General features: G+C 70.7%; 100 protein-coding genes, 2 tRNA genes and 2 pseudogenes (2 of these 104 cut by a window edge). 13 read left to right on the top strand and 91 right to left on the bottom strand.

The features are described from left to right. The 5 genes from DEJ14_RS08080 to DEJ14_RS08060 form a co-directional block, all read right to left on the bottom strand. Window positions 1–651: the 5' portion of a DUF1684 domain-containing protein gene (locus tag DEJ14_RS08080; protein ID WP_111085701.1), read on the bottom strand. Its footprint begins 171 nt before the window's first position; the window shows 651 of its 822 coding nt (coding positions 1–651); its start codon is at window positions 649–651; the stop codon falls past the left edge of the window. Further along, window positions 648–1,688: an AI-2E family transporter gene (locus DEJ14_RS08075; RefSeq protein WP_111085718.1), complete on the bottom strand. Its 1,041-nt coding sequence runs from the start codon at window positions 1,686–1,688 to the stop codon at window positions 648–650. Before DEJ14_RS08075 ends, DEJ14_RS08080 begins: the two co-directional genes overlap by 4 nt. Before the next feature lie 94 nt (window positions 1,689–1,782). Then, window positions 1,783–1,857 (bottom strand) — tRNA-Ile (locus tag DEJ14_RS08070). A gap of 10 nt (window positions 1,858–1,867) precedes the next feature. Further along, window positions 1,868–3,079 carry a glycosyltransferase gene (locus DEJ14_RS08065; protein WP_111085702.1) on the bottom strand — a complete coding sequence of 404 codons (1,212 nt, stop codon included), beginning with the start codon at window positions 3,077–3,079 and terminating at the stop codon, window positions 1,868–1,870. A 152-nt stretch (window positions 3,080–3,231) separates the two neighbouring features. Continuing rightward, complete coding sequence (locus tag DEJ14_RS08060; protein ID WP_181437562.1) at window positions 3,232–4,143, bottom strand: DMT family transporter; 912 nt, start codon at window positions 4,141–4,143, stop codon at window positions 3,232–3,234. Between the two features lie 39 nt (window positions 4,144–4,182). On the opposite strand from DEJ14_RS08060, the gene def reads away from it, so the two are divergent. Continuing rightward, window positions 4,183–4,758, top strand: coding sequence for a peptide deformylase (gene def / locus DEJ14_RS08055; RefSeq protein ID WP_111085703.1), 576 nt, complete (start codon window positions 4,183–4,185; stop codon window positions 4,756–4,758). Window positions 4,759–4,845: 87 nt separating this feature from the next. Here def and DEJ14_RS08050 read toward each other — a convergent pair whose 3' ends face one another. The 14 genes and pseudogenes from DEJ14_RS08050 to dusB form a co-directional block, all read right to left on the bottom strand. Then, entirely contained in the window at window positions 4,846–5,334 is a 489-nt protein-coding gene (locus DEJ14_RS08050; protein ID WP_146249773.1) for a hypothetical protein, read from the bottom strand. A 50-nt stretch (window positions 5,335–5,384) separates the two neighbouring features. Beyond that, the gene (locus tag DEJ14_RS08045; protein WP_181437563.1) at window positions 5,385–6,095 is read right to left on the bottom strand and encodes a pentapeptide repeat-containing protein; all 711 of its coding nucleotides are present in this window, start codon (window positions 6,093–6,095) and stop codon (window positions 5,385–5,387) included. Further along, on the bottom strand, window positions 6,092–7,624 hold the full coding sequence (locus tag DEJ14_RS08040) for a hypothetical protein (protein ID WP_181437564.1): 1,533 nt from the start codon (window positions 7,622–7,624) through the stop codon (window positions 6,092–6,094). The genes DEJ14_RS08045 and DEJ14_RS08040 overlap by 4 nt, the downstream gene beginning before the upstream one ends. A 138-nt stretch (window positions 7,625–7,762) precedes the next feature. Continuing rightward, window positions 7,763–7,835: transfer RNA gene (locus DEJ14_RS08035), tRNA-Asn, on the bottom strand. 125 nt (window positions 7,836–7,960) lie between these two features. Then, window positions 7,961–8,962, bottom strand: a complete 1,002-nt coding sequence (locus tag DEJ14_RS08030; RefSeq protein ID WP_258373287.1) for a D-isomer specific 2-hydroxyacid dehydrogenase family protein — start codon at window positions 8,960–8,962, stop codon at window positions 7,961–7,963. Next, the gene (locus DEJ14_RS08025; protein ID WP_111085705.1) at window positions 8,959–9,888 is read right to left on the bottom strand and encodes an ATP-binding cassette domain-containing protein; all 930 of its coding nucleotides are present in this window, start codon (window positions 9,886–9,888) and stop codon (window positions 8,959–8,961) included. Before DEJ14_RS08025 ends, DEJ14_RS08030 begins: the two co-directional genes overlap by 4 nt. A gap of 148 nt (window positions 9,889–10,036) precedes the next feature. Continuing rightward, a complete protein-coding gene (locus tag DEJ14_RS08020) occupies window positions 10,037–11,713 on the bottom strand; it encodes an ABC transporter ATP-binding protein (protein ID WP_111085706.1) in 1,677 nt (558 codons plus the stop codon). Continuing rightward, window positions 11,710–12,714 (bottom strand): ABC transporter permease, encoded by a 1,005-nt coding sequence (locus tag DEJ14_RS08015; protein ID WP_111085707.1) that lies wholly within the window; start codon window positions 12,712–12,714, stop codon window positions 11,710–11,712. Before DEJ14_RS08015 ends, DEJ14_RS08020 begins: the two co-directional genes overlap by 4 nt. A 2-nt stretch (window positions 12,715–12,716) precedes the next feature. Further along, the gene (locus DEJ14_RS19515) at window positions 12,717–13,403 is read right to left on the bottom strand and encodes an ABC transporter permease (RefSeq protein ID WP_502868829.1); all 687 of its coding nucleotides are present in this window, start codon (window positions 13,401–13,403) and stop codon (window positions 12,717–12,719) included. A 114-nt stretch (window positions 13,404–13,517) separates the two neighbouring features. Then, window positions 13,518–13,793, bottom strand: a pseudogene (locus DEJ14_RS19510) (ABC transporter permease); the annotation flags it as partial. A 117-nt stretch (window positions 13,794–13,910) separates the two neighbouring features. After that, a complete protein-coding gene (locus tag DEJ14_RS08005; RefSeq protein WP_111085708.1) occupies window positions 13,911–15,542 on the bottom strand; it encodes an ABC transporter substrate-binding protein in 1,632 nt (543 codons plus the stop codon). 825 nt (window positions 15,543–16,367) lie between these two features. Continuing rightward, a complete protein-coding gene (gene dnaG / locus DEJ14_RS08000) occupies window positions 16,368–18,281 on the bottom strand; it encodes a DNA primase (protein ID WP_111085723.1) in 1,914 nt (637 codons plus the stop codon). Between the two features lie 122 nt (window positions 18,282–18,403). Then, a complete protein-coding gene (locus DEJ14_RS07995; RefSeq protein WP_111085724.1) occupies window positions 18,404–19,738 on the bottom strand; it encodes a deoxyguanosinetriphosphate triphosphohydrolase in 1,335 nt (444 codons plus the stop codon). Further along, window positions 19,735–20,889: a tRNA dihydrouridine synthase DusB gene (gene dusB / locus DEJ14_RS07990; protein WP_111085725.1), complete on the bottom strand. Its 1,155-nt coding sequence runs from the start codon at window positions 20,887–20,889 to the stop codon at window positions 19,735–19,737. The genes DEJ14_RS07995 and dusB overlap by 4 nt, the downstream gene beginning before the upstream one ends. Before the next feature lie 47 nt (window positions 20,890–20,936). Between dusB and DEJ14_RS07985 the strand changes: the two genes are divergently transcribed. Further along, window positions 20,937–21,422, top strand: a complete 486-nt coding sequence (locus DEJ14_RS07985) for an aminoacyl-tRNA deacylase (protein WP_111085726.1) — start codon at window positions 20,937–20,939, stop codon at window positions 21,420–21,422. A 119-nt stretch (window positions 21,423–21,541) separates the two neighbouring features. On the opposite strand, the gene DEJ14_RS07980 is transcribed toward DEJ14_RS07985, so the two are convergent. From DEJ14_RS07980 to DEJ14_RS07965, 4 genes are all read right to left on the bottom strand, one after another. Then, on the bottom strand, window positions 21,542–21,751 hold the full coding sequence (locus DEJ14_RS07980) for a hypothetical protein (protein ID WP_111085727.1): 210 nt from the start codon (window positions 21,749–21,751) through the stop codon (window positions 21,542–21,544). Next, on the bottom strand, window positions 21,748–22,482 hold the full coding sequence (locus DEJ14_RS07975) for a DsbA family oxidoreductase (protein ID WP_111085728.1): 735 nt from the start codon (window positions 22,480–22,482) through the stop codon (window positions 21,748–21,750). Before DEJ14_RS07975 ends, DEJ14_RS07980 begins: the two co-directional genes overlap by 4 nt. A gap of 125 nt (window positions 22,483–22,607) precedes the next feature. Then, a complete protein-coding gene (locus DEJ14_RS07970) occupies window positions 22,608–23,993 on the bottom strand; it encodes a glycine--tRNA ligase (RefSeq protein ID WP_111085729.1) in 1,386 nt (461 codons plus the stop codon). A gap of 107 nt (window positions 23,994–24,100) precedes the next feature. Continuing rightward, the gene (locus tag DEJ14_RS07965) at window positions 24,101–25,156 is read right to left on the bottom strand and encodes an aminotransferase class V-fold PLP-dependent enzyme (RefSeq protein ID WP_111085730.1); all 1,056 of its coding nucleotides are present in this window, start codon (window positions 25,154–25,156) and stop codon (window positions 24,101–24,103) included. 70 nt (window positions 25,157–25,226) lie between these two features. Here DEJ14_RS07965 and DEJ14_RS07960 point away from each other — a divergent pair, with 70 nt between their 5' ends. Further along, entirely contained in the window at window positions 25,227–26,273 is a 1,047-nt protein-coding gene (locus DEJ14_RS07960; protein ID WP_258373289.1) for a LysR family transcriptional regulator, read from the top strand. An 8-nt stretch (window positions 26,274–26,281) separates the two neighbouring features. Here DEJ14_RS07960 and DEJ14_RS07955 read toward each other — a convergent pair whose 3' ends face one another. The 15 genes from DEJ14_RS07955 to hrcA form a co-directional block, all read right to left on the bottom strand. Next, window positions 26,282–27,079: an isoprenyl transferase gene (locus DEJ14_RS07955; protein ID WP_111085732.1), complete on the bottom strand. Its 798-nt coding sequence runs from the start codon at window positions 27,077–27,079 to the stop codon at window positions 26,282–26,284. After that, the gene (gene recO / locus DEJ14_RS07950; protein ID WP_111085733.1) at window positions 27,076–27,924 is read right to left on the bottom strand and encodes a DNA repair protein RecO; all 849 of its coding nucleotides are present in this window, start codon (window positions 27,922–27,924) and stop codon (window positions 27,076–27,078) included. The genes DEJ14_RS07955 and recO overlap by 4 nt, the downstream gene beginning before the upstream one ends. Window positions 27,925–28,189: 265 nt before the next feature. Then, window positions 28,190–29,965, bottom strand: coding sequence for a 2-isopropylmalate synthase (leuA, locus tag DEJ14_RS07945; RefSeq protein WP_111085734.1), 1,776 nt, complete (start codon window positions 29,963–29,965; stop codon window positions 28,190–28,192). Between the two features lie 384 nt (window positions 29,966–30,349). Then, on the bottom strand, window positions 30,350–31,750 hold the full coding sequence (locus DEJ14_RS07940; RefSeq protein ID WP_111085735.1) for an ABC transporter permease: 1,401 nt from the start codon (window positions 31,748–31,750) through the stop codon (window positions 30,350–30,352). Beyond that, complete coding sequence (locus DEJ14_RS07935) at window positions 31,747–32,499, bottom strand: ABC transporter ATP-binding protein (protein WP_111085736.1); 753 nt, start codon at window positions 32,497–32,499, stop codon at window positions 31,747–31,749. Before DEJ14_RS07935 ends, DEJ14_RS07940 begins: the two co-directional genes overlap by 4 nt. Before the next feature lie 111 nt (window positions 32,500–32,610). Beyond that, window positions 32,611–33,300, bottom strand: a complete 690-nt coding sequence (locus tag DEJ14_RS07930) for a response regulator (protein WP_111085737.1) — start codon at window positions 33,298–33,300, stop codon at window positions 32,611–32,613. Beyond that, entirely contained in the window at window positions 33,297–34,571 is a 1,275-nt protein-coding gene (locus DEJ14_RS07925) for a sensor histidine kinase (RefSeq protein WP_258373290.1), read from the bottom strand. The genes DEJ14_RS07930 and DEJ14_RS07925 overlap by 4 nt, the downstream gene beginning before the upstream one ends. Window positions 34,572–34,638: 67 nt before the next feature. Next, on the bottom strand, window positions 34,639–35,577 hold the full coding sequence (gene era / locus DEJ14_RS07920; RefSeq protein WP_111085738.1) for a GTPase Era: 939 nt from the start codon (window positions 35,575–35,577) through the stop codon (window positions 34,639–34,641). Continuing rightward, window positions 35,574–36,893: a hemolysin family protein gene (locus DEJ14_RS07915; RefSeq protein ID WP_111085739.1), complete on the bottom strand. Its 1,320-nt coding sequence runs from the start codon at window positions 36,891–36,893 to the stop codon at window positions 35,574–35,576. The genes era and DEJ14_RS07915 overlap by 4 nt, the downstream gene beginning before the upstream one ends. Window positions 36,894–36,896: 3 nt before the next feature. Continuing rightward, complete coding sequence (gene ybeY, locus DEJ14_RS07910; protein ID WP_111085740.1) at window positions 36,897–37,358, bottom strand: rRNA maturation RNase YbeY; 462 nt, start codon at window positions 37,356–37,358, stop codon at window positions 36,897–36,899. Beyond that, a complete protein-coding gene (locus DEJ14_RS07905) occupies window positions 37,355–38,497 on the bottom strand; it encodes a PhoH family protein (protein ID WP_111085741.1) in 1,143 nt (380 codons plus the stop codon). The genes ybeY and DEJ14_RS07905 overlap by 4 nt, the downstream gene beginning before the upstream one ends. Beyond that, complete coding sequence (locus DEJ14_RS07900) at window positions 38,487–38,840, bottom strand: histidine triad nucleotide-binding protein (RefSeq protein WP_111085742.1); 354 nt, start codon at window positions 38,838–38,840, stop codon at window positions 38,487–38,489. Before DEJ14_RS07900 ends, DEJ14_RS07905 begins: the two co-directional genes overlap by 11 nt. A 40-nt stretch (window positions 38,841–38,880) precedes the next feature. Beyond that, window positions 38,881–39,618, bottom strand: a complete 738-nt coding sequence (locus tag DEJ14_RS07895; RefSeq protein WP_111085743.1) for a 16S rRNA (uracil(1498)-N(3))-methyltransferase — start codon at window positions 39,616–39,618, stop codon at window positions 38,881–38,883. Further along, the gene (gene dnaJ / locus DEJ14_RS07890; RefSeq protein ID WP_111085744.1) at window positions 39,618–40,730 is read right to left on the bottom strand and encodes a molecular chaperone DnaJ; all 1,113 of its coding nucleotides are present in this window, start codon (window positions 40,728–40,730) and stop codon (window positions 39,618–39,620) included. Before dnaJ ends, DEJ14_RS07895 begins: the two co-directional genes overlap by 1 nt. Before the next feature lie 49 nt (window positions 40,731–40,779). Further along, entirely contained in the window at window positions 40,780–41,802 is a 1,023-nt protein-coding gene (hrcA, locus tag DEJ14_RS07885; RefSeq protein ID WP_111085745.1) for a heat-inducible transcriptional repressor HrcA, read from the bottom strand. Window positions 41,803–41,890: 88 nt separating this feature from the next. Between hrcA and DEJ14_RS07880 the strand changes: the two genes are divergently transcribed. Beyond that, entirely contained in the window at window positions 41,891–42,298 is a 408-nt protein-coding gene (locus DEJ14_RS07880) for a DUF4870 domain-containing protein (protein ID WP_258373291.1), read from the top strand. 9 nt (window positions 42,299–42,307) lie between these two features. On the opposite strand, the gene hemW is transcribed toward DEJ14_RS07880, so the two are convergent. After that, window positions 42,308–43,567, bottom strand: coding sequence for a radical SAM family heme chaperone HemW (gene hemW, locus DEJ14_RS07875; RefSeq protein ID WP_111085746.1), 1,260 nt, complete (start codon window positions 43,565–43,567; stop codon window positions 42,308–42,310). A 28-nt stretch (window positions 43,568–43,595) separates the two neighbouring features. Between hemW and DEJ14_RS07870 the strand changes: the two genes are divergently transcribed. Next, complete coding sequence (locus DEJ14_RS07870; protein WP_181437566.1) at window positions 43,596–44,288, top strand: HAD family hydrolase; 693 nt, start codon at window positions 43,596–43,598, stop codon at window positions 44,286–44,288. 42 nt (window positions 44,289–44,330) lie between these two features. Here DEJ14_RS07870 and DEJ14_RS07865 read toward each other — a convergent pair whose 3' ends face one another. Next, entirely contained in the window at window positions 44,331–44,978 is a 648-nt protein-coding gene (locus tag DEJ14_RS07865; RefSeq protein ID WP_111085748.1) for a DUF1990 domain-containing protein, read from the bottom strand. A 140-nt stretch (window positions 44,979–45,118) separates the two neighbouring features. On the opposite strand from DEJ14_RS07865, the gene DEJ14_RS07860 reads away from it, so the two are divergent. Continuing rightward, window positions 45,119–45,610, top strand: a complete 492-nt coding sequence (locus DEJ14_RS07860; protein ID WP_111085749.1) for a hypothetical protein — start codon at window positions 45,119–45,121, stop codon at window positions 45,608–45,610. A 28-nt stretch (window positions 45,611–45,638) separates the two neighbouring features. Here the strand turns inward: DEJ14_RS07860 and lepA are convergent, their stop codons facing one another. Then, on the bottom strand, window positions 45,639–47,486 hold the full coding sequence (gene lepA, locus DEJ14_RS07855) for a translation elongation factor 4 (RefSeq protein WP_111085750.1): 1,848 nt from the start codon (window positions 47,484–47,486) through the stop codon (window positions 45,639–45,641). A gap of 267 nt (window positions 47,487–47,753) precedes the next feature. Next, window positions 47,754–48,920 carry a pyridoxal phosphate-dependent aminotransferase gene (locus DEJ14_RS07850; protein WP_111085751.1) on the bottom strand — a complete coding sequence of 389 codons (1,167 nt, stop codon included), beginning with the start codon at window positions 48,918–48,920 and terminating at the stop codon, window positions 47,754–47,756. Window positions 48,921–49,120: 200 nt separating this feature from the next. On the opposite strand from DEJ14_RS07850, the gene rpsT reads away from it, so the two are divergent. Beyond that, on the top strand, window positions 49,121–49,381 hold the full coding sequence (rpsT, locus tag DEJ14_RS07845) for a 30S ribosomal protein S20 (protein ID WP_111085752.1): 261 nt from the start codon (window positions 49,121–49,123) through the stop codon (window positions 49,379–49,381). Window positions 49,382–49,507: 126 nt separating this feature from the next. Here the strand turns inward: rpsT and holA are convergent, their stop codons facing one another. From holA to DEJ14_RS07780, 13 genes and pseudogenes are all read right to left on the bottom strand, one after another. Beyond that, window positions 49,508–50,527: a DNA polymerase III subunit delta gene (gene holA, locus DEJ14_RS07840; RefSeq protein ID WP_111085753.1), complete on the bottom strand. Its 1,020-nt coding sequence runs from the start codon at window positions 50,525–50,527 to the stop codon at window positions 49,508–49,510. A gap of 619 nt (window positions 50,528–51,146) precedes the next feature. Beyond that, a pseudogene (locus DEJ14_RS19505) lies at window positions 51,147–52,223 on the bottom strand (ComEC/Rec2 family competence protein); the annotation flags it as partial. Window positions 52,224–52,970: 747 nt separating this feature from the next. Further along, a complete protein-coding gene (locus tag DEJ14_RS07830) occupies window positions 52,971–53,765 on the bottom strand; it encodes a helix-hairpin-helix domain-containing protein (protein ID WP_111085755.1) in 795 nt (264 codons plus the stop codon). A gap of 106 nt (window positions 53,766–53,871) precedes the next feature. Then, window positions 53,872–56,466 carry a leucine--tRNA ligase gene (gene leuS / locus DEJ14_RS07825; RefSeq protein WP_258373293.1) on the bottom strand — a complete coding sequence of 865 codons (2,595 nt, stop codon included), beginning with the start codon at window positions 56,464–56,466 and terminating at the stop codon, window positions 53,872–53,874. Continuing rightward, a complete protein-coding gene (cydC, locus tag DEJ14_RS07820; protein WP_111085757.1) occupies window positions 56,463–58,151 on the bottom strand; it encodes a thiol reductant ABC exporter subunit CydC in 1,689 nt (562 codons plus the stop codon). Before cydC ends, leuS begins: the two co-directional genes overlap by 4 nt. Further along, the gene (gene cydD, locus DEJ14_RS07815) at window positions 58,148–59,806 is read right to left on the bottom strand and encodes a thiol reductant ABC exporter subunit CydD (RefSeq protein WP_111085758.1); all 1,659 of its coding nucleotides are present in this window, start codon (window positions 59,804–59,806) and stop codon (window positions 58,148–58,150) included. The genes cydC and cydD overlap by 4 nt, the downstream gene beginning before the upstream one ends. Window positions 59,807–59,816: 10 nt before the next feature. Further along, entirely contained in the window at window positions 59,817–60,821 is a 1,005-nt protein-coding gene (gene cydB / locus DEJ14_RS07810) for a cytochrome d ubiquinol oxidase subunit II (RefSeq protein WP_111085759.1), read from the bottom strand. A gap of 1 nt (window position 60,822) precedes the next feature. Continuing rightward, on the bottom strand, window positions 60,823–62,235 hold the full coding sequence (locus DEJ14_RS07805) for a cytochrome ubiquinol oxidase subunit I (RefSeq protein WP_111085760.1): 1,413 nt from the start codon (window positions 62,233–62,235) through the stop codon (window positions 60,823–60,825). Window positions 62,236–62,509: 274 nt separating this feature from the next. Then, window positions 62,510–63,430, bottom strand: a complete 921-nt coding sequence (locus tag DEJ14_RS07800; RefSeq protein WP_111085761.1) for an ABC transporter substrate-binding protein — start codon at window positions 63,428–63,430, stop codon at window positions 62,510–62,512. Beyond that, complete coding sequence (locus tag DEJ14_RS07795; RefSeq protein ID WP_111085762.1) at window positions 63,427–64,155, bottom strand: ABC transporter permease; 729 nt, start codon at window positions 64,153–64,155, stop codon at window positions 63,427–63,429. The genes DEJ14_RS07800 and DEJ14_RS07795 overlap by 4 nt, the downstream gene beginning before the upstream one ends. After that, the gene (locus DEJ14_RS07790) at window positions 64,152–64,868 is read right to left on the bottom strand and encodes an ABC transporter permease (RefSeq protein ID WP_111085763.1); all 717 of its coding nucleotides are present in this window, start codon (window positions 64,866–64,868) and stop codon (window positions 64,152–64,154) included. The genes DEJ14_RS07795 and DEJ14_RS07790 overlap by 4 nt, the downstream gene beginning before the upstream one ends. Next, window positions 64,865–65,788 carry an ABC transporter ATP-binding protein gene (locus tag DEJ14_RS07785; protein WP_111085764.1) on the bottom strand — a complete coding sequence of 308 codons (924 nt, stop codon included), beginning with the start codon at window positions 65,786–65,788 and terminating at the stop codon, window positions 64,865–64,867. The genes DEJ14_RS07790 and DEJ14_RS07785 overlap by 4 nt, the downstream gene beginning before the upstream one ends. 216 nt (window positions 65,789–66,004) lie before the next feature. Further along, window positions 66,005–66,652: a TetR/AcrR family transcriptional regulator gene (locus tag DEJ14_RS07780; protein ID WP_258373294.1), complete on the bottom strand. Its 648-nt coding sequence runs from the start codon at window positions 66,650–66,652 to the stop codon at window positions 66,005–66,007. A gap of 139 nt (window positions 66,653–66,791) precedes the next feature. On the opposite strand from DEJ14_RS07780, the gene DEJ14_RS07775 reads away from it, so the two are divergent. Then, the gene (locus tag DEJ14_RS07775; protein WP_111085765.1) at window positions 66,792–67,856 is read left to right on the top strand and encodes an App1 family protein phosphatidate phosphatase; all 1,065 of its coding nucleotides are present in this window, start codon (window positions 66,792–66,794) and stop codon (window positions 67,854–67,856) included. A gap of 97 nt (window positions 67,857–67,953) precedes the next feature. Then, window positions 67,954–69,885, top strand: coding sequence for a glycoside hydrolase family 15 protein (locus DEJ14_RS07770; protein ID WP_111085766.1), 1,932 nt, complete (start codon window positions 67,954–67,956; stop codon window positions 69,883–69,885). Window positions 69,886–69,987: 102 nt separating this feature from the next. On the opposite strand, the gene DEJ14_RS07765 is transcribed toward DEJ14_RS07770, so the two are convergent. The 6 genes from DEJ14_RS07765 to DEJ14_RS07740 form a co-directional block, all read right to left on the bottom strand. Beyond that, window positions 69,988–71,361, bottom strand: a complete 1,374-nt coding sequence (locus tag DEJ14_RS07765) for a glucose-6-phosphate dehydrogenase (protein ID WP_111085767.1) — start codon at window positions 71,359–71,361, stop codon at window positions 69,988–69,990. 256 nt (window positions 71,362–71,617) lie between these two features. Further along, a complete protein-coding gene (locus DEJ14_RS07760) occupies window positions 71,618–72,034 on the bottom strand; it encodes a cytochrome c oxidase subunit 4 (protein WP_111085768.1) in 417 nt (138 codons plus the stop codon). A gap of 4 nt (window positions 72,035–72,038) precedes the next feature. Further along, window positions 72,039–73,775, bottom strand: coding sequence for an aa3-type cytochrome oxidase subunit I (gene ctaD / locus DEJ14_RS07755; RefSeq protein ID WP_173168381.1), 1,737 nt, complete (start codon window positions 73,773–73,775; stop codon window positions 72,039–72,041). A gap of 11 nt (window positions 73,776–73,786) precedes the next feature. After that, on the bottom strand, window positions 73,787–74,689 hold the full coding sequence (gene ctaC / locus DEJ14_RS07750) for an aa3-type cytochrome oxidase subunit II (RefSeq protein WP_111085770.1): 903 nt from the start codon (window positions 74,687–74,689) through the stop codon (window positions 73,787–73,789). A 268-nt stretch (window positions 74,690–74,957) separates the two neighbouring features. Then, window positions 74,958–75,329, bottom strand: a complete 372-nt coding sequence (locus tag DEJ14_RS07745) for a HesB/IscA family protein (RefSeq protein WP_111085771.1) — start codon at window positions 75,327–75,329, stop codon at window positions 74,958–74,960. A gap of 58 nt (window positions 75,330–75,387) precedes the next feature. Beyond that, a complete protein-coding gene (locus DEJ14_RS07740; protein ID WP_111085772.1) occupies window positions 75,388–76,815 on the bottom strand; it encodes a dipeptidase in 1,428 nt (475 codons plus the stop codon). Window positions 76,816–76,868: 53 nt separating this feature from the next. Between DEJ14_RS07740 and DEJ14_RS07735 the strand changes: the two genes are divergently transcribed. Further along, on the top strand, window positions 76,869–77,444 hold the full coding sequence (locus DEJ14_RS07735) for a DUF3043 domain-containing protein (RefSeq protein ID WP_235035956.1): 576 nt from the start codon (window positions 76,869–76,871) through the stop codon (window positions 77,442–77,444). 411 nt (window positions 77,445–77,855) lie between these two features. Here the strand turns inward: DEJ14_RS07735 and DEJ14_RS07730 are convergent, their stop codons facing one another. The 26 genes from DEJ14_RS07730 to DEJ14_RS07605 all read right to left on the bottom strand — a co-directional run bounded on the left by DEJ14_RS07730 (window position 77,856) and on the right by DEJ14_RS07605 (window position 107,414). Continuing rightward, window positions 77,856–78,932, bottom strand: coding sequence for a quinone-dependent dihydroorotate dehydrogenase (locus tag DEJ14_RS07730; RefSeq protein ID WP_111085773.1), 1,077 nt, complete (start codon window positions 78,930–78,932; stop codon window positions 77,856–77,858). Further along, window positions 78,929–79,450 carry a transcriptional regulator NrdR gene (gene nrdR / locus DEJ14_RS07725; protein WP_111085774.1) on the bottom strand — a complete coding sequence of 174 codons (522 nt, stop codon included), beginning with the start codon at window positions 79,448–79,450 and terminating at the stop codon, window positions 78,929–78,931. The genes DEJ14_RS07730 and nrdR overlap by 4 nt, the downstream gene beginning before the upstream one ends. 13 nt (window positions 79,451–79,463) lie before the next feature. Beyond that, window positions 79,464–80,771: a histidinol dehydrogenase gene (gene hisD, locus DEJ14_RS07720; RefSeq protein WP_111085775.1), complete on the bottom strand. Its 1,308-nt coding sequence runs from the start codon at window positions 80,769–80,771 to the stop codon at window positions 79,464–79,466. 12 nt (window positions 80,772–80,783) lie between these two features. Further along, window positions 80,784–81,740 carry a hypothetical protein gene (locus DEJ14_RS07715; RefSeq protein WP_111085776.1) on the bottom strand — a complete coding sequence of 319 codons (957 nt, stop codon included), beginning with the start codon at window positions 81,738–81,740 and terminating at the stop codon, window positions 80,784–80,786. Further along, on the bottom strand, window positions 81,737–82,087 hold the full coding sequence (locus DEJ14_RS07710; protein ID WP_111085812.1) for a DUF2200 domain-containing protein: 351 nt from the start codon (window positions 82,085–82,087) through the stop codon (window positions 81,737–81,739). The genes DEJ14_RS07715 and DEJ14_RS07710 overlap by 4 nt, the downstream gene beginning before the upstream one ends. Before the next feature lie 13 nt (window positions 82,088–82,100). After that, a complete protein-coding gene (gene dnaE / locus DEJ14_RS07705; RefSeq protein WP_502868828.1) occupies window positions 82,101–85,583 on the bottom strand; it encodes a DNA polymerase III subunit alpha in 3,483 nt (1,160 codons plus the stop codon). 463 nt (window positions 85,584–86,046) lie between these two features. Then, a complete protein-coding gene (locus DEJ14_RS07700; RefSeq protein ID WP_111085778.1) occupies window positions 86,047–86,976 on the bottom strand; it encodes an RluA family pseudouridine synthase in 930 nt (309 codons plus the stop codon). After that, on the bottom strand, window positions 86,973–87,683 hold the full coding sequence (gene lspA / locus DEJ14_RS07695) for a signal peptidase II (protein WP_258373295.1): 711 nt from the start codon (window positions 87,681–87,683) through the stop codon (window positions 86,973–86,975). The genes DEJ14_RS07700 and lspA overlap by 4 nt, the downstream gene beginning before the upstream one ends. 2 nt (window positions 87,684–87,685) lie before the next feature. Continuing rightward, complete coding sequence (locus DEJ14_RS07690) at window positions 87,686–88,366, bottom strand: DivIVA domain-containing protein (RefSeq protein ID WP_181437567.1); 681 nt, start codon at window positions 88,364–88,366, stop codon at window positions 87,686–87,688. A 231-nt stretch (window positions 88,367–88,597) separates the two neighbouring features. After that, the gene (locus DEJ14_RS07685; protein WP_111085780.1) at window positions 88,598–88,894 is read right to left on the bottom strand and encodes a YggT family protein; all 297 of its coding nucleotides are present in this window, start codon (window positions 88,892–88,894) and stop codon (window positions 88,598–88,600) included. Window positions 88,895–88,965: 71 nt separating this feature from the next. Then, window positions 88,966–89,544, bottom strand: a complete 579-nt coding sequence (locus tag DEJ14_RS07680) for a cell division protein SepF (protein WP_111085781.1) — start codon at window positions 89,542–89,544, stop codon at window positions 88,966–88,968. A 43-nt stretch (window positions 89,545–89,587) separates the two neighbouring features. Beyond that, window positions 89,588–90,334, bottom strand: coding sequence for a YggS family pyridoxal phosphate-dependent enzyme (locus DEJ14_RS07675; protein WP_111085782.1), 747 nt, complete (start codon window positions 90,332–90,334; stop codon window positions 89,588–89,590). Window positions 90,335–90,342: 8 nt separating this feature from the next. Next, complete coding sequence (ftsZ, locus tag DEJ14_RS07670) at window positions 90,343–91,503, bottom strand: cell division protein FtsZ (protein WP_111085783.1); 1,161 nt, start codon at window positions 91,501–91,503, stop codon at window positions 90,343–90,345. 145 nt (window positions 91,504–91,648) lie between these two features. Beyond that, window positions 91,649–92,938 carry a cell division protein FtsQ/DivIB gene (locus DEJ14_RS07665; RefSeq protein WP_111085784.1) on the bottom strand — a complete coding sequence of 430 codons (1,290 nt, stop codon included), beginning with the start codon at window positions 92,936–92,938 and terminating at the stop codon, window positions 91,649–91,651. After that, window positions 92,935–94,338: a UDP-N-acetylmuramate--L-alanine ligase gene (gene murC, locus DEJ14_RS07660; protein WP_111085785.1), complete on the bottom strand. Its 1,404-nt coding sequence runs from the start codon at window positions 94,336–94,338 to the stop codon at window positions 92,935–92,937. The genes DEJ14_RS07665 and murC overlap by 4 nt, the downstream gene beginning before the upstream one ends. Beyond that, complete coding sequence (gene murG, locus DEJ14_RS07655) at window positions 94,335–95,462, bottom strand: undecaprenyldiphospho-muramoylpentapeptide beta-N-acetylglucosaminyltransferase (RefSeq protein ID WP_111085786.1); 1,128 nt, start codon at window positions 95,460–95,462, stop codon at window positions 94,335–94,337. The genes murC and murG overlap by 4 nt, the downstream gene beginning before the upstream one ends. Continuing rightward, a complete protein-coding gene (ftsW, locus tag DEJ14_RS07650; protein ID WP_111085787.1) occupies window positions 95,459–96,718 on the bottom strand; it encodes a putative lipid II flippase FtsW in 1,260 nt (419 codons plus the stop codon). Before ftsW ends, murG begins: the two co-directional genes overlap by 4 nt. Next, window positions 96,687–98,213 carry a UDP-N-acetylmuramoyl-L-alanine--D-glutamate ligase gene (gene murD, locus DEJ14_RS07645; RefSeq protein WP_111085788.1) on the bottom strand — a complete coding sequence of 509 codons (1,527 nt, stop codon included), beginning with the start codon at window positions 98,211–98,213 and terminating at the stop codon, window positions 96,687–96,689. Before murD ends, ftsW begins: the two co-directional genes overlap by 32 nt. Then, a complete protein-coding gene (mraY, locus tag DEJ14_RS07640) occupies window positions 98,203–99,306 on the bottom strand; it encodes a phospho-N-acetylmuramoyl-pentapeptide-transferase (RefSeq protein ID WP_111085789.1) in 1,104 nt (367 codons plus the stop codon). Before mraY ends, murD begins: the two co-directional genes overlap by 11 nt. Next, window positions 99,303–100,868, bottom strand: coding sequence for a UDP-N-acetylmuramoyl-tripeptide--D-alanyl-D-alanine ligase (locus tag DEJ14_RS07635; RefSeq protein ID WP_111085790.1), 1,566 nt, complete (start codon window positions 100,866–100,868; stop codon window positions 99,303–99,305). Before DEJ14_RS07635 ends, mraY begins: the two co-directional genes overlap by 4 nt. Then, a complete protein-coding gene (locus DEJ14_RS07630) occupies window positions 100,865–102,535 on the bottom strand; it encodes a Mur ligase family protein (RefSeq protein WP_111085791.1) in 1,671 nt (556 codons plus the stop codon). The genes DEJ14_RS07635 and DEJ14_RS07630 overlap by 4 nt, the downstream gene beginning before the upstream one ends. Before the next feature lie 14 nt (window positions 102,536–102,549). Then, window positions 102,550–104,319, bottom strand: a complete 1,770-nt coding sequence (locus tag DEJ14_RS07625) for a peptidoglycan D,D-transpeptidase FtsI family protein (RefSeq protein WP_111085792.1) — start codon at window positions 104,317–104,319, stop codon at window positions 102,550–102,552. Window positions 104,320–104,368: 49 nt separating this feature from the next. Beyond that, a complete protein-coding gene (gene ftsL, locus DEJ14_RS07620; protein ID WP_111085793.1) occupies window positions 104,369–105,061 on the bottom strand; it encodes a cell division protein FtsL in 693 nt (230 codons plus the stop codon). Between the two features lies 1 nt (window position 105,062). Beyond that, on the bottom strand, window positions 105,063–106,028 hold the full coding sequence (gene rsmH / locus DEJ14_RS07615) for a 16S rRNA (cytosine(1402)-N(4))-methyltransferase RsmH (RefSeq protein WP_111085814.1): 966 nt from the start codon (window positions 106,026–106,028) through the stop codon (window positions 105,063–105,065). Between the two features lie 106 nt (window positions 106,029–106,134). Then, window positions 106,135–106,566: a division/cell wall cluster transcriptional repressor MraZ gene (mraZ, locus tag DEJ14_RS07610; RefSeq protein ID WP_071254530.1), complete on the bottom strand. Its 432-nt coding sequence runs from the start codon at window positions 106,564–106,566 to the stop codon at window positions 106,135–106,137. 452 nt (window positions 106,567–107,018) lie between these two features. Continuing rightward, on the bottom strand, window positions 107,019–107,414 hold the full coding sequence (locus tag DEJ14_RS07605; protein WP_111085794.1) for an SCO2097 family morphological protein: 396 nt from the start codon (window positions 107,412–107,414) through the stop codon (window positions 107,019–107,021). A gap of 110 nt (window positions 107,415–107,524) precedes the next feature. On the opposite strand from DEJ14_RS07605, the gene DEJ14_RS07600 reads away from it, so the two are divergent. Beyond that, a complete protein-coding gene (locus DEJ14_RS07600) occupies window positions 107,525–108,643 on the top strand; it encodes a polyprenyl synthetase family protein (RefSeq protein WP_111085795.1) in 1,119 nt (372 codons plus the stop codon). A 70-nt stretch (window positions 108,644–108,713) separates the two neighbouring features. On the opposite strand, the gene DEJ14_RS07595 is transcribed toward DEJ14_RS07600, so the two are convergent. After that, a complete protein-coding gene (locus DEJ14_RS07595; protein ID WP_111085815.1) occupies window positions 108,714–109,070 on the bottom strand; it encodes an Rv2175c family DNA-binding protein in 357 nt (118 codons plus the stop codon). A 171-nt stretch (window positions 109,071–109,241) separates the two neighbouring features. Between DEJ14_RS07595 and DEJ14_RS07590 the strand changes: the two genes are divergently transcribed. Next, window positions 109,242–110,540 carry a LysM peptidoglycan-binding domain-containing protein gene (locus DEJ14_RS07590; RefSeq protein WP_111085796.1) on the top strand — a complete coding sequence of 433 codons (1,299 nt, stop codon included), beginning with the start codon at window positions 109,242–109,244 and terminating at the stop codon, window positions 110,538–110,540. Window positions 110,541–110,622: 82 nt separating this feature from the next. Then, entirely contained in the window at window positions 110,623–112,689 is a 2,067-nt protein-coding gene (gene pknB / locus DEJ14_RS07585) for a Stk1 family PASTA domain-containing Ser/Thr kinase (RefSeq protein WP_111085816.1), read from the top strand. Between the two features lie 170 nt (window positions 112,690–112,859). On the opposite strand, the gene DEJ14_RS07580 is transcribed toward pknB, so the two are convergent. The 3 genes from DEJ14_RS07580 to DEJ14_RS07570 all read right to left on the bottom strand — a co-directional run. Further along, the gene (locus DEJ14_RS07580) at window positions 112,860–114,245 is read right to left on the bottom strand and encodes a class II 3-deoxy-7-phosphoheptulonate synthase (protein WP_111085797.1); all 1,386 of its coding nucleotides are present in this window, start codon (window positions 114,243–114,245) and stop codon (window positions 112,860–112,862) included. Between the two features lie 93 nt (window positions 114,246–114,338). Further along, the gene (locus tag DEJ14_RS07575; protein ID WP_111085798.1) at window positions 114,339–115,064 is read right to left on the bottom strand and encodes a lysophospholipid acyltransferase family protein; all 726 of its coding nucleotides are present in this window, start codon (window positions 115,062–115,064) and stop codon (window positions 114,339–114,341) included. Window positions 115,065–115,125: 61 nt separating this feature from the next. Next, window positions 115,126–115,343, bottom strand: partial view of an ROK family glucokinase gene (locus DEJ14_RS07570; RefSeq protein WP_111085799.1) — the final stretch only. 736 nt of this gene lie beyond the right edge of the window; only the last 218 of its 954 coding nucleotides appear in the window; the start codon falls outside the window, past its right edge; its stop codon occupies window positions 115,126–115,128.

Below are 115,343 nucleotides of genomic sequence, written 5' to 3'. Positions count from 1 at the left end.
GTCGTCGAGGTACAGGAAGCGGCCCATCGAGTACGTGCTGCCGGCGTCGTCCTCGGCGAGGGCGCTCGTGGCGTCCTGCACGATGAGCTGCAGTCGCGGAGCACCCCGGAACGCCGCAGACCGGACCGCGACGAACCGCATGGTCGTGCTGCCGACGGCCGTCTCGATGTGCCCGGCGACCGGCAGGGCGTCGCCGGCGGCGTCGAGGACGCTGCCACGGGCCTCCTGGTCGTCGCCCGCACCGGCGTCCAGCGGGACGTACGTGCCGGAAGCCACCCAGTCGTCGGACCGGTCGAACCGGGCGATGCGCGCGAAGCGGTGGATCGGCTCCGCCGCTGGATCCCAGACGCGCAACGTCGAGCCGGACACCGTACCCGCGAAGCCGTCGGGGAACGCGACGGCGGACGGCACCACGGCGGTGTCACCGGCGACCAGCACCGTGCCGTCGACCGGGACGCCGTCCACGACGACACCGTCAGTGGCGGCGGCCGTCACCGCGAGGCCTCCGACCGTCGGTGCCCAGGTGCCGGGGACCGGCCACACCGACTGCGGGTGGTCGACGTGCTGGGCGTTCACGAGGGCCAGCGGGCCACGGGGACCGCGTGCCCAGCGATCACGTTCCGCGACGTGGTCGGCGAAGCCGTCCGTCACGCCTGCTCCTGCCGCGGGTAGATGACCTTCTGCACGATGATGATGATCGACGCGGCGACGGGCAGGGCGACCAGGGCACCGAGCACGCCGCCGATCGTGCCACCGGCCACCGCGGCGATGACCACGAGGGCTCCGGGCACCTGCACGGCACGCGACATGATGCGCGGCGAGATGAGGTACGCCTCGACCTGCATGTAGACGAGGTAGTAGATCGCCGCGGCGAGGGCGGTCGCGGGCGACGCGAACAGGCAGAGCAGCGAGATGACGACCGCGGCGCCGAGGGTGCCGACGAGCGGGATGAGCGAGCCGAGGAACGCGAACGACGCCAGCAGCACCGGCAGCGGCGCACCGATGATGAGCAGGAACACCAGGCTCAGGATGCCGTTGATGAGCGCCTGCGACACCTGGCCGACGACGTACCGACCGACCGCCTGGATGATCTGCTCACTGACGTCGATGAAGTTCTCGCGGCGGGACGCCGGCACGAACCGGGACGCCGCGCGCTTCATGCCCCGCATCGACGCGAGGAAGTAGAGCATCAGGATGAGGACGATGAGCACGCCGGTGAGCCCCGACAGGATGCCGCTGCCGACCGCCAGGATGCCGCCGCCGACGCTGAGCAGGTTGCCCGGGTTCTCGACGAAGGACTGCACCGACTCGAGCGCGTGGTCGATGTCGAACGACCCGGCGAACTGCTTCGACAGGTCCTGCACCCACTGCTGCTTCGAGATGTCGTCGACGACCTCGGGGAAGTTCTGGATGAGGTTCGTCGCCTGCTCGACCAGGATCGGGACGACCGCGAAGACGACGCCGGCGAACACTGCCAGGACCCCCACGACGACGACGGTGATCGCCGCCCACCGCGGGATGAGTCGCTCGAGGAACGACACGAGCGGGTCGATGCCGAGCGCCAGGAACAGCGCGACCCCGATGTAGACCAAGACGGTGCTGAGTTCGCCGATGATGGTGCCGGCGAGCAGCGCGACGAGCACACCGATGGCACCCATGAACCCGATGCGGAAGGCGTTGACGCGCACGCCGGTGCCACCCCGGGTCACCTCGAACGTCACGTTCGGCGTCGGGCTGTGGTCCTCTTGCTGCGGTGTGTCGCGCTTTCTCGGCAGGTGCACGTAGGGCGGGCGGGACTTGAACCCGCGAATCGTTCGGTTATGAGCCGACTGCCTTGACCAGCTTGGCTACCGCCCCTCGACGACCCTCAGGCCACCGGTTCCCCACGATACAGCGCCTCGAACGTCGTGAGCGTGCGGTTGATGTCGTGTGCCTCGATCATGGCCGAACTGCGCTCCCGCATGGCCGTGTACTCCGCTTCCGATGCCGTGAGCACCGCCTCGAGCTTGGCGGCGAGGTCGTGTTCGTCGCCGGGGGTGAACAGGTACCCGTTGCCGTCGATCAGGTGGGGCAGCGCCATCGAGTCCGCGGCGACGACCGGCAGCCCGGACGCCATGGCCTCGAGCGACGAGATGCTCTGCAGCTCGGCGGTGGAGGGCATCGCGAACACCGTGCCGTTCGTCAGGGCGGTGCGCTTGGCCTCGTCCGAGACGAACCCGAGGAACCGGACGCGGTCCTCGAGCCCGAGCTCCTTCGCCAGGGCGGTCAGCTTCGGGATCATCTCGCCGTCGCCGACGATCGTCAGGGTCGCCGCGAGCGAACCGGGCAGCAGCGCCACGGCGCGCACGAGCACGTCGAGGTTCTTCTCCGGTGCCACGCGGCCGACGAACACGATGTCGTTGTTGACCGGACGCCCGTCGCGCGCGACGTACCGCGACGCGTCGATCCCGCACGAGATCGCGAGCACCCGCTGTCCGGCGATGGCCTTCCGCAGGTAGTCGGCGGCCAGGTTCGTCGGCGTCGTGATGGTGTCGGCGAGCCGGTAGGTCTTCGCGGCGTCGCTCCACGCGATCTTCAGCGCGATGGGCAGCGTCCACTTGCCGAACGGCGTGTACTCGAGCAGGTTCTCGGGCATGAAGTGGTTCGTCGCGATGACCCGGATGCCGCGCGCGTTCGCCTCGGGGACGATCCCGCGACCGATGACGACGTGCGACTGGATGTGCAGGACGTCGGGCTTGACGGCGTCGAGGATCGGCCCGGTCCACTTCTTGACGCTCCACGGCCACACGAAGCGGAGCCAGGCGTGCAGCGGCCACTTGTACGACTTCAGGCGGTGCACGACGAGGGTCACGCCCTGGTGTTCCTCGTCGAAGGTGCCGTAGTTGCGGCTCGAGGCCGGGGCGACGACGTGGACCTCGTGCCCGCGCTCGGCCAGGCCGACGGCGAGCTGCTCGGCGAAGGTGGCGGCGCCGTTGACGTCCGGCGGGAAGGTGTCCGCGGCGATCAGGATGCGCAAGGGTCGGTGTCCGCCCGTCGCACCCGTCGGTTCGGCGGTGGCGGTGGTGACGTCTCCTGACACGGCTGGCGTCGTCCTCTCGTGGGCGATTGCTGGTCGGACTGCCGACGGTACCGCACCTGGTTCGGCGGCCGCGTCAGCCGCGCGGAGGACCCCGTGCTACCGCGGGGTGACGGGGTGACGGGGCGACGGCGCTGCGCCGCGCCCGTCCGCGGTCAGGCGCGGGTCTGCGGGTGGTGCTTGGCGAGCAGGAACACCCCGGTGATCGCGATGCCGGCCGCGACCACGAACCCGGCGACCGCACCCCATGGTGCCCCGGACGCCTCGTCGAGGACGACCACGCCGATCCCGACGGCGACGATCGGGTCGATCACGGTCAGCCCCGCGATGACGAGGTCCGCCGAACCAGCCGAGTACGCGTTCTGCACGAAGTACCCGCCGAGCGACGCCGCGACGACCACCCCGATGATCGCCAGGACCGTCAACCAATCGAACGTGCCGTTCACGAACCGGTTCAGCACGACCTTGGCGAGCGTCGCGACGAACCCGTAGAGGATGCCCGCGCCGACGATGTAGTAGAGCGCGCTCTTGTGCTTGGCCACGAGTCGGAACGACACGAGCACCAGCACGAGCACCACGGCCAGGATGATCAGGACGGTCACCAGCTGCTGCCGGGTGATCGCGCTCTCGTGCCCGACGAACGCCGCGATGCCGACGAAGATCGCGACACCGATGATGCAGGTCCACACCGCACGCTTCGCCCGACGGCCCAGCGGCACGCCCGACGACCGGGAGGAGAACCATGTGGTGATCACGAGCGCGACCGCCCCGAGCGGCTGCACGACGATGAGCGGCGCGTACGTGATGCTGATGAGCTGCAGCACGACGGCGATGCCGAGCATCAGCGTGCCGAGCACCCAGTAGCCGCTCGAGACCAGGCCCACGACGTGCCGGACGCTCAGTCCCTTCGACTGCCGCCCCAGCCGCGCCTCGACCCGCTGCACGCCCCGGCTCTGGAACTGCGCTCCCAGCGACAGGAACACCGCACCGATGAGCGCGACGGGGATCATGAGCGCCTGGAACGGCGTCAGGTTCACTGCGTCGGGCAGCTGGAGGTCCGTCGTCACGCGTCGAGGCTACCGTCCACCGCCGGATAACCTGGGTGAATGGCCGTTCTCCCGATCCGCATCACCGGCGAACCCGTCCTGCACGAGCGTGCAGCCGAGGTCACCGAGTTCGATGACGACCTCCGTTCCCTCGTCGCCGACATGTTCGAGACCATGGACCTCGCCCCCGGCGTCGGGCTGGCCGGACCCCAGGTCGGCGTCGGCAAGCGCCTGTTCGTGTACTCGTACACCGACGACGACGACGTCCTCCACCGGGCCGCCGCCGTGAATCCCGTCCTCTGGATCAGCCCGCCGGTCCCGGAGTCGGTCGACGAGCTCGACGAGGACGACGAGTCCGAGGGCTGCCTGTCCGTGCCGGGCGAGCGCTTCCCGCTCCGACGCTCCGGCAGCGCACTGCTCCGCGCGTTCGACGAGCACGGCGAACCGTTCGAGGTCCGGGCCGACGGCTGGCTCGCGCGGATCTTCCAGCACGAGTACGACCACCTGGACGGCTGGCTCTACGCCGACCGCCTGGTGCACCCCTACGGCAAGCAGGTCGCCAAGGCCATCCGCAAGAACAGCTGGGGCGGCCCCGGCCAGTCGTGGCTGCCGGGTCGCGACCACCCCGAGGGCTGACGCCGGACGCCTCCCGCGCGTCGGTCCCATCGGTCCTGTCGGTCCTGTCGGTTCTGTCGGTCCCGTCGGTCGACCGGGAGGCCCGGCTCAGCTCCGGTACGTCGACAGCGCGTCGCGCAGGTGGTCGGTCTCCGGGTGCCCCGGGCAGTACTGCAGGAGGCCGGCGGCGAGGTGTGCTGCGCCGTCGTTGGCCACGGCCGACGTCCACGGGTCCGTGCCGGTCACGGCGCAGGTGCTCGCGAGCTCGACGAGGGTGGCGTCACCGCGGGTCGCGTCGACCGCGGCCTGCTGCTGCGTCGACGGCACCGAGCCCGTGAGCCGCTTCGCGGTGCACGACGTCCGCTCGTCCTCCCACACCGCCGAGTACGTCGTGTAGGTCTCGCGGTCGCCGTCGTCGCACACGAAAGCGAACACGACCGGCGAGGCACCCGACCCGAGCCCGGTCTCCGAGCTCGTGGGCTCCTCTGACGCATCGGTGTCGGGTCCGGCACCACTGCACCCGACCAGCACGGGCGCGATGACCGCCGCGAGCAGCGCGCCGAGGAGCACGGCGCGAGGCGGGTGGGATCGGAGCACCTGTGAACGCTAACAGCTTCCTCCGTGAAGGAGTGCCGCGCGACCGCCGCTCAGCGCGTCGGACCGGTGACGGTGATGGTCGCGCGCTGGTCGAGCCGGCCGCCGCTGCGTGCCTCGGTGCTCATGCGACACCGCACCTCGGTCGCGCCCACCGGTGCCTGGACCTCTTGCCGGACGCAACTGGTCGACGTCACGCCGCGCGGCAGGTCGAGACGGATGGGCACGGTCAGCGGCCGGCCGTCGGTGCTGCGGAGTGCTCGGTCCGCGAGCTCGAGTGGCGTGCCGCGGACCGTCATCCCGGCGATCCGCGCATCGGTGAGGTCGACGCCGTCGATGCGCGCCGCACTGATGTCGGCACCCGACAGGTCGGCACCGGTGAGGTCAGCGTCGCGCAGGTCCGCTCCGGTCAGGTCGACGGCGTACAGGTCGACGCCGTGCAGGTCCGCACCACGGAGGTCGGCACCGCGCAGGTCCGCACCGAACAGGACGCTCGCCCCGAGGTCCGCGCCACGGAGGTCGGCACCGCGCAGGTCCGCGAGACGGAGGTCCTCGGTGGCGAAGTCCGCGCCGGCGAGGTCCTGGTCCGAGCACGTCGTCACCGAACCGGGTTGCGGCGCGATGCGGACCGTGCACGAATCCACCCGGCGTTCCCCCGCGCTGGTTCCGCCGGTGCGTGCGAACGCGGCGACACCGATGACCACGAAGAAGAGGACGGTCAGGGCGAGGACGACGACGGTCCGGAGGCGCGACGACCCGGTCACGTGTCGAGTCCGGTCAGCCAGTGGGGCAACACCGCACGAGCCCAGCTTGAGTACCAGGCAGCCGAGTCGGCGTACGGGAAGAACGCGCTGATCGGGTTGTAGAACGCGAACAGCACGACGCCGACCGCGATCGTGGCCACCCAGGCGATCGTCGCCCCCCGTCCGCGCAGTCCGCGGAGCCACGACGACACCGCGAGCAGGATGACCGCGACGATCATCGGCATCACCGGGAGCAGGTACCTGCCGGAGAACGCGAAGTCCTGCCGGAGGTTCACGGCGGTCGCGGCGTTGAAGCACAGGACCGCCACCGTGTAGGCGATGGGCACGGTGGCCAACCAACACATCGAGGCCGACCGGAGGACCCGACGCAGCTGGGTGACGGCGATCGCGACGGCAGCGAGCGAGGCCGCCGCTCCGAACACGACGACGCCGAGGTTCGGGCGCCAGGCCAGCGACGGACCCCAGAAGAAGAACAGCGACCGGAAGTACGTCGTGATCCACATCCACAGGAACGCCAGGGGGTGGAACGGCTCGAGCGTGCCGTTGACCACGGCCAGGTCGTGGGCCCGGACGGCGTTGTAGTTCCGGCGGAAGATCCCGAAGTTCATGCACGCAGCACGGCTGTGGATCTCCGCGCAGTCCGGGTTCAGCGCCCGGTAGACGAGCAGGTTCACACCGAAGCGCTCGAGGACGAGGGCGAGGAGCGCGGCACCGACGACGACGAGCACGATCGAGCGCCCCGGCCGACTCCGGAATCCCGCGACCGCGCGCCGGACGGGGTTCCGCAGCCACGAGAAGCCGTCGACCCGGTACCGGAAGAGGATCGCGAAGAACGCCCCGGCGAGGATCAGTGGCGCCTGGGAGTACTTGAGCATCAGCGCGAGCATCGCGGTGACGACCAGCCAGGCGAGCGTGCGGAGCCCCCCGTCACGCGCGACCTTGACGGCGACGGCGGCGAAGAGGAAGAACGCTGCCATCGACGGCGCGTCGTAGCTGATCGTCGCGGCCTGCCAGGCGTACCGACCGGTGAAGGCCGTCGCGATGATGGCGAGGAGCCCGATCGCGCTCGGGACCCCGGCGTTCCGGAACATCGCTCGGAGGGCGACCAGACCGGCCCCGGCGGCGAGGACGTCGATGCTCCGGAGCACCATGACGGTGTGCTCGTAGTCGAGCCCGAGCGCCTGCGCCCCCTTCGCCGGGAAGGACATCAGGTAGTAGTACAGGTACGCCGGGAAGCGCGTGACCTCGCCGAGCCACAGCGTCGACGCCTTGACGTCGTGCAGGAACGGTCCGTCCGTCCAGGGGCGCGCCGCGTAGAGCAGGATGTTGCCGATGTGCCGCCGCTCGTCCGGTGCGGCCGACGCCGGCACGTGGATGGTGACGGCGAACAAGAAGCTGACCAGCAGGAACGCGACGAGCACGACCACGAACGCGATCGGGGAGGACAACACCCGGTTCGCGCGCCAGAGGACTGGCTCGGTCCGCACGTCGACCATGCGCCCGGTGACGGGCTCGCGGGTCAACGACATCGAACGGTGGCCTTCCGGGATCTGGGGACTGGTTCAGGCTAGCAGCGCGTCCGAGCGGAGCAGGCGAGCCGGCTGCACGACCCGTCGCGTCGCGGACACACGCAAAAGGCCCGGATCCGTGGGGATCCGGGCCAGACGCTCCCCGAGTTGGACTCGAACCAACAACCTGCCGGTTAACAGCCGGCTGCTCTGCCAATTGAGCTATCGAGGATCACTGTCCGCTGGCGAATGTCGTGCGAACAACGGGTAACAGCATAGCAGGACCGCGGGGCCCCTCACCGCATCGGACACGCCGCCCGGGCGCGCCGCGCTCCGGCCACGCCAGGCGGCACCGCGTCAGTACCCGGCGACCGGGTCGACGACGCCGACGAACCCCTCGCCCGTTCCGGCCAGGAACGCCGTGGTGTTGAGTCGCACCCGCTCGGCGAGCAGCGGCGCGACCATCTCCGGGGTGTCCGCCTGGTGCGGCGTGATGACCGCGCCGGACTCGGACCAGAGCGGGTGGCCGTCGGGCAACGGCTCGGGGTCGGTGACGTCGAGCCCCGCCGCCGCGATCGCACCGGTGCGCAGGGCCTCGACCAGCGCGTCGGTGTCGACGAGTCCCCCGCGGGCGATGTTGACGAGCCGGGCGGAGGGCTTCATGATCGCGAACTGCCGCTCGCCGAAGAGCTTGGCGGTGCCCGAGGTCATGGCCGCCGCGATCATCACGACGTCCGCGTCGGGCAGGACCTCGTCGAGCTGGTCGGTGGTGACGGTGCGCGATGCGCCGTCCACCGGGTCGGTCGAGCGACGCACCACGGTGACGTCGACGTCGAACGGGGCGAGCAGACGGATGTACTCGAGCGCGATCCCGCCGGCGCCGATGACGACGACGTTCCGGCCGTACAGCGACACACCCTCGGGCTCGGTGGCCCACGAGTGTGCACGAGCGCGCTTCTGCAGGACCCGCAGCGTCCCGAGCGTCAGCGCCAGGGCGTGCTCGGCGACGGGCTCCGCGTACGCGCCCTTCGCCGAGGTGAAGAGCACGCGGTCCCCGTGCTCCTGGATGAGGTGCGCGAAGGCGTCGACCCCGGCGAACGGCAGTTGCACCCAGCCGATCCCCGGTGCGGCGTCGAGCGCGTCCGCCAGGCCGGACGGGTCGCGGGGGTCCAGCCAGACGAGCCCGCGGGTGTCCGCGTCGAGCGGCGCGACGGTCCCGCCGGCCTCGGTCACCGCGGTGACGTGCAGGTCGGTCGGCTCCGGCAGCACGGCGACGGCGCCGGACTGCGGGGCGCCGATCGGCAGCGGGGCGCCGGACGTGGGGACGACGGCGCGGTGGCCTCGGGTGGCGGTGCTCACTTGTTCTCCTGTCGGTCCGTGCGGGGGCCCGTGCCGGCGGCGACCGGTCGGCGCGGCGCCGTCGAGCGGCGCGGGGCGGTGGGTGCCGGGCGGCGCTTCACGCCGCGGGCCGCGGTCGCGGCCAGGGTCTTGACGTAGGGGTCGACGGGGTTGTCGAGGACCTCGTCGAAGGTGCCGAGGCCGACCAGCCGGGCATCGGCCATCACGGCGACGCGGTCGGCCAGGGCGCCGGCTTCGCGCAGGTCGCTGGACACCACGACGGCGGAGAACTGCCGGTTGCGCTGCAGGGTCGCCAGGGCCTCGAGCACCGACTGGCGCACGAGCACGTCGACGCCGCGAGCGGGTTCGTCGGCGACCAGGAGCTGGGGTTCGAGCACGAGTGCCCGCGCCAGGGCGACACGCTGCCGCTGTCCGCTGGAGAGTTCCCAGGTGTTCAGCCGCATCACGCCGAGCGGCAGGTGCACGGCGTCGACCAGGCGCGCGACGATCAGTCCCGCTTCCTTGCGGCCGAAGCGGCGATCGCGCTGGTAGATCGGTTCGGCGATGGCCTCGCCGACGGTGAGGTCCGGGCTGAGCCGGTCGGCGCCGTCCTGTGGCAGGTAGCCGATGCGGCCGCTCAGTCGCTCGAGCTTGCGGGACGAACCGCGCAGGCCGCGGGTCTTCTGGCCGAGGACGGTCAGTTCGCCCCCGACGATGTGCCGGCGCAGCGCACCGTCACCCTCGCCGTGCGACCCGAGCTGCCCCGCGATCGCGGCGGCGAAGGTCGACTTGCCCGACCCCGACTCACCGAGCAGCGCGAGGATCTCGCCCTGCCGCACCGTCAGGCTGACCCCGTCGACCGCTCGGATCGACTCGGACCCCCGTCCGCCCCGGTACTCGATCGACACGTCGTCCGCGACGACCGCCGGTCCGTTGACCGCGATCATGGGTCCCCTTCCACGCCGCCCCCTGGCGGCGGTTCGCGACGGACCGCGCTGGCAGGACCGTCGTGCGTACAGCTGTGGAGGCGACCGTCCAGGAGGCCCGGCGTGCGTCGACGACGCCGGACGGGCCTCCTGGGCGGGTCACGTCGGGTCAGGACCCGGCGTTCTCCAGTTGCTCCAGCGTACGCCGTCGCTCGGCCTGCTCCGCAGGGTCCGGCACCGGGAGCGACGCCAGCAGGCGCTGCGTGTACGGGTGCTGCGGGGCACCGAGTACCTGCGCCGTCGTGCCCACCTCGACCAGGTCGCCGCGGTAGAGCACCGCGATCCGGTCGGACAGCGCGCCCACGACCGCCAGGTCGTGGCTGATGAACAGCGACGCGAAGCCCAGGTCCTGCTGGAGCTCGAGGAAGAGCTCGAGCACGCGGGCCTGCACCGACACGTCGAGCGCACTCGTCGGCTCGTCGGCGATGAGCAGCTTCGGCCGGAGCGCGAGCGACCGGGCGAGCGAGGCGCGCTGGCGCTGCCCACCGGACAGCTCGTGCGGGTAGCGGTCCCCGTACGCCTTCGGCAGCTGGACCGCCTCGAGGAGTTCGTCGACGCGCCCCCGTGCCGCACGCGGGCTCGACACCTCCTTGTGCACGACCAGCGGCTCGGCGACGCACTCGGCGATCGTGAGCAGCGGGTTGAACGACGTCGCCGGGTCCTGGAACACGAACCCGATGTCCTTGCGCAGGTGCTTGAAGTCGCGCTCCCGGTAGCCGAGCATCTCGGCGCCCAGGACCTTCAGCGACCCGCCGGTGACCTTCGTCAGACCGGCCATGGCGCGACCGATCGTGGTCTTGCCGGAGCCGGACTCCCCCACCAGCCCGAGGACCTCGCCGGGACGGATCGCCAGGTCGACGCCCTTCACGGCACGGAACGCGGGCGAGCCGAGGCGGCCGGGGTACTCGATCTCGAGCCCCTTCGCCTCGACCAGCGGGGTGACGTCCTCGGTGATCGCGGCGCGGCGGGCGGTGCCCGTCGACGCCTCGAGCCGGGGCACCGCGGCGAGCAGTCGCTTCGTGTAGTCGGCCTGCGGACGTGCGAACAGGTCCGTCGCCGATGCCTCTTCGACGATCTCGCCCTGGTACATCACGGCGACGCGGTCGGCCAGGTCGGCCACCACGCCCATGTTGTGCGTGATGATCACGATCGCCGTGCCGAACTCGTCGCGGCAGCGGCGGAGCAGGTCGAGGATCTCGGCCTGCACCGTCACGTCGAGCGCCGTGGTCGGCTCGTCGGCGATGATCACCGACGGCTCGAGTGCGAGCGCGCTCGCGATGACGACACGCTGCTTCTGGCCGCCGGAGAACTGGTGCGGGTAGTGGTCGACGCGGGTCTCGGGGTCGGGGATGCCGACCCGGCCGAGGTAGTCGATGGCCTTCGCCCGCGCCTCCTTCTTGGACATGCCGCCGTGGGCGCGGAGCCCCTCGGCGATCTGCCACCCGACCGTGAAGACCGGGTTGAGGGCGGTCGACGGCTCCTGGAAGACCATCGCACCGGCGGTCCCTCGGAGGCTGCGGAGCTTCTGCGCGCCGACGGTGACGACGTCGGTGCCGTCGAGCAGCACCGCGCCGCCGAGCGTCGCCGTCTCGGGCATGAGTCGGAGCATCGCCCGAGCCGTGACGGACTTGCCGGAGCCGGACTCGCCGACCAGGGCGAGGACCTCGCCGGGGCGGACGTCGAGGCTGACGCCCTTCACCGCGTCGACGGCGCCGCCGTCGGTGGCGAAGGTGACGGTGAGGTCGTCGACGACGACCACGGGTGCGTTCTCGGTGTCGGTCGTCATGCGCCCGCTCCATCCGCGGTGGCCGTGTTGCGCGCGTCGCGCGTGGACACCAGCTGCTTCAGCCGTCGGCGCGCACGCAGACGGGGGTCGGAGATGTCGTTGAGGCTCTCGCCGATGAACGTCACACCGAGCACGAGGACCACGATCGCGACACCCGGGTAGACACCGGTCCACCAGACGCCGCTCGCGACGTCGGACAGCGCACGGCTGAGGTCGTAGCCCCACTCGGCGCCGGACGTCGGACCGATGCCGAACCCGAGGAAGCCGAGGCCGGCCAGGGTCAGGATCGCGTCGCTGGCGTTCAGCGTCAGGATGAGCGGCAGGGACCGCGTCGAGTTCCGCAGCACGTGGCGGGTCATGATGCGCCACGGGTTCGTGCCCATCACGCGCGCCGACTCGACGAACGCGTCGTTCTTCAGGCGCACGGCCTCGGCACGGACCACCCGGAAGTACTGCGGCACGTAGACGACGGTGATCGAGATCGCCGCCGCGATGATGCCGCCCGAGTAGCTCGAGTTGCCGCCGGAGATCACGATCGACACGACGATCGCGAGCAGCAGCGAGGGGAACGCGTAGATCGCGTCGGCGACCACGACCAGGACCCGGTCGAGCCAGCCGCCCAGGTAGCCGGAGACCAGGCCGAGCAGGACGCCCACGATGATCGACACGACGACCGCGACGATCACGACGAGGACCGCGGTCCGGGCGCCGTAGACCACCCGGCTGAACACGTCGAACCCACCGACCGTGGTGCCCCAGATGTGCTCGGCGCTCGGTGCGCCGGTGCGCGGGAAGCTCTCGCCGTCCGCACCCTGCAGCTGACCGAAGCCGTACGGGGCCAACAGCGGCGCGAAGACCGCGACGAGCAGGTACAGGGCGCAGATGACCACGCCGACGATGAGCATGGCGCGCTGCCAGCCGGTGCTCTTGCGGAGCTGGACCACCACGGGCAGCCGCTTCCAGAGCGGCTCGTGGCGGTCGACGAGGGTGGTGTCGGCCATCGTCAGAACCTCACTCTCGGGTCGATCAGGGCGGCGACGACGTCGACGATGAAGTTGGTCACCGCGACGATCACCGCCAGCATCGCGACGATGCCCTGGACCGCGACGAAGTCACGGGCCGACAGGTACTGGTTGAGCTCGAAGCCCAGGCCGCGCCACCCGAAGGTGGTCTCGGTCAGGACCGAACCGCCCAGCAGCATCGCGATCTGCAGGCCCATGACCGTGATGATCGGCACGAGGGCGGGGCGGAACGCGTGCGTCCGGACCAGCCGCGCCTCGCGGACACCGCGGGAGCGGGCCGCGTCGACGTACTCGGAGCCGAGCGACCCGATCATGTTCGCGCGCACCAGGCGCAGGAAGATGCCGGCGGTCAGCAGTCCGAGGGTCAGCGCCGGCAGGACGGCGTGCTGCAGCACGTCGCCGATGACCGCCGCGTTGCCGGTCCGCAGTGCGTCGATGATGTAGATGCCGCTCGCGCCGGGGATGCCGTCGAGGATGAGCTCCACCCGGGTCGATGCGCGGTCGCCGAGGGGCAGCCAGCCGAGCCACACCGAGAAGACGAGCTTGAGCAGCAGACCGCCGAAGAACACCGGGGTCGCGTACGTCAGGATCGCGAGGGCACGGAGCAGCACGTCGGGCCACTTGTCGCGCGTGTACGCGGCCAGCATGCCGAGCGGGATGCCGAGCACCAGCGCGACGATGAGGGCGTAGAAGACGAGCTCGGCGGTCGCGCCGCCGTACTGCAGGATGATCTCGGTGATCGGCCGGTTGTCGGTCGACGCGTTGCCGAAGTCACCGCGCAGGATGCCGCCGAGGTACTCGAAGTACTGGACGAGCACGGGTCGGTCGTACCCGGCGGCGTGCAGGCGTTCCTGCAGCTGCGTCGGGGTGAGTCGGCCGCCGACCGACGCGGTGATCGGGTTCCCGATGACGCGCATCAGGAAGAACACGAGCGTCACCAGGATGAAGACGGTCGGGATGATGAGGAGGAACCTGACGAGGACGTACCGGCCGAGTCCGCCGCCACTGCTCTTGGCACGACGTTGTGCCTGTGGCTTGGTCGGATCGGTGCCGTTCACGTCCTGGGTCGCCTCGGGGGTGCTCAGGGTCACGGGGAGGGGTGCCTTTCATGCCGGTGCGCAGGCACGCGGGCGTTCCTCGTGAGAACGCCCGCGGCCTGCGCGAGGGGCGTGGTGCTACTTGCTGAGGGTGGCGTACCGGAACTTGAACGAGGCGTCGAGGGTCAGGCCCTTGACGTCCTTGCCGGCGACGGCGACGGACTTGCCCTGCAGCAGGGGCAGCGTCGAGATCTGCGAAGCCTCGCGCTCCTGGGCCTGCTCGATCAGGTCGGCACGCTTGTCCGGGTCGGACTCCGCCTGCTCCTTCGCGATGAGGTCCTGGATGACCGAGTCGTCGTAGTGGTTCTGGACGAAGTTCTCCTTGGTGAAGAACGGCGACAGGTAGTTGTCGGCGTCGGAGAAGTCCGGGAACCAACCGAGCTGGTACTCCGGGTACGCGTCCTTCGTGCGCTCCTGGGCGTAGGTCGTGTAGACCGTCGACTGGATGTTGACGGTGAACAGCCCCGAGTCCTCGAGCTGCGTCTTCAGCAGCGCGTACTCGTCGTCCGACGCCGAACCGTAGTGGTCGGGCGCGTACTGGATGTCGAGCTGCACCTTGCCGGAGACACCGGCGTCGGCGAGGGTCTTCTTCGCCTTGTCGACGTCGGGGCCACCGTCGCCGTCGCCGTACATGTCCTTGAACGGCTGGACCGCACCGGTGAGGCCGTCCGGCACCATCGAGTACAGCGGCGTGAAGGTGTCGTTGTAGACCTCCTTCGCCAGGGCGGCGCGGTCGACCACGTCAGCGGCGGCCTGGCGCACGGCGAGGGCCTTCGCCTCGTCGGCGTCGTCCTGCCCGGTGCCGAACGGCTGCGTCTTGAAGTTGAAGACCACGTAGCGGATCTCGCCGCCGGGGCCGTCGGTGACCTTGAGCTTGTCGTCCTTGCGCAGGTCCGAGATGTCGGTCGGCGTCAGGGAGCGGTACGCAACGTCGACGTCGCCCTGCTGCACGGCGAGCTTGAGGTCGGTCTCCTTGGTGTAGTAGTTGGCCGTCACCTCGGAGGTCTTCGCCTTGCCGAGCAGGCCGTCGTACTTCGGGTTCGTCTTGTACTGGATCAGCTGGTTCTCCTTGTAGGAGCTGATCTGGTACTGCCCGGCGAACGCCTTGCCCTTGACGATGTCGTCGGCGCTGGTGAGCTTCGTCGCGCTGAAGACGTCCTCGTCGACGATCGGGCCGGCGGGGCTCGAGAGCACCTGCGGCCAGGTCTGGTCGGCGTGGTCGAGGTTGAACACCACGGTCGTGTCGTCCGGGGTGTCGATGCTCTTGAGGTTGGCGAGCAGCGACTGCGGGCCGTTCTCGTTGTTGATCTTGAGTTCACGGTCGAACGAGAACTTCACGTCGCTCGAGGTGAGCTTGTTGCCGTTCGCGAACTCGAGGCCGTCCTTGAGGGTGACCTCGTACGTGGTCGGGCTGGTGAACTCCGCCTTCGTGGCGATGTCCGGCTCGACGTCCGGGCTGCCCACGGGCGTGTTCATCAGGAACGGGAAGACCTGGTTCTGCACGGCGAAGGAGCCGTTGTCGTAGGAGCCGGCCGGGTCGAGGGACGTGATCTTGTCCGTCGTCCCGATGCTCAGGCCGTTCAGCTCGGTGTCGCTCACGCTGCTGCTCGCGCAGCCGGTCAGCACCAGCGCCGTCGCTGCTGCTCCGGCGCCGAGCGCGATGCCGCGCCTGCCCCACGTGCCTGTGTGCTTCTTGAACACGGATGCCATGTTCGATGCCTCTCTTGAAGATGGGTGCAAGTGTCCTGACCGGCGGGTGGAACGTCTGTGTGCCCGGCCAGGAACGCTCATTGGTATCACCCTGTCACGGAACAGATCGAACCGGGAGCGATTTGTTTACACCGCTGTAATGCAAGCACCCGCTACGTGATGCATCATTCGTGCGCAGCGGCCCGGCGCGCCGCACACGAATGTTGCGCCGTGCAACCGGCTCCCGACCCGCGTGCTGTGCCGCCCGCCTGCCGCGCTCCCAGGTCCCGCCAGGCCCCCGAGGTTCCGAAATCTCGGCATCTCGACGCTCGTGCGGCCGGTCATCGGAACCTCAGCGCAACGCACGCGGCATGTTGTGGAACCTCGGCAAGCCGACCGCAAGGCCCGCCCTCGCCCACCACGCCCGCCCGCCACGCCCCCCTCCCCCACCAGTCATGTCCCGCCGCCCCGGCCCGCCCCTCCCCAGGTTCCGAAATCTCGGCATTTCGACGCTCGTACAGCCCAGTATTGGCACCTCGGTGCAACGGACGCGGCGTGTTGTGGAACCTCGGCACGCGGACCGGGAGGCCCGGCACATCTCCGTCGCGACCGTCACCTCTGCGACGCGGTTGCGCCGCACGGCCCCAGTCACGTCGTGCAGCCGCGTCACCTCGGCACTCGTGCTCGCCGAGGTTCCACGAAGAGCCGATCGAGTGCGGCCAGATGTGCAGATTTCGGAACCTGGACGAACAGCAGGCGGCAGGTCGAGCAGGTCGAGCGAGTCAAGGGGGTCGAACTCGTCGAGCGGCCGGCACCCGGGCGGCCCGGCACTCGGGCGGCGAGGGGCTAGGACGCCTCGGCGTCGGCGCGGAGCCGCATGCGCTGCGCGTCGATGTCCACGAGCTGCCGCTGGATCTCGGCGCGCCGCTCGGCCTGCTCGTGCGGGTCCGCACGCTGCAGTTGTCCGAGCAACGAGGCCTTGCGGGCGAGCAGGTCGCGCTCGACCAGGGCGACGACGATGCTCCGGCAGTACGCGGCGAGGTCTTCGGCGTTGCGCGCGGGGATCGGTGCCAAGGCCAGCTCGTGCGTCAGGGTGCGCAACGGGGTCGGCACGTCGGCGAGCAACCGGTCGAGCCAGTCCCCCGCCCCGATCACGTCGACGTTGGCGACCACGGCGTCCCGCACGACGGCGAGCATCGGCGCCGAGAACGTGGCGGATGCGGCGAGCCCGAGCAGCGGCGCTCCGACCGAGGTCGGCTGCTGCACCATCGCCATGACGGCGTCGCGCTCCATGCGGCTGATCGGGTCGTTCGGCAGCGAGCGGATCCCGGCGACGGGCTCCTCGACCACACCAGCCCCGTCGGTGGCGTGACCGGCGCGACCGTCGCGCCCCGGGCCTCCTGACCGATCGTCCGTCGACCCCGCACGCCGACGCGCGGTCTCGACCGATCGACGGACCTCTGGCATGTCCATGCCGAGCCAGCCGGCGAGCTCGCGGACGTAGCCCTGGGTGAGCGAGCGGTCGCGGATGCCGGCGAGCACGGGCGCGGCGGCGCGGAGGGCGCTGACGCGGCCCTCGACCGTCTCGAGGTCGTGGCCCTCCAACGTGCGGCGGATCATGAACTCGAACATCGGGCGCTTGTTCGTGATCAGGCGGCGGATGGCGTCGTCGCCGCGGGCGAGCCGGAGGTCGCACGGGTCGAGGCCACCGGGCGCCACGGCGACGAAGGTCTGGGCGGCGAACCGCTGTTCCTCGGCGAAGGCGCGGGATGCGGCACGCTGTCCGGCCTCGTCCGGGTCGAAGGTGAAGACGACCTCACCGTTGGCGTTCGGGTCGGCGCCTGCCAGGTCGCCGAGCATCGGGCGCAGCACCTTGATGTGGTCGACGCCGAACGAGGTGCCGCACGTGGCGACCGCGGTGGTGATGCCGGCGACGTGGCAGGCCATGACGTCGGTGTAGCCCTCGACGATCACGACCTGCTTCTGCTTCGAGATGTCGCGGCGGGCCAGGTCGAGCCCGTAGAGCACCTGGCTCTTGTGGTAGATCGGGGTCTCGGGCGTGTTGAGGTACTTCGGCCCCTTGTCGTCCTCGAGCAGGCGACGGGCACCGAACCCGATCGTCGCCCCGGTGACGTCGCGGATCGGCCACATGAGGCGCCCGCGGAACCGGTCGTACGGCGATCGGTCGCCCTGGCTGACGAGCCCGGCCGAGGTGAGTTCCTCGAGCGTGAAGCCCCGACCGCGCAGGTGGTCCTTGAGCATGTCGTACGACTTCGGGGCGAAGCCGACACCGAAGTGCTGCGCCGACGAGGGGTCGAACCCGCGCTCCCCCAGGAACCGCCGTGCGGGGTCCGCCGCGGCGGTGGTGAGCTGCGCCGTGTAGAACTCGAGCGCGGCTTCGTTGGCCGCGATCAGCCGGGCGCGGGTGTTGTAGTCGGTGCGCGGCCCGTCGCCCTCTTCGTAGTGCAGGGTGAAGCCGATCTTCGCGGCCATGCGCTCGACGGCCTCGGCGAAGGTGGTGTGGTCCTGCGCCATGATGAAGCTGAACACGTCGCCGTCCTCACCGCAGCCGAAACAGTGGTACCGGCCGACCTGGGGCCGGACGTGGAACGACGGAGAGCGTTCGTCGTGGAAGGGGCAGAGCCCCTTCATCGAGCCGACGCCCGCGTTCTTCAGCGTGACGTAGTCGCCGACGACGTCGGCGATGTTGACACGCGAGCGGACCTCGTCGATGTCGTTCCGCGCGATCCTGCCAGCCACCCTCTGATCCTAGTTCGTGGGACCGACCTCGGCCGACCGCGGCCCCGAGATGTGGACGAGCCACCGAGCCGACCGCGGCCCCGAGACGTGGACGAGCCACCGAGGCCGACGGAGCACCCCGCTCACACCGGGATGTGGACCGCTTCCCGCTCACCGACGACCAACCGACGGTGCCAGGCGATCGCCCCTTGGTCCGTCAGGCTCGCGACCTGGTCGACCACGGCGCGGAGTCGCCCGTCGTCGTCGGACGCCGCACGCCAGTCGGCCGCGAAGCCGGGCTCGAGATCCGACGCACCTGACGCCGCCAGGGCGTCGAGCAGCTCCGTCAGGATCCGACGCTGGTCTTCGTACACGGGCTGCCGGTCGCCCTGCGTCATCACGAACGCCGCCACGATGCCCTTGAGGACCGCGATCTCGCCGATGATCTCCGGCGGTGTCACCACCGACGCCGCGAACCGGACCAGGGACCCGGAGGCGTAGGACTCGCGGGTCGCGGCCGTCGCCGTCCGCGCGAAGCGTCCGATCAGCTGCGAGGTCAGGTTCTTCAGGTGCGCTGCGTCGCGCCGGGACCCGTCGTACGAGGTCATCCAGAGCGGCAGGGCCCGGAGGCGGTCGAACGCCTCGAGCAGTTCCTCACGACTCAGGTCGTCACCCACCCACGCGTGCATCGCGGTGACGATGTCGTTCTCGCCGACCCGGTCGCCGAGCGCCGCGACGTCGATGAACCCGGCGACGACGGCGTCCTCGAAGTCGTGCACCGAGTACGCGATGTCGTCGGACAGGTCCATGACCTGCGCTTCGATGCACCGCTGCCGCCGGGGCGCCCCGGCGCGGAGCCACTCGAAGGCGTCGTGGTCGTCGTCGTAGAAGCCGAACTTGGTCCGACCCGATGACGACTCGGAGACACCTTGCGCGGCCGGCCACGGGTACTTGCAGCTGGCGTCGAGCGACGCGCGGGTCAGGTTCAGCCCGAAGGGACGCTCGACGCCAGCGCCAGCGCCAGCCCCCGCCCCCGCGCCAGCGGCGCCCGACCCCGGACGGAGTCCGTACACCTTCGGCTCGAGCCGGGTGAGCAGCCGCAGCGTCTGCGCGTTGCCCTCGAACCCGCCGATGCCGGCGGCCCAGGCGTTGACGGCGGTCTCACCGTTGTGGCCGAAGGGCGGGTGGCCGATGTCGTGCGCCAGACACGCGGTGTCCACCACGTCGGGGTCGAGGCCCAACGAGTCCGCGAGCTCGCGACCGACCTGCGCCACCTCGAGCGAGTGGGTCAGGCGGTTGCGGGCGAAGTCGAGCCCGGTCGTCGGGCTGAGCACCTGGGTCTTGGCGGCGAGGCGTCGCAGCGCGCTGGAGTGCAGCAGCCGTGCGCGGTCACGGGCGAAGTCCGATCGCCGGTTGCCGTGCTCCTCGGGGAGCCAGCGCTCGGCGTCGGCCGGGCCGTACGAGGCGGTGGCGCTCATCCGCCGCTGTGGTGCAGCTCGGCGGCGGCGAGGACCTTGCGGAACTCGCTGTCGACGTCGCGGGACTCGAGCCAGCGGTCGGGCAGGGCGGTGCGCTTGGGGTTGCCGGAGCGACCACGGGGGCCCTCGGCGCCGTCGCCCGGGTACGGTGCGTCGCGGTCGAGCTGGCCGAGCAGGTCGTCGATCTCCTGCAGGCTCGACGACAGCGCGAGACCGGACCGCACGTCGCTGCCGATCGGGTACCCCTTGAAGTACCAGGCCACGTGCTTGCGGGCGTCGCGGCAGCCGTGGTCTTCGGACCCGAAGAACTCGACGAGCAGTTCGGCGTGCCGGCGGAACCCGTCGGCGACCTCGCCCAGGGTCGGCATGTACCGCAGCCCTTCGCCGCGGAACGCCGCAGCCAGGTCGCCGAACAGCCACGGACGCCCGAGGCACCCGCGTCCGACGACGACGCCGTCGACGCCGGTCTCGTCGACCATCCGCAGGGCGTCGGCAGCCGACCAGATGTCCCCGTTGCCGAGGATCGGGATGTCGGTGACGGTCTCCTTCAGCGTCGCGATCGCCGACCAGTCGGCGTAACCGGAGTAGTGCTCGTTCGCCGTGCGGGCGTGCAGCGACACCGCGGCGACGCCGGCGTCCCGCGCGATGCGGGCGGCGTCGAGGTAGGTCAGGTGGTCCTCGTCGATGCCCTTGCGCATCTTCACGGTGACCGGCACGTTCCCTGCGGCGCGGACGGTCTTCGTGACGAGTTCGCGGAACAGCTCGAGCTTCCAGGGCAGGGCCGCCCCGCCGCCCTTGCGGGTGACCTTGGGCACCGGGCAGCCGAAGTTCAGGTCGATGTGGTCGGCACGGTCCTCGCCCACCAGGATCGAAGCGGCCTCGGCCACGGTGTTCGGCTCGACGCCGTACAGCTGGATCGACCGCGGGGTCTCGGACTCGTGGTGCTGGATGAGCTGCATCGACACGGGGGTGCGTTCGACCAGTGCGCGCGAGGTGATCATCTCGCAGACGTAGAGACCGGCGCCGTACTCGCGGCAGAGCCGGCGGTACGCCATGTTCGTGATGCCCGCCATGGGCGCGAGCACGACCGGCACGTCGACCTCGATCGGGCCGATGCGCAGAGGCCGTGCTGGGGCTTGTGTGATCGTCATACCTGTTCCATCCTCCCACGTCGGTGCTCGCCGGTAGCGTTCTCCCCATGACGATCGACGCCAGCACCCGGTTCGACACCGACGCAGCAGCCCGCGGCCTGACGGTCGAGGTCGTCGAACGCCCCGCCGCGGACTCCCTGCAGCAGGCTGCCGGACTGCTCGGCATCGACCCCGGCGACATCGTCAAGACGCTCGTCGTGAAGCGCCACGACGGCGGCTTCCTGCTCGCGCTCGTCCCGGGCGGACGGAGCATCGCGTGGAAGAAGCTCCGCACCGTCGTCGGGGTGAACAAGCTCTCGATGCCCGACGCGGCGACCGCGCTCCAGGCGTCGGGCTACGAACGCGGCACCATCACGCCCATCGGAGCGACCGGCGACCTGCCCGTCTACGCCGACGAACGCATCGTCGGTCGACGGGTCGCCCTCGGCGCGGGCCGGCACGGCGCGAGCGCCTTCGTCGACGCCGACGACCTCGTCGCCGCCTACGGCGCGACGGTCACCGACATCACCGACGAGGAACCGCAGCGCGACTGATCGATCCGGCGACCGACGGATCGCGCCCCCGTGCTGTCGTCGCGCCCCGCAGAGTCGGGGCGCGACGACAGCACGGGGGCGCGACGGCACCAGCGCGCGGCGCGCGACCGACGGAACCGTCAGTCCGGAACCTCGGTCCAGTCGCCCTCGGCACCGGCGAACGATCCGGCGTCGATCAGGCACGAATCGCCGTCGCAGACCGGCGCACCGCCGGGCGTGACCAGCGTGAGCAGGCCGGGGCGCGCCTCCAGACCGGAGATCGCATCCGGGACCGACGCGGCGGACGGGAGGCCCGCCCCACCCCCGACGGCGACCGTCGCGCCCGTCATCGGGTCGCCGCCACGTCGGCGCTCGCGTCGTCCGCAGCGCGCTCGGTCGCCGAGGCGACCTCGTCCGGAGTCGTCCCGCGCAGCGCGACGACCTGCGTCAACACCTGCTCGAACGCTGCCGGGTCCTGCGCACCGGAGACGCCGTACTTGCCGTCGATGACGAAGAAGGGGACGCCGTTGATGCCGAAGGCCTGCGCCTGGGCCTGGTCGGCGCGGACGGCTGCGAGCTGCGAGTCGTCACGGAGCGTCGCGAGGACCTCGTCGCGGTCGAGCCCGATCTCGGCGGCCAGGTCGGCCAGCGTCGCGTCGTCGCCGACGTGCTCGCCGCGCTCGAAGTAGGCGGTGAACAGGCGCTCGACCATGTCGAGCTGCTTGCCGTGCTGCTTGGCGAGGTGGATGACCTGGTGCGCCTTCACGGTGTTCGTGTGGTGCATGGCCTCGAAGTCGTAGTCCAGCCCGACCGAGGCCGCGATGCCGGTGACCTGGTCGAGCATCTGCTGCGCCTGCTCGACGGGCATGCCCTTGTGGTTCGACAGGAACTCGGCCTCGGTGCCTTCGAAGTCGACGGGGGTGTCCGGGCTGAGCTCGAAGGAGTGGTACTCGACCTCGACCGGGCGGCCGTCCGCCGAGGCGCCGAACGCGGCGACGCCGGCCTCGAACTTGCGCTTGCCGATGTAGCACCAGGGGCAGGCGATGTCCGACCAGACATCGACCTTCACGGAGTCGTTCATGCTGATCCCAACGCGGACGTTGCGCGCGCATTCCCGCCGAACCTGGTTCCGGACACCGCACCGTGGATCTTCGTGGTGCTGTGTCCGGAACCTGGTTCCGACGCGCCGCGACGCCCGCGAAACCCCTACGCGCCGAGCAGGCGCTGCGCCAGGTAGCCCTGCAGCTGGTCGAGGGCGACCCGCTCCTGCGCCATCGTGTCGCGCTCGCGCACCGTCACGGCCTTGTCCTCGAGCGTGTCGAAGTCGACCGTGATGCAGAACGGCGTACCGATCTCGTCGTGGCGACGGTAGCGACGGCCGATCGCACCGGCGTCGTCGAAGTCCACGTTCCAGTTCTTGCGCAGGTCGTCGGCCAGACCGCGCGCGACCGGCGAGAGCTGCTCGTTGCGCGACAGCGGCAGCACCGCGGCCTTGACGGGCGCCAGACGCGGGTCGAGCCGCAGCACGGTGCGCTTGTCGACGCCGCCCTTCGCGTTCGGTGCCTCGTCCTCGTGGTACGAGTCGAGCAGGAACGCCATGAGCGCACGGGTCAGGCCGAAGGACGGCTCGATGACGTACGGCACGTACTTCTCGTTGGCGGCCTGGTCGAAGAAGCGCAGGTCCTGGCCGGACGACTCGATGTGGTTGTTGAGGTCGAAGTCGGTGCGGTTCGCGACGCCCATGAGCTCGCCCCACTCCGATCCGGTGAACCCGAAGCGGTACTCGATGTCCGCGGTGGCGTCGGAGTAGTGCGCCCGCTCGCCGTCCGGCACGTCGAAGCGGCGCAGGTTCTCCGGGTCGATGCCGAGGTCGGTGTAGAACGCGACCGAGTCGGCGATCCACTGCTCGTAGTGCTCGCCCGCCTCGGCCGGCGGCACGAAGTACTCGATCTCCATCTGCTCGAACTCGCGGGTGCGGAAGATGAAGTTGCCGGGCGTGATCTCGTTGCGGAACGCCTTGCCGACCTGGCCGATGCCGAACGGGGGCTTCATGCGGCTGGTCGTGACGACCTGCGCGAAGTCGACGAAGATGCCCTGCGCGGTCTCGGGGCGCAGGAAGTTCAGGCCCTCTTCCGACTCGACCGGGCCGAGGTAGGTCTTGAGCATCCCGGAGAACTCACGGGGCTCGGTCCACTCACCGCGGGTGCCGCAGTTCGGGCAGGCGATCTCGGCCATGCGGCCCTCGGGGTCGCGGCCCTTCTTGGCGACGAACGCCTCGATCAGGTGGTCCTCGCGGAACCGGTGGTGGCAATGCAGGCACTCCACGAGCGGGTCGGTGAAGGTCGCGACGTGGCCGGAGGCCTCCCACACCTTGCGGGGCAGGATGACGGCGGAGTCGAGCCCGACCATGTCGCCGCGGCCGCGGACGAACCGCTGCCACCACTGACGCTTGATGTTCTCCTTGAGCTCCACACCGAGGGGCCCGTAGTCCCACGCGGAGCGGGAACCACCGTAGATCTCACCCGACTGGAAGACGAAGCCGCGGCGCTTGGCCAGGGCGATGACGCTGTCGAGACGGGAGGGCTGTGCCAAAGGGTGCTCCAGAGGTCGCCGAGCTGGATGCTCGGTGCGGAAACGGTCCGGGCAAGACTACCGGCGTTCGTGACCCGGGAGGCCCGCCCCGCGTCCGCCGTGCGCCCTCACGATCGCGACGCGGCGGGGGCGACCCCGACCAGCGCGTCCGCCACGTCGGTCACGTCGGTCACGTCGTTCCACAGGTGGAACGCGATCCGGAGTCGCCCGGCACGCCCCGACGCGGTGAGCCCGGCGGCGGTGAGGGCCCGGAGGGCCGACCCGTCGGCGTCCGCGAACGTCACGATCGCCTGCCCGTCGCCCTGCCGAGGCGACCCGAGGGCGTCGCACAGCCGATCTGCGAGACCGGTGGCGTGCCTCCAGACCGCCTGCTGGTCGAGCGCGACTGCGTGTTCGAGGGCGGCCAGGGCACCGGGCCACGCCTGCCAGGCCGGCGAGACGTCGAGGCGACGGGCGTCGTCGGCCAGGCGCATGTCGGGGCCGTAGCAGGACGACCACACGTCCGCGCCGGCGTACCAGCCGGCCTGGACCGGGCGGAGCCGACCGAGGGCGGTGTCGGAGAGTGTCATGAAGGCGACCCCCCGCGGTGCGCAGAGCCACTTGTAGGCGTGCGTGAGCGTCACGTCGAACAGTGCGGCGTCGACGGGCAGGACGCCAGCTGCCTGCGTGAGGTCGCAGAGGGTGAGGGCACCGACCCGCCGGGCCGCGGCGACGACCGGATGGGGGTCCGTGACCGCGCCCGTGGCGGACTGCACCGCGGACCACGCGACGAGCGCGGTGTCGGGCCCGACGGACGTGGCGAGCCGGTCGAGCGGGACGTGCCGGACGCGGACGCCACGGTGCGCCTGGGCGAGGAACGGGAAGACGACCGAGCTGAAGTCGCCGTCGGGGACGACTACCTCGGCTCCGTCCGGCAGGGCGTCGGCGACGACCGCGGCCATCACCGAGGTCTGCGAGCCGGTCGCCACGTGGGTCACCGGCACCCCGACGAGGGCGGCGAACAGCGCGCGGCCCTCCTCGACCAACGCCCCGTAGTGGGCCGGCGAGGTCTCGGCGCGGGACCATGCGTCGAGGTCAGCCCGCTGGGCGGCGAGCGTGGCCCGGGTCGGCAGACCGGCGGTGCACGCCGCGAGGTAGCCACGGCCAGCGGGGAAGGAGTCCATCCGGACAGCGTCCCGGCTCGTGCCCCATCACACCAGGCCGGGTTCGTTGTGCAGCCGATAACATCGCATGATGGACGAGATCGATCCCCAGCTGCTCCGGGTCCTGCGCGCCGTGGCCGACGGCGGGTCGATCACCCGCGCAGCCGCAGCGCTCGGGTCGAGCCAACCGGCAGTCAGCCAGTTGCTCGCCCGGGCCGAACGGCGACTCGGGCACACCCTGGTGCTGCGGTCCGGGCAGGACGGTCGCGGCGGTCGCGGTGCCACGCTGACGGACGCCGGTCGGGTGCTCGCGGACCACGCCCTGCACGTGCAGGCCGCGCTGACCGCCGCGCGCGAGGACCTCGACGCCGTCGGGGGCCTGACCCGCGGCCGAGTGCGCCTCGCCGGGTTCCCGAGCGCGTCCTCGGCCCTCGTGCCTGCCGTGCTCGCTCGGCTGGCGTCGACGGCTCCGGGGGTGACGACCTCGTACGTCGAGGTCGAACCGCCCGAGGCGCTCGACCTGCTGCGGAGCGGGGAGGTCGACGTCGCCCTGACCTTCACCTACGTCGGCGACGAGGTCGGGTCCACCCCGGACCCCGGGCTCGTCACCCGGGCACTCGGGCGGGATCCGCTCGCGCTGGTGACGCCGTCCGGAGGCTCGCTCGGCGTCCGCACCGTGGGCTCCGGCGCCGTGGGCTCCGGCGCCGTGGGCTCCGGTGCCGTGGGCTCCGCTGCCGTGGGCTCCGCTGCCGTGGGCTCTGGCGCCGTGGGCTCTGCCGTGGACCTCGCGTCGCACCGCGATGCCCGGTGGATCGGCGGCTGCCCGCGCTGCCGTGGTCACCTGCTCGCCTCGTGTGCGACGGCCGGGTTCACCCCGGACATCGTGCTCGAGACCGACAACGCGGCTGCGGTGGTGGGGCTCGTCGCCGCCGGACTCGGCGTGGCCCTGCTCCCTCGGCTGGCGCTCGCGACGACGGTCATCCCCGCCGAGGTCCGGATCGACCCCGTGGACGACGACCTGGCCCGGCGGGTCGAGGTCGTCATCGCCCGAGGGGCCGAGCGCGTCCCGAGCGTCCATGCGGCCCTGGACGCAGTGCGGTCGGCGGCGCACCTGCTCGACGGGCCGCTCCCCAGCTGACGGTCCCGCTACGCCGTCGGGGCGTCGACCGCACCGCCGTAGCGACGGTCGCGGCGTGCGTACTCCTCGATCGCGCCCCACAGGTCGGTGCGCCGGAAGTCCGGCCACAGGCGGTCCAGGAACACCATCTCGGCGTACGCCGACTGCCACAGCAGGAAGTTGCTCGTGCGCTGCTCCCCCGAACTCCGCAGGAACAGGTCGACGTCGGGCATCTCGGGCACGTAGAGCCGCTTCGCCAGGGCCTTCTCGGTGACCTGGATCGGCTTGAGGCGTCCGGCGGCGACCTCTTCGGCCATCCCCCGCACGGCGTCGACGATCTCGTTCCGGCCGCCGTAGTTGACGCACATCGTCAGGGTGAGCACGTCGTTGCCCGCGGTCATCTGCTCGGCACGGTCGAGCTCGTCGATGACGCTCCGCCACAGCCGGGGGCGACGTCCGGCCCACCGCACCTTGACGCCCCACTCGTTCAGCTGGTCGCGCCGGCGCCGGATGACGTCGCGGTTGAAGCCCATCAGAAAGCGGACCTCTTCCGGCGACCGCTTCCAGTTCTCGGTCGAGAACGCGTACGCCGAGATGTGCTTGACGCCGATCTGGATCCCGCCGGCGACGACGTCGAGCAGCGAGGCCTCGCCCGCCTTGTGCCCCTCGATCCGGGTGAGCCCGCGCCCGTTGGCCCAGCGGCCGTTGCCGTCCATCACGATCGCGACGTGGTCCGGCACGAACCGGGCCGGGACCGCCGGCGGCGTCTCACCGGTCCAGTCGATCGGGCGGAACGGCTCGGCGTCGTCGGGGCGGCGGGGGCTCATGCGGTGGGGGTTCCTTCGACAGCGGGATCGGGTTCGGGGAGTGCGGGTGCCGGGGTGGAGGCCACCGCGCGTGCCGTCGCCTCGGGTCCGTCGTGGGTCAGCGGCACGGGCAGCGGATGCTCCGAGCGGTCGACGTGCGGCAGGGACCGGAGTGATCGTTCCAGGTGCCACTGAGCGTAGGCAGCGACCACGCCGGAGGCCCGCGACCGCGTCCGTTCGTCGGTGGCGTCGACGCTCACCCAGTCGCCGGCGAGCAGCGAACCGAGCACGCCGAGGGTCGCCGGGTCGAGCCGCGGCGTGCCGGGGGGCGCAGCCCGGTCGGCGACGACCCCGCCGAGCTGCACCACGAAGGCGGAGTGCGGCCCGGGCTCGCCCGTCACGGCACAGTCGCTGAACGACGGCGCCCACCCCGCGATGCTCATCGCACGGAGCAGGTAGGAGTCGAGCGTGGCGCTGGAGTGGTGCTCACCGCGCGACAGCGACCGCAGCGCGCCGACGAGCAACAGGTACTGCTGCAGCCCGGCGTCGGCCTCGCTCAGGCGGTCGGCGGTCTCGACCATGGCGCTGGCCGCCGTGTACGCGCCGTAGTCGGCGACGATCTGCGCCCCGTAGGCCCCGAGCGACTCGGCCTGCGTGACGATGTCGAGCGAGCGGCCCTCGTAGAACTGGGCGTCGACGACCATGAACGGCTCGAGCCGGCTGCCGAACTTCGACGCCGTCCGCCGCACACCCTTGGCGACCGCACGGATCTTGCCGTGCTGCCGGCTGAGCATGGTGACGATGCGGTCGGCTTCCCCGAGCTTGTGGGTGCGCAACACGACGCACTCGTCCCGGTACAGCGGCATGCCCCCAGTATCCCCCGCCCCGCCGACAGCGCGCGCTGCGCGCGCGCAGGTGTACCGAGCGGAATCGGGCGTACCTGGTCGGAAGAAAGCACCAGGTACGCCCGATTCGACCTGCCATCGCGCGTGACGGGGGAAAGACCGGGCGCAGACGGGAGGCGCGGTGCGAGTCCAGCCCGCACCTGGGCCCACGCCGGCCGGGACCTGGTCGACGCGCCAGCGGCGATCAGGCGGTGCCCGGTGGGGAGCCTCCCGGTCTGGTCGTGTCTCAGGCCGAGACGAGCTCCGGCGAGTCGGCGCCGGCCGCGGCCCCCGCGCGCACCGCGCGGTTCACCGCGGACACGATCGCCTTGAGCGACGCCGTGGAGATGTCCGCGTCGATGCCGACGCCCCACAGGCGCACGCCGTCGACGTCGAGCTCGACGTAGGACGCCGCCTTGGCATCACCGGAGGCGCTCATCGTGTGCTCCGAGTAGTCGTACAGCGTGACCTGGACGCCCTGCTCGGCGAGGACCCTGAGGAACGCGTCGATCGGACCGGTGCCCACGGCGTCGGCGGTGACGGAGCCCTCGTCGACGCGGAGTGCGACCGACAGCGAGGTCGTGCCGTCGAAGTCGCTCGATGTCGCGGTCTTGGTGAGCTCGTACCGGCCCCACTTGTCGTCGTCGGTCGAGGCGGGCAGGTACTCGTCCTGGAACACGTCCCAGATGCGCTGCGACGAGAACTCGCCGCCCTCGGTGTCGGTGTGCCGCTGCACGACGCCGGAGAACTCGATCTGCAGCTTGCGGGGCAGGTCGAGGGCGTGGTCGGTCTTGAGCAGGTACGCGACGCCGCCCTTGCCGGACTGCGAGTTCACGCGGATGACGGCTTCGTACGAGCGGCCGATGTCCTTCGGGTCGACGGGCAGGTACGGCACCGCCCACTCGATCTCGTCGATGTCCTTGCCCGCGGCGGCGGCCTTGGCCTTCATCGCCTCGAAGCCCTTGTTGATGGCGTCCTGGTGCGAACCGCTGAACGCCGTGTAGACGAGGTCGCCCGCCCACGGCTGACGCTCCGGCACCGGCAACTGGTTGCAGTACTCGACGGTGCGCTTCACCTGGTCGATGTCCGCGAACGAGATCTCCGGGTCGATGCCCTGCGTGAACAGGTTCATGCCCAGCGCGACGAGGTCGACGTTGCCGGTGCGCTCACCGTTGCCGAAGAGGCAGCCCTCGATGCGGTCCGCGCCGGCCATGTACCCCAGCTCGGCGGCGGCCACGGCGGTGCCGCGGTCGTTGTGCGGGTGCAGCGACAGGATGACGTCTTCGCGGTGCGCGAGGTTGCGCGACATCCACTCGATCGAGTCGGCGTAGACGTTCGGCGTCGCCATCTCGACGGTGGCCGGCAGGTTGATGATGACCTTGCGGTCGGGGGTGGGCTCGAAGACCTCGAGCACGGCGTTGCAGATCTGCAGCGCGACCTCGAGCTCGGTGCCCGTGTAGGACTCCGGCGAGTACTCGTAGTAGACCGTCGTGTCGTGCTGCAGCGTCGCCTCGGCCGCCTTGCACAGCTTCGCGCCGGCCACCGCGATGTCGACGACACCCTGCACGTCGGTGCGGAAGACGACCTCTCGCTGCACGATCGACGTCGAGTTGTACAGGTGGACGATGGCCTGCTTCGCGCCGTCGATCGCCTCGTACGTGCGCTGGATGAGGTGCTCGCGCGCCTGGGTCAGCACCTGGATGGTGACGTCGTCGGGGATCGCGCCCTCGTCGATCAGGCTGCGGACGAAGTCGAAGTCGGTCTGCGAGGCGCTCGGGAACCCGACCTCGATCTCCTTGTACCCCATGCCGACCAGCAGGTCGAACATGGCGCGCTTGCGCTCGGCGTCCATCGGGTCGATGAGGGCCTGGTTGCCGTCACGCAGGTCGACCGCGCACCAGCGCGGGGCCCGCTCGATGCGCTTCGTCGGCCAGGTGCGATCGGGCAGTTCGACCGAGATCTGTTCGTGGAAGGGGACGTACTTGTGGATCGGCATCCCGGAGGGCTGCTGCGTGTTCTGCATCGTTCGTCGCTTTCGTGTGCTCTGGGTGAGGGCGGCCACGACGGACTCCGCGACGAGGTGGGCCGGTGTGTCAGGCCTCGTCGCGGCAGCGAAGGAGGAGGAGTGCCGAGTACATCGAGTCCACGGTAGCACCGGCGGGCTGCTGTGTGACAAGCGCGTCGGTGGTCGGCGCCCGAGTGGTCACGACATGCCGCCGGTCGGTCACCGAGGTTCCACGAAGCGTCGCCAGCGCCGCCGAGAGCTGCGGATCGTGGAACCTCGGCGAAGGCGAGCGGCGTGGCGGGCGCCGGCGCGGCAGTGGACGCACGGAACGGCGGACGGGAGGCACGGTGCCAGCTGGCACCGTGCCTCCCGTCCGCCGTGTGGTGCGACCAGAGCGCCGCGTCAGTCGACCGCGAGCGCCTCGGTCGGGGGCACGCGCATCGCGCGCCGCACCGGCGCGATGGTCGCGACGACCGCGAGCACGAGCGCCCCGACGACCACGATCCCGATGGTGAGCGGCGGCAGCACGGGCGTGACCGGGGTGCCGAGCGACCCGAGCAGCGTCTGCCCGCCGACCCAGCCGTAGAAGGTGCCGAGCACGAGCCCCGAGGCGACGGCCGCGACGACCATCTGGACGGCCTCGGTCACGATCATCCGGCGCACCTGCGCCCCGGTGAGACCGAGCACCCGCAGCAGCCCGAGTTCGCGTCGGCGCTGCAGGACCCCGAGTGCCAGTGCGTTGACGACCCCGACGGCGGCGATCACGGCCGAGAACCCGACGATGACGCTGACGACGGCGTTCAGCTGCACGAAGAAGTCGCGCTGCGCCTGCACCATCTCGGTCGTCGTCTGGCCCTGCCCCATGCCCTCGAGCTGGGCCTCGAGCACGTGCTGCATGATCCCCAGTGCGACGGCGAAGGTGACGAGCAGGGTGACGCCGATGACGAGCCCGATCGTCGCCCGCGAGGACCGGCCCGGTGCACGCATGGCGTTGCGGCCGGCGAGCAGGACGACGGGGTCGTGCGAGCCGATCCGGCCGATGAGCTGCAGCACCGGCGGCATCACGATGGTCGCTCCGACGGCGACGCCGGCGAACGACACGAACCCGCCGAGGGCAGCCGGCAGCACCGCGATCGGCGAGCTCGCGCTGACCGCGAGCCCGATGAGCATGAGCGCCGCGCCGCCGGCCATGAGCACGATGGCCCAGACCTTGCGGGCGGTGCCGGAGCGGACGTCGTCGTGGCTCGGTTCGACGCTCGAGGACAGCGCCTCGAGCGGAGTGACGGTCAGCACCCGGCGGGAGCCCGCGGCGAAGGCCCCCCAGGTCGCCAGGACCACGGCCACGACGGGCAGCACGAGCTCCCACGGCAGGAGCGTGTAGTCGGTGTCGGGCAGGAACCCGTTGCCGCGCAGGACGACCACGAACACCGCGGACAGCCCGGTGCCCACGACGGCCCCGATCAGTCCGCCGAGCACCCCGACGACCAGTCCGGTCCGGGTGATCCGGGCCCGGAGCGTGGCGCCGGTGGCACCGACGAGTCGCTGCAGCGCGATGATGCGGGTCTGCCCGGCGATGAGGGTCGCGCAGGTGTTGGCGGTGACGATCGCGCCGACGTACAGCGCGATGCCGAGGAACAGCCACCCGACGACGGACAGGATCGCCCTGACCGGCCCGAGGTCGGCGAGCCCGGCGGCGCCGAGCGCCTCGGTCACGATGCCCGGGGCGATGACGAGTGCTGAGCCGAACGTGGTGCCGAGCGCCGCGACCAGCACGGTGGGGGCGAAGGAACGGACGCCGTTCACGCTGCCGCCTCCATCCCCAGCATCGTGGTGGAGATCGCGCCGGCGTCCATCGCCGGGCGGTCGGCGACGACCCGGCCGTCGGCGAGGAACAGGATCCGGTCGGCGTTGGCGGCGGCGACGGGGTCGTGCGTCACCATGACGACGCTCTGGCCCCACTCCTGCACGGCCCCGCGCAGGATCGCGAGCACGTCACGGCCGGTGCGCGAGTCGAGGGCACCGGTCGGCTCGTCGGCGACCACGACTGCGGGCCGCGAGGCGAGCGCCCGGGCGATGGCGACGCGCTGCTGCTGCCCGCCCGACAGCTGGTGCGGCCGGTGCGACAGCCGGTTGCCGAGTCCGAGCTGGTCGACCAGGCGGTCGATCCACGCGCTCTCGTCCTTCGACGGCTTGTGCCCGCCGAGCAGGAACGGCAGCCGGATGTTCTCGCTGACGTCGAGCGTCGGCACCAGGTTGAACGACTGGAACACGAACCCGAGCCGGCGGCGCCGGAGCTCGGTCAGGTCCTTGTCGCCGAGCCCCGTGATGTCGACCCCGTCGATCTCGATGCGGCCCGCGGACACCGCGTCGAGGCCCGCGGCGACGTGCATGAGGGTCGACTTGCCGGACCCGGACGGCCCCATCACGGCGGTGAACTCCCCCGCGCCGATGTCGACGCTGACGTCGTCGAGTGCCGTCACCCGGCGCGCGGCGTCGCCGTAGTGCTTGGACACGTGGTCGAGTCGGATGATCGGAGCGTGGCTGGTGGTCATGCACCAACCATGACGGCCGGGAGGCCCGCCCCGCGTCCGTCGGGCGGCTCCTGTGGATGAGCCGCTCGGCTCGACTTCCTGTGGACGGGTCATCCGATCGGATGACGTCCCTCAGTCGGCCTTGCTCACCAGCCCGTGCTCGTGCGCGAACACGACGAGGCGCACGCGGTCGCGGAGTCCGAGCTTCGTCAGGACCCGCGAGATGTGGGTCTTCACGGTCGCCTCGCTGACGTACTCGTGCTGCGCGATCTCGCTGTTGCTGAAGCCGCGGGCCGCCAGGTCGAAGATCTCGCGCTCGCGCGGGGTGAGGTCGTCGAACGTCGCCGGTACGGTCGCGGCCTGCTCGACGGAGTCGTCGTAGCGCCGCAGGAGCTCCCGCGTCGCCGAGGCCGCGAAGACCGCGGTGCCGGCGTGCACGGTCCGCACGGCGGCGAGCAGGAACTCGGGGTCGGCGTCCTTCAGCACGAAGCCGCTCGCCCCGGCTCGGATGGCCTTCGCCGCGGCCTCGTCGAAGTCGAACGTGGTGAGCACGAGCACCTTCGCGCCGTCGGTGCCGGCCTGCTCGACGATGTGCGCGGTCGCCGTGATGCCGTCCATCACGGGCATCCGGACGTCCATGAGCACGACGTCCGGTCGGGTGCGCCGGACGAGTTCGACGCCCTCGGCACCGTCGCCCGCCTCGCCCACGAAGTGCAGATCGGGCTGGGAGCCGATGAGCATCCGGATGCCGGTGCGGAAGAGTGCCTGGTCGTCGACGAGGGCGACGCGGATCCGGCCGTCGGCCGGCGGGGTGGTGGTCATCGGGCGGTGCGCTCCTGCTCGGTCGGACTGGCGGTCGGGGCGGGGGTCGACTCGGCGGTCGGGCTGATGCGTCCGCGGGGCATCTGCCCGCTGGCGGGGACGGCGGGCATGCGGACGGCGACCTCGAAGTCGGGGCCGCGGACCCCGGCGGTCATCGTGCCGCCGGTCATGGTGGCACGCTCGCGCATGCCGACCAGGCCGTGCCCGGTGCCGGGACCCCGGGTGCCGTCGTCGGCGCGGCGGTTCACCACCGCGATCTCGACGGTGTCCGGGCGGTAGGTCAGTGATGCGTGGACCGGGGTGCCGGGCTCACCGTGCTTGTAGGCGTTCGTCAGGCTCTCCTGCACGATCCGGTACACCGCGAGCTGCGTCGTGGTGGGGAGGCCGGTCGGATCGCCCTCGCGCTCGACCCGGACGTCGAGGCCGACCTGGCGCATCTCGCCGACGAGCCGGTCGATGTCGTCGATCTCCGGCGTCGGGACGGTCCCCTGCTCGTGCCGCAGCGCACCGAGGAGCTCGCGGACGTCGCCGAGGGCCCGGCGTGCGGTGGTCGAGATGGTGCCGAGGGCCTGGTCGGCGACGGCGGGGTCCGCCTTCAGCGCGTAGCGGGCTCCGTCCGCCTGGGCGATGACGACCGCGAGCGAGTGCGCGACGATGTCGTGCATGTCGCGGGCGATGCGCACGCGTTCCTGTTCGACCGCGACCGCTCGGTCGGCACGGGCGGCGTCGCGTTCGGCGAGCAGCTGGGCCTCCCGGCTCATGCTCGCCGACCGCCGGGTGCGGACCACGAGTCCGGCCAACCACGGCAGCAGCAGCAGGAGCAGGACGACGGCGAAGTACGAGACCGTGACCTGCACCGACTCCTGGAACGGCGTCGACGCGGTCTCGATCGTCAACCGGTTCCGGTAGTCGTCGACGCCGATGTAGAGCGCCGCGGTGACGGACCCGACGATGGCCGAGACGAGCCCGGCCAGCCGCACCCGCCGACTGCCGTAGGCGCTCGTCGTGTAGAGCACCGCGGCGATGAAGGCGTTCGACAGGTCGGGCATCTGGCCTGTGACCATCTCGAAGACCGCGAACACCCAGGCGACGGCCAGTGCGAGGCCGGGCGACAGCCGTCGGAGCGCGAGGGCAGCGGTCATGCCGACGACCGTGACGACCGCGAGCGGGGAGTCCATGCCCCGCGCCGAGGTGATCAGCACGAGCGAGCCGAGCACCACGGCGATGACGACGTCGGTGATGACCTGCGCGCGCAGCATGGGACGGAACACGCGTCCACGGTACGGCGCTCGGCTCACGGGCGCGTCCCTCGTGTGGATGACTCCTGCCGCCGGACGCTCAGAAGCCGAGGCGTCCGAGCTGCTTGGGGTCACGCTGCCACTCCTTGGCGACCTTCACACGGATGTTGAGGTACACGTGCCGACCGCCGAGCAGCGACTCGATCTCGACGCGGGCACGGGAGCCGACGTCCTTCAGGCGCTCGCCCTTGTGGCCGATGACGATCGCCTTCTGGCTGTCGCGCTCGACGAACAGGTTCGCGAAGATGCGCAGGGGTCCGTCGGCGTCGTCGTCCTCGTCCGGCTCGACGATGTCCTCGATCACGACGGCGAGCGAGTGCGGCAGTTCGTCGCGGACGCCCTCGAGCGCGGCTTCGCGGATGAGTTCGCTGATGCGCTCCTCGTCGGTCTCCTCGGTCACGGCCGACGAGTCGTACAGCTGGGGCGACTCCGGCAGCAACGAGGTGATCTCGCCGAGGAGGTCCTCGAGCTGCAGCCCCTTCGTGCCGGACGTCGGGATGATCGAGTCCCAGTCGCGGAGCCGGGAGACGGCCAGCAGCTGCTCGCCCACCTTGTCCTTCGAGGTGCGGTCGATCTTCGTGACGATCGCGACCTTCCTGGCCCGCGGGTACTGGTCGAGGGTGTCGTTGATGAAGCGGTCGCCCGGGCCGATCGGCTCGTTGGCGGGGACGCAGAACCCGATCACGTCGACGTCACCGAGGGTGGACTGCACCAGGTCGTTGAGCCGCTCACCGAGCAGGGTGCGGGGACGGTGCACACCCGGGGTGTCGACGATGATGACCTGGCCGTCGGGCCGGTGCACGATGCCGCGGATCGCGCGACGGGTGGTCTGTGGCTTCGACGAGGTGATCGCGACCTTCTGGCCCACGAGCGCGTTCGTCAGCGTGGACTTGCCCACGTTCGGACGCCCGACGAACGAGACGAAGCCCGCGCGGTAGGGCGTGCCCGAGGCGGTCGGGGTGGAGTCGGAGTCGGTCATGCGTGCGGGGTTCCCGTCGTGGTGGTGGTGTCGTCGAAGGCGTCCTCGACACCCGCGAGGGCGTCGGTGCGTTCGGCGAGCACGGTGATGAGGTGGCGGCGTTTGCCCTCGACCCGGTCGGCCGTCAAGACGACGCCGGACACCGTGACGGTGTCGCCGGAGATCGCCAGGTGGCCGAGCTCCTTGGTGAGCAGGCCGCCGGCGGTGTCGACGTCGTCGTCGTCGAGCTCGATGCCGAACAGGTCGCCGAGCTCGTCGACGGGCAGTCGGGCCGAGATGCGCCAGAGGCCGGGCTCGACCTCGACCCGGTCGACCACGGCGCGGTCGTACTCGTCGGAGATGTCCCCGACGAGCTCTTCGATGAGGTCCTCCATCGTGACGAGACCGGCGACGCCGCCGTACTCGTCGACGACCAGGACCAGGTGGTTCTTCGCGACCTGCATGTGCCGCAGGGTGTCGTCGGCGGCCTTCGACTCCGGCACGAACTCGGCCGGGCGCAGCAGCCGGGTGACCCGCTCGCTGCCGGACCCCGGACGCTCGTACAGCGCCCGCGAAACGTCACGCAGGTACAGGACGCCGAGGACGTCGTCGCTGTCCTTGCCGGTGACGGGCATGCGGGACACCCCGGCGGCCAGGAACTGCTCCATGCCCGCGGCGAGCGTGTCCGAGCCGTCGACGGTGAGCATGTCGGTGCGCGGCACCATGACCTCGCGCACGAGGGTGTCGCTGAACTCGAAGACCGAGTGGATGAGCTCGCGGTCCTCGTCCTCGAGCACGTTGCTCTCGGTGGCCTCGTCGACGAGGGACAGCAGTTGTTCCTCGCTCGACACCGTCGAGGCGCTGCGGCCGCGGCCCGGGGTGACGCGGTCTCCGATCCGGACGAGCAGACCGGCGAGCGGACCGAGCACGATCCGGACGGCACGGACCAGGCCGCCGGTGGACGCCAGCAGCCGTTCGGCGTGCGCCCGTCCGACGCTGCGCGGACTCGACCCGACGAGCACGAACGACACGGCTGTCATGATCGCGGCGGAGACGATGAGCGCCACCCACCAGCTGTCGAACGCCCGCACCAGGGCGATCGTGACGAGCACGGCTGCGGCGGTCTCGGCGAGCACGCGGAAGAAGTTCAGGGCGTTGACGTGCGCGCCGACGTCGTCCGCGATCGCCTCGAGCGCACGACGACGCTTGTTGCCGCGGGCGATCTCGTCGAGGTCGGCACGGGACACCACGGAGAGTGCGGCGTCGCTCGCGGCGAGGAGCCCGCCGAGCACGACGAGCCCGAGCGCGACCGCGAGCAGACCGACGACGACGAGCATCGGCTACCGACCCCGGCGCTGGGCCGCGAAGGCCGTCAGGATCTCGCCCTGCAGCCCGAACATCTCGGCCTTCTCGTCCGGCTCGGCGTGGTCGAACCCGAGCAGGTGCAGGATGCCGTGGCAGGTGAGCAGCAGCATCTCGTCGGTGCTCGAGTGCCCGGCGGTCTTCGCCTGTTCCTCGGCGACCTGCGGGCAGAGCACGATGTCGCCGAGCAGGCCGGCGGGCGTGGGGTCCTCTTCGGTACCCGGTCGGAGTTCGTCCATCGGGAAGCTCAGGACGTCGGTGGGGCCGGGCTCGTCCATCCACCGCACGTGCAGCTGCTCCATCGCGCCCTCATCGACCAGGACGATCGCGAGTTCGGCGTCCGCGTGCACGTGCATCGCGTCGAGGGCGAACGCGGCGAGCCGCTGGATGGCTGCCTCGTCCACCTCGACCCCGGACTCGTTGTTGAGCTCGATGCTCACCGGTTGCCTCCTCGGGCGTCGTTCTGGGGGTACGGGGGTCGCTGGCGGTCCTGCGGCGGCCGACCACGGCGCTCGGCACGGTTGGCGCCGTCGGGGTTGCCGGCCGGCGCGGTTCCCCGGCCACCGGGACGGTGCCCGGCCTGCTCGGCGAGGCGCTCCTCGTCGTAGACGGTGTAGGCGTCGACGATGCGGCCGACGAGCGTGTGCCGCACGACGTCCTCGCTGCCGAGCCGGGCGAAGTGGATGTCCTCGACCGTCCCGAGGATGCGCGTCACGAGCCGGAGCCCGGACACGTTGCCCGGCAGGTCGACCTGGGTGATGTCACCCGTGACGACCATCTTCGAGCCGAACCCGAGACGGGTCAGGAACATCTTCATCTGCTCGGGGGTCGTGTTCTGCGCCTCGTCGAGGACGACGAACGAGTCGTTGAGCGTCCGGCCGCGCATGTACGCGAGCGGCGCGACCTCGACCGTGCCCGCAGCGAGCAGCTTCGGGACCAGCTCGGGGTCCATCATCTCGTTCAGGGCGTCGTAGAGCGGCCGCAGGTACGGGTCGATCTTGTCGGTGAGCGTGCCCGGCAGGAACCCGAGCCGCTCGCCGGCCTCGACCGCTGGACGGGTCAGGATGATGCGGGTGACCTCGCGCCGCTGCAGGGCCTGCACGGCCTTCGCCATCGCCAGGTAGGTCTTGCCGGTGCCGGCGGGACCGATCCCGAACGTGATGGTGTGTTCGTCGATGGCGTCGACGTACGCGCGCTGCCCGTCGGTCTTCGGCCGGACGGACTTGCCGCGGCTCGACACGATCGGCGTGCCGAAGGTGTCGGACGGCTTGCGGTCGTCGTCGAGGATGCGCGCCGACATCGGGATGTCCGAGGGGCCGATGTCCTGCCCGCGCTTGACCATGCCGACGAGCTCGTCGACGAGCGCCTTCGCCCGCGCGACCTCGCGCTCGGGTCCGGTGAGCGTGACCTCGTTGCCGCGGACGACGACCTTGACGCCCGGGTACTGCCGTTCGACGGTCTTCAGGAGCCGGTCCTGGGGACCGAGCAGCTGGACCATGGCGATGCCGTCGACCTGGAGGGCGACGGAGACGACCTGGTCGTCGTCGGTGGTGGGCTGTGCTGGTTCGTTAGCCGGCAAGGGTGCCTTCCTGCAGTTCACCTGCGAGTACGTGCGCGTGCACGTGGAACACGGTCTGACCGGCGGCTTCGCCGGTGTTGAAGACGAGACGGAACTGGCCGCCGGCGCGCTCGTCGGCGATGCGCTGCGCGGTGGCGACCAGGTGGGCGAGGAGGTCGGGGTCACCGGCCGCGAGTTCGGCGACGTTCGCGTACTGCTCGGTCTTGGGGACGACCAGCACGTGGACGGGTGCCTTCGGGGCGATGTCCTCGATCGCGATCACGCGGTCGTCCTCGGCGACGACGGTCGCCGGGATCTCGCGCGCGATGATCTTGCTGAAGACGCTGGGCGTGCTGGTGCTCATGACTCCATCGTAGAACGCAGGACCGACCTCGGGCCTTCCCTCACCAGCGCCCGAGTCCGGCCTGCAGGATCGCGAGTGCCGCGGGACCGGCGGTCGAGGTCCGCAGCACACTGTCGCCGAGCCGGACCCTGATCGCTCCCGCAGCCTCGAGCCGGTCGAGCTCGGAGCCGTCGATGCCGCCCTCCGGCCCCACCACGAGGGCGATCTCGTCGAGGTCCGCCGTCGGTTCCCAGGTCGCGAGCCGCACGGTCGCGGTGGGATCGAGCACGAGCACCGCAGCACCGGCACCGAGGGCGGGGACGAGCTGCGCCGTCGTGACGAGCGGCCCGACCTCGGGCACCCGCGACCGGATCGCCTGCTTCGCGGCCTCGTGCGCGATGGCCGTCCAGCGCGATCGCCCCTTCTCGACCTTCGGGCCCTCCCACCGGGAGACGCTGCGCGCGGCCGACCACGGCACGATCCGGTCCACACCGATCTCCGTCGACGCCTGCACCGCCATCTCGTCTCGGCCGCCCTTGGCGAGGGCCTGCACGAGCGTCAGCGACGGCACGGGCCGCGGGTCGACGGACAGCGATGCCACGGACAACACCAGCGAGTCGCGGTCGACGGCGTCCACCGCGCCGGACACGACGGTCCCCCGTCCGTCCGAGAGCCGCAACGTCTCACCGACCCGTACGCGCGAGACGGTCACGGCGTGCCGCCCCTCTGCCCCGTCGAGCGTCACGGAGCCACCGACGGCGACCCCGTCGAGCGACTCCACGACGTAGAGCGATGCCATCAGAAGTTGAAGAAGCGGTCGCGGAGCTTGCCGAACATGCCCTGCTGGAACCGGGCGAGCTGCGGGGCCGAGGCCTTGTGCGACTTCGCGAGCTGCTCGACGAGCTGGCGTTCCTTGTGCGACAGCTTCGTCGGGGTGACGACCTGCACGCCGACCCGGAGGTCGCCGCGGCCGCTCCCGCGGAGCTTCGTGATGCCGCGGTCCTTGATCACCAGCACGTCGGCGCTCTGCACCCCGGGACGGATCTCGAGCTCGACGGGTCCGTCGAGTCCGTCGATCGTCGTCGTGGTGCCGAGCACCGCATCGGTCATCGCGACCTCGAGGGTGGCGAGCAGGTCGTCGCCGTCGCGGCTGAAGACGTCGTCGTGCCGCACCCGGATCTCCAGGTACAGGTCGCCGGAGGGGCCACCGGCGGGGCCGACCTCGCCCTGGCCGGGCATCTGCAGGCGCAGGCCCGAGTCGACGCCGGCGGGGACGTCGACCGGCACGGTGCGACGGGCGCGGACGCGGCCCTGACCCTGGCAGGTCGGGCAGGGGCTCGGGATGACGGTGCCGTAGCCGCGGCAGGTGCCGCACGGGGCGCTCGTCACGACGTTGCCCAGCAGCGAGCGGACCTGGCGCTGGATGTTGCCGGACCCGCCGCAGATGTCGCAGGTGCGCGGGCTGGTGCCGGGCGCGCAGCACGACCCGTGACAGGTCTCGCACAGGACGGCGGTGTCGACCTCGACGTCCTTGTGGGTGCCGAAGACGACCTCGTCGAGGTCGACGTCGATGCGGAGCAGGGCGTCCTGTCCGCGCTCGGCACGGCTGCGGGGACCACTGCCCCGGCCGCCACCGCCACCGCCACCGAAGAAGGCGTCGAAGATGTCGCTGAACCCGCCGGCGCCGCCACCGAAGGGGCTGTCGGCCTGGGGCCCGGCGTCGTACCGGCGCCGCTGCTCCGGGTCGCTCAGGACGTCGTACGCGTGCGTGACGTCCTTGAACCGCTCGGCTGCCTCTGGAGCAGGGTTCACGTCCGGGTGGAGCTCACGCGCCAGGCGGCGGTAGGCCTTCTTGATGTCGGCATCGGAGGCGTCTCGCTGGACGCCGAGGACGTCGTAGTGGTCTGCCACGTATCCCTCAGTCGGTTGTGTTCGGTCGGTCGGTCGGTGTTGCAGTCGATCAGTGTTCGCCCAAGAGCTTGGACAGGTACCGTGCGACGGCCCGGACGGCGGCCATGTTCGTGCCGTAGTCCATCCGGGTCGGTCCCAGGACACCCAGGCGTGCCACCTCGCCGCCACCGGCGAGGTACCCGCCGGCGACGATGCTCGTGGCGTCGAGCCCGTACTCGGCGTTCTCGACGCCGATGCTGGCCGCCACCGCGATGTCGTCCACCTGCATCTCCCCGAACAACCGGAGCAGGGTGACTTGTTCCTCGATCGCTTCGAGCACCGGGAAGAGGCCGCCGGAGAAGTCCTGCTCGCTCTTCGCCAGGTTGGCGGCGCCGGCCATCACCAGGCGGTCCTGCCGGTTCGCCGCGACCTGCTCGATGAGGGTCGCCACCACGACCCCGCCGAGCGTCTGGGCGTCGGGCCGGAGCTGTTGCGGCACCGCACGGAGCGCGGTGGGCACGTCCTGCAGCAGGAGTCCCACGGCCGCGCCGTTCAGGACGGTCCGGAGTTCGGTCAGCAGCGGCTCGTCGAGCGCGACGTCGGTCTCGACGACGCGTTGTTCGACCCGGGCGGTGTCGGTGATGAGCACGACCATGAGCCGGGCGTCGCCGAGTCGCACCAGCTCGACGTGCTGCACCCGGGCGCGCACCATCGAGGGGTACTGCACCAGGGCGACCTGGTTCGTGAGCTGGCTGAGCAGGCGCACGGTGCGGCCGAGGACCTCGTCGAGGTCGTTCGGGGCGCCGAGGAAGGTCTCGATGGCGTGCCGCTGGGCGCTCGTCAGCGGCCGGGCTGCGGCCAGGTGGTCGACGAACAGCCGGTAGCCCTTGTCGGTCGGCACACGGCCGGACGAGGTGTGCGGGGCGACGATGAGCTGCTCGTCCTCGAGCAGGGCCATGTCGTTGCGGATCGTGGCGGCGCTGACGCCGAAGGCGTGCCGCTCGACGATCGTCTTGGAGCCGACCGGTTCGCGGGACGCCACGTAGTCGCGCACGATCGCCTTCAGGACCTCGAGGCTGCGTTCACTGACCACGAGCGCTCCTTCCTGGTCGACCTGGCACTCGGACGTGTCGACTGCTGATCCTACGCCCGCACGACTGCACCCCCGATACGCTTCCGGCATGACCTACGGACAGCAGCCCGGTGGCCCGCAGAACCCGAACGGACCCCAGTACCCGAGCGGGTACACCCCGCCGCAGCCGATGAGCCCGGAGGACCAGCGCCTCTGGGCCACGCTGACGCACATCGGCGGGATCTTCTTCAACTTCGTCGCCCCGCTCGTGGCCTACCTGGTGCTGCGCGACCGCGGCGGCTTCATCCGCGAGCACACCCGGGTCGCACTGAACTTCCACATCACCGTGGCGATCGCGTACGTCGCGTGCGGCGTGCTGAGCGTCGTGGTCATCGGACTGGTGCTGTTCCCGATCGTCGCCGTCCTGACCGTCGTCTTCGGCATCCTGGCGGCCGTCGCGGCGAACCAGGGGCAGTTCTACCGCTACCCCCTGTCGATCGAGTTCATCAAGCAGTAGGGACGCCGGTCAGTCCAGCAGCTCCCGCACCACCGCGTCGGCCAGCAGGCGACCCTGCAGGGTCAGGTCGATGCGTCCCCGCACCGCGGCCGACCCGTCCACGAGACCCCGCGCGATGAGTCCCGCGACCCGGCCACGGGCCTCCTGTCGGATCTCGCTCGTCGCGAGCTCCCCGCGGACCCGCGCGGCGAGGAGCAGGCGCTCGACGTAGCGGGTCTCGTCGTCGATGACCTCGCGCCCGGCGGCCGGCGACTCGCCGGACAGCACCCGGTTCGCGTACGCGGCCGGGTGCTTCACGTTCCACCAGCGCGTGCCGGCGACCGCGGAGTGGGCGCCGGGGCCGACACCCCACCAGTCGTGGCCCTTCCAGTAGGACAGGTTGTGCCGGCTCGCGTGGCGCGCTGTGCCGCCGTCCGCGTCGACGCGGGCCCAGTTCGACACCTCGTACCAGGAGTACCCGGCGTCCCCGAGCACCTGGTCGGCGAGCTCGTACATGTCGGCGGCCAGGTCGTCGTCGGGGGCGGGGAGCTCCCCGCGCGCCACCATGCGGCCCATCGCGGTGCCGTCCTCGACGATGAGCGAGTACGCCGACACGTGGTCGGGCTCGCAGGCCAGGGCAGCGTCGAGCGAGGTGCGCCAGTCGTCGAGGGACTCCCCCGGCGTCGAGTAGATGAGGTCGAGGGAGACGTCGAGGCCCTGCTGCTTCGCGAGGTCGACGACGACCGGCACGCGCAACGGGTCGTGTGTGCGGTCGAGGGTCGCGAGGACGTGCGGGACGGCCGACTGCATGCCGTAGCTGATCCGGTTGAACCCGCCCTCGCGCAGTGTCTGCAACGAGGACGCGTCGACCGAGTCCGGGTTCGCCTCGGTCGTGACCTCGGCGCCGGGCAGGATCCCCCACGTGTCGTCGATGGCCCGCAGGATCATCGCCAGGTCGGAGGCCGGCAGCATCGTCGGGGTACCGCCGCCGAAGAACACGGTCGACACGGGCCGACGCGGGACGCCGGAGCGGTCGAGCACGGTCGCGGCCCACTCGATCTCCCGCACGGCGTGGCCGGCGTAGTCGTCGCGGCGCACGCCGCGCAGCTCGGACGCCGTGTACGTGTTGAAGTCGCAGTAGCCGCAGCGCACCCGGCAGAACGGCACGTGGACGTAGACCCCGAACGGCACGGCCGCCGGGTCGGAACCGGCGGCGGAGCCCGCCGCCGCTCGCGGCACGATCAGTCCGTCAGCGGGTGCCGGATCGGCGATCGGGAGAGCACTCGGCATGGAGTCCATTGTCCGTCATGATGGACGCATGGAGCACCACCCCGTCCCCACCACGGTCCTGTGGGACATCGACGGCACCCTCGTGATGAACGCGTCGTCCCCGGGCAACCTCTACCACCTGGCGCTCGAGCGGGCGGTCGGCCGCGACCTCACCCTGCGGGTCGGGCACCAGCACGGTCGGACCGATGCCGGGCTCATCGCCGAGCACGTCCGTGCCCACGCGTTCGAGGACACGATCATCCCGACGGTCAGCGGGCACCTGCGCGACCTCACCGCCGAGCGGCACGCCTCGGGCGACCACCGGTCCCCCGTCCCCGGTGCCACCGCGCTGCTCACCCGCTTCGCGGAGCTCGGGTGGCGGAACGGTCTGCTCACCGGCAACTCCGAGTACCGCGCCCGCGTCAAGCTGGCCGGTGCGGGGTTCGACGAGGGCCTGTTCGACTGGGACCACTCCTACTTCGGCGACACCGAGGTGGAGCGCGCGGACGTCACCACCCGCGCGGCGGCGGAGCTCGCCGGCACCCGCGCCGTCATCGTCGGCGACACCCCGCGTGACGGCGAGGCTGCGGACGCCGCCGGCATCCCCTTCCTGGCGGTCGCCACCGGGGTGTTCGACGTCGAGGCGCTGCGGGCCACCAACGCGGTCACGGTCGCGCGCGACTGCCGGGTCGACGCCGCCCTGATCGAGGACGCCATCGCGGCGTTGCCGCCGCTGCGCTGACCCAGCGCGCAAGCACACGCGCACGCAAGCACGCGCTCGCCGCTAGTCGCCCCGCAGCGCCGCCAGGTACTGCTCCGCCATCACCTTCTGCTGCCGACGCAGCAGCGGCGCGACGAACTGCCACTTCCGGCTCGACGGCTGCGAGAACTGCCGGATCTGCAGCCACACGGAGCCGTCCGACGTGCGCTCGACGACGAACGACTCCTCGCCGGAGAGCGGGTGCCCCTCGAGCGTGCCGTACGCGAAGCCCTTGCGGTCGTGCTCGTCGATGATCGACACGACCCGGACGGGCGCCTGCACCGTCCGCCCGAAGGCGTGCATCGTGAGCGTCGCCGACGTGCCGGCGGTCACCAGCGGGGTGCCGTCCGGCGCGAACTTCTCGACCCGGGGCGTGCCGATCGAGGCGGGGGCGATCGGGACGCCGTCGTCGTCGAACGTCACCGGGTTGTACCGGACCTCGTCGTCGTCGGGCTGTTCCTCGACGCGCACGCGGATACCGCTGCGCTCCTGGATCTGCCACGTCAGGGCCTGCGTCACCGCGGTCTCGAACCGCTGGTCGCCGTGCCCGATCCGAGCACGTGACTCGGTGGGGGTGAACCCCTCGGGCGGGTACGTCATGAGGTCCGACGCCTGGGTCGCCCCCACCGCGCCGTAGGTCAGGGCGGTCCGGTAGCTCCCGCGGATGCTCATGCCGCCAGCCTACTTGCGCCTGCCCCGTCGGATCGAACCGATCACCGCTCAGGTCGCGTCGCCCGGGCCGCGTCGTCCGGTTCGCGTGCACCCCGAACTGGAGGCCCGACACCCGCCCGCAGCGCCCCTATCGTTGCAGCGTGCCCCGCTCCACCCCCGCGCCCTGGCGGTCCGTCGACCGTCGGACCGCGACGCTCGCCGCGCTCACGCTCGTCGCCTTCGGCGCCGCCGCACTCGCGCGTGTCCTCGTCGACGCGACGACGGCGAGCATCGGCTCGTCGACGCGGTACGTCGCCGTGCCGGCCGCGCAGTGGGACGCCTTCGACACCGCCAACGTGATCGCTGGCGTCGGTGCGTGCTGCGCCGGGACGGGTGTCCTGCTGTTCGGAGCCACCCTGGTCGTGGCGGTCCGTCGGCACCGCGCGGCGCGACTGCCGCGCCTGCTCGCCGCCGTGACGCTCACGATGGCCGTCGGTGCCGTGCTCGCCGGGATCGCCGCGGGGGCGCAGGACGACTTCGCCGCGGCTGCGGGCTGGACCATCCTGCGGACCGCGCTGGCGGGACTGGCCGCCGCGAGCCTCCCGGCCCTCTGCCTGGCCGCCTTGCGGACCCGCGCCGCACGCCTCCGCTGACGGCGCCCGGCGCCCGGCGCGACGCGCGCTACTTCTTCTTTTCTTCGACGTCGCCGGAGAGCGCGGCGATGAAGGCTTCCTGCGGGACCTCGACCCGACCGATGGTCTTCATGCGCTTCTTGCCCTCCTTCTGCTTCTCGAGGAGCTTGCGCTTGCGGGTGATGTCCCCGCCGTAGCACTTCGCCAGGACGTCCTTGCGCATCGCGCGGATGCTCTCGCGGGCGATGATCCGCGCGCCGATGGCCGCCTGGATCGGGACCTCGAACTGCTGGCGCGGGATGAGCTTGCGCAGCCGCTCGGTCATCAGCGTGCCGTAGGCGTAGGCCTTGTCGCGGTGCACGATCGCGCTGAACGCGTCGACCTGGTCGCCCTGCAGCAGGATGTCGACCTTGACGAGGTCGGCCGCCTGGTCGCCGATGGGCTCGTAGTCGAGCGACGCGTAGCCCTGCGTCTTGCTTTTCAGCTGGTCGAAGAAGTCGAACACGATCTCGCCGAGCGGCATCTCGTAGCGGATCTCGACGCGGTCCTCGCCGAGGTACTCCATGCCGAGCAGCGAGCCGCGGCGCGACTGGCACAGCTCCATGATCGCGCCGACGTAGTCCTTCGGCGCGAGGATCGCCGCGCGGACCATGGGCTCGCGGACCTCGACGATGCGGCCGCCGGGGAACTCGGACGGGTTCGTGACCTCGGTCACGGAGTTGTCCTCGTTCGTGACCTCGTAGATCACGCTGGGCGCGGTCGTGATGAGGTCGAGGCCGAACTCGCGCGAGAGCCGCTCGGTGATGATCTCGAGGTGCAGCAGGCCGAGGAACCCGCAGCGGAAGCCGAAGCCGAGCGCCACGGAGGTCTCGGGCTCGTAGACCAGCGCCGCGTCGGAGAGCTTGAGCTTGTCGAGCGCGTCGCGGAGGTCCGGGTAGTCCGACCCGTCGATCGGGTACAGGCCCGAGAACACCATCGGCTTCGGGTCCGTGTAGCCGGGCAGGGCGTCGGTCGCGGGCTTCTGCGCGCTCGTGACGGTGTCGCCGACCTTGGACTGGCGGACGTCCTTCACGCCGGTGATCAGGTACCCGACCTCGCCGACGGAGAGCCCCTTCGTCGGGATCGGCTCGGGGCTCGACACCCCGATCTCGAGGATCTCGTGCGTCGACTTGGTCGACATCATCTGGACCTTCTCGCGCGGCTTGATGGAGCCGTCGATCATCCGGATGTAGGTCACGACGCCGCGGTAGCTGTCGTAGACCGAGTCGAAGATCATCGCGCGCGGCGCGGCCTCGACGTCGCCGACCGGTGCCGGCACACGCCGGACCACCAGGTCGAGGAGCTCGGGGACGCCGACGCCCGTCTTGCCGGAGACCCGCAGGACGTCCTCCGGCTTGCCGCCGATCAGCTGCGCGAGCTCGGCCGCGTACTTCTCGGGTTCGGCCGCCGGCAGGTCGATCTTGTTGAGCACCGGGATGATCTCGAGGTCGTTCTCGAGCGCCAGGTACAGGTTCGCCAGCGTCTGCGCCTCGATGCCCTGGGCGGCGTCGACGAGCAGGATCGCGCCCTCGCACGCCGCCAGGGAACGGGAGACCTCGTACGAGAAGTCGACGTGCCCGGGGGTGTCGATCATGTTGAGCGCGAAGGTCTCACCGTCGAGTTCCCACGGCATGCGGACTGCCTGCGACTTGATCGTGATGCCGCGCTCGCGCTCGATGTCCATGCGGTCGAGGTACTGCGCGCGCATCGCGCGCTCCTCGACGACACCGGTCATCTGCAGCATGCGGTCGGCCAGCGTGGACTTGCCGTGGTCGATGTGCGCGATGATGCAGAAGTTGCGGATCGCGCCGGCCGGGGTCGCGGCGGGCTCGAGCGGAGCGGATGCTTGTGGGCTCACGGTTCCTCAGGTGGGTCGGACGGTCGGCCCAGTCTCCCATGCTTGCGTGCCGGCGTCGCGCAGCGCGGCTCGCACGGTGCGAGGTCGGTGCGAGTTCGTGCGTGCGGCGCACCGTGCGACGCCGTTTCGTCGTGCGGTGTTCCGGATTCCGTGCGAGGGGCGGGACCTCGCACGGAATCCGGAACCGGGCACGGAACGTGACCAGACCTCGCACGGTGCGATGCGTGGCGGACGCGGGGCGGGCCTCCCGGCCGCACGCGCCGAGCGTCAGACGGAGGCGTGCGCCGGTGCGGGCAGCGCGCCCAGGCCGCGACGCAGGTCGTCGGGGGTGGCGGCCAGGCAGACGCGGATCCAGCCCTCGCCGGTGCGGCCGAAGGCGCTGCCGGGCGCGACCGCGACGGCCTCGCGCTGCAGGAGGCCGAGCGCCCACGCCGCGACGTCGCCGTCCGAGGCGTGCGACACGTCGACCCAGAGGTAGAAGGCGCCGCGTGGGTCGAGGTACCGGATGCCGGCGGCGTCGAGGACCTCCTTCGCGACCTCGAGGTTCGCGCGGTAGTGCTCGCGGGCGTCGCGCACCGCGGAGTGGTCCCCCACGATCGCCGCCAGCGCCGCGTACTGGTCGGGTTCGGCGACGCAGCTGATCATCGCCTCCTGCGTGGTGCGCATCGTCGGCCCGAGGCCCTTCGGCGTGACGAGGTACCCGACCCGGACACCCGTCATGGCGTAGGTCTTGCTCAGCGAGAACGCGGAGAACACCCGGTCGTCCTCGTCGAGCGCAGCCAGGCTGACGTGGCGGGTGCCGTAGGTGAAGTACTCGTAGACCTCGTCGCTGATCACCCAGAGGTCGTGCCGCTTCGCGAAGGAGAGCAGCGCGCGGAGGGTGTCCTCGCCGAACACCGAGCCGAGCGGGTTCGACGGCGAGTTCACCACGAGCACGCGAGTGCGCTCGGTGACGCTCGCCTCGAGTGCCTCGAGGTCGGGTTCGAACCCGTGCTGCGGTTCGAGCCGGTACGGCACCGGCGTGGCCCCGAGGATGTGCGCGTTCATCGTGAAGGTCGTGTAGCCGGGGTCCGGCACCAGGACCTCGTCCCCGGGGCTCAGCGTCAGCGTCATCGCCTGGAACAGGGCCTGCGTCGCACCGATCGTCATCCAGATCTGTTCGAGGTCGGCCTCGATGCGGTTCTCGCGGCGGAGCTTGTCGCGGATCGCTTCGCGCAGGGGCGCGATCCCGCCGTTCGGCGTGTAGTCGGTGCGGTCCTCGGTCCACGCGCGACGGGCCGCGTCACCGATGTGCGGCGCCACGGCCACGTCCGGTTCGCCGATCACGAGCATCGTGACCGTGGTGCCGGCGGACTGCAGCAGCGCTGCCTGCTCGAAGACCCTCCGGATGCCGGAGGCGGGCACGGTGTCGATCCGAGGTGCGAGGGATGGCATGCCCGTCACCGTATCCGGTGCATGTTGCCGCGAGATCACGCCGATCCGGCGGTGTTTCGTGCTTTGGTGGCGGGCCGTTCGCCTGGTAATGTTGGTGGCTGGCTTGCGCGTTCCCCGCCCACGGGTGGAACGCGATGCGACCGAGGGCCCCTCTACCCCGCGGTCGCGCCCACCCGTACGAGACGAAGCAGGAGCTACACATGGCGAACATCAAGTCGCAGATCAAGCGCATCAAGACCAACCTCAAGGCCACCGAGCGCAACAAGGCCTACAAGTCGGAGCTGAAGACGTTCATCCGTCACACCAACGACGCCGTTGCCGCTGGCGACAAGGACAAGGCCGTTGCCGCCCTGGCCACCGCGTCGAAGAAGCTCGACAAGGCCGTGAGCAAGGGTGTCATCCACCGCAACCAGGCCGCGAACCGCAAGTCGGCCATCGCGAAGAAGGTTGCGTCGCTCTGATCTCCTGAGCGCTGCACGAAGGCCCCGCACCGTTCGGTGCGGGGCCTTCGTCGTGTGCGGGGCCTTCGTCGTGTGCGGGGACTTCAGGGGGCTCACTCGGCGCACGACCGGGAGGCGCGGGTCGCCTCAGCGCACCTCGCCGCGTCGGGCGATGGTGCGGACCATGACCTCGAGTGCGTAGTGCGCGTCGCGCGAGCCGCCCTTCACCGCGGTGTCCGCCTCGGCGATGCTCGTGATCGCGTTCGCCAGACCGGTCTCACTCCACGAGGCGACGTCACGCTGCGCGCGCTGCACCTGCCACGGGGCCATGCCGAGCGCCGACGCTGCCTGACCGCTCGGCCCGCGGAACGCGCTGACCTTCGCCATCGTGCGGATCTTGCTCGCGAACGCCGCGACGATCGGCACCGGTGCTTCGCCCGTGGCCAGGGCATGCCGCAACTCGACGATCGCCGGAGCGGACCGTCCGGCCAAGGCGATGTCGGCCACCTTGAACGCGTTCGTCTCGACGCGACCGCCGTAGTACTTGTCGACGACCTTGTCGGTGATCTCCTGCGCTTCGTCCGCCAGGAGCTGCCGGCACGCAGCGGCGAGCTCGGCCAGGTCGTCCGCGAAGGCGACCACGAGGGTGCGGACCGCCGACGGCGCGATCTTGCGTCGGGCGGCGCGGAACTCGGCGTTCACGAAGTCGATGCGGTCGGTCTCGCGCTTGAGCTCGTCGCACAGGACCTCGACCCCACCGCCGACCCCGCTGCGGATCGTGTCGAGCAGCTTCTTGCCGCGCACCCCGCCGCCGTGCCGGAGCACCAGGGTGACGTCGTCGGCCGGGGCCTGCAGGTACGAGATGGTCTCGGTGATGAAGGCGTCGGTGCACTTCTCGACGTTGGTGACCCGCACGAGTCGCGGCTCGCCGAACAACGACGGGCTGGCGAGGGTCGCGAGCAGCCCGGGAGCGTACTGGTCGGCCTCGAGATCGTGCACCTCGAGCGCCGGGTCCTCGCCCACGAGCAGGTCCTTGAGCACGCTGCTGGCCCGGTCCGCCAGGAACGCCTCGGGCCCGGTGACGAGCACGACCGGGGCCGGGCGGATCCCCGACCAAGGGACCTGGTCGATCTTCGCTGCGGCGCGCGCGGGCTTCTTGGCGGGCATGCGGTCCTTCCGGTGGTGCCGACGCGGACGGTGCCGGTGCGACGAGTGCTCCGACGATCCTACGGGCGGCCACCGACGGCGTGCGCTCGGTCCACACCCGCAGGTCGTCGGTGGCCGTCCGAGCGACCACGACGGTGCCGAGTTCGTCGGTCCGGTACGCGGCGGTCCCGGACGATGCGAGCATCGACAGCGCCGACCGTGTCGGGTGGCCGTAGGTGTTGTCCGCGCCGACGCCGACGAGTCCGACGCGGGCCGCGAGCTGCCGGTACAGCAGCGGGTCCTGGTCCGCCGAACCGTGGTGCGAGACCTTCACGACGTCGACGGGCCCGTCGGGGAGTGCACTGCCGGAGCGGACCCGACACTGGGCGGTCTCCCCCAGGTCGCCGAGGAACACCCCGGACAGGCACGTGGGGCAGTCGTTCCCCGGCAGCGGTTCGGTCACGAGCACGATGCTCGCGTCGTTGCCGGCGTCCGGACTGTCCGCCCGCGGCCACACCACGCGCCAACCGAGCGGCCCGAGCACACCGGACACCCGGTCGTCGGCCTGCCGGACGTCGACGCCACCGCGCTGCAGGTCCTGCACGACGCGGCTGTCCGACGCACGGCCGACGGGTCCGACGAGTGCGGTGTCGACGATGCCCGCGACCTCGTCGACCGCCCCCACGTGGTCGCGGTCGAAGTGCGTGAGGACGAGCAGGTCGATCCGGCGGACCCGCAGCAGGTCGAGGCAGACCCGGAGACGGTCCGGGTCGTCCCCGGTGTCGATCAGGGCCGTGCTGTCGCCGCCACGGACCAGCACGGCGTCACCCTGTCCGACGTCGCACGCCGCGACCGCCCAGTTGCCCGGAACGGTACCGCGCACGACCAGTACGGGAACCGCGACGGCGGCGACGCCGACCACGACGACGACTCCCGCGACGAGCAGCAGGCGGCTCCGCACCGTCGGAGTGCTCAGCACGGCGACCGCGAGGCACGCGCTGACGACGACGGCGCCGATCACCCCGACGGTCCCACCCGGCCACGGCGCCGACGCGTACGGCAGCAGCGCTGCGCCGTGGGCGATGCCGCCGACCGCCGACGCGGGGGCCCAGGCGACGGCTGCGAGCACCGAACCGCCCCACGGCCAGACCGGCGCGAGCAGACACGCACCGAGGCCGACGACGGTGACGATCGGTGCCATGGGCTCGGCCAGCAGGTTCGCCGGCACCGCGTAGGTCGGCAGCGCCGCCGACAGCGGGATCGTCACGGGCCAGCAGGTGACCTGCGCCGCCACCGGCACCGCGAGGGCGGCGGCGAGCGGGGGCCACAGCCGCCGGGCGAACAGCGCTGTGAGCGGTGGCCCGAGCACCACGATGCCGGTCGTGGCGAGCACCGACAGCGCGAACCCGAACGACCGTGCGAACCAGGGGTCGACCACCAGCATGCCGATCGTGGCCAGGGCGATGAGCGGCACGCCGCGCACGGGGCGGCCGGACAGGTGCACGACCAACACGACGACCGCCATCACCGTGGCCCGGACGATCGACGGGTCGGGCCGGACGAGCACCACGAACGCGAGCAGCACGGCGACGGCCGACGCTGCCCGGAGCCCCCGAGGCATCCCGCAGAGTCGCCCGACCACCACGACGAGGCCGACGATCACCGCGCAGTTCGCCCCGGACACCGCGGTCAGGTGGGTCAGCGCCGAGGTCTCCATCGCTGCCTCGGTCGCGGCGTCGAGACCGGACCGGTCGCCGATCGCCAGTCCGCGCAGGAGCGCGGCTCCGGGCTCGGGCAGCTCGGCCGTCGCACGGACGAAGGCCCGGCGGGCGGCGTCGGTGGCTCCGAGCAGTCCCCCGGGTGGCTCGGTGGCGTGCACACCCCGGAGGAACAGCACGAACGCGGTCGCGGAACCGGGGACGTCGGCCTCGAATGTCCCGGTGCCGGTCACCCGCGTGCCCGCGGCGAGCACCCGGTCGTGATCGTCGCCCGGGACGAGCGCACCGTCGCCCGGCGGCACGAGCCGGACCGGTACGCGCAGCGCACGTACCGTGTCGGCACGCTCGAGCGTCGCGAGCACGGAGCGGTCACCCGGGCCCAGGTCGCGCGACAGAGCCGCGTCGAACGAGACGGTGCCCGACCCGGAGGCGAGGGCCCGGAGCACCTCCGGCGTTCGTCGGGTCTCCCCCACGGTGACCGACACCGCGAGCACCGCGGTCAGTGCCGCCGCGACGAGCACCAGGCCGGCGCAGGCGGTCACGGTGCGGCAGCGACGGCCCGGTCGACGACGACCAGCGATCATCGCGCTCCCTCCGGCCAGCACAGCCAGCACGGCGCCCACGATCCCGACCACGGGCGCTGCCGCCGGTCCCCCGACGAGCACGGTCGTCACGATCCAGGCGATCGCCACCGGCACCGCCACCCGCAGGTCCGTCGCACTGGGTCGCAGCTGCACGGGCACGGCTCAGACCCGCACGCGGCCACGCAGCTCCGCGAACCGGACGTCGCCGATGCCGCTGACGTCGAGCAGGTCCTCGACCACGGTGAACCGGCCGTGTTCGTCGCGCCAGGCGAGGATCCGGCCGGCCAACCCCGGGCCGATGCCGGGCAGGGTCTCGAGCGCAGCCTGGTCGGCGCTGTTCAGGTCGACGACGGAGTCAGCGCCGGTTCCCGAGGCACCCGTACCGTCGTCAGCGCCACCGCCCGCCGCGGCCGCACCGCCGTCGACCGGATCGAGCGCCGCCGGAACCTCGTCCTCGCCCACGCGGGGCACGTACAGCCGTTCCCCGTCGGTCAGGACCCGCGCCAGGTTCAGTCGGTCCAGGTCCGCGTCCGCCGTCGCGCCGCCGGCCCGCTCGATCGCGTCGGTCACCCGGCTCGACGGCGGCAGGCGCACCACGCCGTCGCGCTCGACCGCCCCGAGCACGTGCACCACCACACGCGCCGCACCAGTGGCAGCTGCTTCCCCACCGGATGCAGGACCAGCGGTCGACGACCCAGTGGTCGGCACCCCGGCGAGGGGCACCCCGGCAGTCGGCGCACCGGCGGTGGGCGCACCACTGACGACGACCCCGCCCGCCCCTGCACCACCGCGCCCCGGCAGCGACCCGACCAGGACCACCACGAGCGCGACCGCCACGACGACCCCGGCCAGCACCACCGCGGCCCGCGGCGACAGCACCAGGCGCGACCAGAGCACGCGTCCCGATGCGGGCGCGCCGTCCGTTGACCGAGGGTCCGGTGACGAGGGCGACGACATGCCCCGAACGCTACGGAGCCCGGCCGATCGGCCGGGCTCCGGAGTGCTGGTCTGTGGACAGGTGCGTCGGACGCCCACCCTGTGGACGGCCGACGACACCCGAGGACTACCCCTTGATGGCGATGTTCACGAGCTTCGGCGCCCGCACGATGATCTTCACGATCTCGCGGTCACCGATGTACCGCTGCACGTTCGCCGAGTTCCGCGCGAGTGCCTCGAGCTCGGACGGCTCGATCGACTTCGACACCTCGAACGAGTCGCGCACCTTGCCGTTCACCTGCACGACGGCGGTGAGGGTCTCCTGCACCAGCAGCGTCGGGTCGGCCTTCCGCCAGCCGTGCAGCGCGACGGTGGCCTCGTACCCGAGCTGCTCCCACATCTCCTCGCCGGTGTACGGCGCGAACACGGCGAGGCCGAGCGTGACGGTCTCGACGGCTTCGCGCACGGCGGGGTCGGCGGCACCGGGGCCGCTGTCGATCGCCTTGCGGGTCACGTTGACCAGGTCCATGAGCCGCGCGATCACGACGTTGAACTTGAACGACTCCATCAGGCCCGGCGCATCGGCCAGGAACCGGTGCGTCACCTGGCGCAGGGCGCGGTCGCCCTCGGCCCAGACGACGTCGGGGGTCGACGTGACGTCGGTCGCCAGGCGGTAGGCGCGGGCCAGGAAGCGGGCCGAGGCGGACGGGGAGACGTCCTCCCAGTTGATGTCGTCCTCGGGCGGGCCGGCGAAGCCCATCACCAGGCGGATCGCGTCGACGCCGTTCGCGTCGAGCTCGTCGCCGAGCGAGACACCACCCTTGGACTTCGACATCTTCGAGCCGCCGGACAGCACCATGCCCTGGTTGAGCAGTGCCGAGAACGGCTCGGTGAAGTCGAGGTAGCCGAGGTCGAAGAGCACCTTGGTGACGAAGCGCGCGTACAGCAGGTGCAGGATCGCGTGCTCGATCCCGCCGATGTACTGGTCGACCGGCGCCCACTTGCGAGCGATGGCGGGGTCGAACGCCTGGGTGTCGTCGTTCGCGGCCAGGAAGCGCAGGAAGTACCACGACGAGTCGACGAAGGTGTCCATCGTGTCGGTGTCACGGAGCGCGGGCGTGCCGTCGACGGGGTTCGGGACGTTGACCCAGTCGGTCGCTCCGCCGAGCGGCGAGGTGCCCTTGGGCTTGAGGTCGAGCCCCTCGGTGTCGGGCAGTCGCACCGGCAGCTGGTCGAGCGGCACGGGGTGCTCGCTGCCGTCGGCGCCGTGGATGATCGGGATCGGCGTGCCCCAGAAGCGCTGGCGCGAGATGAGCCAGTCGCGCAGGCGGTAGGTCTTGGCGGCGCGACCGGTCCCGCGTTCCTCGAGCAGGGAGATCGCGGCGGTGATCGCGTGCTGCTTCGACATGCCGTCGAGGGGGCCGGAGTTCATCATCCGGCCCTGACCCGTCAGTGCCTCACCCGTGGTGGCGGGGTTGAGGTCGGGCAGCTCGGTGTCCTCGGTGATCACCGGGATCGCTCCGGTGACCGCGGCGTTGGTGTCGACGACGACCTTCACCGGCAGGTCGAACGCCCGGGCGAAGTCGAGGTCGCGCTGGTCGTGTGCCGGCACGGCCATGACCGCGCCGTGGCCGTAGTCGGCGAGCACGTAGTCGGCGGCCCAGATCGGCAGGCGCTCCCCCGTCAGCGGGTGGATCGCGAAGCGGCCGAGCGGCACACCGGTCTTCGGGCGGTCGGCGTTCTGCCGGTCGATCTCCGACGTCTTCTGCGTCGCCGTCAGGTACTCGGCGAACGCGGAACGCACGGACTCGTCAGCGGACTCCACGAGCGACGCCGCCAGGTCCGAGTCCGGTGCGACGACCAGGAACGTCACGCCGTGGATCGTGTCGGGACGCGTCGTGAAGACCGTGACGGGCTCGTCCCGGCCCTCGATGACGAAGTCGACGTCGGCACCGACCGAGCGACCGATCCAGTTCCGCTGCTGCGCGATGACCTTGGCGGGCCAGCGGCCCTCGAGCTGGTTGAGGTCGTCGAGCAGGCGGTCGGCGTACTCCGTGATCTTGAAGTACCACTGCGTGAGCTTCTTCTTGACGACGACGGCGCCGGAACGGTCCGAGGTGCCGTCCGGCAGGACCTGCTCGTTCGCGAGCACGGTCTGGTCCACCGGGTCCCAGTTGACCCAGCTGTCCTTGCGGTACGCCAGGCCCTTCTCGTACATCTTCAGGAACAGCCACTGGTTCCACTTGTAGTACTCGGGGTCCGAGGTGTGGATCTCGGTGCTCCAGTCGAACGACGGCGCGTAGCGCTTGAAGGACGCCTTCTGCTGCGCGATGTTCGCGTAGGTCCAGTCCTTCGGGTCCACCCCGCGCTTGATCGCGGCGTTCTCGGCGGGCAGGCCGAACGAGTCCCAGCCGATGGGGTGCAGGACGTTGAAGCCCTGCTGGCGCCAGTAGCGCGCGACGAAGTCACCGAGCGCCCAGTTCTCGGCGTGCCCCATGTGGAGGTCGCCGGACGGGTACGGGAACATCTCGAGGATGTACTTGCGCGGACGGGTGTCGTCGAGGTCGGTGGTGAAGAGCCCGAGCTCTTCCCAGCGGGGCTGCCACTTCTCCTGGATACGACGGAAGTCGTAGGCGTTCGGGTCCTCGGCGTGCTGCTCGGTGGTCACGGTCGTCAACGATACAAGCCGGGAGGCCCGTCCCGCGTCCGCCCGTCGGCTCATCCGGCGAGCAGGCGCCCGTCCCGCATCCGCAGGGTGCGGTCGACCAGGTCCGTGCTGACCGGCACGTGCGACACGATCACGATCGTGCGGCCCGCTGCGCGGGCCGTCGTCACGAGGTCGCGCAGGACGGCGTCGCCGAGGTCCGGGTCGATGTCCGCCGTGGGTTCGTCGAGCACCAGCACCGGGAACGCGTGCAGGAGGGCGCGGGCCAGGGCGAGACGGTGCGCCTGGCCGCCGGACACCAGACCGCCGCGCTCCCCCACCGACGCGTCGAGCCCACCGCGACGCCCGACCCACTCGCCGAGGCCGACCCGGTCGAGCACCGCGAGCAGCTCGTCGTCGGTGGCGGTCTCGCGGGCGAACAGCAGGTTCTGCCGCACGGACTGGTCGAAGACGAACGGGTCCTGCTCGATGAGCCCGATGCGGGCACGGACGGCGTCGGGGTGCATGTCCTTCGCCGAGATCCCGTCGAGCGTGTACGAGCCCTGGTGGTCGACGAACCGGACGAGCGCGTCGACGAGGGTGGACTTCCCCGCGCCGCTCGGCCCTTCGAGCACGACGACCTCGCCGGGGTGCAGGTCGAGCGAGACCCCGTCGACCGCGGGCGTCGTGGCTCCGGGCCACTGCACGGTCAGGTCGCGCACCGCCACGGTGACCGGCCCGGACACCGTCAGTTCGGCCGGGTCGGCGTCCTGCTCGGGTTCGGGCACGATACCCGCGGGCACCCGTGCCGGGACGACCTGCTCGACCCGCTCGGCGGCGGCACGCACCCGGCGCAGCGTGAGGACGGCGAGCGGGACCCCGCCGACGACCTCGAACAGCGCGAGCGGCACGAACACGGTCAGCGCCCAGAGCGGCCCGTCGAGCGCCCCGGACACCACGGCGGGTGCACCGACGGCCAGGATCCCGATGACCGCGCCGCCGCCGACCAGCCCGACCAGGGCACCGACGAGCGCCTCGACCGTGCCACGGCGGCGGACCGCACGGGTGACGCCGGCGTCGAGACGGGCGATGTGCGCCAGGCGCTCGTCGAGGGTGCCGTAGGCCGCGAACACGTCGAGCGTCCGCACGGTGTCGAGCACGAGGTCGGCGACCCGACCACGGTCCGCCGCGGTCTCACGGTCGGAGCGCTCGGCGATCGTGCGCGTCACGACCGACCCGAGCAGCGCCGCGACCGCCAGCGCGAGCACGAGTACGAGGGCGGCCGGCACCGACACGATCGCCACCGCGACGACGGACAGCACTGCGACGACCCCGGCGGACACCAGCGGCCCGACGACGCGGATGGGCAGGTCCTGCAGTCGGTCGGTGTCGGTGACCAAGCGGGTCATCAGGTCGCCACGGCCGGTGCTGCCGAGTCCAGCCGGTGCCACCGAGGCGAGTCGCCGGTACATCTCGGTGCGCACCACCGCGAGCTGTCGGAAGGACGCGTCGTGGCCGGCGAGCCGGTCGACGTAGCGCAGCGCCGCACGCCCGAGTGCGAACGCACGCACGCCGACCATCACGAGGGTCAGGTAGAGGATCGGCGGGTGCTCCGCGGCACGGGTGATGAGGTAGCCGCTCGCGGCGAGGAGCGCCACGGCGCAGACCGCGCTGAACGCACCGGCGGCGACCGCCTTGGCCCAACCCGACCCGTGCGGCATCGCGAGCCGCAGGACGGACGCTCCACGGCCCTGGCGGCTCATGCGCGCACCTCCGTCCGGACGGTGACCGACCCACCGGTGCCGATGTCGACCCGGACGTCGGCCGCGGCCACGACCGCCGGTCGGTGGCTCGCAACCACGACGACCGCACCGTCGGCTGCGAGGCTGCGGATCGCGGCGACGACGTGGGCCTCGGCCTCGACGTCGAGCGCCGACGTCGGTTCGTCGAGCAGGACCAACGGTGTGCCGACACGACGAGCGCGGTACAGCGCCCGCGCGACGGCGACGCGCTGCGCCTGGCCGCCGGACAGTCCGCTGCCGCCGGCGCCGATCGGGAGGCCCGGGTCGACCCCCAGCCCCGCGTCGCGCAACGCGGTCTGGACGTCCACGGCGTCGGGGGTCGCGCTGAGCGCGACGTTCTCGGCGACGGTCCCGCGCACGAGGCGGGGTCGCTGGTCGGCCCAGGTGGTGCGGCCGGCGGTGGTCGTGCCGGCGGCGCCGGGGACGACGACGCTTCCGTCGTGCGGCAGGACCCCGCGGAGTGCGGCGATGACGCTCGACTTGCCCGAGCCGCTCGGGCCCGCGAGCACGACGACGGTGCCGGGGTCGGCGTGCAGGTCGAGCGGGCCGATCACCACGTCGGGCCGGCGGACGGTCAGACCGTGCACGGCCAGCGCCGTGGCAGCCGGAGCGGTCGCCGCGGGGTCCGTGTCGTGGTGCGGCGCGGGCTCCGTGTCGTCGTCGAGGACGTCGAGGACCGCTGCCGATGCCTCGACGCCGTCCTGGGCGGCGTGGAAGTCCGCGCCGACCTGGCGGATGGGGGCGAACGCCTCGGGGGCGAGGACCAGGACGAACATCGCGGCGCCGAGCCCGAGCGAGCCGTCGACCAGCCGGATGCCGATCGACACCGCGACGAGGGCGACGGACAGGCTCGCGGCGAGCTCGAGCGCGAACCCGCTGACGAACGACAGCCGGAGCACCCCGAGCGTGCCGCGACGGTACTCGTCCGTGACGGCGCCGATGCGGCCGACCTGGCGCCGGGCGCGACCGAACACCTTGAGGGTGGCCAGACCCTCGACGGCTTCGAGGAAGGCGCCACCGAGCTTGGCGAGGGCGTCGGACTGCTTCCGCTGCAACGACTGGGTCGCGAGTCCGATCAGGATCATGAACACCGGGATGACCGGCAGGGCGAACAGGATGATCAGCCCGCTCGTCAGGTCACCGAGGCCGATCGCGACCAGCAGCAGCGGTGTGGCGATCGCGGTGAGTGCGAGCTGCGGCAGGTAGCGACCGAAGTAGGCGTCGAGCGCGTCGAGGCCCGGCCCGAGGGTGGTGGCGAACCCCGCGCTCGACCGGCCTGCCAGCCAGGACGGACCACGCTCGGCGGCGCGGGCGAGCACCGTGGTGCGCATCTCGCTCTTCACCTTCGCCGCGGCGCGGGCCGCCAGGTCGTCGGTCGCCCAGGCCGCCACGGCACGGAGCACGAACGCGCCGCCCAGCACCGCGAGCGCTTGCCCGAAGGTGTCCGGGACACGGCCGTCCTGGACCGCGTCGATGCCGAGGGTCACGGCGGCGGCGATCCCCCAGGCGATCGCGATGGTCGCGACCGTGCGGAGGACGCCGGTGCCGGCGGCCGCGACGATGAAGCCGCGCGCCGTCCGCGACAGGCGCAGGAGTCGCGGATCGAGCGGCTTCACCGTCGCCTGCCTAGTGCGCGGCCTGGGTGACCTGGGCCCGCGAGACACGCTTGCGGAACACCCAGTACGTCCAGGCCTGGTACGCGAACACGAGGGGGACGAAGATCAGCGCCACCCAGCTCATCACCGTCAGCGTGTACGAACCGCTCGAGGCGTTGTACACGTTCAGGCTGTTCGCCGGGTCGTTCGTGGCGGGCATGACGTCCGGGAAGATCGCCGTGAACATGGCGAGCACGATCGCGGCGATGGTGACGGCCATGAGCGTGAACGCCCGGCCCTCCTTGCCCCAGGCGTTGCACAGCACGGCCAGGACGAGCGCGAGTGCCGCGACCACCGAGAGCACGAGCGAGGCCGGGGTCGCCCGGACGAACGCCATCCAGACCAGGAACGCGGCGCCGACGACGATCGTCAGGATGCCGGCCCGGGTCGCCAGGCGCTTCGCCCGCTCGCGGATCTCGCCCTCGGTCTTCAGCGCGACGAACACGACGCCGTGCGTGAAGAACACCAGCAGCGTCGCCACGCCGGTCAGGAGTGCGAACGGGTTGAGCAGGTCCAAGAGCGTGCCCGTGTAGTTGTGCCCGGAGTCCATCGGGATCCCGCGGACGACGTTGCCGAACGCGACGCCCCAGAGGAACGACGGCAGGGCGGACCCGACGATGATCATCAGGTCGAACCGGCGCTTCCACTCGAGGTGCTTGTTCTGGTGGCGGTACTCGAACGAGACACCGCGCAGGATCAGCGCCGCGAGGATGAGCAGCAGCGCCAGGTAGAACCCGGAGAACATCGTGGCGTACCACTCGGGGAACGCCGCGAACAGGCAGGCGCCGGCGACGATGACCCACGTCTCGTTGAGGTCCCAGACCGGGCCGATCGTGTTGATGAGCACCCGGCGGTCGGTGTCGTCCTTGCCCAGGAAGGGCAGGGACATGCCGACACCGAAGTCGAAGCCGTCGAGGACGAAGTAGCCGACGAAGAACACGCCGACGATCGCGAACCAGAGGACAGGCAGATCCATCTCAGTACACCGTCACTTCGTGCTTGACCTCGCCGGTCTCCTCGTCGATCTCTGCCGGAGCGGCAGGGCCCTCTTGCGCGACCTTCTTGATGAGCTTGAACTCGACCACCGCCAGCGAGCCGTAGATCACGGTGAACACGATGAGCGAGATGAGGACCTCGAGCCCGGTCACGTTCGGCGAGACGCCGTCGCTGGTCTTGAGCAACCCGAACACGAGCCACGGCTGGCGACCCATCTCGGTGAAGATCCAGCCGACGATCATCGCGGCCATCGGGAGCGGGACGGTCCAGGTGGCGACGCGCCAGATCCAGCGCTTCGTCGGGAAGCGGCCCTTGCGGGTCAGCCAGAGGCCGGCGAGCGACACCATGACCGCACCGACGCCGAGCGCGATCATCCAGCGGAACGACCAGTAGGTCACCCAGATGATCGGCTTGTAGTCGCCGGGTCCGTAGACCTGGGTGTACTGCGCCTGCAGGTCGTTGATGCCCTCGACCGTGCCGTTGAAGGTGTGCGTGGACAGGAACGACAGCAGGTAGGGCACCCGGATCGAGAACAGTTCGTGCACGCCGTCGGGGGTGCCGAGCGTGAAGATCGAGAACGAGGCGTCCTTGCCGGTCGCCGTGTTGTACAGCGCTTCGGCTGCGGCCATCTTCATCGGCTGGGTGTCGACCATGGTCAGGCCGAGCTGGTCGCCGGTGAGCACCGTCAGGGCGCCCGCCGCCACCATGGTCCACATGCCGAACTTGAGCGCCGGCATCATCGTCTCGAGGTTCTGGTTCCGTGCCAGGTGGTAGGCGGCGACCGAGATGATCACTGCTGCGGCGACCATGAAGCAGGCGAACAACGTGTGCGGGAAGGCCGCCAGGGCGACCTTGTTGCCGAGGACCGCCCAGATGTCGGTGAGCTCCGCGCGCCCCTTGGCCTCGTTCATCGAGAAGCCGACCGGGTGCTGCATGAACGCGTTCGCGGCGATGATGAAGTACGCCGACATGATCGTGCCGGCGCTGACGCACCAGATGCTCGCCAGGTGCAGCCCCTTCGGCAAGCGGTCCCAGCCGAAGATCCAGATGCCGATGAACGCCGCCTCGAAGAAGAAGGCCAGGATCCCCTCGAGCGCGAGAGGTGCGCCGAAGACGTCTCCGACGAAGCGCGAGTAGTTCGACCAGTTCATGCCGAACTGGAACTCCTGCACGATGCCCGTCACGACGCCCATCGCGAAGTTGATCAGGAAGATGCGTCCGAAGAACCGGGTCAGCTGCAGGTAGTGCGCGCGACCGGTCCGGTACCAGGCGGTCTGGAACACGGCCACCACGGCGGCCATGCCGATCGTCAGCGGGACGAAGAGGAAGTGGTAGATGGTCGTCAGACCGAACTGCCACCGCGACAGGATGAGCGGGTCGAGGAGGTCGGTCATGCGGCACTTCCCAGTCGGGTCGCCGCGCGCAGTCGGTGCACGTCAGTGTCTTCCTGTGGAACGGATACATCAGATGTCACAGCCGTTGGGACTCTTCAACGGTACCGCGTCACCACCGACTTCGACAACTTGTAGAAATGTTCCGTGCACGAACGTGCAAGGGTGTTGCACGGCACAACCGTGCGGCACGGATGTGCCGATTCCCGTTCCGCGGAACGACGACAGGCGCCGGGCAGTTGCCCGACGCCTGTCGTCTAACGCTCGAGGACCGCTGTTACAGCAGGCCCTCGTCGGTCAGGAACTCCTTGGCGATGGTGGACGCCTTCTCCTTGTCCGCCGTGCTCTTGGTGTTGAGCTCGATCAGGGCCTCGGGCGTCAGCTTCTCGTTGACCGAGTCGATCGCGTCCGCGGCCTTGTCGTTCACCTTGTCGGAGACGACGGGGATGACGTTCTGCGGCAGGATCAGGTTCTCCGGGTCCTCGAGCGTGACGAAGTCGTTCGCCTTGATGCTCGGGTCGGCGCTGTAGATGTCGGCGAGCTGGACGGTGCCGTCCTTCAGCGCCTTGACCGTCAGGGCTCCGCCGGAGTCCTCGACCGCCTTGAAGTCGACGTCGACGCCGTAGACCGACTTCAGGCCCTTCGGACCGTACGGACGGGTCTGGAACTCGGAGTTCGCACCGACGGTGAGCTTCGACTTGACGTCCTTCAGGTCGGCCAGGCTCGTCACGTCGTTGTCCTCGGAGAACTTCTTCGTGACGGTGTAGCTGTCCTGGTCGGTCGCCTCGGCCTCGTCGAGGACACGGAGGCCCTTCGGCAGCGCCGTCTCGAGGCCGTCGTCGATCTCGTCGGCGGTCTTCGCCGTGGAGTCCTTGTCGAAGTACTGCAGCAGGTTGCCGCTGTACTCGGGCATGACGTCGATCGCGCCCTTCTCGAGCTGCGGGATGTAGACCTCACGCTGCCCGATGTTGAAGTTGCGCTTGACCTCGAAGCCGTTCTTCTCGAGGACCTGTGCGTACAGCTCGGCGATGATCTCGTTCGAGTAGTACTGCTGCGAGCCGACGACGATCGTCTTGGAGTCGGACGACGCGCTGGAGCCGCTGTCGAGCGGGTCGCTCGACGCGCAGCCGGTCAGGGCTGCGGCGACGCCCAGTGCGAGCGCTGCTGCGACGCCCGCACGGATCTTTGCTGTGATCACGATGGATTTCCTTCCGGGATGGGATTGCGGGCTCGCTCGCGCGATCCCTGGCGCTGCCGGGCCGACGGGTCGGCGGTGCCCTTGGGCACCGACGCCCGCTGCAGCACGGCGAACACGATCTCGAACGCGATCGCGAGTGCGATCACGAGGATGGAGGCGCCGAGCATCTCGGCGTAGTCCTGGGTCTTCAGACCGAGGAAGAAGTAGCCGCCGAGGCCGCCGGCACCGACGTACGCGGCGAGCGTCGCCGTGGCCACGACCTGCAGCACGGCTGCGCGGAAGCCGCCGATCAGCAGGGGCAGGCCGAGCGGGACCTCGACCTTCCACAGGATCTGCCAGCCCGTCATGCCCTGGGCCTTGGCGGCGTCGACGGTCACGGGTTCGACCGACTCGATGCCCGAGTACGCGCCGGCCAGCACCGAGGGGATGGCGAGCACGACGAGCGCCAGGAGCGGAGCCTGCAGACCGATGCCGAGCAGGAGTCCGAACAGGGAGAGCACGCCGAGCGTCGGCAGTGCGCGGATTCCGCCGGACACGGCGATCGAGAAGCCCCGTGCGCGGCGCGTGTGACCGATGGCGTACCCGATCGGCACGGCGATCACCGAGGCGATCACCACGGCGAGCAGCGTGATCCAGATGTGCTCCCAGAGGCGGCCGGGGATCGCGTTGTACCCGGAGTAGTTGGTGGGGTCGAAGACCCAGGCGAAGGCCTGTCCGATGATCACGAGGCGACCTCCGCTGCTTGCATGACACGGCGGGTCCGGCGGCGCGACACCGAGGTCGTCCGGGTCCACGGCATGACGATCCGGCCGAGCAGCACCAGGATCCCGTCGAGCACGAACGCCAGGACGAGGACCATGACGATGCCGGAGATGATCTCCTCGTAGATCCCACGGCCGAGGCCGTCCGTGAACAGCGACCCGAGGCTCTGGATGCCGAGGACGGCGCCGACGGTGGTCAGCGAGATCGTGGACACCGAGACCACCCGCAGCCCGGCGAGCAGCACCGGCCCGGCCAGCGGCAGCTCGACGCGGAAGAACCGCTGCGCCGACGAGTACCCCATCGCGGTCGAGGCCGACTTCGTCCCCGAGTCCACCGAGGTGAGCCCGTCGACGGTCGACCGGACCATGAGCGCGAGGCCGTACAGGGTCAACCCGATCACGACGTTGACCGGGCTCTGCAGCCCGGTGCCGATGATGCCCGGCAGTGCCACGAACAGCGCCAGGGACGGGATCGCGTAGAGCAGTCCGGCGAACGTCACGATGCCGCTGCCGACACCTGAGGCGAACCGCGATCCGCCGGGTCTCTGGAGTCGGACGACGAGCCAGCCGATGGGGATGGACAGCAGGAACGCGATGATGATCGGCGGGATGGCGATGGCCAGGTGCGCGACCGTGGCGTCACGGATCGTGTCGAGGTTCGCGAGGACCCACTTCACCGCGTGCCCTCACCCTGCGCCGGAGCACCCGGGGCGTCGAGTGACGCTCCGGCCTGGTTCGATGCGGGGTCGGCCTGCACCGCTGCGGCGGCGTCGACGACGTTGACCGGTCCGGTGAGGACACCGGCTGCACGCCCGTCGCCGTCCACGACGATGGGGCCCGTGGGCGTGTGCTCGACGCGCAGCGACCGACGCCCGCGGCCGACGCCGATGAAGTTCGCGACGAAGTCGTCCGCCGGCTCGGCCAGGATCTCGGACGGCGTGCCCTGCTGGGCGATCTCGCCGCCCTTCTTCAGGATGACGACCTGGTCGCCGAGCTTGAACGCCTCGTCGATGTCGTGCGTCACGAACACGACGGTCTTGCCGAGTTCGCGCTGCAGGCGGATGAGCTCGTCCTGCAGGTCGTTGCGGACCAGCGGGTCGACGGCGCCGAAGGGCTCGTCCATGAGCAGGATGTTCGGGTCGACGGCCAGACCGCGAGCCACACCGACGCGCTGCTGCTGTCCGCCGGACAACTGGGACGGGTACCGGTCGGCGAACGCCCGGTCGAGTCCCACGGTGTCCATGAGCTCGAGCGCACGCGTGCGGGCCTCGGCCTTCGACACCCCGGTGAGCAGGGGCACGGTCGCGATGTTGTCGACGACCTTGCGGTGCGGCAGCAGACCGGAGTTCTGCATGACGTACCCGATGCTCCGCCGGAGCTTCACGGGGTCGACGCCGGAGACGTCGGACCCGTCGATCTGCACGGAACCCGAGGTGGGGTCGACCATGCGGTTGATCATCCGGAGCAGCGTCGTCTTGCCGCAGCCGCTGGAGCCGACGAAGACGGTGGTGGTCCGGGACGGGATCACGAGGTCGAAGTCGTCGACCGCGGTGGTGCCGTCCGGGTAGGTCTTTCGTACCGAGCGGAACTCGATCATGGGTGCCCTTCTGTTCGGAGGTAGCCCGACTCCGGATGAGAGTACCCGTCGGGTCCGACAGCGGTTCACCCGTTCCGGTACGCGGCGCGTCCCGGACAGGTGCGCACCGCCGTGGACCGGACCGAGCGCACGACGGAACCAGCACGGACGACGACGCCCGCGCCTCCTGTTCGAGAAGCACGGGCGTCGGCGGATGGGTGCGGGACCCCGCGGCGGTCAGCCGGCGGCGACCACCGACTCCATGTGGGCGCGGCTCATCGTGCGGTACTCGGCGATGAGCGCCGTGTCGGGGTGCTCGCGGTCGCGGTGCGCCCGCGCCAGCACGGCGTGGCCGGACTCGGCCAGCACGACCCAGGCCCGTGCGATGCGCTCGTTCTCGGGCAGCCCGAACCGGTCGCGCATGATCTGCCCGACGGCGGCGCCGAGCGCTCCCATGCGGTCCTCGGCGTCACCGGTGCCGGTGTCCGCGGTGTCGCCGAAGCGGATCGCGCGGAAGCCGGGCTCGGTGCGGTACAGCTCCGCGGTCTCGTCGATCAGCACGTCGCAGGCCTGCTGCCAGGTCTCCGCGCCGCTCGCGTCGAGCGCCGCGACGAAACGCGCTGCGAGCCGCTGCGTGCAGCGGATGGCGAGCGCGTCGACCACGGCGATGCGGTCCGGGAAGTAGCGGTAGACGGTGCCGATGGACGCTCCGGCCCGCTCGGCGACCATCGCGGTCGTGAGTCGCTCGAACCCGATCTCGTCGATCACCGCTGCAGCAGCGTCGAGCAGACCCGCGAGGCGCGCCGAACTGCGGGCTTGGACCGGCTCGTTCCTGAGCAGTGATGATCCCCCCGGCAGAGCGTTCGTTACCTCGGTGACGAGCACGTGTTCTCCTCTTGCGCTCCAGCGCGGTTCGTTGGTGTGACGAGGACGATTTTCGCAGAGACCGGCTGGAACATGGCTGCGACTCACCACAGGTGCCGCGGGACGTGGACTTCCGGGTCCTGCATGGGATGATGGGGCGATGCCCGACCCGACGCCCCACGAGCCGTCGTTGGCCGAGCCGCTCCTGCACCGTGCGGCCCGCATCGAGGACGCCGTCCAGGAGTTCCGCGAGCACCGCGCCCGAAGCCGTGGCCTGGTCCCGACCGTCGTCCCCTACACCGGCTACGGCGCTCCCGGATGGGTCCGCATCCTCTGCCGCGTGCTGCTGACCCGCCGTGGCCTCGCCTCCGACGTCTCGTACGCCGGTGTCCGCGGGTGGAAGAGCTTCACGAGCGTCGCGGTCGACCACGCCGAGGTCACCGTCACCGCCGGAGGGGTCTCGCACGTCGTCGAGACCGACCGTGGCGGGGTCGTCGACACCATCGTGCCGATCGACCTCGAGCCGGGCTGGCGCACCGTCCGCTTGTCGGCCGGCGGCGGGCGCGACGTCGAGGCGGACGTGTTCGTCGTGCACCCCGACACCCGCTTCGGGCTGCTGTCCGACATCGACGACACCGTCATGGTGACCTCGCTCCCCCGTCCGATGCTGGCGGCGTGGAACTCCTTCGTCCTCACCGAGCACGCCCGCCGCCCCGTGCCGGGCATGTCCGTGCTGTACGAACGCGTGCAGGCGCAGCACCCCGGTTCCCCGACCGTGTACCTGTCCACCGGTGCCTGGAACGTCGCGCCGACCCTGCAGCGCTTCCTGACCCGCAACATGTACCCGTCCGGCACGCTCCTGCTCACCGACTGGGGCCCCACGCACGACCGGTTCTTCCGGAGTGGGCAGCTGCACAAGCAGCAGAACCTGCGGCGTCTGGCGAAGGACTTCCCGGACGTGCAGTGGCTGCTCGTCGGCGACGACGGCCAGCACGACGAGTCGCTGTACGGCGAGTTCGCCCGCGAGCACCCGGAGAACGTCGCGGGCGTCGCCATCCGGCAGCTGTCCACGAGCGAGGCGGTCCTGGCCGGCGGACGCTCCCGGGCGCAGGAACGTTCCCGCGACACCTCGGCGCCGTGGGTCTACGCACCCGACGGTGCCGGGCTCTGGTCCGAACTCGCGCGGGTCGGGCTCGCCGAGGCAGACGCCTCCGACCCGGCCTGAGCGAGGCTTCAGGCACACCGACGGCACGCGGCCGCCAGACGGCCGGCGGTCCGTCCGCGCGGCCACGACGCTCGGCCTCCGGGTGTTCGATCGGGGCATGAGCACCGACACGGACCGGACCGCCGACACCGAGCGAGCACCCGCGCCCCCCGCGACTCCCCCGAACCTGATCGAGGACCACGCCGTCATCGGCGACACCTCGACCGCCGCACTCGTCGGCCGCGACGGCACGATCGACTGGGCGTGCCTGCCGCGCTTCGACAGCGCCGCCACGTTCGCCTCGCTGCTCGGCACCGAGGACCACGGGCACTGGACGCTCCGACCGAGCGACCCCGCGGCGACGGCGCACCGGAAGTACCACGGCGACACGCTCGTCCTGTCGACGGTGTGGACCACGGCGGACGGGGTCGTCGAGGTGACCGAGTTCATGCCCGTCGGCGCGCACCGGCCGTCCATCGTCCGCCGTGTCCGCGGACTGAGCGGCACGGTCGAGGTGCAGCAGACCCTGCGGATCCGGTTCGACTACGCCCTCGCGCTGCCGTGGGTACGACAGATCGGCGGCGACGAGGACCCGGCACTCCTCGCCACCGCCGGCCCCGGGTCGGTCATCGTGCGCGGCCCGCGCTTCCGGGCCTCCGACCACCGGCACACGGCCACCGCGATCATCCACGACGGTGACGTGCTCGACACCGTGCTCACCTGGTACCCCTCGCACCGGGAACCCCCGGAGCCCGTCGACGTCGACGCCGAGCTCCGCAGCACCGTGACGTGGTGGACGGACTGGATGGCGACGGCGCGCACCGAGGGTCGCTACGCCGACGCCGCCCGCCGCTCCCTCCTGCTGCTCCGCGCGATGACCCACGGCGAGACCGGCGGCGTGGTGGCCGCCGTGACCTCGAGCCTGCCGGAGGACCCGGGCGGCGAACGCAACTGGGACTACCGCTACGTGTGGCTCCGCGACGCCTCCCTCGCCCTCGCCTCGCTCATCGCGCACGGCTACCGCGACGAGGCGGCGCACTGGCGCGGCTGGCTGCTCCGCGCCATCGCGGGTGACCCGGCCGACGTGCAGATCATGTACGGCATCGCCGGGGAGCGCGAACTGCCGGAACGGGAGCTCCTGCACCTGCCCGGGTACGCCGGCTCGACGCCCGTCCGGGTCGGCAACGGCGCGTACACGCAGTACCAGGGCGATGTGTTCGGCGAGGTCCTGGCAGCCCTGCACGACGCCCGCGAGCTCGGGGTCGAGGAGAACGCCGACTCGTGGGCCCTGCAACGCGCCCTGCTCGGCTACGTCGAGGAGCACTGGCAGGAGCCCGACAACGGCATCTGGGAGATGCGCGGTCCGCGACGGCACTTCACGCACTCGCGCGCGATGATCTGGGCCGCGTTCGACCGTGGGGTCGCCGCGGTCGAGGAGTTCGGTCTCGAAGGGCCAGTCGACCGCTGGCGCACCCTGCGCGACCAGGTCCGGGCCGAGATCGAGGAGCACGGCTGGAACGCTGCGCGCGGCAGCTACCGGCAGCACTACGACACCGACGAGGTCGACGCGAGCCTGCTCGTCCTGCCGCAGATCGGGTACGTCTCCGCGCACGACGCCCGCATGACCGGCACCGTCGCCGCCATCGAGCAGGACCTGTCCACCGGCTCCGACGGCCTCGTGCTGCGGTACCGGACGTCGTCGGGGTTCGACGGGCTCACCGGCGCGGAGCACCCGTTCCTGGCGTGCTCGTTCTGGCTCGTCGAGCAGTACGCGGCATCAGGCCGGATCGACGACGCCGAGCGCCTCATGGACGTGCTCGTCGGGTACGCCAACGACGTCGGCATGCTCTCCGAGGAGATCGACGTCGCCACCGGGCACCACGTCGGCAACACCCCGCAGGTGCTGTCGCACCTGACGCTCGTGTCCGCGTCGGACGCCATCGCGCGGGCGCGTGGTGCGTCGACCGGGCACCGCACGCGGCTGCCCGTCCACGACGGTGGCACCCGCTCGTGGACCGGCGAGGGCGAGCGCGCCGGCACCCCCGCCTGATGCGGTGGTCCTGACCACGAAACGGACGGGAGGCACGGTGCCAGCTGGCACCGTGCCTCCCGTCCGCAGTTCCGCCCGTTCAGGGCGCGACGGTGACGTCCGTCAGGACGACGACTCCCAGTCCGCCGGGCCGCGCGAACCCGCGCGGTACTCCTCGAGCGGGACCTCGTCGGCCTTCCAGGCCTTGACGACCGGCTCGACGATCTCCCAGCAGCGCTCGGCCACGTCGCCGCGGATCGAGAGCAGCGGGTCGTCGTGGAAGATGCCGTTCAGGACCTCGCCGTAGGGGGTCAGCTCGCCGTCCGCGAAGGACGACGACAGGGTGACCTGGCCCATCTCGAACGGGTTGCCACCGCCGTTGGCCGACACGGTCAGTTCGATCTCGTCCGGGTTCAGGACGATGCGGAGCGTGTCGGTCTTCGGGCGACCGCTCAGGCCGGAGGGCAGGCGGGTGACCGGCTTGAAGGTGATCAGCACCTCCTTGCGGCTGGTACCGAGGGCCTTGCCCGAGCGCAGTGTGAAGGGGACGCCGGCCCAGCGGGCGGTGTCGACCTCGACCGAGATCTCGGCCAGGGTCTCGGTCTGGCGCGAGGGGTCCACGCCGTCCTCGTCCTGGTAGGACGGCAGGTCTTTGCCGTCGATCGTGCCGGCCGTGTACACGGCACGGCGCGAGGCGATCTTCGGGTCGCCGCCCTTGAGCTCGGTCGAACGGAGCACCCGGGCCAGGGACGAGCGGAACTCGACCGCATCGATGTCCGCCGGGGCGTCCATCGTCACGATGCCGAGGATCTGCAGCAGGTGCGACTGGATCATGTCGACCATCGCGCCGGCCTCGTCGTAGTACTGGGCGCGGTTCTCGAGACCGAGGGTCTCGTCGTAGAAGATGTCGACCTTCTCGATGTTGTCGGCGTTCCAGATCGGCTCGAACAGGCGGTTCGCGAAGCGCAGACCGATGATGTTCAGGACCGTGGTGCGTCCGAGGAAGTGGTCGGTGCGGTGCACGCGCTCTTCCGGGACCAGCTTCAGCACGGTCTCGTTGAGGGCCTGGGCGCTCGCGACGTCGGTGCCGAAGGGCTTCTCGAAGGCCAGGGTCGTGCCAGCGGGGAGCTCGACCTGCTGCAGTGCCTCGCAGATGTCGGAGGCGATCTGCGGCGGCAGGGCGAAGTAGAGGATCGGCTCGGCCTCGGCCGCGTCGAGCAGGGTCTTGAGGTGCTCCGGGTCGGTGGGGTCGCCCTGGATGAACTGGGTCGACGCGAGCGTGGCGTCGACCTCGGGTCCCTTGACGTCCTGCGACGCGAAGGACTTCGTGACGATGTCCTTCCACTGCTCCTCGCTGCGGGCGCTGCGGCCCGTGCCGATGAGCTGGACGGGAACCGCTCGACCGCTCTGCAGGAACGTGCCGAGGCCCGGCAGCAGCAGGCGGGAGGCGAGGTCGCCCGTCGCGCCGAAGATGATGAGGGTGCGCTTGTCGGTCACCTGAGGTGACTCCTTTCGCTGTGGTGGGAGGTCCGCTCCAGTCAAGCCTCGGGCGGGCCCGTTTGTTCCGGATCGGGGACCGGAGTTCGTGGGGCGCTGCGGCGTGCAGCGCCGGGTCGTGCTGCGGTGTGCAGCGCCGGGTCGTGCTGCGGTGTGCAGCGCCGGGTCGTGTGCTGCTGTGTGCAGCGCCTGGACGCACTTCGGGCGGCACCGGATGTGGTGCCGCCCGAAGTGTCAGGTGCGTTGCAGCGTCAGGTCAGTGCCCGAAGTTGCCGCGGTAGTACTCGTAGACCCAGCCGACCAGGGTGACCGCCACCAGGGCGAGTCCGATCGGGACGATCCACAGGCCGGCTGCGACACCGAGGAAGCAGACGGCGACCGCTGCTGCCAGCAGGATCGGCCACCACGACCACGGGCTGAAGTGCCCGAGCTCGGCGTCGCCGTCCTCGATGTTGGCGTCGGGGCGGTCCTCGGGCAGCACGCCGCCCTGGGACGCCATGACCTTGCCGAGGTAGAAGGCGATGAACGCGGACATGATGCCGGTCAGGCCGATCGCCACGGTGCCGACCCACTCCGGGTGGCCGTAGTAGAGCAGCGCCCAGATCGTGTACGCGGCGTCCGCGAGGATGAAGAACCCGAAGAGGATCCAGAACAGGTTGGTGTTCGCGCGCATCGGCTTACTTCACCTCGCCCTTCGCGGCGTCGTAGGTCGGGGCATCCGGGGCGTCCTTCGCGGGGCCGACACCGATCGGCACACCTGCCTCGGGGTGGTTCAGGTCGAAGGCCGGGGACTCGGAACGGATCCGCGGGATCGACGTGAAGTTGTGGCGGGGCGGCGGGCAGCTGGTGGCCCACTCGAGCGAGCGGCCGTAGCCCCACGGGTCGTTCACGGCGACCTTCGGTGCGTTCCGGGCCGTCACGTAGACGTTGAAGATGAACGGCAGGAACGAGATCGCGAGGATCATCGAGCCGATCGTCGACAGCTGGTTCATCCAGGTGAAGCCGTCGTTCGGCAGGTAGGTCGCGTAGCGACGCGGCATGCCGATGACGCCCAGCCAGTGCTGGATGAGGAACGTGGTGTGGAACCCGATGAACAGGAGCCAGAAGTGGATCTTGCCGAGACGCTCGTTGAGCATCTTGCCCGTCCACTTCGGCCACCAGAAGTAGAAGCCGGAGAACATCGCGAAGACGACGGTGCCGAAGACCACGTAGTGGAAGTGCGCCACGACGAAGTACGAGTCGGACACGTGGAAGTCGAGCGGCGGCGACGCCAGGATCACACCGGTGAGGCCACCGAACGTGAACGTGATGAGGAAGCCGACGGCCCACAGCAGCGGGGTCTCGAAGGTCACCGAGCCGCGCCACATGGTGCCGACCCAGTTGAAGATCTTCACGCCGGTCGGGACCGCGATGAGCATCGTCATGAGTGAGAACCAGGGCAGCAGGACGCCGCCGGTGACGTACATGTGGTGTGCCCAGACCGTGACCGACAGGGCCGCGATCGCGATGGTCGCGTAGACGAGGGTCTTGTACCCGAAGATCGGCTTGCGGCTGAAGACCGGGAAGACCTCGGACACGATGCCGAAGAACGGCAGCGCGATGATGTACACCTCGGGGTGCCCGAAGAACCAGAACAGGTGCTGCCAGAGCAGCGCACCGCCGTTGGCGGGGTTGAAGATCTGTGCGTCGAACACCCGGTCGAGCCCGAGGCCGAACAGCGCGGTGGCGAGCACCGGGAAGGCCATCAGGACGAGCAGCGCCGTCACGAGGGTGTTCCACGTGAAGATCGACATGCGGAACATCGTCAGACCCGGGGCGCGCATCGTGATGATGGTGGTGATGAAGTTCACCGCGCCGAGGATCGTCGAGAAGCCGGTCATGCCGAGTCCGAAGACCCAGAGTGTGCCGCCGAGCCCTGGTGTGAACGTCGTGTCACTCAGTGGCGCGTAGGCGAACCAGCCGAACGAGGCCGCACCCTGCGGGGTGAGGAAGCCGCCGACCGCGATGAGCGAGCCGAACAGGTAGAGCCAGAACGCGAAGCCGTTGAGTCGCGGGAAGGCGACGTCGGGAGCGCCGATCTGGAGCGGCATGATCGCGTTCGCGAAGCCCGAGAAGAGCGGTGTCGCGAACATCAGCAGCATGATCGTGCCGTGCATCGTGAAGAGCTGGTTGTACTGCTCCTTCGTCGCGACCACGTGCAGGCCGGGCTCGAACAGCTGGGCACGGATGACCAGGGCCATCACACCCGCGAGCAGGAAGAAGACGAAGGACGCGATCAGGTACATGTACCCGATGGTCTTGTGGTCGGTGGAGGTGATCCACCGGACGATGATGTTGCCCTTCCGGCCCACCTTCGACGCCTGGAAGTCCGGCGAAGCAGTCTGGGTCGGTTGGCCGACGAAAGACGTTGTCATCTGACGAGCCCCTACTTGTTCTCGCTGGACGCCTCGACCGGCGCCTTGTTGTTCGGTTCGTTCGTGTTGGTGTTGTACTCGTCGCCGAGGAGCCCGACCTTGCCCTGGTCCTTCAGGGTGTCGAGGTAGTCCTGGTACTGCGCCGGCGTGACGACCTTCACCTGGAAGAGCATCAGCGAGTGGTACTCACCGCAGAGCTCCGCGCACTTGCCCTGGTACGTCCCGAGCTTCTCCGGGATGAAGTACTCCCAGTTGGTCTTGCCCGGGAGCATGTCCTTCTTGTACAGGAAGTCGATGATCCAGAAGGAGTGGTCGACGTCGCGCGAGGACAGCTCGATCGCGACCTTCTTGCCCTGCGGCAGGTAGAGGGTCGGCAGCTGCGACTCGTCGATGGCGCCCTTGGCGTTCTCTTCTTCCTGGGCCTGGATGCCCTGGTAGTAGACGCTGTCCTCGGGGTTGTCCTTGTTGATGTAGTTGAAGTCCCACGCCCAGCGCTTGCCGTACACGTGCACGGTGGCGTCGGGGTCGTCGAACGGCTTCTCGATCGCGGCCTGGTCCTTCGCGGTGAAGGCGAAGAAGCCCAGCACCAGGATGAGCGGCACGATCGTGTAGAAGATCTCGAGCGGCATGTTGTAGCGCATCTGCACGGGCAGGCCGGTCTGGCCCTTCCGGCGGCGGTACACGATGGCGGCCCAGATGATCAGGCCCCAGACGATGAGACCGACGGCGAGGAGCACCACCCAGCTGGTGGTCCACAGGCCGACGATGCGGCTCGTGTGGTTGGTGACGTCCTTCGTCTCCTCCGTGCCGGGGAGCCATCCGTTCATCTGCTGCTGCGTGCAGCCAGCCAGTGCGATGACCAGACCGACGGCCACCGGGACGGCCGCCCAACGTATACGGCGATTCGAACGCACTGTTACCTCTCGCAAAAGACGTGAGCCCGGAGCCGAACCCGCCGAGTCGCACGAAGGCGACACTTGGCTGGCTCCCAGCTTGATTGGAACACTCCTAGCTTACTCGCAGCTCGGTACCGCTCGCGCACACCCGACACGCTCATCGCCGCGATCCGCACTCCTGACCGGCCGTTTTCCCCGGTCACACTGCGACCGCATCCCCCGACGAACGCGAGCGGGGAGCGACCGTGTCGGTCGCTCCCCGCTCGCGTGTCGGATCGGCTGGTGATCAGTGGAAGCTGTCACCGCACGCGCAGCTGCCCTGCGCGTTCGGGTTGTCGATCGTGAAGCCCTGCTTCTGGATGGTGTCCTCGAAGTCGATCGTCGCCCCGTCGAGGTACGGGACGCTCATCTTGTCGACGACGACCTCGACCCCGTCGAACTCGGCGGTGACGTCACCGTCGAGCAGGCGCTCGTCGAAGTACAGCTGGTAGATCAGACCCGAGCATCCCCCGGGCTGGACGGCGAGGCGCAGGCGCAGGTCGTCGCGACCCTCCTGCTCGAGGAGACTCGCCACCTTGCCGGCCGCGGCGTCGCTCAGGAGGACGCCGTGCGAGGCCGCCTCGGTCACCGGTGCGTCGGTGGTGATGGTGTCGCTCATCGCGCGTCTCCCTCCGGGCGGTGCGGTTCACCGCGCCTGGCGTCGATTGTAAGCACCGTCAGCTGCGCGTCGCGAGCCTGGCGAGCAGGATCGTCTCGGACGCGATGGCCCGGTGCAGGACGCCGAGGTGCTGCGACTCGTTCGGGCTGTGGGCACGGGTGTCCGGGTCCTCCACGCCGGTGACCAGGATCTGGGCCTCCGGGAACTCGGCCGCGAGGTCCGAGACGAACGGGATCGAGCCGCCGATGCCCTGCTCGACCGCCTCGGCGCCCCAGCCCTCGCGCATGGCCGTGCGGGCCTCCTGGACGGCCCAGCCGGCCGTGTCGACGAGGAAGCCGTCGCCGCTGTCCGGCTCGGAGATCTCCATGCGGGCACCGAAGGGCACGTGTGCCCGCAGGTGCCGCTCGACCGCCGCGTACGCGTCGGTGGCGGGCTGGCCGGGTGCGACCCGGACCGAGACGCGGGCGGAGACGGTCGGCAGCAGCGTGTTGGACGCGTTCGCGACGCTCGGTACGTCCATGCCGGTCACGGTGATCGACGGCTGGAACCACATGCGGGACAGGACCTCGCCGGTGCCGATCGGTCGGACGCCCTCCACCAGGGCAGCATCGACGGCGAGCTCGTCGTCGGTGCGAGCCGGGACGTCGGCCTCGTACGAGGTGAGCCCCTCGACCGCGACGGAGCCGGCGTCGTCGTGCAGCGACGCGAGCAGCTTCACCATCGGGATCATCGCGTCCGGGGCCGCTCCCCCGAACATGCCGCTGTGGCTGGCGTGCTCGAGGGTCGTCAGGGTGAGCTTGAACGTGACGTTGCCGCGGAGCGAAACGGTGATCGACGGCACGTCCACCGACCAGTTGTCGCTGTCGGCGACCACGATGACGTCGGCGGCCAGGCGCTCCTTCTGGTCGGCGAGGAATGTGCGGAAGGACCGGGAGCCGAACTCCTCCTCACCCTCGACGAAGAGGACGACACCGAGGTCGAGGTCGTCGCCGAACTGCGCGTGGATCGCCCGGAGCGACGCGATGTGGGTCATCACGCCGGCCTTGTCGTCCGAGGCACCGCGACCGTACAGCCGGTCTCCGCGGAGGGTCGGCTCGAACGGCGGCGTCTCCCAGAGGGCGTCGTCACCCTGCGGCTGCACGTCGTGGTGGGCGTAGAGCATCACGGTCGGCTTGCCGTTCCGGGCCGGGCGGACGGCGAGCACCGCGGGCTGGCCGAGGTCGAGCGGTTCGTCGTCGCTGATCGCCGAACGGATGATCTCGACCTGGTCCTCGGCGAAGACACCGGTGCTCAGCGCCAGGTCCGCCACGGCACGCGCGCTCGCGAGCACGTGCGACTCGTCGAACGCCGACCACGACACCGACGGGATCCGCACCAGCGCGGACAGATCGGCGATCGTCGTGGGCAGCGCACCCTGCACCTGTTCGCGCAGGGCGTCGAGGAGAGCGGGGTCGGTCGCGGAGCTGGGCTGTGCGGTGTCGGTCATGCCCGGTAATCTAGAGGACGATCCCGCACGCACAACGCCGTTAGGAACGCACCGTGGCGAAGGCAGCCCCCAAGACCAACACGACCGTGAACCCCACCGAGGAAGAACTCCTCGAGCAGGGCAAGGGCCGCCCGACGCCGTCCCGCCGTGAGCGCGAGGCAGCGAACCGCCGTCCCCTCGTCGGCAACACGCCGGTCGACAAGAAGGCCGCCCGCGCGCGTCTCAACTCCGACCGCGAGCGTGCCCGGGTCGGCATGGCCAACGGCGAGGAGCGCTACCTGCCGGCGAAGGACCGCGGTGAGCAGCGTCGCTTCGTCCGCAACTGGATCGACGCCCGCTGGAACGTCGGCGAGATCATGATGCCGGTGCTCGTGCTGTTCCTGATCGTCGGGTTCGCCGCCTCGCAGACCGCGATCGCCTCGTACTCGCTCCTGCTCGTGTGGGCGTTCGTGGCCCTGTTCGTGATCGACTGCGTGGTCCTCTGGCTGTCGATGCGTCGCAAGCTCACCACCAAGTTCGGCGAGATGCAGCGCGGCACGTTCCTCTACATCCTGACGCGGGCGTGGCAGCTGCGGTTCCTGCGCCTGCCGAAGCCCCAGGTCAAGCGGGGGCAGTACCCCGCCCTCTGACCCCAGCGTCGCTGTCCCGAAGCGCCGTCCGGCCTCGCCGGGCGGCGCTTCGTCGTTCCGGCGTGCGCGCGTTGCTCGCCGAGGTTCCGCGACTCGCCGCGTGCGTCTCGCCGAGGTTCCACGGACGGCCCGCTCGCGCGCCGAGGTTCCGAGATCTCGGACACTCAGCGGCCGCGCCCGAGCGTGGCTGCGCACCGGCGGACGGGAGGCACGGGTCGGGGCCGCACCGGGCCTCCCGTCCCAGGGGTGGTCGGCGAGGTTCCACGAATCGCCGCATGCGCGCCGTCGAGGATCCACAGACGGCCGCTGCGGGCCGCGAGATGCCGAGATTTCGGAACCTGGAGGGTGCCGGGAACGCCGGGAACGCCGGGGCCGGCGGGCCGGACGGACGGACGGGCCGCCCGCGCGCGCTCAGCGCGCGGCGCGGCGCAGCCGCTTGCGGCGCAAGCGGTTGATGCGCGTTGCCCAGCTCGGCCCCTCGTAGAGGAACGCCGTGTAGCCCTGCACCAGGGTGGCCCCGGCGTCGATGCGGTCCTGCACGTCCTGCTCGGTCGTCACCCCACCGACGGCGATGACGCAGAACTCGGCGGGCACCGCGGCACGGACCCGACGCAGCACCTCGAGCGAGCGCGCGGCGACGGGAGCGCCGGAGAGTCCCCCGGCACCCATGGCTTCGACGTCGGCCGAGTCCGCGGTGAGTCCCTCACGGGAGATCGTCGTGTTGTTGGCGATGATGCCCGACAGCCCGAGCGACACCGCGAGGTCGGCGATGGCGTCGACCTGCTCGTCGGTCAGGTCCGGCGCGATCTTCACCAGCACGGGCGTGTCACCGGCGGCGTCGCGGACGGCGGACAGCAGCGGTCGGAGCTGGTCGAGTTCCTGCAGGCCGCGCAGGCCGGGCGTGTTCGGGGAGCTGACGTTGACCGCCAGGTAGTCGGCGAACGGTGCGAGGCGACGCGTCGAATCGAGGTAGTCGTCGATGGCGTCCTCGACGGCGACGACCCGGCTCTTGCCGATGTTCACGCCGATGACCGGGCGACCGGGATTGCGTCGGGCGCGCTCGAGCCGTCGGGCAGCAGCACCGGCGCCGTGGTTGTTGAAGCCCATCCGGTTGATGAGGGCGCGGTCCTCGACGAGGCGGAACAGGCGCGGACGCTCGTTGCCGGGCTGGGGCTTCGCCGTGATCGTGCCGACCTCGACGTGACCGAAGCCGAGCAGGCCGAGGCCGCCGATGCCGCGGGCGTCCTTGTCGAACCCGGCGGCGAGGCCGAAGCGCGACGGGAAGTGGATGCCCATCGTCGTGATGCCGTCGGCGGCTGCCGGGCGGGAGTACCGCTCGACCAGACCGCCCACGAACGGCACGTGCGGCAGCGCCTTAATGACGGCGAACGCCAGGTGGTGCGCCCGCTCGGGATCCATCTTGGCGAAGACCGACCGGAAGACGACGGCGTACCCGGAGCGGACCAGGCCTTCCGCGACCCCGCTCACGCGCCAGCACCCGCCGGCGAGCCGGCGGCACCCGCAGGCGAACCGGCGGCACCCGCCGACGCGCCCGCAGCGTGGTGGTCGCGGCGGAGCTGGCCGATGGCGTCCTCGAAGTCCTCGAGCGAGTCGAACGCCTGGTAGACGCTGGCGAACCGCAGGTACGCGACCTCGTCCAGTTCACGGAGCGGCGCGAGGATCGCGAGCCCGATGTCGTTGGCGTCGATCTGGCTCGAGCCGGACGACCGGACGGTTTCCTCGACGCGCTGCGCGAGTACGGCCAGGTCGCCGTCGGTGACCGGGCGCCCCTGGCAGGCCTTGCGCACGCCGGAGACGATCTTGTCGCGGCTGAAGGGTTCGGTGACGCCGTTGCGCTTGACGACGTTGAGCGACGCGGTCTCGGTGGTCGAGAAGCGTCGTCCGCAGTTCGGGCACTGTCGACGGCGGCGGATGGAGGTTCCGTCGTCGCTCGTCCGTGAGTCGACGACGCGGGAGTCCGGGTGGCGGCAGAAAGGGCAGAACATGTCGTCGCCCAGGCTATCGGTTCGTGCGCTCCGTCACGGCGGCGCCGTGCGCGGGGAGCTGCTCCTCGGTCGACAGCGCGACGATGTGCGCGGCGATCTCGTCGAGCGCCGACGCCGAGTACCGGATGACCTGCTGCGGCCGCAGGAACGTCGACGCGGACAGCCCGGAACCGAAGCGCGCCTGGCCGCCGGTGGGCAGCACGTGGTTCGACCCGGCCAGGTAGTCCCCCAGGCTGACGGGCGTGCTCGGCCCGACGAACACCGCTCCGGCGGCGTCGATGTCGGCGAGCACCGCGTCGTCGTCCGCAGTCTGGACCTCGAGGTGCTCCGGCCCGTACGCGTTGCTCACGGTCGCGGCGTCGGCGAGGGAGTCCACCAGCACGATCGCGGACTGCGGTCCGTCCAGGGCGGTCTGGAGGCGCGCAGCCGTCCCGAGCACGGCCGTGCGTTCCGGGATGGCTGCTTCCACGGCGTCGGCGAACGTCGCCGACGTCGTCACCAGCACACTGCCGGCCTGCTCGTCGTGCTCGGCCTGGCTGATGAGGTCGGCGGCGACGAACCCGGGGTCGGCGGTCTCGTCGGCGATCACGAGGATCTCGGTGGCGCCGGCCTCGGCGTCGATGCCGACGACACCACGCACCAGGCGCTTCGCCGCGGCCACGTAGTTGTTGCCCGGACCGGTGACCAGGTCGACGGGCTCGAGGTCGATCGCGGGGACGCCGTACGCCAGCGCGCCGATCGCGCCGGCACCGCCCATCGCGTAGACCTCGTCGATGCCGAGCAGTCCGGCCGCGGCCAGGATCGTCGGGTGGACCGCACCGCCGTGGTCGCGCTGCGGCGGGGACACGAGCGCGATCGACCGGACCCCGGCGACCTGTGCGGGGACGACGTTCATGACGACGCTCGACGGGTAGACGGCCTTGCCACCGGGCACGTAGAGGCCGACGCGGCGCATCGGCTGCCAGCGCTGGTGCACCTCGGCGCCGTCGGCGAGCGTGGTGACGGAGCCGGTCGGCACCTGTGCGGCGCTGGCGGCTCGGACGCGGCGGATGGCTTCGTCGAGCGCTTCCCGCAGTTCGGGGGTCAGCCCGGCGACGGCTGCCGCGATCTCGGCGACCGGCACCCGGACGTTCGTCGGGGCGCCGCCGTCGAAGCGTTGGGCCTGGTCGTGCAGTGCGTCCGCTCCGCGGTGTCGGACGTCCTCGACGAGCTCGCGGGCGGCGTCGACCGCGTGCGAGACGTCACCCACGGCGCGCGGCATGAGTCGGAGGAGTTCGGCACGGGCGGGCAGGCCACCACGGAGGTCGATTCGCTGCATCATCAGGGGACAAGCCTACCGAGGTGACGTGGGCGTCCGCCGTCCGACGAGTGCGTCGACGACCGGCCGGTGGTGTGCCACGGCCGCGGCGTCCCAGACACCGAGCAGGTGCAGTGTGGCGATGCGGAACACGAGCGCCCGGGTCAGCAGCGACGTCCATTCCGGCTCGTCTGCCTCGGCCGCAGCCCCGTGCGTCGTCCTGCCGAGGGCTGCCAGTCGCCCGACCGGGAAGCCGTGCCAGCAGACAGCGTCGACGGCAGCGATCGCCGGGCCGAACTCCGCCGGACGCCAGTACGGCGGCCAGTCGATGATCGTCGGTGGCTGCCCGTCGGCGAACAGCACGTTGCAGAGCAGGTCCCCGTGGACCAGCTGCGACGGTGCTCGGACCGGCCGGAAGGCCGCTGCGAGCCGGTCGAGGGTCGGGTCCGCCGGCAGCGGTTCCTCGCCCCACGCCATCCTGTCGGCCCGGGACCACGGGTCGGTGACGGCGCTGGCTACGGTGTCGGCGCTGGCTGCGGTGACGGCCTTGGCTTCGGTGACCTCGGGGCCGGCGGTGTCGGCGGTGTCGGTGCCGGGATCCGTCCCGAGGAACGCGGGTCGCTCCAGGCCGGCGATCGCGCGGTGGAAGGCACGACCCACCCGGATCACGTCCTCGACGCGGGACTCGTCGGCCGCTCCGGCCACGTACTCCCACGCCTCCCAGTCCCCCGACCGCCAGCTGCCGTCGCGGGTGGCCACGGGTCGGGGTGTGCGGAACTCGGCTGGGTGCTCGGACTCCGCTGCGTGTTCGAGTTCCGCCAGGACGCCGGCACGCCAGTCGGTCACGGCCGGACCGTCGTGGGGCCGGAGGACGATGCACTCGGCACGCCAGGTCAGCCCGCGCCCACCCGCGAGCGGCACGGGCGTGGACCCAGCGACCCCGAAGGCACGCAGCACCTCGGCGCCGGGAACGCTCCCGCCGGCTCCGGTCACGCGGTCCGCAACACCTTCGCCATCGGACGGCCCTTCGCGACCTCGTCGACGAGCTTGTCGAGGTACCGGATCTGCCGCATGAGTGGGTCGTCGATCTCCTCGATCCGCACACCGCAGATCACGCCCGTGATGAGTGGCGCGTTCGGGTGCAGCTGCGCGGCGGCGAAGAAGTCCTCGAACGTGGTCTCGTCCGCCAGGTGCCGTGCGAGCGCTGCGTCGTCGAACCCGGTCAGCCACGTGATGACGGCGTCGAGATCACCCTTCGTGTGGCCCTTCCGCTCCACCTTCGCCAGGTAGTGCGGGTAGACCGCCGCGAAGGGCGTCCCGAAGATCCGGTGTCCGGCCACGGTCACATCCCTGCTACACCAGGCAGCGCGGCCCGAGCAGGCTCTTCAGCTCGCCGAACAGGTCGGGTGTCAGGTTCACCGGGAACGGCAACTCGAACGTGCGCGCGACGTCGTCCTTCAGCAGCTTCAGCCGGACCTCGGTCTCACCCTGGTGCCGTCCGAGCACGGCCGCGAGCTCCGTCACCGTGGACGTGGTGGCCTGCCGCTCCGGCAGCGACAACGTGAGCGGGCCGGAGCCCATCGCGTCGCCGATCGCCGGCTGGAACATGCTCACCGCGTGCAGGGCCTTGCCGTCGTCGCGGACGTTCACGCGACCGCGCAGGACCACGATCGAGTCGGCCACGAGCGACGGACCGAACTCTTGGTAGGTCTTGCCGAGGAACATCACGCCGATCTGGCCGCCGAAGTCCTCGATGTCGACGATGCCGTACGGGTTGCCGCTCGTCTTCGCCACCCGGTGCTGCACGCTCGTCAGCAGACCAGCGACCGTGACGGTCTCGCCCTCGACCGAGTCGTCCGCCGCGATCAGGTCGGCGATGGTGATCGACTGGTGCTTCGCGAGCTCGATCTCGAGCCCCGCGAGCGGGTGGTCGGAGACGTAGAGGCCGAGCATGTCGCGCTCGAACGCGAGCTTGTCGCGCTTGGACCACTCCGGACGGTCGGGCACCTGTGACACCGGACCGGTGGCCGGTGATTCCTCGGCGACCTCGGCGAACAGCGAGTCGAAGTCGAAGCCGACGTTGCCGTGGGCCTCGTCCCGCTTGACCTTGACGGCGCCTTCGACCGCGCCCTCGTGGATCTCGACCAGGGCGCGGCGGGAGTCGCCGAACTCGTCGAAGGCACCCGCCTTGATGAGCGACTCGACGGTCCGCTTGTTCGCCGACGAGATCGGGATCTTGCGCAGGAAGTCGTGGAACGACTCGAACGCGCCCTTGTCGGTGCGGGCCTTCACGATGTCGTCGACGACGTTGAACCCGACGTTGCGGATCGCGCCCATGCCGAACCGGATGTCCTCACCGACAGCGGCGAAGAAGCCGATCGACTCGTTGACGTCCGGCGGCATGACCTTGATGCCCATGCGGCGGCACTCGTTCAGGTACAGCGCGAGCTTGTCGCGGGCGTCGCCCACCGAGGTGAGCAGCGCCGCCATGTACTCGGCCGGGTAGTGCGCCTTCAGGTAGGCGGTCCAGAACGAGACGACGCCGTACGCGGCGGAGTGCGCCTTGTTGAACGCGTAGTCGGAGAACGGCAGCAGGATGTCCCACAGCATCTTGATCGCCGCGGCCGAGTAGCCGTTGTCCAGCATGCCCTTCTCGAAGCCCGCGTACTGCTTGTCGAGCTCGGACTTCTTCTTCTTGCCCATCGCGCGGCGGAGGATGTCCGCCTGGCCGAGGGAGAACCCCGCGACCTTCTGCGCGATGGCCATGACCTGCTCCTGGTAGATGATCAGGCCGTAGGTCCCGCCGAGGATCTCCGACAGGGGCTCTTCGAGCTCCGGGTGGATCGGCGTGATCGCCTGCTCGCCGTTCTTGCGGAGCGCGTAGTTCGTGTGCGAGTTCGCACCCATGGGGCCCGGACGGTACAGGGCGATGAGCGCGGAGATGTCCTCGAAGTTGTCGGGCTTCATCAGGCGCAGCAGGCCACGCATCGGCCCGCCGTCGAGCTGGAAGACGCCGAGTGTGTCACCACGCTGCAGGAGCGCGTACGCCTCGGGGTCCTCGAGCCCCATGGTCTCGAGGTCGAGCTCGATGCCACGGTTGTTCTTGATGTTGTCGAGGGCGTCGCTGATGATCGTGAGGTTGCGGAGCCCCAGGAAGTCCATCTTGATCAGGCCGAGCGATTCCGCTGCCGGGTAATCGAACTGCGTGACGACCTGGCCGTCCTGCTCCCGCTTCATGATCGGGATGATGTCGATGAGCGGGTCGCTCGACATGATGACGCCAGCCGCGTGCACGCCCCACTGGCGCTTCAGCCCCTCGAGCCCGAGCGCGGTGTCGAAGACGGTCTTCGCCTCGGGGTCGTTCTCGACCACGGTGCGGACGTCGACGGCTTCCTTGTAGCGCGGGTGGTCCTTGTCGAAGATCCCGGTGAGCGGGATGTCCTTGCCCATCACGGGCGGCGGCATCGCCTTGGTGAGCTTCTCGCCCATGCCGAACGGGAACCCGAGGACGCGGGAGGAGTCCTTCAGCGCCTGCTTCGCCTTGATCGTGCCGTACGTGACGATCTGCGCGACGCGCTCCGACCCGTACTTCTCGGTGACGTACTTGATCGCCTCACCGCGGCGCCGGTCGTCGAAGTCGACGTCGAAGTCGGGCATCGAGACGCGGTCCGGGTTCAGGAACCGCTCGAAGATCAGGCCGTGCCGGATCGGGTCGAGGTCGGTGATCCGCATCGCGTACGCGACCATCGAGCCGGCACCGGAACCACGGCCGGGGCCGACGCGGATGCCGTTGTTCTTCGACCACAGGATGAAGTCGGAGACCACGAGGAAGTACCCCGGGAACCCCATCTGGTTGATGATGCCGACCTCGTAGTCGGCACGCTCCTGCACCTCGGCCGGGATGCCGTCCGGGTACCGGTAGTCCAGCCCCTTCGCGACCTCTTTCTCGAACCAGGAGTGCTCGGTCTCGCCCGCCGGCACCGGGAACTTCGGCATGTAGTTCGCCGAGGTGTCGAACTCGACGTTGCACCGCTCGGCGATGAGCAGCGTGTTGTCGCAGGCCTCGGGGTTGTCGCGGAAGACGTGCCGCATCTGCTGCGGGGACTTCAGGTAGAACTCGTCGGCGTCGAACTTGAACCGGTTCGGGTCGTTCAGCGTCGAACCCGACTGCACGCACAGCAGGGCCGCGTGCGACTTGGCGTCGTGCGAGTGCGTGTAGTGCAGGTCGTTGGTACCGACCAGCGGGATGTCGAGGTCCTTCGCCAGCCGGATCAGGTCGCTCATGATCCGACGCTCGATCTCGAGCCCGTGGTCCATGACCTCGGCGAAGTAGTTCTCCTTGCCGAAGATGTCGCGGTAGTCGGCGGCGGCCTTGACAGCTTCGTCGTACTGACCGAGGCGCAGGCGCGTCTGGACCTCGCCCGACGGGCACCCCGTCGTGGCGATGATGCCCTCGTGGTACTCCTCGAGCAGCTCGATGTCCATGCGCGGCTTGAAGTAGTAGCCCTCGAGCGACGCCTTCGACGACAGCCGGAACAGGTTGTGCATGCCCGTCGTGTTCTCGGCGAACATCGTCATGTGCGTGTACGAACCGGCACCGGAGACGTCGTCCCCACCGCCGTCGCCCCACCGCACACGGGTCTTGTCCGTGCGGTGCGTCCGGGGCGTGATGTACGCCTCGGTCCCGATGATCGGCTTGACGCCGCCGGCCTTGGCGGCCTTCCAGAACTCGAAGGCGCCGAACATGTTGCCGTGGTCGGTCACCGCCACGGCCGGCATGCCCTGCGCAGCGGTCTCCTGCACGAGGTCGCCGAGCCTGGCAGCGCCGTCGAGCATCGAGTACTCGCTGTGCACGTGCAGGTGGACGAAGGAGTCGGAATCCGCCACGGAACCTCCGGTCGAACGAGCTGCTTGCGGGACGCGAACAGCCTAACCGCGACCGCGGACAAACCCGCGCGTGTCCGAGCGGTCCGACGCCGAGGTCGCACGACACGCCCCGCGCAGTCCGGCGAGGGTGCAGGAACGTGTCCCCACGGCGGTGGAGCCCGCTCGTGGCGGGCGTGAGGCGCGGGGCGGGGCCGGCACGGGCCTCCCGGCCGGGGTCTGGCGTGACGAAACCGGCACGCACCCAGCACGCCCGCCGCTCCCCCGTCGAGGTTCCACAACACGTCGCGTGCGCTCCGCCGAGGTTCCACAGACCGACGAACAGCGCGCCGAGATGCCGAGATATCGGAACCTCGGCGGCACGACGGGATCACGCGACCGACGCGACGCGCGACCTACGCGACGAGCGCGCGCGTCAGGACGAGGCGGCTCGGATGCGGTCGAGCGCGAGGCGCAGGTCGTCGGGGTACTCCGCCTGGAACGACACCCACTCGCCGGTGCGCGGGTGGTCGAACCCGAGTCGCACGGCGTCGAGCCACTGGCGGGTCAGCCCGAGCTCCTGCGCCAGCACCGGGTCGGCGCCGTACATCGTGTCGCCGATCAGCGGGTGGCGGGTCGCGGCCATGTGCACGCGGATCTGGTGGGTGCGCCCGGTCTCGAGGTGCACCTCGAGCAGGGTCGCCGAGCGGAACGCCTCGAGCGTCTCGTAGTGGGTGACGCTCGGCTTGCCGTCGGCGGTGACGGCGAACTTCCAGTCGCTCGACGGGTGCCGACCGATGGGGGCGTCGACGGTGCCGGAGGTCGGGTCCGGGTGCCCCTGCGCGAGCGCGTGGTAGACCTTCTCGACCGTGCGCTCCTTGAAGGCGCGCTTGAGGTGGGTGTAGGCGAGCTCGGTCTTCGCGACGACCATGAGTCCCGAGGTGCCGACGTCGAGGCGGTGCACGATGCCCGCGCGCTCGGCGGCGCCCGAGGTCGCGATGGTGAAGCCCGCTGCGGCGAGGCCTCCGGGCACGGTCGGGCCGTCCCATCCGGGCGAGGGGTGTGCGGCGACGCCGACGGGCTTGTCGACGACGACGATGTCCTCGTCGTCGTGCACGATCGTCATCCCGGGCACGGCCGCCGGCACGATGCGCGGCGGCTCCTTCGGGGACCACTCGACCTCGAGCCACGAGTCGGCGTGCAGGCGGTCGGACTTGTCGACGGGGACGCCGTCGACCCGGACCCCACCGGCTGCGACCACGTCGGCCGCGAACGACCGGCTGAACCCGAGGAGCTTCGCGATGGCGGCGTCGACACGCTCGCCGGCGAGCCCGTCGGGGACGGGAAGGGAACGCGACTCGGTCACGTGGCGTCGTGCCCCAGCGCGTCGCGCCGGTCGTGCTGCGCCGGACGGGAGGCCCGCTCCGGCTCCGCCACGTCGGCTGCGGGCGATGCCGCGTCGGCTGCAGGCGCTGCAGCGTCGGCTGCGGGCGCCGAGAACGCGGCCCCACCGTCGAGCGGCTCCGCCGTGTCCGCCTGCGCAGCGCGCTTGGCGGAGACCGCGCGGGACCCGTCGAGGTTCACCCCGAGGATCACCAGCAGCACGAAGACCACCATGCTGATGCAGATGAACGAGTCGGCGACGTTGTAGATCGCCGGCATCATCCACGGCGTCGAGATGAAGTCGACCACGTGGCCGCGGCCGAAGCCGGGCTCACGGAAGAGTCGGTCGATCAGGTTGCCGAGCGCGCCACCCAGCAGCATGCCGAGCACGACGGCCCACCACATCGACCGGATCCGACGCGAGTAGATGATGATCGCGACGACGACCGCCGCCGAGATGATCGAGAACACCCACGTCATGTTCACCGCGAAGGAGAACGCCGCTCCGGGGTTCCGGACGTACAGGAACTGGAGCGCCCCGCCCAGGATCGGGACGGGGGTGCCGTACGGCAGGTTCGCGACGACCAGCGCCTTCGCGACCTGGTCGAACGCCACCACCACGACAGCGGCGAAGGCCAGTGCCGCGATCGCGCGGACACTGACCTTCGCTCGTGATGCTGGTCGCGACAACGTCAGTTGCCGAAGCCCTGCGCCGATGCCGGCGCCGGGGTGAGACCGGACTGCTCGTTCGAGGAGTCGAGCTCGGAGAGCTGCCCCTGGATGTAGCTCTTGAGCTGGGCGCGGTAGTCGCGCTCGAACGTCCGGAGCTCGTCGATCTTGCCCTCGAGCTGGCGCTGCTCCTGCTCGAGCACCTGGACACGCTGACGGTTCGTGTTCTCGGTGTCGGCGATGATCTGGCGCTGCTTGGCCTCGGCCTCGGAGACGAGACGCGCTGCCTGGGCGGTGCCCTCGGCGATGAGCGCGTCGCGCTTCTCGACGCCTTCGCGGACGTGCTCCTCGTGGAGACGACGCGCGAGCGTCAGGAGGTTCGTGGTGCCCTCGGTGTCCTCGTCCGCCGGGACCGTGGTCGCCGGGGCGGCCGCTGCGACCGGAGCGGGCTCGGGAGCCACCTCGACCGGGGCCGGCACGGGCTCCGGCTCGGCCGCCGGAGCGGGCTGCTCGGCCTGCGCCGACTGCGGGGCCGACTCGGCCGCCTGCAGGCGCTGGCGGAGCTCGTCGTTCTCCGCGGTCAGGCGACGCAGCTCGACCACGACCTCGTCGAGGAAGTCGTCGACCTCGTCCTGGTCGTAGCCCTCGCGGAACTTCGTCGGCTGGAACCGCTTGTTGACTACGTCTTCCGGCGTCAAAGCCATTGCCGTCACCTCAATAGAACTGCTGAACGTGTGGAACCACTTGCGTCGCGACCGAACTTACCAGTCACGCCCTGTGGTGCGGATGCCGCGCCGGAGGCGAGCATCGATCCCGACCACCGTACACCGACGATGGGGCGGAACGATGACCGCGGTGTCGGCGCGGCGCGTGTCGCGGACCTGGATCGAGCCAGGAACGGGCCTGGATCGAGCCAGGAACGGGCCTGGATCGGGTCAGACCGCGACGGCGATGCCGTTGACGACGACCCGGGCGATGATCACGACGAGCATGACGATCGTCCAGCCGAAGTCGAGTGCCACCGGCCCCATGCGGAGCGGCGGCAGGACCCGCCGAACCGCGCGGATCGGCGGATCGGTGATCGTGTAGACGAACTCGGAGACCACGAGCAGGCCCCCGCGCGGCCGCCAGGACCGGTTGAAGTTCTGCACGAGGTCGAGCGCGAACCGCCCCCACATGACGAAGAAGTACAGCAGGAGGGCGAGGGAGATGATCCCTAGGATCACGGACACGATGGGGCTCGCTCGTCTCGGGCGAGTGCCGTCATGCGACGACGCTCACGGGCGGGTGGCCGGGGGACGGCTCAGGACTGGGCGAAGAAGTTCGCCTCGATGTCGGACTCTACCTCAGCCGGCTCACCGCTCACTGCGACGTGTGCGGGCGACAGCAGGAAGACCTTGTTCGTGACGCGCTCGATCTTGCCGTACAGGCCGAGCGACAGGCCGGAGGCGAAGTCGATCATGCGTCGGGCGTCGTTCTCGGTCATCTGCGAGAGGTTGATGATGACGGGGATCCCGTCGCGGAAGCTCTCGGCGATGGACTGGGCGTCCTTGTACTCGCGCGGGTGGACGGTGAGGATCTCGTTCATTTCCTGGACCGGGGTCGCCTTCTGTGCGGTCGTGTGCGAGCGGCGGAGCGGAGTGACCTGGGCGCCGCGCTGGTGGGTGTGCGTCTTCGCCGGAGCAGCGGCCGGGGCGGCTGCCGGAGCTGCGGCGGCCGCGGGAGCGTCCACCGGGGCGGGGGCCTCCTGCGGGGCTGCAGCCGGAGTGGCAGGGGCCTGCTGGCGCGCGGGCGCGGCCTGCTGCGGCTGCTCGTCCTCGTAGTCGAGTTCCTCGTCGGCGAGGCCGAGGTAGACCATCGTCTTCTTCAGCGGGTTGGCCATGGTTCCTCCGGAAGTTGGTGCACGTGGATGCCCTGCAACGAGGCTAGGGTGCCGCCGGCCGATTTCCCGTGATTGCGGTGCCGATCCGCAGGTGTGTCGCGCCCTCGAGCACGGCGTCGGCGTAGTCGCCGCTCATGCCGGCCGAGATGTCGGTGGCGCCGGGTTCGAGCGCCACGACCCGGTCCGAGATCGCCCGCAGTCGCGCGAACGCCGCACGGGGTTCCTCGTCCAGCGGCGCGACGGCCATGACCCCGCGAAGCCGGATGGTGCCGGTCTCGAGCACGCGTGCGGCCATCGCCTCGACGTCGTCCGGTTGCACACCGCCGCGGCCGGGGTCGTCGGTCAGGTTGACCTGCACGAACCCGTCGATGACCGGCGGCTCCGGCTCGGCCTCGGTCGGTGCGAAGGCGTCCACCACCGACGTGCGGTCGAGGGACTGCACGACGTGCGCGTACCGACGGACCTGCCGGGCCTTCTTCGACTGCAGCTGCCCGATGAAGTGCCAGGTCAGGTCGAGGTCGGCGAGTTCCGCGGCCTTGGCCTGTGCCTCTTGGTGGCGGTTCTCCCCCGCGTCGGTGACGCCGAGTGACGCCAGCGCACGGACGAGGGACGCCGGGTGGTACTTCGTGACGACGATCAGCGTGAGGTCGTCGGCCGAACGCCCTGCGGCGCGCGCCGCGTCGGCGATGCCACTCCGGACGGACGCGACACGCGCCTCCAGTCCGTCGTCACGAGGCGACGATCCGTCATCAGGTGACGAGGCGAACTGGAGGCGCGTGTCGGCTACCAACGGGAGGGTTACTTCAGGAAGTCGGGGACGTCGAGCTCGTCGTCGTCGTCGAACGCCGGGTCGGCGGCGCGCTGCACCGGCGGCTGGTGTTCCTGCGAGGCCCACGAGGGGCTCGACGTGCTGGAGTCCTCGATCGCGCCGGTCGACGCGGCGACGGGGGCCGTCGCGCTCGACTCGGGGTCGACGTAGCTCGAGCGACGCTCCTTCTGCTGCTGCGCCGGCTCGCCGCCGTCGAAGCCCGCGGCGATGACGGTCACGCGGACCTCGTCGCCGAGGGTGTCGTCGATGACCGCTCCGAAGATGATGTTCGCCTCGGGGTGCACGGCTTCCTGCACCAGACGGGCGGCGTCGTTGATCTCGAAGATGCCGAGGTTCGAGCCACCCTGGATCGAGAGCAGCACGCCGTGCGCACCGTCGATCGAGGCCTCGAGCAGCGGCGACGCCACGGCGAGCTCCGCGGCCTTGATGGCGCGGTCGGCACCCCGCGAGGAACCGATGCCCATGAGCGCGGAACCCGCACCCTGCATGACGGACTTCACGTCGGCGAAGTCGAGGTTGATGAGGCCCGGGGTGGTGATGAGGTCGGTGATGCCCTGCACGCCGGCGAGGAGCACCTGGTCGGCGGTGGCGAAGGCCTCGACCATCGAGATGCCGCGGTCGCTGATCTCCAGCAGGCGGTCGTTCGGCACGACGATGAGCGTGTCGACCTCGTCCTTGAGCCCGGCGACGCCGTTCTCGGCCTGCGACTGACGACGCTTGCCCTCGAAGCTGAACGGCTTCGTGACGACGCCGATGGTGAGCGCGCCGATGGACTTGGCGATGCGGGCGACGACGGGCGCACCACCCGTGCCGGTCCCACCGCCTTCACCGGCGGTGACGAAGACCATGTCGGCACCGGCGAGGGCCTCTTCGATCTCCTCGGCGTGGTCCTCGGCGGCACGACGGCCGACCTCGGGGTCCGCGCCGGCGCCGAGGCCGCGGGTGATCTCGCGGCCGACGTCGAGCTTGACGTCGGCGTCGCTGAGCAGCAGCGCCTGCGCGTCGGTGTTGATCGCGATGAACTCGACGCCACGGAGGCCGAGTTCGATCATCCGGTTGACGGCGTTGACGCCGCCGCCGCCGACACCGACGACCTTGATGACGGCGAGGTAGTTGTGGTTCGTGGTCACGTCAGTCAGGCCTCCGGTTGAACCCTCAACCTCTACTTGAAGTTCAGGGGCAATGCTGGTAGATGTGGTGCTGGCTTCGACGCTACGGGTGGGTTCCGCGCACTGTCGCCCCGCCACGCCGCGTGTCGCCGATCAGGTCGGCAATTCAGTCCTTCGCGCGGATCACGCCGTTGTCCGGTGCGGACACGTCGTACTCGACCACGACACCCGGGTTCCGCGCCGCGTGGTCCTTCACCAGGGCGGCGAGCAGCGCGGCCTTCGCCTCGGAGTCGTCGGGGCTCCCCCACACGACGGTCGAGCCGTCCTTGAGCGTCAGGGTCACGTCGTCGGCAGTGGACCCGGCGACCCGCGTGACCTGCGACCGGACGGTCGACGGCAGCGCCAGCACGACCTCGGTCATCGTGCGGAAGCTCGAGGACCCGAGGCGCGCACGAGCGATGTCGGCGAGCGGCATGGTGGCCGGACGCTGCGGCGACGACTGCACGACGATGCCGGCCGGGTCGACGAGGTCGAACGAGCTGCCGGACTTCACGGCCACGACGGGGGTGCGCTCGGTCACCGTCACGACGAGGGTGTGCGGCGGGGCCTCTTCGGTCACGTAGCTCTCGATGAGCGGGAAGCCGGCGATGTCCTGCTTGATCTCGTCGAAGTCGAGCCGCGCGAGCGGGGTGCCGATCTGGTCGGACAGGGCCTGCCGCAACGCGGTCTCGTCGACGCGGTTGGTGCCCTTGACCTCGATCGTCTGCAGGGCCATCAGCGGCGAGAACACCGCCACCAGGATCGAGACGCCGAGCACGAGCACGATGCCGGCCGCGGTGATCCACGCGGCGCGACGGTGGCGGCTGCGCCGGGTGAACCGCCGCACCTCGGCCCGCTCGAGCAGGCGACGGCGACGCTTCGCGATGCGCGCCTCACGCGCGGTCTCCGCAGCGCGGACGCCGGCACCGATGGGTGCGTCGTCGTGCTGGAGCGGCCGGGAGGCACTGCCCGCGTCGAGCACGTCGGTGACGGTCGCGTCGTGGTCGCGTGCACTGCCCGCCGCGCCCCCGGACGGTCGTTGCGCCCCGTCTCCTCGGGGCGCGTTGCCCGCGTCGGGGCGCGGGTCACGGTGGTCCTCGTCCGGTGTGTACTCCCGCAGGCGGTCGGCGACGGCCCCGAGGCCGGCGCCGACGCGGCGGCCGGCCGCGCCCGCGAGGGTGCCGACGCGGTCGCGCGTCGAGTCGACGGCATCGGTGGTCGGGGTGGTGGAGGCCGGGGTCTCGACGACCGGAGTCTCGTCGTCGGGCGTGGGACGGGCCTCCCGGTCGTCAGGTGTGCGCCCACGGAACGGGAGCCGCGGCATCGAGGGGCCACGACGCTGCCGGGGCGCGTCGGCGCCCTCGACCGGGGCGTCCCTGCGGGCGTCCCCCTCGTCGAACCCCTCGGGTCGCCTCACCGGACCAACGCTCCCAGCACCTGCGGGATGATCCGGTACACGTCACCGCAGCTGAGCGTCATGATGATGTCGCCGTCGCGGGCGACCTCGGCGGCACGGGTGGCGGCCTCGTCCCAGTCCGGCAGGAACTCCACGCGGGACTGGTCGGCGAAGCGCTCCTGCACCAGGGCGCCGGTGACGCCGGGCTCCGGGTCCTCGCGCGCGCCGTAGACGTCGAGGACGACCGTGTGGTCGGCGAGCTCCTCGTAGACCCGCGCGAAGTCACCGGCCATCAGACGGGTGCGCGAGTACAGGTGGGGCTGGTGGATGGCGATGATGCGGCCGTCGCCGACGACGTTGCGGGCGGCCTTGAGCGCCGCGGCGACCTCGGTCGGGTGGTGCGCGTAGTCGTCGTAGACCGACACACCCCGCTCGACACCGTGCAGTTCGAAGCGGCGCTGGGTGCCGCCGAAGGCCTCGAGTCCGCGGATCGCGTCGGCGGCGCTCACGCCCAGGCCGGTCAGGACCGCGAAGGCACCGACGGCGTTGATCGCGTTGTGCCGGCCCGGCACGCGCAGCGTCAGGTGGTGTGCCTCGCCCGCCGCACGGAAGTCGACCTCGACGCCGGCGGACTCGGTGATGCCCTCGATGCGCACGTCGGCGTCGACGGCCTCGCCGAAGGTCACGACCTCGGGAGCGTCGGCACGCGCGCGGATGCCCGCCGTGACGGTCTTCGCGCCGGCGTCGTCGCTCGAGATCACGATGCGCTCGCTCGCCTTCGCGGCGAACTCGACGAACGCCTCGGTGAAGGCCTCCTCGCTGCCGTAGTGGTCGAGGTGGTCCGCGTCGACGTTCGTGATGAGGGCCACGGCGACGTCGTAGAGCAGGAACGAACCGTCGGACTCGTCGGCCTCGACCACGAACAGGTCGCTCGAGCCCGGCGCCGAGCTCGTGCCGAGCGACTGGATGACGCCGCCGTTGACGAAGCTCGGGTCGAGGCCGAGCTCGACCATCGCGGTGACGATCATGCCGGTCGAGGTGGTCTTGCCGTGCGCGCCGGCGACCGCGACGAGGCGGTGCTCGGCGATGAGGGCGGCGAGGGCCTGGGACCGGTGCAGCACCGGCAGGCCGCGGCGCTGCGCCTCGAGCAGTTCGGGGTTGTCCGGCCACAGCGCGCTCGTGACGACGATCGTGTCCGCGTCGCCGACGCTCGCGGCGTCGTGGCCGATGTGCACCGCGGCGCCGAGGTCGCGCATGATGCCCGTCGTCTCGGTCTCGCGGGAGTCGCTGCCCGTCACGCGGTGGCCAGCGGCGATGAACATCCGGGCGATGCCGCTCATGCCGGCGCCGCCGATGCCGACGAAGTGCACGGTGCCGAGGTCGTCCGGGATCGGCTGCGTCAGGTCCGGCTTGATGGTCATGGTTCCTCCGTGGTGCTGGCGGCGCCGTTGCCTCGTGCGGTTCCTCGTGCGGCACCTCGTGCGGCGTCCAGGACGAGGTCGGTCATCCGGTCCGCGCCGTCGCGGTGTCCGACGCTGCCCGCCCGGACCGTCATGTCCGCGATGCGGGCCCGGTCCTGCAGGATGGTCAGGAGTTGGAACGTCACCCAGTCGGGGTCGAATTCCCCGTCCGCCACGAGCACTGCTCCCCCGGCGTCGACGACGTCCTTCGCGTTGTGCCGCTGCTCGCCGTTGCCGACAGGGTACGGCACGAGCACGCTCGGCAGCCCGACCGCGGTAAGCTCGCAGACCATGCCGGCGCCGGAGCGGGACACGACGAAGTCGCTCGCCGCGTACGCCAGGTCCATCCGGTCGCAGTAGGCGAGCACGTGGTACCCGTCGAGGTCGCTCGGACCGATGTCGGACGCCGCCCCGACGACGTGCAGGACCTGCCAGCCGGCGCCCACGATGGTCGCCGCCGACTTGTTGATCGTGCGGTTGATGCTGCGGGCGCCCGAGGAACCACCTGTGACGAGGAGCACGGGGCGAGCCGGGTCGAGCCCGAACTCGGCGAGGGCCGCAGGCCGACTGGCACGGCGGTCGAGCGACTCGATCTCGCGCCGGAGCGGCATGCCGACGACCCGGCCGTGCCGCAGTCGGGTGTTCGAGAAGGTCAGGCCGACGTGCTCGGTGAGGAACGCGGCGAGGCGGTTCGCCAGCCCCGGCTTCGCGTTCTGCTCGTGCACGACGATCGGGGTGCCGGTGCGCCGGGCCGCGATGTACGCCGGTGCCGCCGCGTAGCCGCCGACGCCGAGGACGACCTCGACCTCGTGCTCGCGGATGATCTGCTCGGTGCGCTTGACGGCCGCGGCGAAGCGCCGCGGGAAGCGCAGGGCCGCGCCGTTCAGCTTCCGGGGGAACGGCAGGCGCGGGATCGTCAGGAGCTCGTACCCGCGCATCGGCACCAGGCGGGATTCCAGGCCTTCGGCGGTGCCCAGGACGAGCACCTCGGCATCCGGCTCGCGCTCGGTCAGCCGGTCGGCGACCGCGAGCAGGGGGTTGACGTGTCCGGCGGTGCCCCCGCCGGCGAAGAGGTACTTGCTCACCGGAGTCGTCCGTTCGTGGTGGTGCTGTCGAGGGGCGCGTTCGTGGTGCGCGGGTCGTTCTTGCCGGGCAGGTCGCGGGCGAACGACAGCACGACGCCGATCGCCACCAGGGTCATGATGAGCGCGGACCCGCCCGCCGAGATCAGCGGCAGTGGGACGCCGAGGACCGGCAGCAGGCCGAGGACCACGGCGATGTTCACGAGCGCCTGGCCGATGATCCACGCGAGGATGCCGCCCGTGACCGTCTTCACGAAGGGGTCGCGGGACTGCCGGATGATCTTGATCATGCCGACGGCGAGCACGACGAACAGTGCGAGGACGACGACGGCGCCGATCAGGCCGAGCTCTTCGCCGATGATCGCGAAGATGTAGTCGTTGTCCGCCTCGGGCAGCCACGACCACTTCGCCTTCGAGTTGCCGAGTCCGACGCCGAACACGCCACCGGACGCCAGCGCCCACATGCCGTGCACGGGCTGCCAGCACAGGTCGGCGTACTGGTTCGAGTCGGTGCAGCCGGACAGCCACGCGCTGATGCGTACCTGACGGGACGACGATGCCATCGTGACGAACGGCAGCATGACCGCCATCGCCGCCAGGCCGACGAGCAGGTGCCGGGCGCGGGCCCCGCCGACGTAGAGCGCACCGAGGACCAGGATGAGCATGATCATCGCGGTGCCCTGGTCGCCACCGAGGATCACGAGGCCGAGCGACAGGAGCGAAGCGATCCCGATCGGGATGAACACCTCTTTCCAGTCGTCGAGCTTGTCGCGCTTGACGTACATGATCGCGCCGATGCCGAGCACCAGGCCGAGCTTGACGACCTCGGACGGCTGCGCGGTGAACGAGCCGATGCCGATCCAGTTCCGGTTGCCCTGGACGTCGATGCCGAGCGGTGTGTACACGAGCAGCTGCAGGACGAGCGCAGCGCCGAGCAGTCGCATCGCCCACTTCCGCCACAGGCGCGTCGGCACACGACTCGCGATGAGCATGAGCGGGACGCCGAGGACGGCGTACAGACCCTGGCGGGACGCCGCACCGAAGAAGTCGTGCGTCGCGGCGTACTGCTCGACACTCGACGACGACAGCACCATCACGACGCCGAAGACGACCAGGAAGAGCGTGACGCCGAGGATCGTGTAGAAGGTGCTCGACTCGGCGACGAAGACGTTCTTGACGGCGACGAGTGCACCGTTCGTGCGACGCGGGTTGCCCGTCGCCGGCGTGCTACGACTGTTCGGAAGATCCGTCGTCGCCATCGGCGTTGCCTCCCAGGTGCTCGTGGACCGCCGCCGCGAAACGACGCCCCCGGTCGGCGTAGGAGCCGAACTGGTCGAACGACGCAGCCGCCGGGGCGAGGAGGACCGTGTCGCCCGGCCTCGCGACCGATGCGGCATGCCGGACCGCCTCGGGCATGACCTGATCAGTGTCCGTCGTCTCCACCTGGAGCACCGGCACCCCGGACGCGTGTCGCGCGAATGCCTCCAGGACGGGGGTCCGGTCGGTGCCGATCACGACGACGGCACGGACCTCGGGGCCGAAGCGCGCGACGAGCCCGTCGACGTCGACGCCCTTGAACAGACCGCCGACGATCCACACCACGGTGTCGAACGAGGCGAGCGAGGCGGTAGCGGCGTGCGGGTTCGTGGCCTTCGAGTCGTCGACCCACGCGATGCCGGCCGACTCCGCCACGAGCTCCGTGCGGTGGTGGTCGGCGCGGAAGGCCCGGACGGCGGAGCGGATCGCACTCGGCTGGACGGTGCCGGCTCGGGCGAGGGCCGCGGCGGCCAGGACGTTCATGGTCATGTGCGGGCTGGCGAGCCCGGCGACCTCGAGGTCGGCGACGGTCGACAGTTCGAGCGCGCTGTTCCGACGGTCCTCGGTGAAGGCGCGGTCGCACAGGACGTCCTCGACGATGCCGACGTCACCGGGCGCGGGCACGCCCGGCGTGAAGCCGACCGCACGGCAGCCCTCGACGACGTCGGCGTCCTGCACCATGTCGCGTGTGACGTCGTCGGCGGTGTTGTAGACGCACGCCATCACGGTGCGCTCGTAGACCTTGGCCTTCGCGGCGCGGTACGCCGCGGCGGAGCCGTGCCACTCGAGGTGATCGTCGGCGATGTTCAGGCAGGCGCTCGCGAGCGGCACGACCGCGCCGTCGCCCGAAGTAGCCATGTAGTGCAGCTGGTGGCTGGAGAGCTCGACCACGAGCACGTCGTAACCGTCCGGGTCGCGGACGACGTCGAGCACCGGCACGCCGATGTTGCCGCAGGCCACGGCACGCAGGCCGCCGGCCTCGTACATCGCGGTCGTGAGCTGCGTCGTGGTGGTCTTGCCGTTCGTGCCGGTGATCGTGATCCACGGGGCCGCGACCGGACCGCGCACGACCTTGTCGCGCACGCGCCAGGCGAGCTCGATGTCACCCCAGACGGTGCTGTTCTGGACGGACCACTCGACGGTCGCGTTGTGCGGCGGCAGGCCGGGCGACACGATGACGACGTCCGGTGCCTGCTCCTGCAGCGCGGTCGGCACGGTGTCGAGCGGCGTCTGCACGAAGCGCGCGCCGATGACGTCGAGCAGCTCGACGCTGTCCGACGGTGCGTCGGTCGAGTACACCGTCACTGCACTGCCGAGCTCGACCAGGGTGTCGGCGACCGAGAACCCGGTCGCGCCGAGCCCGAGGACGGCGACGTTCAGACCCTTCCACCCCTTGGAGTACCAGCTGTCGAGCGAGGCGAGACGGTCAGCCGACACGTGCGATCCATTCGAGGTAGAAGAGGCCGACCCCCGCGGCGACGAAGAGCCCCGCGATGATCCAGAACCGGACGACGACCGTCACCTCGGCCCACCCCTTCAGCTCGAAGTGGTGGTGCAGCGGACTCATCCGGAAGATCCGCTTGCCGTGGGTGATCTTGAAGTACGCCCGCTGCAGGATGACCGAGCCGGTGACGATGAAGAACAGGCCGCCGATCAGGATGAGCAGGAGCTCGGTGCGGCTGAGGATCGCGAGACCCGCCAGCGCCCCGCCGAGGCCGAGCGAACCGGTGTCGCCGAGGAAGATCTGCGCCGGCGAGGTGTTGTACCAGAGGAAGCCGATGAGTCCACCGCAGACCGCGGCCGCGACGACCGCCAGGTCGAGCGGGTTGCTCACGGTGTAGCAGGCGTGCTCCGTGTTCGCGTCGAGACGGGCACCACCGCAGATCTGGTTGGACTGCCAGAACCCGATGATGACGTACGAACCGATCGCCAGAATGCTCGAGCCGGTCGCGAGACCGTCGAGCCCGTCCGCGACGTTGACGCCGTTCGACGTCGACACCGTGAGCAGCACGATCCAGGCCAGGAACAGCACGGTGCCGATGACGGTGCCGAGCGCCATGAAGTCGAGCCACGGGATGTCCCGGATCGCCGAGATCATGGTCGACGCCGGGGGCTTGCCGTTCGACGTCGGCACCACCAGGGCGACCGTGGCGAAGATGACGCCGACGATGACCTGGCCGAGGACCTTGGCCCACCCGCCGAGCCCGAGGCTCCGCTGGCGCCGGACCTTGAGGAAGTCGTCGATGAACCCGACGAAGCCCAGCCCCACCATGAGGAACAGCACGAGCAGGCCGGACAGCGTGATCGAGTCACGTCCGACCAGGTGGCCGACGAAGTACCCGATCACGGCGCCGATGATGAGGACGATGCCGCCCATCGTCGCGGTGCCGCGCTTGGTGTGGTGCGACTGCGGACCGTCGTCACGGATGAACTGCCCCCACCCGAGACGGTGGAACAGCTTGATGAAGAACGGTGTGAGCAGCAACGTGAACACCAGCGACGTAGCGCCGGCGATGAGGAGCGCGATCATTCGGTGACACCTCCGAGGCGGTCGCCGAGGAATCGCAGTTCGGCCGACTTCGAGGACTTGACCAGGACCACGTCGCCGGGGCGGAGCATGTCCTGGAGTGACCGGACGGCGTCGTCGACGTCCTCGATGAACACCGACTCGCCGTCCCACGATCCCTCGAGGGTGGCGGCCTGGTGGATGGGCATCGCGCCGCGGCCGACGACCACGAGCTGACCGATGCCGAGACGGACGACGAGCCGACCGATGCGGTCGTGCTCCTCGGTCGAGAACTCGCCGAGCTCGGCCATCTCGCCGAGCACGGCGACGGTCCGCTCCCCCGGGCGCACGATCTGCGCCAGGGTCCGCAGCGCCGCTGCGGTCGAGTCCGGCGACGCGTTGTAGGCGTCGTTGATCACGGTGACGCCCTCGGGGCCGCCCTGCAGCAGCTCCATGCGCCAGCGCTCGGCGCGCGTCATCGACGCGAGCGCCGCGGCGCCGTCGGCGAGCGGGACGCCCCAGCGGTGGGCGACCGTCAGGGCGGCGGCCGCGTTCATCGCGTGGTGCTCACCCAGGATCGCGAGGCGCACGTCCACGTGATCCGGGCCTCTCCCCGCCGGCACGGCCGTCTCGCCGCTGGCGCGTCGATCCGGAACCGGCGGCGTGGGCCCACGTCGGCCTCCGTCTGCAGACGGGTCGCCTGCGGGGACGGGAGGCGCGGTGAGGGTGAAGCGGGTGCCGCTGCGGTCCGTCTCGATGTCGGTGATGCGGTAGTCGGCATCCGCCGACGTGCCGAAGCCGACCACCTGGGCGGCCGTCAGGTCGCGCATCGACGCGACCCGGTCGTCGTCGACGTTGAGCAGCGCGGTCGCGGAGGCGGGCAGGTCGGTGACCATCTCGGACTTCGCGCGCTGCGTCGCCTCGATGCCACCGAACTCGCCGGCGTGCGCCAGCCCCACCTTGAGCACGACACCGACGTCCGGCTCGGCGATGCGGACGAGCGCCGCGATGTGGCCGACGCCGCTCGCCCCCATCTCGACGACCAGGAACCGGGTGTCGTACGTGACCCGGAGCATCGAGATCGGTGCCCCGACGTGGTTGTTGAAGGACCCCTGGGGCGCGACGGTCTCGCCGTGCTGCTCGAGGATCGTCCGGAGCATGTTCTTCGTGCTCGTCTTGCCGTTCGAGCCGGTGATGCCGACGACCTTCAGCGGTGCCGGACGCCCCTCGGCGTCGACGCGGTCGGCGGATGCCATCCTGACCCGGGTGACGACCTCGTGCGCGAGCGCGGCGAGTGCTGCGTAGCCGTCCGCGACGACGATCTGCGGCGCGGTGGTCTCGACGCGCTCGGGCGTGATGACCAGCGCGGCACCGGCTTCCGTCGCGGTGGGCACGAAGTGGCGCCCGTCCGTGACCTCGCCGGGCAGGGCGAAGAAGACACTGCCGGGGCGGACCAGGCGTGAGTCGGTCTCGACCGAGCCCTCCACCACCAGGTCGCCGGGCTCGGCGACGTCGGTCGCCTGGGCACCACCGATCAGCTCGCCGCCGACCGCGGTGGCGATCTCGGCGAGGGTGAGCGCGATCATCGGAGGTCCTCGGCCGGACCGGAGTTCGGCTCCCAACCGGCTTCGCGCAGGGCCTGACGGGCCTCGTCGCGTGCCGAGTAGGGGGTGCGGACACCGGCGATGTCGCGGTAGTCCTGGTGGCCGGGGCCGGCCCAGAGGATCGAGTCGCCGTCGCCGAGCAGACCGACGGCCAGGCGGATGGCGGCCTCGGGCGGGCTCACCTCGTGCAGCTCGTGGTCCGGGAACGCCTCGCGCGCGGCGTCCACCAGGGTCTTCCGGATCGACGCGGCGTCCTCGAAGCGGGGGTGGTGGTCGGTGACGACGAGGATGTCGCTGCCGGCCGCTGCGACGCGGGCCATGTCGCCGCGCTTCGTGGTGTCGCGGTCGCCGTCGGCGCCGAACAGCATGAGGACCTTGCCGGACGTGAACTGGCGGACGGCCGCGAGGGTGTTCTCGAACGCGTCGGCGCTGTGACCGAAGTCGACGTAGACGCTCGGGCCGTGCTCGCCCGAGACACGCTCGGTCCGGCCGGGCAGGTAGCACTCGATGGCGGAGACGCGGCGCACGTCGCCGTCGCGGTCGCGGTCGCTTCGGGCCTCGTGCTCGTCGCGGTCGTCCTCGTCGGGGTACCGACGGTGGTTGCTGTCGAGCGCGTGCGCGATGGCACCGAGCTCGAAACCGCCCTCGACGAGCATCACGATCGCCAGTGCGGCGTTCGCGGCCATGTGCCAGCCGATCAGGGGCACACGGGTGGTGAGCTCGCGGCCCTCGGGACCGGTCAGGCGGAACTCGGTGTACGCGGCGTGCGCCTCGACGATGTCGACGTGCCACTCGGCCTCGACGTCCGGGTGCACCGTGATCGTCGTGACCGGGATGCGGGAGTCCTGCACCACACGGTGGCCCCAGTCGGTGTCCAGCGAGACGACGCCGCGACGGGCGTGCTCGGGCTGGAACAGCGGGAGCTTCGCCTGGTAGTACTCCTCCATGTCGGCGTAGTCGTCGAGGTGGTCGTGCGACAGGTTCGTGAAGGCCGCGACGTCGAAGACGATGCCGTCGACCCGGTGGCGGCTGAGGGCCTGCGCGCTCACCTCGACGGCGACCGCGCGCACCTCGCTCTCGCGCATCCGGGCGAGGAGCGCGTGCATCTCGCTGGCCTCGGGCGTGGTGAGGCGGCTCGTCACGCTGAGCGTGCCGATGTGGCGCTCGGCGGTCGAGCTCAGGCCGGTGACCAGGCCGAGCTGCTTGAGGATCCCCTCGAGGATGTACGACGTGCTCGTCTTGCCGTTCGTGCCGGTGACGGCGAACAGCTGCGGCAGGTCGGTGGCCTCGTCCGGATGGGTGCGGTACACCCAGGCGGACACGTCGCCCAGGGCAGCACGGGGGTCGTCCACGACGAGGACCGGCAGGCCGGCCGCTCGTGCGCTCTCCACGCCCGCGTCGTCGGTCAGGACGGCGACGGCACCGCGCTCGGCGGCCTCGGTGGAGAACTCCGCGCCGTGACGGTTCGCACCGTGCACGCCGACGAAGACGTCACCCGGCTGCACCTCGGCGGCGCTCAGCGTGACACCGGTCGTCTCGACGGCGTCGACGGAGCCGACGACGCGGAGGCCGAACGCGTTCGCGAGTTCGGCGACCGCCCTCGGGGTCGGGTGTTCGGGCCGGAGGACCGGGGGGATCCGTGCGGACAAGTGTTCCTTCTTCCTCACCACGTGGACGGGTAGAGCTTCGCCTCGGACGCTGAGGGGGCTACTCGGTACTTCTCGAGCACCTGGGACATGAGTGTGCGGAACGCCGGAGCCGCTCCGCTCGACCACTTGTTGGTCTGCGGCTTCGTGAACGTCACCGTGACAACATACTGGGGGTCTTCGGCGGGTGCCATTCCGGCCACCGAGGTGATGCGCTGACCGCCGTAGCCCTTCGAGCCTTCTGCCACCTCGGCGGTACCGGTCTTCGCAGCGATGTTGTAGCCCGAGATCGGCTTCATGCCCACGAGCGTGCCGCCCGTGACCACGCTCTGGAGCATGTCGGTGACCTGGGTCGCGGCGGCGGCGGACACGACGCGCTGCTTCTGCACGTCGGGCGCGTCGATGGTCTTGCCGTCCGAGGTGGTGCAGCCCTTGACGAAGTGCAGCGGGATCCGGACACCGTCGTTCGCGATGGTCTGGAACACGCTGGCGACCTGGACCGCGGTCGTCGAGATGCCCTGGCCGAACATCGAGTTGATGTTCGTCTGCTGGTCCCAGTTCGGGCTCGAGCCGTAGTCCATCGACGGCTGGCCCGGGTAGTCGATCGCCGACTCCGGCTCGAACAGTCCGAACTTCTGCATGTAGTCGTACCGCTGCTGCGCGGTGAGACGCGACCCGAGCTCGGTGATGCCGACGTTCGACGAGTTCTGCAGGATGCCGGTCAGCGTCAGGTTCTCGGTCTCGTGGAACTCGGAGTCGTGGATCGTGCCACCCCAGGGGAACGTGCGCGAGTACGGCACGACCGCCTGGTCGGTGGGACTCGACTTGCCCTGGTCGATCAGGGCCGCGGCGATGGCGGCCTTGATCGTCGATCCGGGCTCGTAGCTCGACGTGAGCGCTCGAGAACCGTAAGCTCCCTTGTCGGTGGTGGCGTCCACGTCGTTCGGGTCGACGGTCGGGTAGTCGGCGACCGCGAGCAGCTCACCCGTCTTGACGTTCGTGACCGTGGCCGTCGCGGACTCGGCCTGCAGGGACTTCGCGGCGGACGCGATGGTCTGCAGCGCCATGTACTGCAGGTCGCTGTCGATCGTCGTGACGAGCGTGCCGCCGTCCTTCGCCTGCTTCTTCGTCACGGTGCTGCCCGGCAGCTGGACGCCGTCCTCACCGCGCTCGTACGTCTCCGAGCCGTTCGTGCCCGCGAGGCACTTGTTGTAGGCGTACTCCAGGCCGGCCTGTGCGCCGTCGGTGCCCATGAAGCCGGTGACGTTGCCCGTGGTCGCACCCGTCGGGTAGACCCGCGACGCCTGCTGCTCCTTGTAGATCCACGGGATGCCGAGGTCGGTGACGGCCTCGTAGTGCTTCACGTCGAGACCCTTCACCAGGTAGGCGAAGTCCGACTTCGGGTTCGCGGCGATGTTCTTCCGCATGGTCGCGACGTCGCCGCCCGAGGCCTTCGCCAGGGCGGTGAGCGCCGTCGACACGCTGATGTCCTTGACCCGGGTCCCGCCGAGCTTCCCCGTGAACTTCTTGACCAGGCGCGGGGCGGTGGTGATGTTGTACCGGGTGACGCTGTCGGCGAGTTCCGTCCCGTTGCGGTCGACGATCGACCCGCGGGTGCCGTAGATCGTCACCGGGATGCTGCGCTTCTGCGTCGACTGCTCGTTGAGGGCCGAGGCCTGCACGACCTGGATGTCGACGAGGCGGACCACGAAGACACCCACCAGGGCGATCACGGCGATCATCACGATGCTGTAGCGCAGTCGGCGGTTGCGGATCGTCTTCGTCACGCGGTGCGGTCCTTCCCGGATGGTGCTGAGGGTGGTTCAGACCCGCAGGTCACCGGGTGGAGGGCGCCTGGAGCTGGTTCGCATCGGACTCTACGGAGGACTTCGAAGAACCCCCGTCCGACGCGCTGGCGCCGCTCGTCTTCTCAGACGCGGCGGTGCCGGTGGTGCTGCCGGCAGTGCCCTCGGCCTTCGCGTCGGTGCTGGTGCTGCCCGTGGTCGGGCCCGTCTCCTTGCTCGTCGACGTGTCGCCCTGCTTCGCAGCGAGGGGGACGTCGTTCAGCAGGGAGTTCGGCACCTGGTTCTCCGTGCTCGCGGTGGCCTGGTCGGCGACCGCCGGGGTCGGCGTGCCGTAGACCCGGCCCGTCTTGGGGTCGAGGTAGACCGGCGTGGAGTTCGCGATCATCCCGAGGGACTGCGCGTTGCGGGCCAGGTTCTGCGGCGAGTCGAGCACCCGGAGTTCCTCGGACAGCGACTGCTGCGTGCGGGACAGGTTCGTCTGCTCCGCGCCGAGCGCGCTCAGCGTGTAGGCCCCCTGGCTGAGCACCATGCTGATGCCGAGCTGGGCGAGCAGCAGGACGCCGAGGGCGACGACCGCGGTGACGGCGTAGCCGATGCGGGGGCGAGCGCGGCGCTGCGCCGCGGTCGGCGTGACCTCGACGAGCTCCGGTCGGCTCTGGCGGTCCGGGCGCGGGGCGCGGGGCGCGACGACGGCGGGGTCGACGAGTGCGAGGTTCGTGCTCATGTCACTTCCGGATCCGCTCGGCCGCGCGCAGGCGCACGGGTGTTGCTCGGGGGTTGGCGGCGCGCTCGGCCTCGTCGGCCAGCTCGGCGCCCTTGACGATCAGGGAGAAGGTGGGGGCGTGCTCGGGGAGCTCGACCGGCAGCCCGGCGGGGGCGCTCGACTTCGTGCGCTCCACCAGTGCTCGCTTGACGATGCGGTCCTCGAGCGACTGGTAGGACTCGACGACGATGCGACCGCCGACCGCGATGGCGTCGAGCGCCGCCGGGATCGCACGTTCGAGGACGCTGAGTTCGGCGTTGACCTCGATGCGCAGCGCCTGGAACACGCGCTTCGCGGGGTGGCCCTGGCGCTGGATCGCGACCGGGGTCGCGTCGTGGAGCACCTGGACGAGGTCGCCGGACATCGTGAACGGTGCGCTCGCGCGGCGGTCGACGATGGCCCGGGCGTAGCGGCCGGCGAGCTTCTCCTCGCCGTAGCGCTGGAAGATGCGGCGCAGTTCGCCCTCGTCGTAGGTGGCCAGCACGTCGGCGGCGGTCTGCCCCTCGGTCCGGTCCATGCGCATGTCGAGCGGGGCGTCCTGGCTGTACGCGAAGCCGCGCTCGGCCCGGTCGAGCTGCAGCGAGCTGACCCCGAGGTCGAACAGCACGCCGTCGACCTGGCGGAAGCCCTCGCCCTCGATCGCGTCGACGATGCCGTCGTACACGGTGTGCACCAGGCGGACGCGGTCGCCGAAGCGGGCAAGGCGCTCCCCCGCGATGCCGAGGGCGTCGGTGTCACGGTCGAGACCGATCAGCGTCAGGTCCGGGAACCGCTCGAGCAGCCCCTCGGAGTGTCCGCCCATGCCGAGCGTGGCGTCGACGACGACCTTGCCCGGTCCGTCGAGCGTCGGCGTGAACAGGTCGACGATGCGCTCGAGCATCACCGGCGTGTGCGGGAAGCGTGGTGTCCCGTTGTCGTTGTCGGCCATGTGCAGCCCCTCGTCTTCCGGGCCGCGGGTCCGGATCCCCATCCATGCGACCTGACATCGGGGAAGTGATGTCAGGGCTTCACGGCTGGGAGTCCCGATCCACGGATCAGAAGATCCCCGGGATCACCTCCTCGTCGTTGTCGGCGAACGCCTCTTCGGCTTCGGCGTAGTAGGCCTCCCACGCGGTGGTCGACCAGATCTCGGCACGGTCACCGCTGCCGATGACCGTCAGGTCCCGTTCGAGCCCCGCGTACTCACGGAGGTTCTGCGGGATCGTCACGCGGTTCTGCTTGTCGGGCTGTTCAGCGCTGGCCCCCGAGAGGAACAGGCGCATGTAGTCCCTGGTGCGCTTCGACGTCATCGGTGCGGTCCGGATGCGTTCGTGGAGTTCCTCGAACGTCCGGGCGCTGAAGACCACGACGCAGCGTTCCTGGCCGCGGGTCATCACGAGTCCCCCGGACAGTTCGTCCCGGAACTTGGCGGGGAGGATCACGCGACCCTTCTCGTCGAGCTTCGGGGCATGAGTACCGAGCAGCACGTCGGGCCTCCCCTCCGCTCCACCGGACCGTTGCGAGCCCCACTTTACTCCACTGCCCTCCCCGCGGCCAGGATTCCGCTCCCTTTTCGCCCCGTGGCACCCCTTTTGGGGCCCTTTCGGCAGCGCCGGGGCCCGGCCGGCCGTGGCGGATGCCCGTCGTACCGGGGATCCGGGCGGGGGTGCCGGGTGTGGAGGAAAGTGGAGGACTTTCGCAGCCAGTGGAGCGTCCCGTGGCGCGCCGGGGTACCGCGAGCCACGGCGAGCCACGGCGCCGAGGTTCCACGACATGCCGCGCGTGAGTCGCCGAGGTTCCACAAACGGACGCCCGGGCGCGCGAGATGCCCAGATTTCGGAACCTCGACGGGGGTGCCCGCCACGGGGACGCTCCGGGAACGCGAAACGGGGCCGACCCGAAGGCCGGCCCCGTCTCGAGGGAGGAGTGTGGAGGGCTGCTACTGCCCCTGGTCGTTCCGCTTGTCCCAGCGGTCGTTCATGCGGTCCATGAAGGAGCCGCCGCCGCCGTTGACCGGGCGGGCTGAACCGCCGGACGCGGGCTTGCCCGGTCGAGCGGGCTTCGCCTTCGGGGCACGCATGCCCGGGCGCAACGCGAAGAGGACACCGGCGAGCATCACGACGAAGCCGAGGATGCCCAGCAGCGGGGCCTTGATCACGAGACCGACGATCACGATCGCGACGCCGGCGAGTGCACCGAGCACCCCGAGCGTGATGGCTGTGTACGTCGGACGACCCTGTCGACGTGTGACACGCGCCACGAAATCGGAATCGTTCTGGTAGAGGCTGCGCTCCATCTCTTCGAGAAGGCGCTGCTCCTGTTCCGAGAGCGGCATCTTGGTTCCCTCTGTTCCTGGGATCGACGCGGGGTTGAACAACCGGGCTGGAAAACACTCGGTTGAGTGGACCGATTCTATGTCCCAACCGCTCCACTAGGGTAGGGACTGTGGCTGAGAGTACGCGATTAGTGGACCTCGTATCGGCGCGTATCGACCGGGCACTCGACGAGCAGCGTGAACGGCTCCTCGCGATCAGCCCCGATCTCGCCCCGTTCGACCTGTACGCCCGAGATCTGCTGTCCGGCGGCAAGCGCTTCCGGGCGCTGTTCTGCTACTGGGGGTGGCAGTCGGTGGCGGGCCGTTCGGGCTCGTTCGACCCGCTCGCCGAGGGCTCCCGCCAGACCACGGCCGAGGCGATCGTCACGGTCGCCGCGGCGCTCGAGGTGTTCCACGCAGCGGCGCTCGTGCACGACGACATCATGGACCGCTCGGACACCCGCCGCGGGCGTCCTGCAGCACACCGCCGCTTCGAGTCCCTCCACCAGGAGTCCGGCTTCGTCGGCGACCGCGGGCAGTACGGCACGAACTCGGCACTGCTGCTCGGTGACCTGCTGCTGTCGCTCAGCGACTCGGTGTTCGACGAGGGCCTCGCGCTCCTCGACCCCGTGCGCGCACGCATCGTGCGCCAGGAGTTCCACGCGATGCGCCTCGACGTCACCGCGGGCCAGTACCTCGACGTGCACGAAGAAACGGCCTGGCCCGTCATCGACGAGTCCGAGCACCTGCTCCGCGCCCAGCGCGTCATCGTCTTCAAGTCCGCGAAGTACTCGATCGAGGCACCGCTCGTCATCGGCGCGCTGGTGGCCGGCGCGAGCGACTCGCAGCTCGAGGGCCTCCGCGCCTTCGGGCTCCCCCTCGGCGTCGCCTACCAGCTACGCGACGACATGCTCGGCGTCTTCGGCGACCCCGAGGTCACCGGCAAGCCCGCTGGCGACGACCTGCGCGAGGGCAAGCGGACCGTGCTCATCGCCTCGGCCCGCAAGGCGCTGGCCAGTGGCCCGCGGCAGCTGCTCGACGAGCTCCTCGGCGACCCCGACCTCGACGAGGAGCAGGTGCAGATGCTCCGCGCCACCCTCACCGAGTCCGGTGCGGTCGCCGCGGTCGAGCGTTCCATCGACCGGCACGTGCAGCGTGCGAAGGCGGCGCTCGACGCGTCGCCGTTGACGCCGTCGGCACGAGAGCAGCTCGCGTCGCTGGCCGACACGGTCAGCCGCCGGTCGTCCTAGACGCGACCCCAGGACAGACGGGAGGCCCGTGGCGACACCGCCACGGGCCTCCCGTCCATCCGGAACGCGTCTAGAGCAGCGACTGGGCCACGCGACGAACCTCGGCCTTGCGTCCGGCGCGCAGCGCCGCGATGGGCGAGACGCCCATCGAGTCGTCGACCGTGAGCATCCAGCGGACGGCTTCGTCGTCGGTGAAGCCGTTGTCGCTGAGCACGGTCAGGGTGCCGCGCAGCTCGGGCATGGGCTCGCGGTCCTCGAGGAACTCGCTCGGCACGCGCAGGACACCACCGACGCGGGCCGCCAGCAGGGTCTTCTCCTCGAACAGGCGGTGGATCCGGCCGGGGCTGGTGCTGAACAGGTCCACCAGTTCGGGGACGGTCAGCCAGCGCTCGGAGAGGGAGAGGTCGTCGACGGGTGCAGCACTCACACGCCCATGGTGCCAGAGCGGGGCACCGAGTGAGTACGCAACGTTCGTCACATTCGTCACACGCACCACATCCGGCTCTCTGGTTGACTTGGGAATCACACCATGCCAGCGTTGTGCCACCTGTGAGTGCGCGCATGCACGCGCACGGGACAGTCGAGATCAGGAGAAACCGTGGACAACGCTGCAGACGAAGCCGCCCGGCGCGCACGATCCGCCCGGTTCGCGACCATGCCCATCGTCCTCGCGGGCACGATCGCGGTGACCGCCGGCCTGACCGGCCCGGTCGCCCACGCCGAACCGCGACACGACGACGCGGACTCGAACCACAAGCGTCACGTCGACCAGGACCGCTACGTCGGCAGCCGTCCGGTCTTCGGCACCGCGGTCGCACGTCCGTCGCAGACCGTCGTCACGACGGTCGCCGCGACGACGAAGGCAGCGACCCCCACGACCTACACCGTCCGTCAGGGCGACACGGTCTCGGGCATCGCCGCCCGGTTCGGCCTGTCGGCGCAGGAGGTCTTGGTGCGCAACGGCCTCGGCTGGAACACGATCATCCACCCCGGGCAGACGCTGCACCTGGCGTCGACGCCCGCGGTGACCACGGCGCGCACGATCACGAGCGCCGGATCGACGTCCGGCTCCGGGTCGAGCACCTCGAGCTACCACGTGAAATCGGGCGACACCGTGTCCGGCATCGCGTCGCGGGTCGGCGTGTCGACCACGGCGCTCCTCAGCGCCAACAAGCTCTCGCAGCGCAGCGTGATCTACCCCGGTCAGACGCTCCGGGTGCCGCACGGCTCGTCCGGTGGCGGCTCGGTGTCCACGGCCGCAGCGTCGTCGGGTTCGTCGGGTTCGTCGAAGTCGAGTGTGAAGATCTCCTCGGGCGACACGATCGGCTCGATCGCTGCGTCCCACCACGTCTCCGTAGCCACACTGCTGTCGGCGAACGGCCTGACCTACACGAGCACGATCTACGCGGGCAAGACCCTCGTCATCCCGTCGTCGAGCACTGCTGCGACGACCGCCGCGGCTCCGTCGCGTGCCGCGGTGAGCGCCGCCGTCGGACTGAGTGCCGAGCAGCGCCAGAACGCGGCCACCATCGTCGCCGTCGGCCGCTCCCTCGGGGTGTCCGACCGCGGCATCGTCGTGGCCCTGGCCGCCGCGATGCAGGAGTCGAGCCTGCGCAACCTGCCCCACGGCGACCGCGACTCGGTCGGCCTGTTCCAGCAGCGGCCGAGCCAGGGCTGGGGCAGCGCGGCGAAGCTGCAGGATCCGGCGTACGCGACGAAGCTGTTCTTCGGCGGTCGCAGCAACCCGAACGTGGGCAAGACCCGCGGGCTGCTCGACGTGCCCGGGTGGTCGTCGATGAGCATCACCGACGCCGCCCAGGCCGTGCAGCTCTCTGCCTACCCCAAGGCCTACGCCAACTGGGCGAGCGCCGCCCAGGGCTGGCTGGCCACCCTCTGAGTCTCATCCGGAAGATCGAGATTGGGTCACGACCGGTGCGCCGGTGCGGTGTCGTGCAGTCTCGATTCGTAGAATGCCGCCGATGACCACCAACGCCGCCACGGATCCGATGATCGGTCGCATGATCGATCAGCGGTACCGCGTCCGCTCCCGCATCGCGCGCGGGGGCATGGCGACCGTGTACCTCGCGACCGACGTCCGCCTCGAGCGACGCGTCGCGATCAAGATCATGCACGGGCACCTGGCCGACGACCAGGCCTTCCGTGAGCGCTTCATCCAAGAGGCGAGGTCCGCCGCGCGGCTGTCCCACCCGAACCTGGTCGGCGTCTACGACCAGGGCGCCGAGGACGACACCGCGTACATCGTCATGGAGTACATCCCGGGCATCACGCTGCGGGACCTGCTGCAGGAGCACCACGCCCTGACGCCCGAGCAGGCGACCGACATCCTGCGCGCCGTGCTGGCCGGACTCGCCTCGGCCCACCGCGCCGGCATCGTGCACCGCGACCTGAAGCCCGAGAACGTCCTGCTCGCCGACGACGGCCGCATCAAGCTCGGCGACTTCGGCCTGGCCCGGGCGACGACGGCGAACACCGCGACCGGGGCCGCCCTGCTCGGCACGATCGCGTACCTCTCCCCCGAGCTGGTCACCCGTGGCGCCGCCGACTCACGCAGCGACATCTACGCGCTCGGCATCATGCTCTACGAGATGCTCACCGGCGAGCAGCCCTACAAGGGCGAGCAGCCGATGCAGATCGCCTACCAGCACGCGAACGACACGGTGCCCGTCCCGAGTGCCGCGGTGGCCGGCGTCCCGCCCGAGCTCGACGAGCTCGTCGCCTGGTCGACCGCCCGCGACCCCGAGGACCGCCCGCGCGACGCGCGCGAGATGCTCGACCACATGGCGGGCAACCAGCAGCGTGCCACGGGTCAGTACCGGACCGCCGTGCTGCGGCCCGAGAACGCGACCGCGATCCTGCCGTCCGGCGGCGGGGCCGCTGCTGGTGTCGGCGCTGCTGCCGCTGGTGCCCGCGCTGCTGCCGCCGACGCACCGGCGGCCACCGAGGCCACGGCGATCATCGACAGCCCCGACCGCGGGCGTCCCACGACCCGAGGCCGCAACACCGGTCCGGGCCCGCGCCGCACGGGCGCGCAGCCCGGCGTGCTCTCGCCCGCGGGACAGCGCCTGGCCGACCTCTCCGCGAAGCGTCGCAAGCGCGGCTGGATCGCGCTGTCGGTCTTCGTCGTGCTCCTGCTCATCGGCGCGGGCTTCGGCTGGTACTTCGGGCCGGGGCCGGGTGGCAACGTGCGCATCCCCGAAGTGACGGGCAAGTCGGTCTCGCAGGCCCGGCAGCTGCTCGAAGCCCAGGGCCTGCACGCGGCGTCGAAGACCGGAACCCGGTTCGACGCCGTCGTCGCGAAGGGACAGGTGTCCATCACCAAGCCGGCCGCGAAGCGCGAGGTGCAGAAGGGCACGTCGGTGCAGCTCGTCGTGTCGAACGGGCCGAAGATGATCGCGCTGCCGACGATCGTCGGGCAGCCGCTCTCCACCGTCACCGCGGCGCTCGACGACGACTTCGAGCTGCAGGACAACCGGTACGAGTTCTCGGCCGACGCCGCGAAGGACACCGTCATCGCGGCGACCGGCCGGGCGTCCGGCGGCAAGGCGCTCGACCTGACGTCGGTCAAGGCCTACGGCGAGACCGGCCCGGTCACGCTCACGGTGTCCCTCGGCGCCGTGCCGGACGTCGTCGGGAAGACCGTCGACCAGGCCTCCGCCGAGCTCGACGCGGTCGGCCTCATCCTCGGCGCCCGCACCGAGGAGTTCAGCGAGGACGTCCCCTCCGGGCAGATCGTCTCCGCCGAGGTGCAGGACTCCCCCGCCGTGCGCGGCACCGCGATCGACGTCGTCGTGTCGAAGGGCCCGACGCCGATCACCGTTCCCGAGGACGGCGTCGTCGGCGCCACGATCAACGAGGCCACCGCGACGCTCGAGGGCCTCGGACTCAAGGTCGCCGTGCCGGACTGCACGAACATCCTGTGCGGGTTCTACGACTGGAAGTCGAAGCTCCCCGTGACCGGTACTGACCCGGGCGCCGGGGCCACGGTGTACCGCGGCGACACGGTGACGCTCTCCTACGACCAGTAGCGGTCGCGCGCGCCTGCCCCGAGTCTCGGCCTGAGCGACAGTTCTCGCGCTCTCGGACCCGAGGACTGTCGCCTGCCCCGAGACTCGGGTCGGGCCCGAGACGCGCCGGAACGGCGGACGGGAGGCACGGTGCCAGCTGGCACCGTGCCTCCCGTCCGAAGGTGGTCGCGCTAGGCGCGCACGTGCGGGTGCGCGCCGAGCTCCTCGGCCACGAGGAACGCGAGCTCGAGCGACTGCATGTGGTTCAGCCGCGGGTCGCACAGCGACTCGTAGCGGGTGGCGAGGGTGGCCTCGTCGATGTGCTCCGACCCGCCGAGGCACTCCGTGACGTCGTCACCGGTGAGCTCGACGTGCATGCCGCCCGGGTAGGTACCGACCTGCCGGTGCGCCTCGAAGAAGCCGAGGACCTCGTCCACGACGTCGTCGAACCGACGGGTCTTGTAGCCGGTGGGCGTGGTCAGGCCGTTGCCGTGCATCGGGTCGGTGACCCACAGCGGGTTGGCGTCCATGCCCTTGATCGCCTCGAGCAACTTGGGCAGCTCGTCGCGGATCTTGCCGGCACCCATGCGCGTGATGAACGTCAGGCGGCCGGGCTCGCGGTTCGGGTCGAGCTTGTCGACCAGGGCCTTCATGTCGTCGACGCTCGTGGTCGGGCCGAGCTTCACGCCGATCGGGTTCCGCACCCGCGACAGGAAGTCCACGTGGGCACCGTCGAGGTCACGCGTGCGCTCCCCGATCCAGATGAAGTGGCCGGAGGTGTCGTAGGCCAGACCGGAGCGCGAGTCGATGCGGGTCATCGGGCGCTCGTAGTCCATGAGCAGACCCTCGTGCGACGCGTAGAACTCGACGTGCTTGAGCGCCTCGAAGTCGGCACCGCAGGCGTCCATGAAGCGGATCGCGCGGTCGATCTCCTTGGCGAGGTGCTCGTACCGGGCGTTCGCCGGGTTCGACGCGAAGCCCTTGTTCCACGAGTGCACCTGACGCAGGTCGGCGAAGCCCCCCTGGGTGAAGGCGCGGACGAGGTTCAGGGTCGACGCGGCCGTGTGGTACCCCTGCACGAGGCGGCGCGGGTCGGCCGTCCGGCTCTCCGGCGTGAAGTCGTAGCCGTTCACGATGTCGCCGCGGTAGGCGGGCAGCGTGACGTCGCCGCGGGTCTCGAAGTCGCTCGAGCGCGGCTTGGCGAACTGCCCGGCCATGCGACCCATCTTGATGACGGGCATCGACGCACCGTAGGTCAGGACGACGGCCATCTGCAGGATCGTCTTGACGCGGTCGCGGATGGAGTCGGCGGTCGCACCGGCGAAGGTCTCGGCGCAGTCACCGCCCTGCAGCAGGAACGCCTTGCCCTGTGCGGCGGCGGCGAGCCGCTCGCGGAGCTTGTCGACCTCGCCCGCGAAGACGAGGGGTGGCAGCGTGGCGATCTCGGCCGAGGCGGCCTCGGCCGCCGCGGCGTCCGGCCACGTGGGCTGCTGCTTGATGGGGAGCGTGCGCCAATAGTCGAGACCCTCGATGACGTCCGGATCCTGCAGGGCGACGAAGTCGGTCGACTCGGGCAAGGGCGTTACCTCGGTGTTCTGTGCGGGCGGCCCGCCTGGCCGCCGGAAGGCGGCAGAACGGGCGTCCTGGCGGAGTGCCGGGACCATCAGAGCCTAACGTGCGGGCGAGGACTTCCGTTCCCGCATGACTGCCTCGCGTGCGGAGCTCGCGCGTTCCTTGACGCTCGTCGCGTAGACGTCGACGTACTCCTGACGGCTCAGCCCCGCGAGCTCGTGCATGACCTCGTCGGTGACGCTGCGCAGGATGAACCGGTCGGTCTCGAAGCCCTGGAAGCGCGAGAAGTCGAGCGGCTTGCCGAAGACCACGCCGACGCGCTTGATCTTCGGGAAGCGCTGCCCGATCTGCTGCACTTCACGCGTGCCGACCATGGCGACGGGGACGACGAGCACCCGGCCCTCGAGGATCATCCGCGCGATGCCGGTGCGACCGCGGTAGAGCTTGCCGTCGGGGCTGCGCGTGCCCTCCGGGTAGATGCCGAGCTGCTCGCCGCGTGCCAGGACCTGCAGGCCGGTGCGGAGCGAGGCCTCGGACGCCTTGCCGCCGGAGCGGTCGATCGGCAGCTGGCCGATGGCGTTGAAGAACGTCTTCGTCGCCCAGCCCTTGAGTCCCCGCCCGGTGAAGTAGTCGCTCTTCGCCAGGAAGGACAGCCGCCGGTCGAGCACGGCCGGCAGGATCACCGAGTCGATGAACGAGATGTGGTTGGACGCGAAGATGACCGGGCCCCTGGCGGGGACGTTCTCACGGCCGACCACCCACGGGCGGAACAGGGTGAGGATGAGCGGGCCGAGCAGGAAGTTCTTCAGCAGCCAGTAGGTCATCGACGACTCCAGGTGGTGGGGCGGGCTCGAGTGACCCTACGCCGTGCGGGCCTGCACGCGCTTACGCCGTGCGGGCGTGGATGCGGGCCAGGTCGGCGGCGCCGACGACTCCGGCGTCGTTCACCAGCTCGGCGATCACGAAGTCCGGCTCGGGGTGGTAGCCACGCGCCGGCAGGTTGTTGAGGTAGGCCTGCTTGATCGGGTCGAGCAGGCGGTCCCCCGCGCTGGCGACCCCGCCGCCGAACACGAACAGCTGCGGGTCGAGCACCGCGGACAGCG

Origin of the sequence: Curtobacterium sp. MCJR17_020, from assembly GCF_003234365.2 — a bacterium.
Taxonomy (GTDB): domain Bacteria; phylum Actinomycetota; class Actinomycetes; order Actinomycetales; family Microbacteriaceae; genus Curtobacterium.
The sequence above is the reverse complement of the archived record's forward strand: the minus strand, read 5'-3'. Positions and strand labels throughout refer to the sequence as shown.

What these genes read in the sequence shown, in the direction of transcription:
- def (WP_111085703.1), top strand. Translation starts at nt 4,183, where the DNA reads ATGGCCGTTCTCCCGATCCGCATCACCGGCGAACCCGTCCTGCACGAG.
- DEJ14_RS08040 (WP_181437564.1), bottom strand. Translation starts at nt 7,624, where the DNA reads ATGTCGTTGACCCGCGAGCCCGTCACCGGGCGCATGGTCGACGTGCGG.
- DEJ14_RS08025 (WP_111085705.1), bottom strand. Translation starts at nt 9,888, where the DNA reads ATGATCGCGGTCAACGGACCGGCGGTCGTCGCGGACGACGTGTCGATC.
- DEJ14_RS08020 (WP_111085706.1), bottom strand. Translation starts at nt 11,713, where the DNA reads ATGACGACCGACACCGAGAACGCACCCGTGGTCGTCGTCGACGACCTC.
- DEJ14_RS08015 (WP_111085707.1), bottom strand. Translation starts at nt 12,714, where the DNA reads ATGGCCGACACCACCCTCGTCGACCGCCACGAGCCGCTCTGGAAGCGG.
- DEJ14_RS08005 (WP_111085708.1), bottom strand. Translation starts at nt 15,542, where the DNA reads ATGGCATCCGTGTTCAAGAAGCACACAGGCACGTGGGGCAGGCGCGGC.
- DEJ14_RS07995 (WP_111085724.1), bottom strand. Translation starts at nt 19,738, where the DNA reads ATGAGCGCCACCGCCTCGTACGGCCCGGCCGACGCCGAGCGCTGGCTC.
- dusB (WP_111085725.1), bottom strand. Translation starts at nt 20,889, where the DNA reads ATGACGATCACACAAGCCCCAGCACGGCCTCTGCGCATCGGCCCGATC.
- DEJ14_RS07985 (WP_111085726.1), top strand. Translation starts at nt 20,937, where the DNA reads ATGACGATCGACGCCAGCACCCGGTTCGACACCGACGCAGCAGCCCGC.
- DEJ14_RS07980 (WP_111085727.1), bottom strand. Translation starts at nt 21,751, where the DNA reads ATGACGGGCGCGACGGTCGCCGTCGGGGGTGGGGCGGGCCTCCCGTCC.
- DEJ14_RS07975 (WP_111085728.1), bottom strand. Translation starts at nt 22,482, where the DNA reads ATGAACGACTCCGTGAAGGTCGATGTCTGGTCGGACATCGCCTGCCCC.
- DEJ14_RS07965 (WP_111085730.1), bottom strand. Translation starts at nt 25,156, where the DNA reads ATGGACTCCTTCCCCGCTGGCCGTGGCTACCTCGCGGCGTGCACCGCC.
- DEJ14_RS07960 (WP_258373289.1), top strand. Translation starts at nt 25,227, where the DNA reads ATGGACGAGATCGATCCCCAGCTGCTCCGGGTCCTGCGCGCCGTGGCC.
- DEJ14_RS07955 (WP_111085732.1), bottom strand. Translation starts at nt 27,079, where the DNA reads ATGAGCCCCCGCCGCCCCGACGACGCCGAGCCGTTCCGCCCGATCGAC.
- recO (WP_111085733.1), bottom strand. Translation starts at nt 27,924, where the DNA reads ATGCCGCTGTACCGGGACGAGTGCGTCGTGTTGCGCACCCACAAGCTC.
- leuA (WP_111085734.1), bottom strand. Translation starts at nt 29,965, where the DNA reads ATGCAGAACACGCAGCAGCCCTCCGGGATGCCGATCCACAAGTACGTC.
- DEJ14_RS07935 (WP_111085736.1), bottom strand. Translation starts at nt 32,499, where the DNA reads ATGACCACCAGCCACGCTCCGATCATCCGACTCGACCACGTGTCCAAG.
- DEJ14_RS07930 (WP_111085737.1), bottom strand. Translation starts at nt 33,300, where the DNA reads ATGACCACCACCCCGCCGGCCGACGGCCGGATCCGCGTCGCCCTCGTC.
- era (WP_111085738.1), bottom strand. Translation starts at nt 35,577, where the DNA reads ATGACCGACTCCGACTCCACCCCGACCGCCTCGGGCACGCCCTACCGC.
- DEJ14_RS07915 (WP_111085739.1), bottom strand. Translation starts at nt 36,893, where the DNA reads ATGCTCGTCGTCGTCGGTCTGCTCGCGGTCGCGCTCGGGCTCGTCGTG.
- DEJ14_RS07900 (WP_111085742.1), bottom strand. Translation starts at nt 38,840, where the DNA reads ATGAGCACCAGCACGCCCAGCGTCTTCAGCAAGATCATCGCGCGCGAG.
- DEJ14_RS07895 (WP_111085743.1), bottom strand. Translation starts at nt 39,618, where the DNA reads ATGGCATCGCTCTACGTCGTGGAGTCGCTCGACGGGGTCGCCGTCGGT.
- DEJ14_RS07880 (WP_258373291.1), top strand. Translation starts at nt 41,891, where the DNA reads ATGACCTACGGACAGCAGCCCGGTGGCCCGCAGAACCCGAACGGACCC.
- hemW (WP_111085746.1), bottom strand. Translation starts at nt 43,567, where the DNA reads ATGCCGAGTGCTCTCCCGATCGCCGATCCGGCACCCGCTGACGGACTG.
- DEJ14_RS07870 (WP_181437566.1), top strand. Translation starts at nt 43,596, where the DNA reads ATGGAGCACCACCCCGTCCCCACCACGGTCCTGTGGGACATCGACGGC.
- DEJ14_RS07865 (WP_111085748.1), bottom strand. Translation starts at nt 44,978, where the DNA reads ATGAGCATCCGCGGGAGCTACCGGACCGCCCTGACCTACGGCGCGGTG.
- DEJ14_RS07850 (WP_111085751.1), bottom strand. Translation starts at nt 48,920, where the DNA reads ATGCCATCCCTCGCACCTCGGATCGACACCGTGCCCGCCTCCGGCATC.
- rpsT (WP_111085752.1), top strand. Translation starts at nt 49,121, where the DNA reads ATGGCGAACATCAAGTCGCAGATCAAGCGCATCAAGACCAACCTCAAG.
- holA (WP_111085753.1), bottom strand. Translation starts at nt 50,527, where the DNA reads ATGCCCGCCAAGAAGCCCGCGCGCGCCGCAGCGAAGATCGACCAGGTC.
- DEJ14_RS07830 (WP_111085755.1), bottom strand. Translation starts at nt 53,765, where the DNA reads ATGTCGTCGCCCTCGTCACCGGACCCTCGGTCAACGGACGGCGCGCCC.
- leuS (WP_258373293.1), bottom strand. Translation starts at nt 56,466, where the DNA reads ATGAGCCGACGGGCGGACGCGGGACGGGCCTCCCGGCTTGTATCGTTG.
- cydC (WP_111085757.1), bottom strand. Translation starts at nt 58,151, where the DNA reads ATGAGCCGCCAGGGCCGTGGAGCGTCCGTCCTGCGGCTCGCGATGCCG.
- cydB (WP_111085759.1), bottom strand. Translation starts at nt 60,821, where the DNA reads ATGGATCTGCCTGTCCTCTGGTTCGCGATCGTCGGCGTGTTCTTCGTC.
- DEJ14_RS07805 (WP_111085760.1), bottom strand. Translation starts at nt 62,235, where the DNA reads ATGACCGACCTCCTCGACCCGCTCATCCTGTCGCGGTGGCAGTTCGGT.
- DEJ14_RS07785 (WP_111085764.1), bottom strand. Translation starts at nt 65,788, where the DNA reads ATGATCGAGTTCCGCTCGGTACGAAAGACCTACCCGGACGGCACCACC.
- DEJ14_RS07775 (WP_111085765.1), top strand. Translation starts at nt 66,792, where the DNA reads ATGCCCGACCCGACGCCCCACGAGCCGTCGTTGGCCGAGCCGCTCCTG.
- DEJ14_RS07770 (WP_111085766.1), top strand. Translation starts at nt 67,954, where the DNA reads ATGAGCACCGACACGGACCGGACCGCCGACACCGAGCGAGCACCCGCG.
- DEJ14_RS07760 (WP_111085768.1), bottom strand. Translation starts at nt 72,034, where the DNA reads ATGCGCGCGAACACCAACCTGTTCTGGATCCTCTTCGGGTTCTTCATC.
- ctaD (WP_173168381.1), bottom strand. Translation starts at nt 73,775, where the DNA reads ATGACAACGTCTTTCGTCGGCCAACCGACCCAGACTGCTTCGCCGGAC.
- DEJ14_RS07745 (WP_111085771.1), bottom strand. Translation starts at nt 75,329, where the DNA reads ATGAGCGACACCATCACCACCGACGCACCGGTGACCGAGGCGGCCTCG.
- DEJ14_RS07740 (WP_111085772.1), bottom strand. Translation starts at nt 76,815, where the DNA reads ATGACCGACACCGCACAGCCCAGCTCCGCGACCGACCCCGCTCTCCTC.
- nrdR (WP_111085774.1), bottom strand. Translation starts at nt 79,450, where the DNA reads ATGTTCTGCCCTTTCTGCCGCCACCCGGACTCCCGCGTCGTCGACTCA.
- hisD (WP_111085775.1), bottom strand. Translation starts at nt 80,771, where the DNA reads ATGATGCAGCGAATCGACCTCCGTGGTGGCCTGCCCGCCCGTGCCGAA.
- dnaE (WP_502868828.1), bottom strand. Translation starts at nt 85,583, where the DNA reads ATGCTCGACGGCGCTGCCAGGCTCGGCGACCTCGTGCAGGAGACCGCT.
- DEJ14_RS07690 (WP_181437567.1), bottom strand. Translation starts at nt 88,366, where the DNA reads ATGGCTTTGACGCCGGAAGACGTAGTCAACAAGCGGTTCCAGCCGACG.
- DEJ14_RS07680 (WP_111085781.1), bottom strand. Translation starts at nt 89,544, where the DNA reads ATGGCCAACCCGCTGAAGAAGACGATGGTCTACCTCGGCCTCGCCGAC.
- murC (WP_111085785.1), bottom strand. Translation starts at nt 94,338, where the DNA reads ATGACCATCAAGCCGGACCTGACGCAGCCGATCCCGGACGACCTCGGC.
- ftsW (WP_111085787.1), bottom strand. Translation starts at nt 96,718, where the DNA reads ATGGCGACGACGGATCTTCCGAACAGTCGTAGCACGCCGGCGACGGGC.
- mraY (WP_111085789.1), bottom strand. Translation starts at nt 99,306, where the DNA reads ATGATCGCGCTCCTCATCGCCGGCGCTACGTCGCTGGTGTTCACGTTG.
- DEJ14_RS07635 (WP_111085790.1), bottom strand. Translation starts at nt 100,868, where the DNA reads ATGATCGCGCTCACCCTCGCCGAGATCGCCACCGCGGTCGGCGGCGAG.
- ftsL (WP_111085793.1), bottom strand. Translation starts at nt 105,061, where the DNA reads ATGAGCACGAACCTCGCACTCGTCGACCCCGCCGTCGTCGCGCCCCGC.
- rsmH (WP_111085814.1), bottom strand. Translation starts at nt 106,028, where the DNA reads ATGGCCGACAACGACAACGGGACACCACGCTTCCCGCACACGCCGGTG.
- DEJ14_RS07605 (WP_111085794.1), bottom strand. Translation starts at nt 107,414, where the DNA reads ATGCCGCTCTCGGAACAGGAGCAGCGCCTTCTCGAAGAGATGGAGCGC.
- pknB (WP_111085816.1), top strand. Translation starts at nt 110,623, where the DNA reads ATGACCACCAACGCCGCCACGGATCCGATGATCGGTCGCATGATCGAT.
- DEJ14_RS07575 (WP_111085798.1), bottom strand. Translation starts at nt 115,064, where the DNA reads ATGACCTACTGGCTGCTGAAGAACTTCCTGCTCGGCCCGCTCATCCTC.